This is a genomic window from Solirubrobacter phytolaccae (assembly GCF_027587195.1).
In the GTDB taxonomy this organism is placed as follows: domain Bacteria; phylum Actinomycetota; class Thermoleophilia; order Solirubrobacterales; family Solirubrobacteraceae; genus Solirubrobacter; species Solirubrobacter phytolaccae.
In genome coordinates this window covers 53,729-164,133 of the sequence record NZ_JAPDDP010000002.1, presented here as the reverse complement: position 1 = coordinate 164,133, position 110,405 = coordinate 53,729, and the positions used below count along the sequence as shown (strand labels likewise).

Below are 110,405 nucleotides of genomic sequence, written 5' to 3'. Positions count from 1 at the left end.
TCGAGTACGTCGGCACCGGCACGGTCGCCACGGCGGTGCTGTTCTCCAGCGCGTTCCCGGCCATGTTCGGGACGTTCATCAAGTACAAGTTCCAGCGCACCTACGACGCGATCCTCGCCGCGCCCGTGGACACTGAGGAGCTCGTCACCGCCGAGGTGCTGTGGCTGAGCGTACGGGCGGGGACGTACGGCTGCGCGCCGATGCTCGTCGCGATCGCGTTCGGGCTGGACCCGAGCTGGGGAATGCTGCTCGTCCCGTTCATCGCGATGATCGCCGGCTTCGGCTGGGCGAGCTTCGGCACGGTCATCGCCGGCGTCATGAAGTCGATCGACAACTTCAACTACGTCACCAGCGCCGTGCTCACGCCGCTGTTCCTGGTCGCGGGCACGTTCTTCCCGATCGACGGACTGCCGCAGTGGGCGCAGGTACTCGCGCAGATCAACCCGCTCTACCACCTCGTCGAGCTCGTCCGGCACGCCGTGTTCGGCTTCGAGCCCGGCGCGGACCTGATTCACCTGGGCGTGCTGGTGGCCTTCGCGCTGCTGATGTGGCGGCTCGCGATCCACTTCATGGAGAAGAAGCTGATCGACTAGGTGACGCTAGGCGGGCGGGCCGAGCACGAACGGCCCGTCCAGGGCGCCGCGGACGGCGCGCTGGACCTGCAGCTCGGCCTCGAGGTCGGCGATGTGCTCGAGGTGGTCGCTGTGGCGGCCGCGCAGCACCTGCGTGGCGAACAGCCAGACGAGCCGGCCGTCGAGCTGGGAGCCGGCGACGTTGCGCAGCTCGTCCTCGGCCTCGTGCGCGGGCATCTGGAGCCGGTAGGAGTCCGGCGAGGTGAGCACGTCGTAGACCTCGGCGACCGCGAGGATGCGGGCGGTCATCGGGATGCTGTCGCCGGCGAGCCCGTCCGGGTAGCCCTTGCCGTCGATCCGCTCGTGGTGGGCGAGCACCGCCGCGGCGACCTCGCCCATGCCCTCGACGCGCAGCAGCAGGCGCGCGCCGTCGGCCGGGTGGCGCTTGATCAGGCGGATCTCGGCGGGGTGGAGCTCGCTGCGCCCGATCAGGATGTGGTCCGGCAGCGCCTCCTTGCCCAAGTCGTGGAGGAGGCCCGCGGTGTGGACGATCGCCTGTTCGCGCTCGGACAGGCCCGCCGCGCGGGCGAGCTGGTGCGCGTAGTGGGCGACGGCGGCCGCGTGGCGTGCCGCGCTCGGATCGCGCAGCGCGAGCGTCTCCAGCAGCAGGCCGAGCATCCCCTCGTGGCGGACGTCGAGCTGGTTCGTCCGGCGTTCGATCTCCTCCGAGTGCGCCTGGCCCTCGAGCAGCGCGCGCAGCAGCAGCTGGTAGACGCCGAGCGCGAGCGCGAACAGGCCGATGATCCCGGCGCCCCAGACCTCGAAGCCGTACACGGCCATCGCGGTCATCACGGCGCTCGCGATCTCCCACGGCAGGACCGGGACGAAGACGCCCTTGAACATCTCCAGCAGCGAGCCGCCGCGCAGGATGCGCGTGTGCCCCGCGATCATCAGGAAGTTCACGAGGTTGGTCGCGAGGAAGATCACGAAGACCGCGACCGCGTAGCCGCCCTCCTCGGTGTTCCCGCGGTGCAGCGCGTCGAGCACGAGCCCGCCGAGCAGCGGGAACGTCGTGTACGTGAGCAGGTTGTTGAGCAGGTACGTGCCGCGCACCTTGCGGCGCAGCGCGTCAACGAGGGCGGACGCGAGGCCGAGGAGCGCCGCGGGCGCCGGGCCGAGCAGGGCCATCGCGAGCACGAGGCCGGTGAACGAGCCGCCGATGCGGAAGCGCTTGGCGTCCAGCACGAGGATGTCGGAGCCGAGCACGAGCAGCGCGATGAGGCCGACGAGCGGAAGCGGCTGCCACTGGCTCTCGGTCGAGAGGTAGGCCGCGGCGCCCAGCACACCGGCGAGCAGGACCCCCTGGGTGATCGCCGTCGCGCGGCGGCGACCGGCGAACGGGACGCGTCCGAAAGCGAGCCGGTCGGGCGCGGGCGGGGGCGCGTCGGCCACCGCAGCCGCCCTCACGACGGAGAGCGCCCAGATGACCAGGCCGAGCCAGACGATCAGTGCGAGCCAGACGACCACGGAGAGCAAGTTAGTGCGTACCCCTGTTCACGCGCAATCAGGCCCAGGCCTGAGGTTTCTGGCACTCATCGACCGGTTGATCGATCCACAACCAAAAAGTCTTCCGATGAGCAATTTTCTGGTTCGAGAATAAGCGTCTGACTTATGGGTATATTTCGCCACGGCGGGGGTCAGCCCGCCTGTTCCGAATCCAGCGACCGTCAGGGGGGTCATCATGGGTTGGCGGAACTAGTTCCGGTGCGCGCGCCGGCGCGGCGAGGTTGTAGGGGTCGCCGCGCCGGCAGCGCCGAGAACCGGTGCGTCCTCGCTCGGTACCGTGTACGGGTCATGCCGCAGGTGCTCGACATCGAACAGTCCGTGTTGCTGCTTGAGATCGAGCCGCCCTTCGACAAGCGCGACATCCAGAAGGCGCGCCGCAAGCTCGCGAAGGTCTGGCACCCGGACATCGCACCTCCTGGTCGGCAGCTCGAGCACGAGCGCCACCTGAAGGCGATCAACCAGGCCGCCGACCAGCTCGAGTCGCTCGCCGAGCAGTCCCGCGGCGGGAAGGTCTCCAAGAACGCCGTCAAGGTGTCCGCCGCCGCGGCTCGCAAGCGTCGCGCCGAGGAAGGCGCCAGGGCGTACGCGGAAGAGCAGCGCCAGCGCGCCGAGGACGGCGAGCGCCAGAAGCACGACCCGTTCGGCTCACGCGTGCCCGACCACTCGGTCGTGCATCGGTACGCGCGCTGCCTCTCGTATCCCGAGTGGGGCGTCGGCAGCGTCAACGGCATCTACTTCACGGGCCACGGCGACGACGTTCAGCAGTGGGCGCGAGTCTCCTTCCAACCGGGGATCAGAACCGTTCCGGCGGGTTCGCTCCAATTCGTCGACTTCTCGAAGCCGGATCCCGGCGCGGAGCGCGTCATGCGCTTCATGACGGCGGCCAAGCACGCGCTCGCGGAGGGTGACTTCAAGCTCGCCGCGCGCCGGCTCGTGTTCGCGCGCGACGCCGAGCCGGACAACACGCAGGTCCTGCGGCTGATGACGCTCGCCTTCTGGCAGGCAGGAGACTTCAGCGCCGCGGCGCGCTCCGTGCGCGACTGGATCCGTGCGGAGAAGGACCGCCCCGCGCCCTACCGGTACGCCGCGCGGATCTACGAGAGCATGGGCGCGTTGTCGCAAGCGGTTGACGCCGGGCAGCGTGAAGTGGCCGCCGATCCGACCGACGCCTCCGCCTGGGAGCGCCTCGGCCGGCTGCGAATGCGGACGTTCGACCGCGAGGGCGCGCGTGAGGCCCTCGACCACGCCCGGGCCGTCGGACCGTCCGAGGAGGGCCTGATGGACCTCGCGTTGGTCGCGAACCTGATGGGCGACGTCGGCACCGAGGTCAGCGCCTGCGAGCAGGCCACCCAGCTGTTCCCGGAGAGCGAGACCGCCTGGGCGCGCTACGCCCACGCCCTCGCGCGCACGGACCGGGTCAGCGACTGCCTGGAGGCGTGCGAGCGCGCGCTCAAGCTGGCCGATGATCCCGAGGTGCGCGACCTGCGTGACCAGGTCGCACGGCTCGCGCCGCGCGAGCTCAAGGCCGCGTAGCCTCAGCAGCGGCGCTGCGGCTTCAGCTGCCCGACGGGCACGCAGAGGCTCGTGCCGCTCGGCGTCACCCCGCGCCGGATGGTGAAGCGGGTCACCTTGGTGATCATGTTGGGCGCGGCCACGTGGACCTCGACCCGCGTGCCGGAGCGCAGGCGGCGGCCCTTGAACAGCTTGGTGAGCGACACCTCGCCGTGCTGGTCGGTCGTCTTGCGGCGCAGCTTGAACGGGCAGCCGCGGCCCTCGCAGGTGACCGTCACCTGCGCGCCCGCGACCGCGTCGCGCACCCGCATGAACCGCACCTTCGGATTCGTCCGCGCGGTGACCGTCCAGTCGTACTTGACGCCGCCCGGCATCTTCGCGGCCTGGTCACCGCCCGCGCAGTCGTCGTCGAGCCCGTTACCGGGGTACTCCCGCGCGCCGGGGAACACCGACGAGTTCGTGTCGTTGCAGTCCGTCGTGTCCGGGAAGCCGTCGCCGTCACGGTCGGCAGGGGGTGCGGGCTGCACGGTCGGGGTCGGCGTCGCGCCCGGAGCGGGGCCGGGCGAGGCGGGCGGGGCCGGGCGCGCGAAGGTCTGGGTGACGCACTGCGCGTTCGGCACCGTGCACAGGTCGAAGCGCACCGACTGCACCGGTGCCGACAGGTTCAGGCGCCGGTCCAGGTCGCGGTAGACGGCGCTGCCGTCGGAGACCGTGTACTGGTCCAACTGCTGACCCGCGGTGCCGAGCGCGGTCACCGTCATCTTCACGGAGTACGAGTCGGGCGTGCCGCGGTCCTTGATCTGCCCGCGCGGATGGGCGCTGTTGGCGCCGAGCGGCGCGCCGGTGCTCGGATCCACGAACGGCTGGTTGTCGACCCAGGCCCAGGCCCACGGGGTCATCATGTCGACGCGCTCGGCCTGCGCGGTTGCCGCCATCAACAACATCGCCGCCACCGTCACCCCGCCCACCAACGCCCGCATCGGCGCCACCATCTCAAATCCGCGGCGCGGTTGCACGCATCGTCAGCGCTTGGTGCGTAACGGGTGTTCCGGTAGGAGGAAGGCGAGTACGAGCACGACCGCCGCGAGCGGGACGGCCGCGACGAAGACGGCGTGGGTGCCCGCGTTGAGCGCTTCGCGGGCGGCCTCGGGGACCTGCGCGCCGCCCACGGTGAGCCGGTTCGGGTCGATGCCGGCGGGCAGGCGCGCGATCAGCAGCGCGCCGAGCACCGCGACCGCCAGGCTGCCGCCCATCGAGCGGAAGAACTGGATCGCCGCGGTGGCGACGCCGAGGTCGGCGGTGTCGACGCGGTTCTGGGTCGCGATCACGAACGTCTGGAACATCAGGCCCATGCCGACGCCGATCACGACGAGGTACGCGCTCGCGAGCGTCTTCGAGGTCTCCGTGTCGAGCGTGGTCAGCAGGATCGTGCCCGCGAGCACGGTCGTCGAGCCGATCAGCGGGTAGATCCGGTAGCGGCCGGTGCGGGAGATGAGCTGGCCGCTGGTGAAGCTCGCGACGACCCAGCCGAGCGTGAGCGGGATCAGCACGATGCCCGAGCTCGTCGCCGAGGCACCGAGCACGCCCTGCATGTACACGGGGACGTAGATCGTGATCCCGAACAGGACGGCGCCGATCATCAGGGCCGCCAGCGTGGAGACCGTGAACGTCCGGCCGCGGAACAGCGTGAGCGGCAGCAGCGGCTCCCCGGCGCGGCGCTCGACGGCGCCGAACGCCATGATCGCCACGGCGCCGATCCCGAACGCGGTGAGCACCTGGGCGGACGTCCACGCGTAGTCCGTGCCCGCCCACGCGCAGGCGACGAGGATCGCGGACACGCCGACGCTGAGCAGCGCGGCGCCCGCCCAGTCGATCCGATGCTCACGCGTGCGCCCGCCGGGCTGCATCGTCCGCATCACGACGACCAGGGCGAACGCGGCGAGCGGCAGGTTGATGAAGAAGATCCAGCGCCAGCTGACCGTGTCGGTGAGCGTGCCGCCGAGCAGCGGGCCGGCCACGGCGGCGGTCGCCCACACCGAGCCGATGTAGCCCTGGTAGCGCCCGCGCTCCCGCGGCGAGAACAGGTCGGCGATCGCGGCCTGGCTGAGCGGCAGCAGCCCGCCCGCGCCCAGTCCCTGGAGCGCGCGGAACGCGATCAGCTGGGTCATGTCCTGCGCCACGCCGCACAGCAGCGAGCCGGCCAGGAAGACGCTGATCGAGACCACGAACAGCCGCCGGCGGCCGTACAGGTCGCTCAGCTTCCCGTACAGCGGCACGGTCACCGTGCTCGCGAGCAGGTACGCGGTGACCACCCAGCTCAGATGCTCGAAGCCCTGCAGGTCGGCGGCGATCTGCGGCAGCGCGGTCGCGACGATCGTCTGGTCGAGCGCCGCGAGCAGCGTCGCGAGCATGATCGCGGCGAAGGCGACCAGCACTTGCCGCTGCGAGCGTGTTTCGGTCGCCATCGGACGCTTACGGTAGGCGCGCGGTGTCCGATCATTCATCTAGGCTCGATGAGCCATGCGTTTGATCGTCGCCCGCTGCTCCGTCGCCTACACCGGTCGTCTCACCGCCCACCTGCCCGAGGCGCTCCGGTTGATCATGCTCAAGGCCGACGGCAGCGTGCTCGTCCACGCCGACGCGGGCGGCTATAAGCCGCTGAACTGGATGACGCCGCCGACGGCCGTCATCGAGGAGGGTCAGACGATCGTCGTGCGCAAGGTCAAGGGCGACGATCAGCTCGAGATCACGCTGCACGAGGTCCTCAGCGACGTCACGCACACGATGGACTTCGACGCCGACCGGCTGAGCAAGGACGGCGTGGAGGCCGATCTGCAGGTCGCGCTCGCCGATGCGCCGCACTGGTGCGGCGAGGGCTTCCGCCTGGTCCGGCGCGAGTGGCCGACGGACATCGGCCCGGTGGACCTGATGTGCCGCGACGAGGCGGATGGCTGGATCGCGGTGGAGATCAAGCGCGTCGGCACGATCGACGCGGTCGAGCAGCTCTCGCGCTACCTCGAGCGGATCCGGCAGGACCCGGGCAAGGCCGACTGCCGGGGCGTGCTCGCGGCGACGACTGTGAAGCCGCAGGCCCGCGTCCTCGCGGAGTCCCGCGGCCTCACCTGGGTCGAGGTCGACCTGGCCGTGCTGCGCGGTGAGCGCGAGCCCGCGCTCACGTTGTTCGCCTAGAAGCCGGTCTTGAGCGAGTAGTTCAGGTTCGCGACGGCCCAGTCGCCGCCCTCCTGGGCGTTGGTCACGTGGTACTGCTTCGTGAACTTGAACGGCGCGTGGATCGTGCCGAAGTCGAACACGACCGAGCCGTCCAGGTCGGGGGTGGAGCAGCTGTCGCCCTCGTACAGGTCGGCGCGCGTTCGCAGGGCCGGGACGCCGTTGATCAGCTGACGCGTGATGCGGATCTCGACGCGGACCTCGTCGCCCGCGCAGCGGGAGACGAGGAGCGTCTGCGGCGTCGTCACCGAGTTCTTGAACTTGCCGACGGAGCCGCTGAGGTCCCACGTCTTCTCCACGTCGGACCCGAACGTCTCGTCATCGTGGATCTTGATCGTCGAGCCCGGCTCGAAATGGACCTCGGTGAAGCTCGCGGCCTGCGCGGAGGCGCTGCCGGCGAGCAGGACGGCGGTGGTGGCGATCAGCGTGGGGAGGATCTTCTTCATGGGCCGCATGCTGCCGCCCACGGGCCCGGCCAGCATCGGGGTCACCCCCGGCCCTTTTCCCTGATCTTCTTGCGTGTACGGAGAACCGCACCCCTCTGGGTGCGGGCTCTACTCCCCGTTGAGGGTGAGGACCAGCGACCGCGGACCACCGTGGTCGCGGTGCTCGCACAGGTAGATGCCCTGCCAGGTGCCGACCGCGAGCCGGCCGCCGCTCACCGGCAACGAGAGCGATGGGCCGAGCAGTGAGGCCTTGATGTGCGCGGGCATGTCGTCCGGACCCTCGATCGTGTGGGTCCAGTAGCGCGCGTCCTCCGGGACGGCCTCGTTGAACCAGGCCTCGAAGTCGTCGCGTACATCCGGCGAGGCGTTCTCGTTCAGGGTGAGCGACGCGCTCGTGTGGCGGATGAACACGTGCAGCAGCCCGACCTGGAAGCGCTGGAGCTCGGGCAGGGCCTCGAGCACGTCGCGCGTGATCAGGTGAAAGCCGCGCGGGCGCGGCCGCAGGGTGACCTCTCGCTGGACCCACATGCCGCTCACGGTATCCGTGCGGCGTGCATGTCCACGCGCTCGCCCCGGAACGGCACGCCCTCTTGCTCCAGCAGTGCCCGCTGACGCGCGCCCTTGGCGAGGGAGCCGTCGGCGCGGACGATCCGCCACCAGGGCACGTCCGCGGACGTGGAGGCCAGGACCGTGCCCGCGAACCGCGGCGCGCCCGGCGAGACGTCGCCGTAGGACCGCACGAACCCCTCCGGCACCTCGCGGATGCGGGCGAGCACCCGCGAGGCGTTGTCATCCCGGTGGGGCATGAAGCGGTGGTTAGCAGATCACCTGCAGGTGGAACGAGCCGCGGCGCGCCGCGGGCGGAGTGGCTTCGGAGCCGCCGAAGTTGACGGCGACCTGGTTGACCTGGTTCGGCACCGCGGCGACGCCCGGAGCGACGGGGCTCGGGGAGCCGATCGGGGCGGCCGTGTAGGAGCACTTGCTGACGTCGCGCTTGAGGTCGACGGTGTAGACGGCGTTGTCGCCGGTCGTGGCCAGCGTGACGGTCGGCGTCGTCGGGCCAGTGGCGGTCGGGGTGGCGGTGCCGTCGTCGCTGATGGCGGCGAACGTGAGGCTCGTGGCGGGCGCGAAGTCCGCCGCTTCCTTGCCGTCGACCTTGTCGGCGTTGAAGCCGGTGGCCACGCCGGTGGCGTTCGTCGTCAGCGGAGCACCGGTCTTGTCGCCGCCGACCTCGATGCGGCCGCCTTCCTTGCCGATCGTCACGAACTCGAAGGCGCGTCCGCCCTTGAGGTTGTTCGCGCGCAGGCAGGGCTCATTGCCCGGGTTCGAGCGGCAGCCGTAGATCGCGGAGCCACCGTCGCCGTCCTTCTTGTTGGACTGACGGGTGCCGTACGTCGTGGTGTCGGCGATGATCTCCGTCTCGGTGTTCAGCGCGAGGTTCGCGTTGTTGGACGGGTTGCGCTTGCCGAGGAGCAGGTTGCGCCCCTCGCCGAAGCCGACGGCAACGGACGGGATCCCGAGGGCGAGGATCAGGGAGCACACGATGGCCGCGCGGCCGGAGAAGGGGATTCGCTTCATGCCCGTTCCGACACCACGGGGGCAAGCAAGTTGCGGCCTGCAACGCCACGCCCAGCGCTTCGGTCCGCTCAGTTACGCAACGAAAACGGCCCGCGTAACAAACGCGGGCCGCTCTCGTTCAGCTGATTTCTCCTAGCGTTCCCCGGGCAACTTGTCCGGGTTCACCGAGACCGGCACGGTCGTGTCCAGCGCGGTGCGGATGATCCGCGTCTGCTCGACGGTGTGCGCGGCCGGGTAGCCCTCGCCCGGCGAAGCGCGCTCCGGCCGGCCGACGTACCCGAAGTCGATGTCCGGCGGCAGGATGTGCAGCAGGCGCGGGGACATGTGCGCGCGGGCGCCCATGTTGCGCGGCTCCTCCTGCACCCACAGGACCTCGCGCAGGTTCGGGTAGCGCTTGACCTCTTCCAGGATCTGCCCCTGCGGGAACGGGTACAGCAGCTCGACGCGGGTGATCGCGACGGACTCGTTGTTCTCGCGCGTGGCGTGACCCTTGAGGTCGTAGTAGAGCTTGCCGGTGCACAGCACCAGGCGGGTGACCTTCGCCTCGTCGATCCGCGGCTCGGCGAGCACCGGGAAGAACCGGCCCTCGGCGAGATGCTCGATCCGCGACGTCGCCTGCGGCAGGCGCAGGAGCGACTTCGGGGTCATGATCACCAGCGGACGCTGCTTCGCCACCCGCGCCTGGCGGCGCAGGAGGTGGAAGTACTGCGACGGCGTCGTGAGGTTCGCGACGCGGATGTTGCCCTCCGCCGCAAGCGACAGGAAGCGCTCCAGGCGGCCGGAGGAGTGTTCCGGACCCGAGCCCTCGTAGCCGTGCGGGAGCAGCAGCGTCAGGCGCGTCGTCTGGCCCCACTTGGACAGCGCGGAGACGATGAACTGGTCGATGATGACCTGCGCCGAGTTCACGAAGTCGCCGAACTGCGCCTCCCACAGCACCAGCGACTCCGGCGCCTCCATCGAGTAGCCGTACTCGAAGCCGAGGCACGCGATCTCGCTGAGCGGCGAGTTGTGCAGCTCCATCGGCGCGAGCGCGCCGGGCAGGTTCTGGATCGGGGAGATCCGCTGGCCGGTCTTCGGGTCGTGGAAGACGAGGTGGCGCTGCGAGAACGTGCCGCGCTCCGCGTCCTGGCCGGTCAGACGCACCGGCGTGCCCTCGGTCAGCAGCGACGCGTACGCCAGCGACTCGGCCTGGGCCCAGTCGATGCCGCCGTCGGGCCCGATCGCCGTACGCCGGCGCTCGAGCTGCTTGACCAGCTTCGGGTGGACGGTGAAGCCCTCGGGGAACCGCAGGAGCTCCTCGTTGAGCGTCTCCAGGCGATCCTTGGAGACCTGGGTCTTGACCTCCGGCGAGGCGGAGCGATCCAGCTCGTAGCCGCCCGTGGGCTGCTCGTCGCCCGTGCTCGCCAGGGCCTCCTTGAGCTCGCGGTGGCGCTTGGCGAGGTCGTCCCAGATCTCGGTGGCGACCGCGTCGGCCTCCTCCTGGGTGATCGTGCCGTCGCTGACGAGCGACGCCGCGAACAGCTCGCGCACCGGCTTCTTGGCCTTGATCTTGGCCGTCATCTCCGGCTGCGTGTAGGCGGGCTCGTCGGCCTCGTTGTGGCCGTAGCGGCGGTAGCCGATCAGGTCGATCAGCACGTCGTGGCCGAACTCCTGGCGGAATGCGAACGCGAGCCGCACCGCGGACACGCACGCGGCCACGTCGTCGGCGTTGACGTGGAAGATCGGCACGTCGAAGCCCTTCGCGAGGTCCGACGCCCAGCGCGTGGAGCGCGAGTCGTCGGGGTCCGTCGTGAAGCCGACCTGGTTGTTCTGGATCAGGTGCAGCGTGCCGCCGACCGTGTAGCCGTCCAGCGCCTGCAGGTTGAACGTCTCCGCGACGACGCCCTGGCCCGGGAAGGCCGCGTCGCCGTGCAGGACGATCGGCACGGCGGCGCTGGTGTCCAGCTGCGCGTGCGTGCCCTGCCGGGAGGTCTGGATGGCGCGCGTGGCGCCGGTGACGACGGGCGCGACGTACTCGAGGTGCGACGGGTTGGACTCCAGCCGCACGAGGACGCTCTCGGTCTCGCCGCACTGGTAGGTGCCCTGGGCGCCGTGGTGGTACTTGACGTCGCCGGTGCCGCCCTGCGGGATCGTCGTGACCGCCTCGATCGACGACGCGCCCTCGAACTCGCGGAAGATCGTCTCGTACGGCCGGCCGAGGTTGTGCGCCAGCACGTTCAGGCGGCCGCGGTGCGCCATGCCGATCACGACCTCACGCGCGCCCTCGCCCGCGGAGAGCTGGATCATCTCGTCCAGCATCGGCACGGTCATGTCCAGGCCCTCGACCGAGAACTGCTTCTGGCCCAGGTACGCCTTGTGCATGAAGCGCTCGAGCGAGTCCACCTGCGTCAGGCGGCGCAGCAGCGCGTACTTCTCCTCGCCCGACAGCGGCTTGCGGAACGCGCCGGTCTCGATCTTCTCGCGCAGCCAGACGCGCTGGCGGTGCGAGGCGATGTGCTCGATCTCGTACGCGATCTGGCCGCAGTAGGTCTCGCGCAGGCGCGGGATGACGTCCGCGAGCGTCTCGCCCGGGACGCCGACGCGCAGGATCGAGGCCGGGATCTTGGCCATCAGCTCCGGCGTGAGGCCGAGCGGCTCGGGATCGAGCGCGGGGTCGCCCTCGGGCTCGGAGCCGAGCGGGTCCAGGCGCGCGGCCAGGTGGCCGTGCGTGCGGTGCGCCTTGATCAGCGACATCGCGGCCTGGACGGCCTGGAGCAGCTCGAGGTTCGGCTCGGCCGAGGTGGCCGGCGCCGGCTCGGTCTTGGTCTCCGGCATCGCCTGGGCGATCGCCTGCGGCGTCGGGGCCGTCGGGGCGGGACCGATGTCCGCGCCCAGGTCGGAGAAGACCTGCTCGTAGAAGCCGTGCTCGCCCTGCAGGTACTGCTCGACCACCTGCAGGAACTGGCCGGACTCGGCGCCCTGGATGATGCGATGGTCGTAGGTCGACGTCATCGTCATCACCTTCTCGGCGCCGATCGTGGCGCCGATGGCCCCGAGGCCGGGCGGGTAGCCGATCGCGCCGGTGGCGACGATCGTGCCCTGCCCGTTCATCAGGCGCGGCACGGACGCGATGGTCCCGATGCCGCCGGGGTTGGTGAGCGAGACGTTGGCGCCCTGGAGGTCGTCAGCCGTCAGCTTGTTGTCGCGCGCCTTGGTGATGAGCTCGCCGAAGGCGTCGAGGAACTGCGGGAACGTGAGGCGGCCCGCGTCCTTGATGACCGGGACCATCAGCGTGCGGCCGCCGCCCTTCTTCTCGACGTCCACGGCGATGCCGAGGTTGACCGCGCCGTCGTCGATCACGTGCGGCTTGCCGTCGAGCTCGGCGAAGTGCGTCGCCATGACCGGCATCTGCTCCGTCGCCGCGCGCGCGATCGCGTACGCGATCAGGTGCGTGAAGGAGACCTTCTGGCCCGCGCCCTTGAGCTGCTTGCGGTAGCCGTCGAGGGTGGTGACGGTGAGCGTGCGGAAGGACGTCGCGGTCGGGATCGCGCGCGACTCGTCCATGTAGCGCGCGAGCATCGCGCTCGCGCCCTTGAGCAGGGTCTGCTTGCCGCCGGTGGGCGCCGGAGCGGCGCTCTTGGCGGGCGCGGACGCGCCGTTCTGCTCGAACGCGAGCACGTCGGCCTTACCGATGCGGCCGTTCGGGCCCGTGCCCGTGACCTTGGCGAGGTCCACGCCCTGCGCGGCGGCGACGCGCTGCGCGACCGGCGTGACCTTCAGGCCGTCCTGCGTCTCGATGGTCTCGGTCTCGACGTCGCCCGCCGGGCGGATCTCCGTCGGCTCGGCCTTGGGCGCGGCCTTCGCGGGCGCGGCACCGTTGCCGGAGCTCATACGCGCGATGACCTGGCCGACGGTCACGGTGTCGCCGGCCTCGGCGAGCAGCTCCGTGATCGTGCCCGAAGCTGGCGCGGGAACCTCCGCGTCGACCTTGTCCGTGGAGATCTCGACGAGCGTCTCGTCCTCGGCGATGCTGTCGCCGACGGCCTTGGCCCACTCGAGGATGGTGCCCTCGGAGACCGACTCGCCCATCTGCGGCATCTCGATCTCGATCACGGTGCCTTCGCCGCCGCCACCGTTCTCACCGCCGGGCGGTGCGTCGCCCTCGTCCTCATCGGCATCGCCCGAGAGCGCCGGCCCGGAGCCGTTCTCACTCGGAGCGATCTCGGCGAGCACGCTGCCGACACCGACGGTGTCGCCCTCGGCGGCGTGGATCTTGACCACGGTGCCGGAGACTGGAGCGGGGACTTCAGCGTCCACCTTGTCGGTGGAGATCTCGACGAGTGTCTCGTCCTCGGAGACCTCCTCGCCTTCCTGCTTATGCCACTCCAGGATGGAGCCCTCGGAAACCGAGTCGCCCATTGGGGGCATGACCACTTCGACCGTGGTGTTTACCGCCATATCAAGGTCCTAGACCATATCGCGTTGAGGGATTCGCGACGCCGCTCTTGGGCGCCGCTCTGCATACACAAAACCGATGGTGCCCGCAAACGGCCCGACGCCACCGACGACCGCGACCATCACCCCGAGCCAGAGCGGGATCACGCGCCGTCTAACTGCGTCCACGCATAGCAGCGACATGACGATCCAGCCGATGCCGTGACACCAGCCCAACACGTACTTCACATCGTCTAACACTCCTGCAATCGCGATCACGATCAGGGCCGTGTAGATGGCGGAGTGGACGAACGAGAGGTACTTGAGCGTGCGGAAGCTCATACGGGGTCTTCGGTAGAAAGCAACGTGGCCATGCGCTGAAGTTGCGGATGTGCGTCATCCGGCCAGTCGTTCGGGTCAGAAGGCCACCACGCGTGCGCGTCGTGCTCGTGGTCGCGGGTGACCTCCGCACCGGGTGCGAGCCACGCTTGGCCGATCAGCATCGTCATATCACCGGGGGTGGCGAGGAGCGCCTCGACCTGGATCGACACGGGCTCGACGGACCACTCCTCCTGCAACTCTCTGCCCAGAGCGAGCGCGGCGTCCTCACCCGCGTCCACGGCGCCACCGGCGCCGAGCGCCCAGAGGCCCGCCCAGCTGGCGACCCACGCCGCGCGCCGGCCGGCGAGCCAGCGGCCTTCGTGATCGCGCACGACGCACAGCACGCTCAGCGCTCCGAGCGCGTCCTCGGCCAGCCGCAGCGCCCAGCGCATCTCCTCGAGCTCGAGCGCCAGCGCGCCGTCCTCGACGCGAAAGCTCGCCAGGCGAGCCGCGATCCCGTCGTAGGCGGGGGAGCCACGGTCCTTGAGGCCCGCGATGACGCGGTCGGCCTCGGCCGTCTGCGCGGGCGACGGCTCGTACGTCTTTCCGCTCCAACGCGAGGACACCCGGTCCAGCGGCCACGGACCGCGCGCGAGGATGCCGGGCGAGTAGGGCAAGTCCCTTTGCAGGGTAGTCTTTTCGTCGTGAGCGTTGAGGCTTCCGGCAAGAACATGAAGGTTGTGTGCGATGCGAAGGAGCATCACGACAAGACCTGCCGCTGGAAGGGCAAGGCCACGGAGGTCCACATGGCCTTCTTCGACATCGAGCGCCTCGGCTGGGAAGAGGGCGACGTGATCTGCGGCCTCATCGTGGTCGCGGACGGCACCGTCACCTCCGGACGTCTGCGGGTCACCTGCGACGCCGAGCCGGACGGCGGCGGACGCAAGGAAGAGGAAGAGGTCGAGGAGGTCGTCGACGCCGTCGCGACCCGCGAGCTCCAGCCGGTCGGTCCGGGCTACGGATCGTCCAACACCTGGCACTGCTGCTAGTCGGACCTTCGTCCAGCACAGGCCGTTTGCGTCACGCGCGAGTTACCGTGCGCGGCGATGCACCGGCTCACCCTGCTCGCGGCGCTCCTGCTGACGCTGCTGATCGCTCCGGCCGCGGCGCACGCCGCCGGCCCCAACCTGCTCCGCAACGCGTCGTTCGAGCAGCCGTCGCTGAGAGCCTGGAGCCTGTTCGGGCCCGGGCAGGGCGGCACGCAGACCACGCCCGGCGTCGCCCGGGAAGGGCGCGGCTACGGGATCGTGCAGACCTCCGCCGCGTCGGACACGATCGCTCAGGACGTCAGCGTCAGCGTCGCCCAGTACCGCAGCTACAGCTTCTCGATGTGGGTGCGGTCGGCCAGCGGGCGGCCCTTCAAGGGCTCGATCGTCCTGTTCGGGCTCAGCGGCCCGGTCGAGGGCACGGGCACGGACTTCACGGCGGACGCCGACTGGCAGCTCGTCACCGCGACCTTCATGGCGACCCACGCCCACACGGCGCTGCGGGCGCAGGTGGACCTGCACACGGCGGGGGAGCAGCTGCTGCTCGACGGCGCCCAGCTGCTGCCGGTGCGGCTGCGCAACGCGTCGTTCGAGGACACCTCCGGGGCGGGCTGGTACACGGACGGCGCCGCGCTGCAGATCTCGGGTGCCGCGGCGCGCGACGGCGTGCGGTCGGGCGTGCTGACCGCGGCCGAGCGTGGCGGCTCGCTGCTGCAGGACCAGCCGATCGTGCCGGCCGCCGGCGAGCACTACACGTACTCGGCCTGGGTGCGGTCGGTCAGCGGCGCGCCGGTGAGCGGCCGGATCGGGCTGTGGGCGACGGCGAGCGAGAGCGAGACCGGGTTCACCCCGTTCACCGCCGGCCCGGAGTGGCAGCTCGTCACCGTCACGCTGCGCACGACGAGCGGCGCCGACATCCTGCGCACGCAGGTGCAGCTGCTCTCGCCCGGTCTCGGCGTCTACGTCGACGGCGCGCAGCTCACGCAGCCCGGCCTCGGCAACGCGTCGTTCGAGCAGGCGTTCTTCCGGTCCTGGGACCTCTTCCCGCGCGGGCCGCTGACCGCCGCGAGCGCGCAGCCCGGTGACGCGCGGGACGGCAGCGCGTTCGGCGTCGCGCGTGCGGACGCCGCCGGTCGCTCGTTCGCGCAGGACGTCGCCGTCGGCACCGACGCGGGCGGCAGCCAGACCTTCTCGGCGTGGCTGCGCTCACCCGACTCGGCCGGCGCCGCCGGCTCGCTGGTGCTGACCGGCACCGGCGGTGGCGACGAGACGGCGAGCACGCCGTTCAGCGTCGGCTCGGCCTGGACGCTCGTGTCCGTCCCGCTCGACGCCGAGCGCGCGCACAGCGGGCTCCGCGCCGAGGTCGTCCTCGATACGCCCGGGCGCGAGCTGCAGGTCGACGGCGCGTCGCTGGCTGCGGGCAACGCCCGCGACGACCGGCTCCTGAGTCCGCCGGTCGCAGACACGCCGCCGCCGGCCGGGCCCGTGACGCAGCCGCAACCCCAGCCCACGCCCGCCCCGACGCCGGCCGCGCCCAGGTTCGTGCGCTCGGCGGTCGCGTACAAGTGGAAGGCCAATCGCCGCTACACGACCGTGACGACGCTGGTCGTCCGCGACGTACCCGAGAACGGCTGGGTCGAGCTGCGCTGCACCGGCAAGGGCAAGGGCTGCCCGACGACGCGCACGGTCACCCGCAAGCGGATCGCCACCACGAGCTTCAAGACCCTGTTCGGCAAGCGCAAGCTCAAGCCGGGCGCGCAGGTCGAGATCCGCGTCCTCGCACCCGGCCTGGTCGGGAAGGTCGCGCGCTTCCAGATCCGCAAGGGCAAGCTGCCGAAGGTGACGTTCCTGTGCCTGGCCCCGGGCGCGAAGCGGCCCGCGAAGTGCGCGTGAGCTAGGCCTTAAGGTCCACTTTAGGTAGCGGAAAACTGGACCGACGAGCACTGCCGCGGTCCGCCGCGGCGCGATGTGCTGCCGGGCATGTCAGTCGCCACCTCAGCGGCCGCGCCCGTCGCGGCCCCTCGAACGCATGAGCTGGCCCGCGACGCACTGGGCCTGCCCGCTGTCCTCTTCTGCATCGTCACCGGAGCGGCTCCGCTCGCGGCGATGATGTTCAACGTGCCGGTCGCCGTATCGGGCGGCGGGTACGCCGTGCCGGCCGCGTTCCTGGTCGCGACGATCGCGCTCACGATCTTCTCCACCGGCTACATCGAGATGGCCCGGCGGGTGACGTCGACGGGCGGGTTCTACACGTTCATCTCGCGCGGGCTCGGGAACGTGCTCGGCCTGGGCTCCGGGATCCTGATCGCCCTTTGCTACGTGATCTTCGCCGCGGCGGTGACCGGCGTATTGGGCTACTTCGCGTCGACGACGTTCGACGCCTGGTTCGGCATCAACCTGCCGGCCTACGTCTACATGTTCGGCGCGCTCGCGCTGATGACGAGCTTCGCCTGGTTCCACATCGAGCTGACCGCGAAGGTGCTCGGCGTGGCGCTCGTGGCGGAGGTGCTCGCGCTGCTGGCGATGTGCATCGGGATCATCGTCACCGGCCCGCCCGAGGGCTACAGCGCGGCGCCGCTGAACCCGGCGAACATCTTCGACAACGACGCGGCGCTGTCCGTCTTCGGCGCGGCGGCGGCCGGCGTGGCCATCTTCGGCGCGTTCTGGTCCTGGGTCGGCTTCGAGATGGCGCCCAACTACGCCGAGGAGTCACGCGAGCCGAACAAGATCGCCAAGGCCGCGACCTACGGCAGCGTGATCGGGCTCGGGATCTTCTACATCTTCGTCTCGTACATGTTCGTGTCCGGCTGGGGCCTGACCGGCTCCGCGCAGGCCGTCGCGAGCCAGTTCGAGGGCACGTACGCGTCGGCGTTCTATCCGCTGACCGACAAGTACGTCGGCGGTGGGCTGACGACGATCGTCGAGCTGCTGATCGTCACCAGCTCGTTCGCGTGCGCCATGGCCTTCTACAACACGGGCGCCCGGTACCTGTTCGCGCTCGCGCGGGAGGGCGTGCTGCCGAAGGCGCTCGGCACGACGCACGAGCAGCGCAAGGGGCCGATCGTGGCGAGCATGGTCGTGACGGCGATCGTCGGCCTGTACATGCTCGGCTTCGTGATCATGGACTCGAGCACGGAGGCCGCGCTGCTCAAGCTCGGCACCTGGACGCCGCTGCTCGGCGTGCTCGGCATCCTCGCCGTGCAGGGCCTGTGCTCGGTGGCGATCATCCGCTTCTTCCTGACCGAGGCGCGGGACGGCTTCCACCCCGTCAAGACGCTGATCGCACCCATCCTGGGCGCGCTGGCGATGGCCGGCGCGTGCTACCTGCTGATCTCCAACCGTGGCGTCCTCTCCGGCGCGGGCGACTCGATGTTCATCAAGCTGATCCCGTTCGTGGTGCTGGCGGTGTTCGTCGCCGGCATGCTCCTCGGGCTCTACCTGCGCTCGCGTGACCGCGAGACCTACGCGAAAGTGGGACGCTTCAGCAGAGAGGAGATCCCGGCATGAGCACCCTTGACGCACCGCCCGTCCTGCACCCGTTGGAGCCGCTCAGCGCGGACGAGGTGCGCGCGGCGAGCGCGATCCTGAAGGCCGAGCAGTCGCTCGCGGCGACGGCCCGCTTCGTCTTCATCAGCCTGCACGAGCCGGCCAAGGCGGCCGTCCAGACGGGCGAGGGCGTCCCGCGCGAGGCGTTCGTCGTGCTCTACGAGAAGGCCGAGCGCAAGACCTACGAGGCGGTGGTCTCGCTCACGGACCAGGCCGTGGTCTCCTTCACGCACATCGAGGGCGTGCAGCCGCCGATCACGGCCGAGGAGTTCATGGCCTGCGAGGAGGTCGTGCAGAACGATCCGCAGTGGCAGGCGGCGATGCGCCTACGCGGGATCGAGGACTTCACGCTGGCGATGATCGACCCGTGGGCCGCGGGCTACACCGGGCCTGAGGACGATCCGTCGCTGCGGCGGATCGCGCGGCCGCTCACGTGGGTGCGCTCCGAGCCGGGCGAGCACGGCTACGCGCGGCCGATCGAGGGCCTCGTCGTGACCGTGGACCTCGACGCGATGGAGGTCGTGCAGGTCGACGACTACGGCGTCGTGGCGCTCCCGCCCGCGCCCGGCAACTACGACGTCGAGCGGATGGCGGCGCCGGACAACGTGCCGTCGTTCGCCTCGCCGCGCGAGGACCTCAAGCCGATCTCGATCACCCAGCCCGAAGGCGCCTCGTTCACCGTCACCGGTCATCACGTCGCGTGGCAGAAGTGGTCGGTGCGCGTCGGCTTCACGCCGCGTGAGGGGCTCGTCCTGCACGAGCTGGCCTACGAAGACCGGCCGATCATCTACCGCGCGTCGCTGGCGGAGATGTTCGTCCCGTACGGCGACCCCGCGCCCACGCACCGCTTCAAGAACGTGTTCGACCAGGGCGAGTACGGCGTCGGCTGGCTCGCGAACTCGCTCACGCTCGGCTGCGACTGCGTCGGGGAGATCTTCTACTTCGACGGCGTCGTCAACGACCAGGACGGCGAGCCGGCGACGATCGAGAACGCCATCTGCATGCACGAGGAGGACTACGGCATCGGCTGGAAGCACACGGACTTCCGGACCGAGGACGTCGAGGTCCGCCGGCTGCGGCGCCTGGTGATCTCGTCGATCGCGACCGTCGGCAACTACGAGTACGGGTACTTCTGGTACCTCTACACCGACGGCACGATCGAGTACGAGGTCAAGCTCTCCGGCGTGATCTCGACCGGCGCGCTGGAGCCGGGCGCGCGGCCCGCCCACGGGACACTGGTGGCGCCGGGGCTGTACGGGCCGCACCACCAGCACTTCTTCTGCGTGCGGCTGGACATGGCCGTCGACGGCAACACGAACACGGTCGTGCAGGTGGACTCCGAGCCGCTGCCGTACGGGCCCGCGAACCCCACCGGCACCGCGTGGGTGACCAAGCGCACCGTGTACGCCGACGAGTCCGCGCGCGGGCAGATCGACCCGCTGCGGGGACGCTTCTGGCGGATCGAGAACCCGGAGAAGGTGAGCGCTCTGGGTGACCCGGTCGCCTACAAGCTCGTCCCCGGCGAGAACGTGGCGCCGATGTTCGCGCCCGAGTCGCGCTTCGCGCAGCGGGCCGGGTTCACGGGCGAGCACGTGTGGGTGACCGCGTACGACCCGAGCGAGCGCTACGCGGCCGGCGACTACCCCAACCAGCACCCGGGCGGCGACGGCGTGCCGCGCTACGCGGCCGCGGGGCGGGACACCGAGAACACGGACGTCGTGCTCTGGTACACGTTCGGCGCCCACCACATCGTCCGGCCGGAGGACTGGCCGGTGATGCCGGTCACGCACGTCGGGTTCAAGCTCAAGCCGGCGGGCTTCTTCGCCGGCAACCCGGCGCTGGACATGCCGCCCTCAAAGGCGGCCGGGCACTGCTGTCACCACGACTAGGCCGCGGTGGTCCGTCGGCGGCCCGCGATGAGGTCCATGTGCTCCTCGCCCCACTCGCCGAGTGGGGCGAGCGCGGCGTTGAGTGAGAGCCCGAGCGGGGTGAGCGAGTACTCGACGCGCGGCGGGATCTCGGGATAGGCGGTGCGGGTGACGAGCCCGTCGCCCTCCATCTGCCGAAGCTGCTGGATGAGCATCTTCTCGCTGATCCCCTTCACGCCCCGGCGCAGCTCGCCCGGCCGGCGCGGCCGCTCGGCGAGCGCCCAGAGGATCGAGACCTTCCACTTGCCGCCGATCACGTCGACCGCCGCGTCCAGGCCGCACTCGTAGGGAGGGACGATGTCGTCAGCGTTCATCACATTTCTCACTCTGAGGTGGGTACCCAACTTTCACGTAGGTACTTGACGATCGTACCGTGCCGACGGACCATCGTCGGCATGAGTCGTTACGCGGGCCGCAGCGCGGTCATCCTCGGTGGGACGCACGGCATGGGTGAGGCGACCGCGGCGCTGCTGCGCGCCGAGGGCGCCGAGGTCCTGGTCACCGGCCGGCGCGGCGGCGACGTGCACGTCGACCTGACACGGCTCGCCGACCTCGGCGCGCTCGCCGAAGCGGTCCGCGAGCGGTTCGGGCAGGTCGACCTGCTCCACGTCAACGCCGGGTTCGCGAAGCTCGAGCCGTTCGACGCCGTCACCGAGGCGTCCTACGACCGCACGTTCGACGTGAACACGAAGGGCGCGTTCTTCGCCGTGCAGGCGCTCGCGCCGCTCGTGCGCGACGGCGGCGCGATCGTGTTCACCAGCTCGGTCGCCGACCAGGGCGGCTCGCCCGCGATGATCGTCTACGGCGCGGCGAAGGCGGCGGCGCGGTCGCTCGTCGCGGGGTTCGCGGCGGCGCTGCTGCCGCGTGGCATCCGCGTGAACGCCGTGAGCCCGGGGTTCATCGACACGCCGAGCTACGGGATCGAGGGGATCAGCGACGATGACCGCGCGGCGTTCCACGCGGTCGGCGACGCGATCACGCCGATGGGTCGGCACGGCACCGCCGAGGAGGTCGCCCGCGCGGTCGTCTTCCTCGCGTTCGAGGCGACGTTCACGACCGGCGCCCGGCTCGCCGTGGACGGCGGGCTCGGCGAGGGGATCGAGGCCCCGACGGCGGCCTAGCCGTAGAACTCGGCTTCTTGGCGGCCCAGCTCGGTCACGGGCGGGTCGCCGTACATCCACTCGCGGGCGATCCGGTGCCAGTTCGCAGTCGCGGAGAGCTGGCCGAGCACGGCGAGCGTGAGCGTCTCCACGCGGCGGCCGAAGATGTGGTCGGCGGGGAGCGTCTCGTGGCGCATCTGGCCGAAGTGCGTCGAGCGCGGGTCGGCCATGTCGATCATGACCTGGGTCGCGATCTCCGGGACGAGCTCGATCTCCTCGTCGGTCAGGTACCACCAGGTCGCGTCGAGGAACTGCGAGAGGAGCTTGTCGGGGCGGAACTTGTCCGGCTGCTTGAGCAGCCCGCCCTCGGCCCAGATCTCCCACAGGCGCTGGGCGTCGCCCTCGTGGCCGGCGCGCTGGGTCTCCAGCTCGAGGTCGATCAGGTGCTTGGGCATGACCTTGAACAGTCCGAAGTCCAGGAAGGCCACGCGGCCGTCGGGCATCTGCAGGAAGTTGCCGGGGTGCGGGTCGCCCGAGAACTGGCGGTGGCGGTACATGCAGCCGAAGTAGAAGCGGAAGATGATCTCGCCCAGCCGGTCGCGCGTGGCCTGGTCGGACTCCTTGACGGAGTCGAAGCCCTCGCCCTCGACGAACTCGGTCACGAGGACCTTCTCGGCCGACAGGTCGCTGACGACGGCGGGCACGACGATGAACGGGTGGCCCTTGAAGATCCGCGCGAGCGAGCGCTGGTTCTGGGCCTCCAGCTCGTAGTCGAGCTCGTCGTAGATCCGTGAGCGGATCTCGTCGGCCGTGGTCTTGACGTCCAGGCCGGGCGCGATCCGCTTCATCAGCCGCAGGATGATCCCGAGGTTCTGCATGTCCGCCCGGACCGCGGCGGCGACGCCCGGGTACTGCACCTTGACCGCGACGACGCGCCCGTCGTGCAGCCGGGCGCGGTAGACCTGCCCGATCGAGGCCGCGGCGATCGCCTCGGAGTCGAACTCGGCGAAGTGGTCCTTCAGCGTGCCGCCGAGCTCGTCCTCGATCACCTTGCGCATGCCGGCGAAGCTCACGTTCGGCGCGGCGTCACGCAGCTTGGCGAGCTTGCGCTGGAACTCCTCGCGGTGCTCCTCGGGCACGAGCCCGACGTCGAGGAAGCTCATCACCTGCCCGAGCTTCATCGCCGCGCCCTTCATCGTTCCGAGCGCGGTGACGATCTGCTCGGCCGCCTCGACGTGGCGCTTCTCGAGCGCGGCGCTGCGTCCCTCCTCGGAGCGCGCGATGTTGGTCGCGCGCGTCCCGAGGTGCCGCGCGGCCTGGCCGGCCGCGAGGCTGGACACCTTCGCGGTGCGGGCGATCCGCGAGGTGGGGATCTTGTCCTTGGCCACTAGGGCGTGGGGACCGGCGTCGCGGTTTCGGTCGGGGCGACCTGCGGGTCCGGCGTGGCGCCGACCGGCGGCGTGGCGGTGGCGGTCGGGGTGACGGTCGGCGTCTCCGTGGCTTCGGGCGTCTCGGTCGCGGTCGGCGTGGCGGTCTCCGTCGGTTCCTCGGTGGGCGTCTCGGTCGCGGTCGGCGTCGGCGTGGCCTTCTCCTGCTTGGAGGAGGAGCCGCCGCCGAACACGCTGGTCGAGCGGCCGGAGTCGCCGACCGAGCGGCCGAAGATCGCCAGCTCGGACGCGGTCACGACGCCGGCGCCGATCACCGCGGCCACCAGGCCGGTGATGATGCCGAGCTTCCACGGGAAGCCGCGGCGCTTCTTGGGTTCCGGGCTCCGCAGACCGAAGGGGTCGTCCTCATCGCCCCACCGGCCTACCCGTTCCGGCTCTTCGACGCCCTTGACCTGATGGGCGTCGTGGGCCGCGGTCCGGCGGGTGACGCGGGGTGCCGCCTTGGCGACGACCTTGGCAGGACGGTTCAGGCCCTCGGTGACGAGGGCCACGATGATCGGGGTGACGGCCACCGCGATCAACGAGCCTCGTTCCCAGAAGTACGGGACGATCACCGCCGCGGCAACCGCGGAGAGGCTCGAGATCAGCAGCGTTTGGAGCTGGAGGCCGCCCTTTTCTTGCTTGGGCTCTGAGCTCACCCCTTCGACACTAGCGAGGGCTACCGCTCGACTTTCGAGCCGGGCACGATGTCGTCGCGCCCGTCGGGCCAGCGCACCCAGGCCTTGTGGCCGCCGTCGTAGTCGTCGCCCAGGAGCACCAGCGTCGCGTCCTCGCCGAGCGCCTTGCACGGCTCTGAGCCTTCCTCGTCGAGGCCCCGCCAGATGCGCACGAACTTGTTGTGCTCGAGCTCGTCGGCGACGGTGGTCGGGTCGGTGTGGCCGGGCCGGATGACCGTCTCCGGCGGGAGCGTGAGGATGACCTCCATGATCGAGTGCTTGATGTCCTCGAAGGAGGTGCTGCCGGGCGCGCGGACGCCGCCGACGGAGCCCTTGAAGAGCGTGTCGCCGGTGAACAGCTCCTTGTCGTCGACGAGGAGGTTGAGCATCCCGGACGTGTGGCCGGGCGTGTGCAGGGCCTTGATCTTCAGCCCGCCGATCTCGAGCTCGTCGCCGGGGTTCAGATCGCCCGTGGTGCCGGGGACGCGCTCCTCGGGATGCGCCAGGACGATCGCGTCCGGGTAGCGCTCGAGCGTCTCGCCCAGGTCGACCACGTGGTCGCCGTGGTGGTGGGTGAGCAGGATGTGGGTGACGTTGAGGCCGAGCTCTTCGGCCTTCTCGAACAGCGGCGCCATCGGCCCACCCGCGTCGACCAGGAACGCGTCGGTGTTCGGCCCCGCCGCGACGAGGTAGGTGTTGGTCAGCCAGCCATCACTCATGGAGCGCTCGACGATCATGGCCATGACGGTACTCTCGCCAACGCTATGGAGCTCATCCACACCTGTTACCGGATCGGCGACATCGACCGGTCCGTCGCCTTCTACGAGGCGCTGGGTTTCGAGGAGCGGCGGCGGATGCCGATCCGCGAGGAAGCCATCAACGTCTTCATGGGTCTGCCGGGTGACGGCGACCGCCTGGAGCTGACCTACAACCACGGGGTCGACGCCTACGAGCTCGGCACCGGCTACAACCACATCGCGCTGACGGTGGACGACATCGCCGGCACGCTGGAGCGGCTCGGCGGGCAGGGCATCGAGCCCGAGAAGCCCCCGTACCGCGTGCGCGAGGGCGGCTCGCTGATCGCGTTCGTCCGCGATCCCGACGGTTACCGGATCGAGCTGATCGAGAAGAACAAGGGTTGATGGAGCGACGACTCGCTGTCATCGACTGCGGGTCGAACTCCTTCCGCCTCGTCGTCTTCACCTACACGGACACCTGGTGGAAGCGCACGGACGAGATCCACGAGGCCGTCCGTGTCGGCGAAGGGCTGGAGGGGACCGGCGCACTCCAGCCCGCGCCGATGGAGCGCGCGCTCGAGACGCTCGAGCTGTACGCGCACTTCTGCTCGGCGACAGGGATCGACGAGATCCGCCCGGTCGCCACCTCGGCGATCCGCGACGCGTCCAACCAGGCGGAGTTCCTCGCCGCGGCGCTTGATCGGTCGGGCTTGTCGGTCGAGGTGCTGCCCGGTGCGAGCGAGGCGCGCTACGGCTACCTCGCGGCGGTCAACACGACGACGCTGTCCGACGGGGTGGTGCTCGACCTGGGCGGCGGCTCGATGCAGCTCACCCGCGTGGCCTCGCGTCAGGCCGTCGACGCGCGGTCGTGGCCGCTCGGCGCCGTGCGCATGACCGAGCGCTTCGCGCCGGGCAAGAAGAAGCGCACCGAGGCGCTGCGCGAGCACATCGCGCAGGAGCTGGAGAGTGCGGAGTGGCTGGGCGAGGACTCGCGCCTGGTCGCGGTCGGCGGCACCGTGCGCAACCTCGCCGCCGCCGCGCAGCTCGCCGCCGGCATGCCGTCCTACGGCATCCAGGGCTATCTGGTCACGCGCACCGCGCTGGGCGAGCTGATCGAGCGGTTCTCGTCCGGCCCGCCCGCCGATGTCCCGGGCATCAAGGCTTCCCGCGGGGACCTGATCCTCGCGGGCGCGCTCGTGATCGACGGCGTGATGGAGGCCGGCGGCTTCGAGGCTTTCGAAGCCACCGAAGCCGGCCTGCGTGAGGGCGTCTTCTTCGAGCGGCTCCACCCGGAGGGCCTGGCGAGCGACGTGCGCAGGGACGCCGTCCGCAACCTCGCCTCCCAGTACGACACCGACTTCGCGCACTCCGAGCACGTCGCGCGGCTCTCGCTGGAGATCTGGGACGCGCTGGGCGCGCAGGGGCTGCACCGCGCCGACCCGGAAGAGCGCGAGCTGGTCTGGGCCGCCGCGATGCTCCATGACATCGGCGTCGCCGTCGACTACGACGACCACCACAAGCACTCGCGCTACCTGATCCTGAATGCCGGACTGCCGGGGTTCTCGCCGCGCGAGACGGCCTTGATCGGGCAGGCCGCCCGGTACCACCGCAAGGGGAACCCGGGCCTGGGCGAGTTCGCGGCGGTGGCGCGCGACGGTGATCGCGCGGTGCTCGATCGTGTCGCGGCGTGCGTCCGGCTTGCCGAGCAGCTCGAGCGGTCGCGGGACCAGTCGGTGCATGCGTGCTCGGTGGTCGTGGCGAACGGCGTCGCGGAGCTGCGGCTGCGGGCTTCGGGGGACACGCGGATCGCGCGGTGGGCGGCCGAGCGGCAGGGTGATCTGTTCCAGCGAGCGTTCGGGCGGGATTTGAGCGTGGTGTAGGGACGAACAACGGCCATCGAGGGGGAAGGGAGCGGCACGGACACGGAGATCGTCCCTCGGCCGTCCCGCTTGGGCTCGGCGTGATCGCTTTCCGGTCGACGAACGGGCGTGGGGAGGGGGGTGTGTCCCGAAACTCCCGCTATGCGGGAGTTTGTGACCACACCCCCTTTGTTCGGAGCGCGGTCGTGCGCGACCCTGATCGACCGGCTACTTCGTCTGTGCGAAGTTGCGCAAGACCGCTTCGCCCCGCGGTGAGAGGCGGTAGCCGACATCGAGCGAGATCGTCAGGCCGAGCTCCTTGAGCTTGCGGATGTCCCGCTTGAACGCGGCCGTCTCGCGACCGAACGACTCGGCCAGATCAGGCGCCCGCACCGCGGGCCGTTCGGCGATCGCGCGCAGGTAGTCGTAGGCCCACGGCCACTTCTCGAGCTGAGCGAAGACCGCCTCATCCGGCGGCGCCTCCCGCAAGGCCACGCGCGGGTCCGGCCCGACGAGCCGCAGCCCGACCCGATGTACGCGTCCCGTCTTGCGCATCCGTGCCTCGACGTCCTCAGGCGACGCGAACCCCGCCGCCCGCGCGTCCTCGTCGGTGATGACATCCACCTGCTCGCACGAGCTGAACTCCACGACCCCCACGCGGGTCTTCTGCTGCGAGCCCACCTTGACGCGCGGCTTGTCCCACCGTCGGAAGGCAAGGGTGATGGTTCCGGCCGCGATCCCGTCGAGATCCTGCGGCCGGAACAGCACCGAGCTAGACCTCTTGGATCTGGAGCAGCGACGTGGTGCCGGGCTTGCCGGAGGGCAGGCCGGCGGTGATGCCGACGCGGTCGCCGGGCTGGCACCAGCCGAGCTCGACGACGCGCTTGGCGGCGGCGGCGATCAGCTCCTCGGTGACTTCGAGGCGGCGCATGGAGGCGGCCTGCACGCCCCACATCAGCCCGCAGCGGCGGACGGTCTCGCGGCCGGGTGAGAGCGCGTAGATCGGCACCGTCGGGCGGTGCGCGGAGATGAGCCGCGCCGAGCGGCCGGACAGCGTCGGGCAGACGAGCGCCTTGAGGCCCAGCTCCGTCGCGGCGCGCGTCGCCGTGTAGGCGAGCGTGTAGGCGGGATCGCGGCGGTCGCGCCGCACGCGCCGCTCGTTCCACTCCTTGTACGGCGCGGTCGACTCGGTGCGCAGCGCGACGGAGGCCAGCATCGCGACCGACTCCACCGGGTACTGGCCGACGGCGCTCTCCTGGGAGAGCATCACGGCGTCGGTGCCGTCGAGGATCGCGTTGGCGACGTCGGTGACCTCGGCGCGCGTCGGGCGCGAGGAGGCGACCATCGAGTCCAGCATCTGCGTGGCGGTGATCACCGGGCGGGCGAGCGCGCCGGACAGCGCGATGATCTGCTTCTGGACGATCGGCACGTCCTGGATGTCCATCTCGATGCCGAGGTCGCCGCGCGCGACCATCACGCAGTCGGTGGCACGGACGATCTCCTCCAGGCGCGTGACCGCCTGGGGCTTCTCGATCTTGGCGACGAGCGGCAGGCGGGTGTGCTTGCGCAGCTCGGTGACGTCTTCGGCGCGGCGGACGAACGACAGCGCGACGATGTCCACGCCGATCCGCTCGCCGGTGCGCACGTGCTCGAGGTCCTCGTCGGGCACGGACGGCAGCGCCGCGGTCTCGCCCGGGATGTTCAGGCCCTGGCGCGAGGCGACGGAGCCGCCGATCTCGACGACGGCGTCGATCTCGCCCGAGTCGGCGCGGACGTCGGTCACGCGCAGGCGGACGGAGCCGTCGGCGAGGTACATGATCTCGTCGCGGTCGACCGTCGAGGCGAGGCCGGCGTAGGTGATGAACAGCTTCGACGCATCGCCTTCGCCCACGTCGGGCCCGCAGACGAACGTCGTCTGGTCGCCCGGCTTGAACTCGACCACGCCGTCGCGCAGCTTGCCGATGCGGAGCTTGGGACCGGGGAGGTCCTGCAGGATCGCGACCTGGCGGCCGGCGCGACCAGCGGCCTCGCGGACGAGGCGCGCGGTCTCCGCGTGCTCGTCGGCGCTGCCGTGAGAGAAGTTCAGGCGGGCCACATCCATCCCGGCCTCGACCATCCTGGCGAGGACCTCGGGATCACGGGATGCGGGACCGATCGTGGCGACGATCTTCGTACGGCGCTCCATGGGTGTCCGGAACTTAGCGGGCAGCGAGTGGGCAGGTGTGTCCGGTGGGTAGCGCGGTTCACATGGCCCGAGCAGCAAGCGAGTCCCCGTCCCAGTCCTCGTCCGGTCGGTTCGGCCGTGACGATGACACCGAAAATCCGACTGATCTCCCCAAGGAGTCCTGGCCGGCGATCCTCAAGCGCACGGTCAAGCAGTTCAGCGAGGACCAGCTCACCACCTGGGCCGCCGCGCTGACCTACTTCGGCGTGCTCTCGCTGTTCCCGATGATCCTCGCGCTCGTCTCCGTCCTGGGCGTCATCGGTCCCTCGGCCACGCAGCCGCTGCTCGACCAGCTCGGGTCGGTCGCTCCCGGCCCGGCCAAGGACATCCTGACCAACGTCCTGACGAGCCTCGAGCAGAACCAGGGCGGCTCGACGGTCGCGCTGATCATCGGCCTCGCCGCCGCGATCTGGTCGGCCTCGGGCTACATCAGCGCGTTCATGGACGCGTCCAACAACGTCTGGGACGTGCCCGAGGGGCGGCCGATCTGGAAGAAGCTCCCGATCCGCCTCGGCGTCACCGTGATCCTGCTCGTCCTGCTGACGGTCACGGCGCTCGCCGTCGTCTTCACCGGCCCGCTCGCGCAGGAGATGGGCGACCTGATCGGCCTCGGCGGCACGTTCGTCGACGTCTGGAGCATCGCCAAGTGGCCCGTGCTGCTCGTGGTCGTGAGCTTCATGATCTCGCTGCTCTACTGGGCCTGCCCGAACGTCAAGCAGCCCGGCTTCCCGTGGGTCACGGCCGGCGGCCTCCTCGCGGTCGTGCTGTGGATCGCGGCCAGCGCCCTGTTCGCGCTCTACGTCGCGAACTTCAGCTCCTACAACAAGACCTACGGCTCGCTCGGCGGCGTGATCGTGTTCCTCACCTGGCTGTGGATCTCGAACATCATCATCCTGCTCGGCGCCGAGTTCAACAGCGAGATGGAGCGCAGCAAGGCGATCCAGGAGGGGCACCCGCCGGAGAAGGAGCCCTACCTGCCGCTGCGCGACGACACGAAGCTGAAGGACTGAGGACTCGAACCGCGCGCCGTTTCTACGGCGCGCGATGATGGCGGCGTGGCCGCCGACCAGCTGATCTACCGCGTCACCTATCACCTGCTCGCCGGGCAGCACGAGGCGGCGGGCCTGGTGGTGGAGCTGGGCGAGCAGTCGCCCCGCGAGCTCGTGCGCTTCGACCAGCGCTCACGCCGCGAGCTGCCCTGGGGCAGCGTCGTGCGGATGTCGCCCGGACCACTCAAGGACGTGCTCGAGCTGTTCTCACCGAGCGGCCACGTCCGCCAGGCCGCGCTCGAGACCGTCCCGCTCACGCCGCTCACCGCGCGGGTGCTCGTCCTGCGGTGCGCCGACTGGGTCGCGGAGGTCCGCTCGGCGGCGTTCACGCGCCTGCGCGCGTGCGACCGCGACCTGCTGGTCGCGGCCCTGCCGCTCGTCGCGTGGGTCATGGACGAGTGGACGCGCGGCGACCTGCTGGGCGCTCTGCTCGACGAGCGCCTCACCGACGACGACCTGCGCGCGCTCGCCGACGTCCCGGACCTCGCGCTGCGGCGCGCGGCGTGGCGGCGGCTGACGGCGCGCGGCGCGATCACGCCCGCCGACGTGCAGCGCGCGGCCGCGGACGAGGACGTCGCGGTCCGCGGCATCGCGGCCCGTTCGCTGCCGGACCTGGCCGAGGCCGACCGACGAGCGGCGGCGGAGCGACTGCTGGACGATCGCGTCGGCTGGGTCGCGGTCCGCGCGCTCACGGAGCTCGTCCGGCTCGACGGCGCCGACCGGATCGTCCCGGCGCTCACGGCGCGCTCGGCGACGGTCCGCCGCGCGGCGAGGGACTGGGCCCGCGTGCGCGACGTGGACGCCCGCGCCGTCTACCTCGCCCGCGACCCACGCGACGAGCTCGCGCTGGTCGGGCTCGCCGCGCTCCGCGACCCACGCGACGCCGAGCTGGTCCGCGCGATGGTCGACGACCCCCGGGCGCGGGTCCGCCGCGCCGGGCTGCGCGCCCTCGCCACGCTGGACGAGCCCGAGGCGCGCCGCATCGCGCTCATCTGGCTCGAGGCGGGCGCCGGCCGCGTGGCGGCGGACGTGCTGCGCGCCGGGTCGCCGAGCGCGGCGGAGATCACCGTCCTGACCGCGATCGCCTGCGACCGGGAACGGCGACCGGGTGCGCGGGAACGCGCCCTGTCACTGTTGCGCGTCGGCACGTGGACGCACTTCACGGTCGCGATGGAGGCGAGCCTGCTCACGGGCGTCCTGCCGGTGCCTCAAGGTCGGCCCAGGGCGCACCTGCGCGCGCGGATCGCGCGGCTCCTCCCCGCCTACGACGGGGCGCGCCGCGCGGCGATCGAGCTTGCGCTCAGGTGAACTGGCCGTCGGCGAGGATGACCTCGCCGTCGGCGCTCAAGGACCCGCCCTGGCGCAGGTCGCAGATCATGTCCCAGTGCACGACCGACTCGTTGGTGCCGCCGGTCTCGGGATAGGAGCGGCCGACCGCGAGGTGGACGGTGCCGCCGATCTTCTCGTCGAAGAGGATCGCGCCGATCGGGCGGTCGATGCCGAAGTTCGTGCCGATGCCGAGCTCGCCGAGGAAGCGGGCACCCTCGTCGGTGTCGAGCGTGGCCTGCAGGTAGTCGTCGCCGCGCTCGGCCCTCGCGCTCACCACGCGACCCTCGCGGAACTCCAGCGTCACGTCCTCGACGACGACGCCGCGCGGGGCGGTGGGGATCGTGAAGCGGATCACGCCCTCGGCGGAGGTCTCGTGCGGGCCGGTGAAGACCTCGCCGCTCGGCATGTTGCGCTTGCCGTCGGAGTTCACCCAGACGCGGCCGTCGACGGTGAGCTTCAGGTCGGTCCCGGGAGCCTGGATGTGGATCTCGCGCTTGGGCGTGAGACGCTCGATGAGGCCCGCCTGGAACGCGCGCAGCTCGCCCCACGCGGCGGCGGGATCGTCGCGGTCGAGGAACAGCGCGCGGGTGACGAAGTCCGTGAACTCGCCCGTGCCCATGCCGGCCTGCTGGGCCGCGGCGGCGGTGGGGTACAAGCTGATCGCCCAGCGCCTCGCCAACACGACCTCGCGCAACGGCGAACGAGCGCGCTGCGCACGGGAGAGCCGCGCCGGGTCCACGCCCGCCAGCGCGTTCGCGTTCTCGGTGGCCTGGATGCGCAGCGAGGCGTCGAGCTGCTCGGCCTCGGCCAGCTCCGCCGAGGGAAAGCCGTCCAGGTGGCGGTCGCGCGCGGCGCGCCAGTAGCCCTCGCCGGCACCGGGCAGCGAGGCCCGGATGAGCGGCCACGCGTCACGCTCGAGGATCTCGCGCTGCAGCTCGAGCAGCAGCGGGCCGGCCAGCGTCGAGGACTCGACCAGGATCTGCTGGCCGGGCTGCACCTCGAGGCAGTAGTCGGTCAGCAGGCGGGCGAAGCGGACGTCGTCGATCACGGGGCTTGCATCTCCGGGAAGTGCTCGGCGAGGTGCTCGCGCAGCACCCCTCGGATCCAGACGCGTTCGTCCTGGGAGGCGAAGCGGTAGCGCGCCAGCAGCTCCTTCTGCTTGCTGATCGGCGGCGTGCCGGCGATCTCCCAGCGCACGACGAGGCGCTCGAACAGGAACTCGACGGAGCGGTGCCAGGCGTCCTCGCGGCTCAGGATGTTCCCCTGCACCACCTCGGCGTACTGCAGCCGGGTGGAGGGCGTCATCGAGCCGCGCAGGACGAGCGTCGTGCCGTCCTCGGCGCTGTAGGAGAACTCCGGGGCCTTGAGGCGCTGGTTCTTCGCCATCGCCACGACGGTAGCGTGCACGGCGTGCGCAAGCCGACCCGACCGCGAGAGGTGGGCCGGGGCGAGCGCGTGCTGCCCGGAGTGTGGCGGCTGCGCCTCCCCCTCGACCTGCCTGGCGTCCCCCATGTGAACGCCTGGGCCCTGAAGGCCGGCGACGGCATCGTGCTCGTCGACACGGGCATGCACGACCGCGGCACGATGGCCCACCTCGAGCAGGCGCTGGACCGCACGGGCCACCGCGTCCGGGACATCGAGCTGATCGTGGTCACGCACGCCCACATCGACCACTGCGGGCAGGCCCCGCCGCTCGCCAAGCGCGCCGGGTGCGAGGTGTGGATGCACCCGAACTGGAAGCTCCACGCGCACGAGGACCTCGACAAGTCGATCGACATCGCGCTGCTGAGCGGCGTGCCGGAGGGGCCGCTGCGCCAGTGGGCGGAGGCGCGGCGCGGGATGGGGACCGGCCAGGCGGGCGAGCTCTACAGCGACAAGGACCTCGTCCCGGGCGTGACCTTCGAGACCGACGCGGGCGTCTGGCAGGTGATCGAGACGCCCGGCCACGCGCCCTCGCACGTGTGCCTGCACCAGCCCGACCAGCGCGTGCTGCTCACCGGCGACCACCTGCTCGGCCGCGTCTCGCAGTACTTCGACGTCGGCTACACGCCCGACCCGATCGGCGAGTTCCTGGAGTCGCTGACCGTCGTCGAGCGGCTGGAGGCGCGGCTCGCGCTCGCCGGCCACGCCCGCCCGTTCACCGACATCCAGGCGCACATCGACGCCAACCGGGTCGAGGTGCAGGCCAAGCTGGACGCCACGCGCGCGGCGCTCGCCGACGGCCCGAAGAGCGCCTACGAGCTCGCCCGCACCGTCTACGCGCAGACGTTCAACGCCGACATGGCGAGCTGGCTGATCACGATGACGCGCGCGTGGCTCGTGCACCTCCAGCGGTTGGGGGAGATCCGCAACGATGGTGGAGATCCCGTGGAGCGCTGGGCCCGCTCCTCGTAGACTCGGCGCGATGCGCATCGACGAACGGATCGCGAGCGGGACCGAGCCGGCCTTCTCGTTCGAGTTCTTCCCGCCCAAGACCGACGACGGCGAGGCCAACCTCGAGGTCGCCCTCGGGGAGCTCGCGCGGCTCGATCCGACGTTCGTCTCCGTGACCTACGGCGCGGGCGGCACACCCGCCGAGCGCGGCAAGACGATCGACATCGTCAGCCGCATCAAGGCCAACCACGGCCTGGAGGCGATGGCGCACTTCACCTGCGTCGGCGCGTCCGTGGACGAGCTGCGCGGCGTGCTCGACCGGATGCGCGACGCCGGCATCGAGAACGTGCTCGCTCTGCGTGGCGACCCGCCCGCGGGCGTGGACGCCAAGGAGTGGCAGGCGGCCGACGGCGGGCTGCGCTACTCCCGCGAGCTGATCGAGCTGATCCGCGCCGACTACGACTTCGCGATCGGCGCGGCCTGCTTCCCGGAGGTCCACCTCGCGGCCGAGTCCGCCGAGTCCGACCTCCAGTACACCCGCGAGAAGGTCGAAGCCGGCGCGCGCTTCCTCGTCACGCAGCTGTTCTTCGACAACGAGCTCTACTACGACTTCGTCGCCCGCGCGCGGGAAGCCGGCATCGACGTCCCGATCATCCCCGGCATCATGCCGATCACGAACGTCAACCAGGTCAAGCGCTTCACCGAGATGTGCGGCGCGTCGATCCCGCCCGGCCTGCTGCGCGAGCTCGAGCTGCGCTCCGACCAGCCGGACGCGGTCGCCGACTTCGGCGTCGCCTACGCGACGATGCAGTGCGCCGACCTGCTCGCCAACGGCGCGCCCGGCATCCACTTCTACACGCTCAACCGCTCGCCCTCGACGCGCGCGATCCTCTCCGCCCTGCGCTGCCTCGCGCCGTGGCGGAAGGCCGTCAGCGCTTGAGCCGCACCCGCAGGGCGCCGCGCTTCGCGGTGCCCTGCACGTCGCGCAGCGTGTAAGGCAACCGCGCCGACCCGCCGCGTGGGCGCGGGAGCGATACCCGGACCACCTCGAACGGCTCGAGTGCGCGTCGAAGTGGCGCGGTGCTCGCCGAGAAGCCGCCGTCCTCGTATATGCGGGCGCCGTCGACCGACAGGCGGCAGGTCGCGGTGCAGAGCACGTACACCAGGAGCCGGGAGCCCTCGACGTGTGACCGGAGCACCCGCACGCGTGGTTTGCTCCGCGGTGCCTCCCCGTACGGGACGAGGGCGACCCCCGGATGGGCCTGGCGGGCGAACGCGACCACACCCGGCCGCGCCGTCCAGACCGGCTCGGTGGCCGCGAGACGGGTCGCCACGCGATCGCCGTCGAAGACGCCATCGGCGCCCGGTAGGGCCACGCGCCAGTCGTCGTGGTCCTCCCTGCCCGTCCGGTACAGCAGCCGGGCGGTGCCGTCCGGCCACGTGAAGAGCCGCACATAGACGCAGCCTTCCTTGCACGCCTTCCGGACGGCGGGGCCGATGGGCACGCGCCGTGAGTCGTCGGCCGCGATCACCGTGTCGTCGGGCGCCTCGAGCGGAGCGCGGATGAACGCCGCGCCCGGGCCGGGGCGGACCAGACGGTGCCCTTCCCAGCTGAGGTCCGGGGCACCGTCCTTGATGTCGGCGAAGAAGGTGAACAGACCTTCGTCGCTGATCGGACCGAGGTCCTGTGCCGCGCCGAAGGCGCCGCCGGGATCGCGGACGGCCACGACGACGCGCGGATGGACGGCGACGATCACGACCGTCCCGGCCTCGTCGTAGGTGAGCGTGACCGTGAAGCTGTCGCTTGTAGGCATCACCGCCTGCGCCGGTGCGAGCACGCCGTCGTGCGTCCACGTGCGCACGAACTGCGTGCGCCCGTCACCCCAGGTGACGAGGCCGCCGCCGTTCTCCAGCCGCGCCAGGCCCACGTCCCGTGCGTCGGGGATGCCGAAGGCGTGCCAACGCCCGGCGGCGTCCGCGTAGTGGACGCGTTCGCCGACGATCAGCGCCGTGCCGTGCGCCGGCCCGGAGCTCGCGCTGCGGACCGGCGCGTCGTCGGGCGACTTGAACGGCAGGACGATCGGGTCCCCGAGCTGCCACGGCGAGGGGGGCGCGTACGCCGACGCGGGCGCGACGAGCAGCGCGGCGACAATCAGCAACCACAATCCGGTGCGCAAGCGCGCAACGTTACCGGCTGCGGCGGCCGCCGGGGCGGGATGCGTAGAGCTCGCGGTCCGCGACCTCGAGCAGCTCCATCACCTCGGCGCCGCCCTCGGGCGTCTGCGCCAGGCCGACGGTGATGCCGAGCGGGCTCTCGCCCGTGACGAGCTCGACCGGGAGGCTGTTCGCGACCTCCTGCATGATCGTCTCGGCCGTCTCGCGCCCGGCGGTCTCGCCCTCGCGTACCCAGAGGCCGAACTCGTCGCCGCCGAGCCGGCCCGCGACGCCGTAGCGGGCGAGCACGCGGGCGACCTCGGTCAGGATGAGATCTCCGGCGCGGTGACCGTGCGCCTCGTTGACGTGCTTGAAGCCGTCGACATCGCACACCAGCAGCGCGCCCTCGGTGCCGGCCTGGAGCTCGCGGCGGACCGTCTCGATCCAGCTGCGGCGGTTGTGCAGCCCGGTCAGGTCGTCGGTGTGCGCGGCCGCCTCGAGACGGCCGACGGCCTCGGCGAGGTCGCCGGTGGCGCCCGCGGGGGCGATCACGCCGGCCTTCTCGGCCACCTCGTCGAGCAGCTCGGGGGACGCGCCGAGGCGGTCGAGCGCGATCGCCAGCAGCTCCCGGTCCGGGTCGCCGCCCGTGACCATGTGCGCGAGCACGTCCGCGACGACGACGCACGCGGTCTCGTCGGACGGGACGGCGAGCCCGGTCGGGCCGCCGTGGTGATAGGCGATCGCGCGGGTGACGTCGTCGGCGGGCTCGCTCAGGCCCACGAGCAGGGAGCCGGCCTGCGCGTGGTCGAGCCCGAGCTCCTTGCGCTCGAGCGTGGCGCGGGCCGCGCCGAACGGTGCCCGCGCGGCGATCTCCTCCAACGGCACGACACCGAACGCGGCCGGCATCAGCAGCTTGCCGACGTCGTGCAGCAGGCCCGCGAGATGCGCGGTGTCGGCGTGCGCGCCACGCAGGTCGGCGGTGGTCGCGGCGTAGGCGGCGACGGTCACGGCGTGCACGTGCAGCTGCCCGCGGCTGAGGTGCGCCCCACCCGGGAAGCGCTCCAGGAAGCGGTAGGTCTCGGCCTCGAGTGCGATCCGCACCAGCGCGCGCCGGCCGAGCAGCGTCACCGCCTGGCGGATCGTCCGCGCGCGGATCGGCCGCGCGTTGGCCGCGGAGTTCGCGTAGCGCAGGAGGTTCGCGCTGAACGCCTCGTCGGACTCGATGACGGCGACGAGGTCGGTCGTCGTGCCGTGCGGGTCATTGGCCAGCGTGCGGATGCGCGACACCGTGCCGCTGAGCACGGGCAGCGGCCCGATGCGTCTCAGCGCGTCGTGTACGCGGGTGTCGGGCTTGTCGAAGCGGGCCATCCGGGAACGTCATCGGCGGCTCCTGCGGGCAGCATGAGAGATACCTCTAGGGGCCGGTTTTCGGAGCGCTGGGCTCGATGTCGAGGGCGTGCGCGACACGCGGTTGACCGTCCACGTCCCACGCGACATCCACCTGGTCGTTGCGCTTGTAGGTCCCAATACCCCATGCACCGAGGAACCACCGCCAAAAACCCAGCTTGGTCTCCTTGACGATCTCCTTGTTGAAGACCAATGTGTGCTCGGAGACGGAGTAATCCGGCCCCAGCTCCTGACGCACCCCATTCAGGTAGACGGTGAACGGCTCGCGCACGCCGGCGGGCAGACGGACTCGGGTCTCGGCCATGAGGTCCGGAAGAGTACGCCGCCAGCGGCGGCTCTCGCCGGTACGCACGATTCTGGCGGCCGCCGATCACCGCCTGGCGCCACCCGGCAACCGGTCATGGGCAACCAGCCCACTTCCGGTCACCGGTCGGCGCCAGCCGGCGCCGGCGACCACCAGCGATCGCGCGTACCGTCGTTCGCCGCCGGCGGCTCTACGCTCTTTCCGCCGTGTCCGCGCAGCCGTATCGCATCCGTCGTAGCGACCGCGCGCGTCGCATCCGGGTCAGCGTGGACGGCAACGGCGAGATCGAGGTCGTGCTGCCGAGCCGCTCGCCGGAGCGGCACGCCGAGCAGGCGGTGAAGGAGCTCGCGCCGTGGATCGAGCGTCGCCGCCGTGCCGTCGCCGCCGCGGCGCTGGAAGTGGGTCGCGCGCCCGGCACCGTGCCGTACCTCGGCGAGACGTTGACGCTGCTCCCCGAGCGCGGGCGCACGCGCGTGCACCGCAGCGGGGATCGGCTGCTCGTCCCGGAGGTCGAGACGAGCGAGGCGATCGAGCGCTGGTACCGGCGCCAGGCCCGGCTCGAGGTCGCGCCGCGGCTGGACGCGGCCTGTGCGCGCGCCGGCTCCACGTACACGGGCCTGACGATCCGCGGGCAGAAGACGCGCTGGGCGTCGTGCTCGTCCACGGGCGCGATGTCCTTCAACTGGCGGCTGCTGCTCGCGCCGCCGGAGATCCTCGACTACGTCGTCGAGCACGAGGTCGCCCACCTCGAGGTGATGGACCACTCGCCGCGCTTCTGGCGCCTGCTGGCGTCTCGCTCGCCGCGTTGGCGCGAGCACTCGGCGTGGCTGAAGCGCTACGGCTCGACGCTGACGCTCTGACGCAGCGCCCGGAGCGCCTCGCCTTCGAGCGGCGTGCGGCGGATCCGGCCCGTCCACGCGACGAGGGACCCGTCGCCGCGGACGTCGACGCCCGCGCGCTTGGACGCGCCCTTGAGCTCGATCCGCGCGGCGACCAGCTCCTCGGGTTCATACGTGCGCCCGAGGGCCTCCACGGCGCGCCGATCACCCCGCGCCTCGCGCTCGACCGCCGCGAGCGCCTGGTTGAGCGTCTCGTAGTCCTCGTGCGAGACCTGCGACCCGCGCCGCACCGTCACGCGGTAACTCACTTGACGTGGGCGAGGAGCGGCTTGACCCGGTCCCAGCGCGCGACCTCGCACCCGTCCGAGCGTGAGAAGCTCGCGTCGACGGGCTCGCCCCGGAGCGTGCCCTTGATCGTCGCGGTCTCCGGACCGCCGAAGATCTGCGTGCAGGCCACGTCGTCCTTCTTGGGCGCGAGGTCGGCGGCGGCGGTGCCCGCGACGGCGCCGCAGACGTCGCTGTCGGTCGGCGCCTTGCAGCTGACCTGGAGCTCCTTGGCGGCCTCCCCGGAGTCCCCGTCGGCGTCGACGGTGATGACCAGGTTCGCGAGCTCGTCGCTCCCACCGCCGGTGGCGGGAGTGGTGGGCTCGTCGGAGCCGCAGGCCGCGAACAAGAGTGCGGCGGCAGCGAGAAGAACCGGCGCGGAGCGGTGCATGAGGCCTAGCGTAGTGACGCGGCGACCAAGCGGACCGGCTCGCCCCAGCCGACGGCACCGATGAACGCGCCGTCGTCATCGTGGCTGAGCGACCAGCGCCAGGCGACGTAGGGCGTGTCCGGCAGCGGGCGGCCCAGCAGCTCGTGCTCCGGCCGGCCGAGCGCCGCGCACGCGGTGCCGTTGGCGATCTCGACGCGGCCCTCGGCGTCGAGCGCGACGATCAGCGCGGTCGCGCCGTCGAACGCCCGCCGCGCGCGGGCCCGCTTGCGACGGCGCGCGAGGTAGGAGCCGAGCTGGGCGCCGATCGTCGCGAACAGCGCCGACACCTCGCCGTTGGGCTCGCGGGCGTCGGTGGCGTAGAGCTCGATCACGCCGACGCACTCCTCGTCGGAGGTGATCGGGAAGGCCGCGGCGGTCACCAGGCCGGCGCGCAGCGCCTCGTCGGGCGCGCTGCTCCAGATCGGGCGCCGGAAGCCCCACACACGGCCGGCGAGGCCCTGCCCGGCGGCGAGCGAGCGCTCGCGGGTCGCGTTCATCAGCAGCGCGATGCTGGCGCGCGAGCTCGCGGCGTGCCACGTGGTCGCGCACTCCAGTCGCGTGCCGTCGGCGCGCCAGACGGCGCCGGCCGACCAGCCGAGCGACTCGCCGAGCGTGGCGAGCACGCGCTCGCACAGCACCGCGGGCTCCAACCCGGCGGCGAGATGGTCGCCGATCGCCTGCTGGGCGCCGAGCAGCCGGTGCGCGCCGCCGACGCGACGGCGCATGCGCGCCTGCTCGAGCTCACGGGTGAGCACCGCGCCGAGCTGGTTGAGCGTGGACACGCGCGGCACGCCGTGCGGGAGCGTGCCCTCGCTGAGCGGCGAGATGGCGATGAAGGGCAGGTGCGGGTCCGCGAGGCGCACGAGCGCGAGCGCCTTCTGGCTCGGGACCGCGTTCGTGCCGTCGCCGCCGTAGAGGACGGCGTCCCAGCCGCGGCGGGCGAGCGCCGCGTTGAAGGCCTCCTCGCCGTGCACCGGCACCGCGCGCTGGATCACTCCCGTCCGGGAGATCTGCGCGGCATGGCTCGCGGGGACGTCGACCAGCAGCGCGGTTACGGATCTCACGCGTCAGTGCATCGGCGCGACCAGTTGGGCGCTTGAGGCGAACTGGACGACGATCTCACGCACGCCCGACTCGATCAAGTCGCGGTCGATGTGCGTCCCGAAGCCGCGCATCAGCCGCACCGCGCCGCGGTTCGTCGCCATCATCGTGCCGCTGAAGCGCGTGATCCCCTGCGCGGACGCACGCACGGCCAGCTCGTCCACCAGCGCCCGCCCGAGGCCCTGCCGCTGCCACGGATCGCCGATCACGATCGCGAGCTCCGCCGTGTCCGGGGCCACGCGCACGCAGCGGGCCACGCCGATCAGGAACCCGTGGTCGGCGTCGACGGCGACGAGCGCGATGTGGTCGACCTGGTCGACCTCGGTCAGGTACCGCAGCTCAGCCGCGCTGAACGACGTCTTGAGCGTGAGGAAGCGCCGCATGGCGGTCTCCGGGCTCAGCGTCTTTAGGCCGAGGGAGAGCAGCGGCTTGTCCTCGGGCTCGATCGGCCGGACCAGGACCGTCGTGCCGATGGGGAGGGTGAGGAGCATGAGTTGCATGAAACAACCCAGCCCCTCGTCCCGTCAAGGGGGGTTAGCCGCCTATCAGTGCTTAACGCTGCGAGACCGGGATGTAATCCCGGTTGCGCTCACCCGTGTAGATCTGGCGCGGGCGGGCGATCTTCTGCTCCTTGTCGTCGATCATCTCGAGCCACTGGGAGATCCAGCCGCTCGTGCGGGGGATCGCGAAGAGCACCGTGAACATGCCGACCGGCATATGCAGCGCCTCGTAGATCAGGCCCGAGTAGAAGTCGACGTTGGGGTACAGCTTGCGCTTGACGAAGTACTCGTCCTCGAGCGCGATCTTCTCGAGCTCGATGGCGATCTCGAGCAGCGGGTTCACGCCCGTGACCTCGAAGACGTCGTCGCAGGCCTTCTTGATGATCGTCGCGCGCGGGTCGTGGTTCTTGTAGACCCGGTGCCCGAAGCCCATCAGGCGCTCCTTGCCCTCCTTCACGCCGGCGATGAAGTCCGGGATGTTCTCCTTGCGCTCGATCCGGCGCAGCATGCGCAGGACCTGCTCGTTGGCGCCGCCGTGCAGCGGGCCGTAGAGCGCCGCGACGCCCGCGGCGACCGCGGAGTACGGATCGACCTGCGAGGAGCCGACGGCGCGGACGGCGCTCGTCGAGCAGTTCTGCTCGTGGTCGGCGTGGAGGATGAAGAGGATGTCCAGCGCCCGCGAGAGCCGAGGATCGGGCTCGTACTTGAGCTCGCTCATCTTGAACAGCATCGACAGGAAGTTGCCGGGGTAGTCGAGCTCGTTGTCCGGATAGACGTACGGCTGGCCCATGTTGTGGCGGTAGGCGAACGCCGCCAGCGTCGGCATCTTGGCGATCAGGCGGATGATCTGCAGGTAGCGGATCTCCGGGTCCTTGATCTGGTTCGCGTCCGGATAGAACGTCGAGAGCGCGCCGACCGACGCGAGCAGCATCCCCATCGGGTGCGCGTCGTAGCGGAAGCCCTGGATGAAGCTCTTGACGTTCTCGTGCACGAACGTGTGCGTCGTGATCTTGTTCGTCCACTCCTCGAGCTGCTTCGCGTTCGGCAGCTCCCCGTGTACGAGGAGATAAGCGACCTCGAGGTAGGTGGAGTGCTCGGCGAGCTGCTCGATCGGATAACCGCGGTATTCCAGGACGCCGGCCTCGCCGTCCAGGTACGTGACGGCCGAGCGACACGACGCGGTGTTCATGAAGGCGGGGTCGTAGGACATGACCCCGAAGTCGCTCTCTTTGACCTTGATGTCGCGCAACGCGGTCGCGCGGATCGTGCCGTCCTCGAGCGGGACCTCGTAGGTCTTGCCCGTGCGATTGTCCGTGATCGTCAGCGTCTCAGACGCCGTCGCCACGCCACCAGTTTCAGTCTGCTCCTCGGTTCCCATGCTGCTCCTCTTGGAGGGGAGGGTTAAGTCTCTGGCCCCCCATTGTGGCGGGGACCGAGGCCCGGGCGTCGTCTACCCGGTGATGACGGCGGTGTAAGCCGCCGCGGCCACCAGGATGAGCGTCACGAGGATGAGGCCGTTGGCCACGCCGCGGGAGGGCGGGAACGTCGCGTGGCGGGCGATGCCGACCGCCGAGAGCAGCGCGGCGAACGCCACGAGCGCGCCCGCGGCGACGTAGAACGGCGTCTTGGAGACTTCCTCTTCGACGAGGTGCTCCTGGGCGAACAGCAGCAGCGAGGCGAACACGCGCGGGAAGCTACCGCATGTAGCGGCTCTCGGTGGCCGCCACCTGGCCCTGGTAGTGCGAGCCCAGCTCGGCGGAGCCGTACGGCTTCTCCGCGGGGCGGTCCAGGGTCATGAACGAGAGCTGCGCGATCAGCAGCCCCGGATAGAGCTTGATCGGGACGCGCGTGAGGTTGTTGAGCTCGAGCGTGAGCGTGCCCTTCCAGCCCGGGTCGATGAACCCGGCGGTGGCGTGGACGATCAGCCCGAGCCGCCCGAGCGACGACTTGCCCTCGATCCGGGCGACGATGTCGTCGGGCAGCTCCACCCATTCCTCGGTCCGGCCGAGGCAGAACTCGCCGGGGTGGATGACGAAGCCCTCCTCCGCGGTGACCACGACCTCTTCGGTCAGGTTCGCGGCCGGCCCGTCACGCAGGTCGATGGTCGCGACCTTGTGGTTGCTGAAGACGCGGAAGGAGTCGCCCAGGCGCAGGTCGACGGACGCCGGCTGCACGAGCGACGGGTCCCAGGGCTTGACGACGATCTGGCCGTCGTCGACGAGACGGCGGATCGTGCCGTCGGAGAGCACGGAGGCGGTCACGAGGCGGACAGGCTACCGGTGCAACGTACGAGCACGGCCCGCGGCGGTGACGGAGCGGACGCGTGGGGGTGGCGAGACGTGCGCTCCGCAGCCCGGGCCGCCCCGGCGCGGCGGGCGCGGGCGGCGCGGCCGACGGGGATGCGGACGGCGCGGGATCGGCGTCCCGCCGTCGCTGATGACGTCGTCCGTGTCGGTCGTCTGCCGGACCGCCCACCAGATGATCCAGCAGGCCGCGACGATCGGCAGCTTCAGGAACACGAACAGGTAGAGCATCGTCCAACCCATCCCACGGTCATCGTACGCCGCCGGATGTAGCTCGTGCGCCAACGTGGTGATCCAGGTTCCGGTGCACCTGCGCTTCATTGCCATGAACGCCTTGAACCTCGAAGTTCTGGATCGCGAAGGCGCGATCCGCGAGATGGCGAAAGACGCTGGTGCCACGCGCGGGGACATCCTCAAGCGCGCCGGCATCGCCACGGCGGGTTTCGTGGCTGCGGGAGCGATGTTCGAGAGCCTGCTCTCGCCCGCCGCCGCCGCGATCTCCACCTCCAAGAAGTCGGCCAAGAACGACGTCAAGATCCTGAACTACGCGCTCACGCTCGAGTTCCTGGAAGCCGAGTTCTACGCCGCCGCGAAGGCGGCCAACATCGTCAAGACGCCGGACGTCCTGAAGTTCCTGGACACGGTCGCCGACCACGAGGCCAAGCACGTCACGCTGCTCAAGAGCGTGCTCGGCAAGGCCGCGGTCAAGAAGCCGACGTTCGACTTCAGCGCCGCCCTCGGCGACGAGAAGACCTTCATGCAGACCGCGCAGCTGCTCGAGGACACGGGTGTGGCGGCGTACGCCGGCCAGGGCCCGAACATCTCGCAGAAGGCGGTCGTCGTCGCCGCGCTCGGCATCCACTCGGTGGAGGCCCGCCACGCGGGCTGGATCCGCTTCCTGAACATGACCTCGCCGGCACCCGGCATCACCGACCCGCCCAAGCGCGAGTCGACCGTGCTGTCCGCGGTGGCCGATACCGGCTTCATCCAGTCCTAGGAGCCTGTTGATGACTTCGCTTTTGAACCTCGCCGCCTTCGACAAGGACGGCGCGATCGAGGAGACCGCGCACGCCGCCGGTGCGACGCGTGCTGACTTCTTCAAGCGCACGGGCGCGGCCACGGCCGGGCTCGTCGTCGCCGGCAGCGTGTTCGACGGGCTGCTCTCGCCCGCGCACGCCGCGATCTCGTCCAAGCCCTCCAAGGCCAACGACGTCAAGATCCTCAACTACGCGCTCACGCTCGAGTTCCTCGAGGCCGCGTTCTACATCCAGGCCGTGCAGGCGAAGGCCCTGCCGGGCTGGCTGATCTCGAACTTCGCGGAGGTCGTCGCGGCGCACGAGGACGCGCACGTGCGGCTCCTGCAGTCCGTGCTCGGCAGCGCCGCGGTCAAGAAGCCGACGTTCGACTTCAAGGACACGATCACCGACCAGGCCAAGTTCATGGCCACGGCGCAGGTGCTCGAGGACACGGGCGTGGCGGCCTACGCCGGCCAGGGTCCGAACATCTTCCAGCGCCCGGTCGTCAAGGCCGCGCTGAGCATCCACTCGGTGGAGGCGCGCCACGCGTCCTGGGTCCGCCTGATCAGCGGTCAGAACCCGGCACCGGCCGTGGTCGACGAGCCCAAGACCGAGAAGCAGGTCCTGGCCGCCGTCACCGGCACCGGGTTCATCACGGGCTAAGTAATCCACCGGGGGGGCTGCCGCCCCCCGCGGGCCCCCCGCTTTAGCCGCGGAGCGGCACGGGTGACGCGTCGAAGACCGTCACCCGCTGCAGCTCGGCGACGCGCTCGTTGACCTCGTCGGCCGTGAGGGTCTGCATGCGCTCGGTCCCGAACGCCTCGACGTTGAAGGAGGCCAGCGCCGTGCCGTACGCCATCGCGCGGCGCAGCAGCTCGTCCGTGATCTCCTCGTCCGCGTGCGCGGCGATGTAGCCGACGAAGCCGCCGGCGAACGTGTCACCCGCACCCGTGGGGTCGACGACGTCGGCCGTCGGGTACGCGGGGATGCCGAAGACGCCGTCCTTCGTGTACATGTTCGCGCCGTACTCGCCGAACTTGATGACGACGACGCGCGGGCCCATCTCCATGATCTTCTGCGCGGCGCGGACCAGGTTCGGCTCGTCCGTGAGCTGCTTGGCCTCGCCGTCATTGACGATCAGGCAGTCCACGCCGGCGATCGTCTTCACGAGCGACTCGCGCGCGATGTCGATCCACAGGTTCATCGTGTCCAGGGCGACGAAGCGCGCGCCGGTGCACTGCTCGCGCACGGCGCGCTGCAGGTCGGGCTGGATGTTCGCGAGGAACAGCACGTCCGCGTCCTGTGAAGCCTGCGAGAGCTTGGGCTCGAACGTCTCGAAGACGTTCAGGTCCGTCTGCAGCGTGTGGCGGATGTTGACGTCGCGCTCGTAGCGCCCCGCCCAGAAGAACGTCTTGCCGCCGGGCACGTGCTCGACGTCGTCGGTGACGACGCCGCGGTTGTGCAGGACGGCGTACTCCTCATCGCCGAAGTCGTCGCCGACTGGACCCACCACACGGGTCTCGGCGAGGAACGAAGAAGCGAGGGAGAAGTGCACGGCCGCGCCGCCCAGCAGGCGGTCGCGCTTGCCCGACTCGGTCTCGACGGCGTCAAAGGCGATGGATCCGACTACGGTGAGCGACATAAGGCGCACGAGCCTAGCGGCCACTCCGCGCGTGATTGCGGCGAGTGTTCTAGCCTCCTGGATCGAAAATGACGACTTTTGCCGAGCTCGGACTGTCCGAGCCGATCCTTCAGGCCCTCCAAGACGTCGGGTACGAGAACCCGAGCCCGATCCAGGAGCAGGCCATCCCCCCGTTGCTCGAAGGGCGGGACGTGATCGGCCAGGCGCAGACCGGCACGGGCAAGACCGCCGCCTTCGGCCTTCCGCTGATGGAGTCGGTGGACCCGGACGACAACGAGGTCCAGGCCATCGTGCTCACGCCGACGCGTGAGCTCTGCATCCAGGTCACGCAGGCGCTGCGGGCCTACGGCGCGCGCAAGGGCATCGACCCCGTCGCCGTCTTCGGCGGCGCGCCGATCCGCACTCAGCAGGCGCAGCTGCGCGCCGGCGGGCAGGTCGTGGTCGGCACCGTCGGCCGCGTGCTGGACCTCATCAGCCGCCACTCGCTCGTGCTGCACTCGGCGCGCTACATCGTGCTCGACGAGGCCGACGAGATGCTGGACCTCGGCTTCCTCGAGGACGTCGAGAAGATCCTCAGCCTCGCGCCCGGCAGCCGCCAGACCGCGCTGTTCAGCGCGACGATGCCGAACGAGATCAAGCGCCTCGCCGAGCGTCACCTGTACGACCCGGTGCTGATCAAGGTCAAGGCCGCGACGCTCACGATCGACACGGTCGAGCAGTTCTACCTCGAGACCAAGCCGCAGGAGAAGACGGACGCGCTCGCCCGCGTGCTCGAGTCCGAGAAGCCCGACCAGGCGATCGTCTTCGCGCGCACGAAGATCCGCACCGAGCAGCTGTTCCAGACGCTCAAGAACCGCGGCATGAACGTGCGCGCGCTGCACGGCGACATGAGCCAGGGCTCGCGCGACGGCGTCATGATCTCGTTCAAGAGCGGCCGGGTGCCGATCCTCGTCGCGACGGACGTCGCCGCCCGCGGCCTGGACATCTCGACGGTCACGCACGTCGTGAACTTCGACGTGCCGACCTCGCCCGACGTCTACGTGCACCGCATCGGCCGCACGGGCCGCGTCGGCCGCTCCGGGCGCGCGATCACGTTCGTGGAGCCGCGCCAGAAGCGCGAGCTCGAGGCGATCGAGAACCACGCGTCGACGAAGATCGCACCGTGGACCGAGGGCGCCCGCGTCGCTCCGGCGCCCGCGTCCGAGCCGCGCCCGCGCCGCCACACGAAGCCGCGCGACGCCGAGACGCCGGCCGAGAACACCGCGGTGTTCGTCAAGCTGATCGCGACCGCCGGGCGCCACGACGGCGTCGAGGCCGCCGACCTGATCGCCGCGTTGACCGCGAGCGGCCTGGACGGCGAGGCGATCCGCAACGTCCGCATCCTCGAGCGCTTCGCCCTCCTCGAGGTGCCCGCCGGCTCTGCGCCGGCGGTCGTCTCGGTGCGCGGGCACGAGATCGCGCTCGAGCCAGTCAGTAACTAAGAGGAGGCCTAAGCCAATGTCCGTGGCAACGATGACCACCAACCTCGGTGACATCACCATCGAGCTGTACGACGAGGATTCGCCGAAGACGGTCCAGAACTTCAAGGACCTCGCCGCCAAGGGCTTCTACGACGGTCTTTCCTTCCACCGGATCATCAAGGACTTCATGATCCAGGGCGGCTGCCCGCAGGGCACCGGCACCGGTGGCCCGGGCTACACGTTCGAGGACGAGATCAACGACCACAAGCTGGTCCGCGGCTCGCTCGCGATGGCCAACGCCGGCCCGAACACGAACGGCTCGCAGTTCTTCATCGTCACGCTGGACGCCACGCCGTGGCTGGACGGCAAGCACACGAACTTCGGCCAGGTCACGTCCGGCATGGACGTCGTCGAGAAGCTCGAGGGCCTGCCGACCGACGGCCGTGACAAGCCGCGTGAAGACGCGAAGATCGAGAAGCTGACGATCACCGAGTAGGTAGGCTCGGCCGCATGGCCGAGACGATCGCTGTCGAGAACCCCGCGACGGGCGAGACCATCCGCGAGGTGCCGGTCACGTCCCCCGAGGACGTGGCCGGGCTCGTCGAGCGCGCCCGGGCCGCCCAGCCGGCGTGGGAAGCGCTGGGCTATGCGGGCCGCGGGCGAATCCTAAAGCGGGCGCAGCAGTGGCTCGTCGAGCACGCCGAGGAAGTCGCGGACACGATCGTGGCCGAGACGGGCAAGGCGCGCGAGGACGCGATGCTCGTGGAGGTCGCCTACGGCGCCAACGCGCTCGGCTTTTGGCCGCGCAAAGCGCCGAAATGGCTTGCGGATGAACGAGTCCGGACGACGAACCCGTTCGTCCTCGGGCGTTCCATGGTCGTCCGCTACCGCCCCCTCGGCGTCGTCGGCGTGATCGGGCCCTGGAACTACCCGCTCGTCAACTCGGTCGGGGACGCCATCCCAGCGCTCGCCGCGGGGAACGCCGTCGTCGTCAAGCCATCCGAGGTGACGCCGCTGACGTCCCTCTTGTTCCAACGTGGGCTGCATGAGGCCGGCCTCCCTGAAGGGATCTTCCAAGTTGCGGTCGGCACCGGGGAGACCGGGGCCGTCCTGATCGACCATGTCGACATGGTGATGTTCACGGGCTCCACGCGCACTGGACGAAAGGTCATGGAGCGCGCCGCCCAGACCCTCACGCCCGTCTCGCTGGAGCTCGGCGGCAAGGACCCCATGATCGTCCTCGCCGACGCGGACCTCGAGCGGGCCGCCAACGCGGCGGTCTACTACTCGATGCAGAACGGTGGCCAGACGTGCATCTCGATCGAGCGCGTCTACGTGGAGGCTCCGGTCTACGACGAGTTCGTGGCCAAGGTCGCGGACAAGACCAAGGCCCTGCGTCAGGGCCCACCCGAGGGTGCGGGCTCGATCGACGTGGGCGCGATGACGTTCCCACCGCAGATGGACATCGTCGAGCAGCACGTCCAGCAGGCCCGGGACGCGGGCGCGCGCGTGCTCGTCGGCGGGCATCGCCGTGAAGGCGCCGGCCGGTTCTTCGAGCCGACCATCATCGCCGACGCCGACCACTCGATGACGGCGATGACCGAGGAGACCTTCGGCCCCACGCTGCCGATCATGCGCGTCAAAGACGCCGACGAGGCGATCCGCCAGGCCAACGACTCCCCGTACGGGCTGGGCGCGGCGGTCTTCACGCGCGACGTCGCCAAGGGGCAGCGGGTCGCCCGCCGCGTCGAGGCCGGCGCCGTCTGCATCAACGACGCGGCCGTCAACTACCTCGCGCTCGAACTGCCCATGGGCGGCTGGAAAGCGTCGGGCCTGGGCGTGCGTCACGGCCCGGCGGGCCTGAAGAAGTACACGCGTCAGCAGGCGATCATGACCTACCGGCTGCCGCTCAAACGAGAAGTGCACTTCTTCCCCTACAACGCAAAGGTCACCGGGCTCATCACGAAGGGCCTCAAGCTCTTCTACGGGCGCGGAAAGGCCTAGGCCGCCGCTGACGTCGGCGCCCAGCCGGACTCGGTCAGCTCCTCGCGCAGGCGCCGGCGGGCGCGGTGCTGGAGCGCGTGGACGGCGTCGACCGAGCGGCCGAGCTGCTCGGCCACCTCGGCCGGCGAGTGGCCGGCGACGAGCCGCAGCAGCATCACGTGCCGCTGGTCCTCCGGCAGCGCCGCGAGCGCGTCCTTGAGCGCCTCGAGGCGCTCACCGGCCTGCGACTCGGCGACCGCGCCGGTCGCGTGGACCTCCGCGAGGGGCACCGAACGCTGCGCTCGAAGGTGATCGAGCGCAGCGTTTCGGGCGACCCGCAACAGCCATGCCGCAAAGGGGGTGGCACCCGCCCGGTAATGGGTGAGTGCCCGCGGCAGGCGGGTGAAGATCTCGCTGGTCACGTCCTCCGCGTCGTGCTCGTCACGCACGATCGCCAGGACGTAGCCGAACACGTTGTCGGCGTACAGCAGGTACAGCAGGCGCAGCGCGTCGTCCTCGCCGTCCCGGGCCCGCTCGGCCGCGGCGGCGACCAGCGCCTCCGCGTCCTGCGGTAGGTCGAGGTGACGACGGCGCCGGTAACCCGTACGCGCCGCCGTCGCCTCCAAGCGATCCGCCGCACGGCGCATCGCGACATCTCCCGGTCCCTGGAAAATGAGCAGCCTTGCCCTTGTCCGAAGTTTCCACCGCCATCCTTGACGGTGGACGGCCAATGTCCCACCGCGGGCAGGCGGCGTGAAGACCAACATGCGTCCACTGGACGCTTGGACAGCTCAACCGAAGGCGGTCTTGCGGGCGCGTTCGGCGATCTCCGGCACGCCCTCCTTCAGGCGGTCGAAGAACGCGTCCTCGGTGGTGCCGGCGAGGCGTCGCTTATAGCTGCCTTCCAGGAAGATCGCCGACTTCCAGAGGGCGAGCGTCGTGTACCAGTCGAGCGCCCGCATCGACCGTCCTGAGCGCTCCTCGTAGCGGGCCACGAGGGCGTCGCGGGTGGGGAAACCGGGCTGCCGTGTGACGGTGGTCAAAGAGGCGATCGTGCTCTCCGGATCCCCCTCTTGCGCCCAGGTCGCGAGCAGATAGCCCACGTCGGCGAGCGGATCCCCGATCGTCGCGAGCTCCCAGTCGAAGATCGCGCTGAGGCGCTCGCCGGTGAACATCACGTTCCCGAGCCGGTAGTCGCCGTGGACGATCGTCGCCGGGCCGGACTCCGGGATGTGCTCGCCGAGCCACGCCGTGACCTCGTCCAGCGCCTCGATCTCGCGCGTGGCGTTGTGCTCCCACAGGCCCGTGAAGCGCCGGACCTGGCGGGCGAGGTAACCCGTGGGCTTGCCGAAGCCCTCCAGCCCGCACGCCTGCCAGTCCGTGGCGTGCACCTCGACGAGCGCGTCGATCAGCTCGTCGCCGACCTGTGCGGGGGTGACGGCGCCCGGGAGCGTGTCATTGATGACCTCCCCCTCCACGCGCTGCATCACGTAGAACGGCGCGCCGATCACGCCCTCGTCCTCGCACGTGGCGAGCACCTCGGGCACGCGCACGGACGTGCGCTCGAGCGCGCGCAGGAGGAAGGCCTCGCGCAGGACGTCGTGCGCGGACGGCGGCAGCGGCGGGCGCGGAGGGCGCCGCAGGACCCAAACTCCGCCACGCCGGCGCACGAGGTACGTCACATTGGAGTGGCCATCACCGACCGGTTCCGCCGTGATCGTCCCGGTCCCCAGACCGTGCGAATCGAAGAAGCGCTCGAGCGGCCGCAGGATCAGCAGCGGCGGTTGGCTGAGTGCTTCACCCTCTTCTGGGGTATCAACGATGGCGGTCACGCTTATGCAGCGTAAACCGCAACCTCGTTATCTAACGCGGGTTGCAAACACAGCCGACTCTCCCCCTTTCGGTCGGCGCTCCCCCTTCTTGATGAGACGAACCCTTCTGATTCTTCCGCTCCTCGCGCTGTGCGCGTGGGCCCCCGCCGCCGGTGCGTCCGCGCGCCAGACCGTCACCTTCGAAGCGCCGCGTGAGCTGCTGTCGGCCTCGACGCGCACCGCGACGCTCGACCAGATCCAGGCGTTCGGCGTCAAGCGCGTGCGCCAGCTCGTGTACTGGCGCGACTTCGCTCCCGAGCCCGAGAGCAAGACGCGGCCCGCCGGCTTCGACGCCTCCAACCCGGACGCCTATCCCGCCGACAAGTGGGACAACCTGGACGGGCTCGTCGCGGCCGCCAAGGAGCGCGGGATCGACGTGACGCTGACGCTGACCGGCCCCGTGCCGCGGTGGGCGACGAAGACCAAGAAGGACACCTACACCGAGCCGCTGCCCGCGGAGTTCGGCGCCTTCGCCACCGCGATCGGCCGCCGCTACGGCGACAGCGTGAACACGTGGTCGGTCTGGAACGAGCCCAACCAGCCGCAGTTCCTGCGCCCGCAGTTCAAGAACGGCAAGGCGTACTCGCCCAAGCTGTACCGCAAGCTCTACCAGGCGGCCTACAAGGGCATCCGCTCGACGCCGGCCAACGCGCAGGACACGCTCCTGGTCGCCGAGACGTCCCCGCGCGGGAACTCGAACATCGTCGCGCCGCTGGCCTTCCTGCGCGGGATGCTGTGCCTGAACTCGAAGTACGAGAAGGCGAAGTCGTGCGCCAAGCTCGACGCCGGCGGCTATGCCCATCACGCGTACACCACCTCGGCCGGCCCGCGCTGGGAGCCGCCGAAGGCCGACGACGTGACGATCGGCGTGCTGCCGCGGCTCATCACCGCGATCGACAAGGCCGCCAAGGCGGGCGCGCTGCCCAAGAACCTGCCCGTGCACCTGACCGAGTTCGGCATCCAGACCGAGCCGGACAAGATCAGCGGCGTGTCGCTCGAGCGCCAGGCCGCGTACCTCGCGATCTCCGAGCACATCGCCTACGTCAACCCGCGCGTCGCCGCGTTCTCGCAGTACCTGATGAGCGACGACCCGCCGCGGTCGAGCGGCTACAAGTACGGCGGCTTCGAGAGCGGCCTGCGCGACGCCGACGGCAAGGAGAAGCCGGCCTACAACGGCTTCCGCCTGCCGCTCGCGGTCGAGACCTACGGCACGCAGGACGTGCTCTGGGGCCTCGTGCGCCCGCAGCGCGCCGTGAGCAAGGTGACGATCGAGCGCCGGATCACGGGCTTCAAGACGTGGCGCGTGCTGAAGACGATCGACACCACGTCCTCCGGCGTGTACGCGCTGAAGACGCCGCGCAAGGCGGGCGTGCACTACCGCGTGAAGTGGACCTCGCCCGAGGGCCAGACCTACACGGGGCCGTCCGTGAAGGGCTACTGATTGGGGTCTTGACCCGGTACGGCTAGCTCCATCGAGGCCCGATACCTGTCCCATGCGGAAGCGTTGGAGCCGATGGAGCGTTCTGGGTCAGCAGGTCAGCGACGGGGCCGGTGTCCCGATCGGGGAGGTCGTCGATACCTACCCCTTCGACGGCGGTGACGTCGAGATGGTTGTAGTGAGGCTCGATCGGGCGTTCGGCGGCAAGCGGATGCTCGCGGTCGAGGACCTCTGGATCGACGGGTTCAGCCTGCGCACGCCGTTCGCGCGCTGGCAGGTCGAGGACTCGCCGGCGTTGACGGACGGCCGCCACGCGGACGAGGACCCGTACCGGGCACGGAGCCATTGGCGCTTCGAGGAGCCCGCGACGGACCTGTACGCCGCCGCCTGAGTAGTCTTCGCCGCGATGGCGGCGCAGCTGTGGATGCTGCGGCACGGGGAGGCCGTGCCGCACGACTCCAAACCCGACGCGGAGCGTGAGCTCACGCCGCGCGGGCGAACCCAGGCCGAGGCGGCCGGGCGGGCGCTGGCGGCGCTCAACGTGGAGCTCGCCGCGTGCTACGCCAGCCCGAAGGTGCGCGCGTGGGAGACGGCGCAGCTCGCGTGCGCGGCGCTCAACGTGAAGCTGATCCGCGAGGACGCGCTGGCGAACGGCTTCAGCCGCGTCGACGCGCTGACGCTGCTGGAGGCCCACGACGCGCACATCCTCGTCGTCGGTCACGAGCCGTCGTTCTCGCAGGTCGTCTACGACCTCACGAGCGCCCGCGTGGACTTCAAGAAGGGTGGCGTCGCGGCGATCAGCGCGACGCGCACCGCCGGCCAGCTGCTCGCCCTGCTGCGCCCGCGCGACCTCGAAGCTATTTCAGCGCCGCGAGGATGAGCGCGAGCGCCACTTCGGCGCGACTGTGCAGCGAGGCCTCGAGGACGAACTCCTCGGGGTTGTGCGCCTTGCCGCCGCGCGGGCCGAGACCGTCGACCGTGAGCGGGATGGTGGCCGCGAAGTGGCTCGCGTCCGAGGCGCCGCCACGCGCGGCCGCGACGATCGTGCGCCCGAGCAGCGTCGACGCGCTCGCCAGCAGCGGCGCGGTGGCCTCCTCGCTCTGCATGCCCGGCCAGCGCCGGACGAGCTCCGCCTCCAGACGCACGCCCTCGTGCTCGGCGGGGATGTGGGTGAGGATGTCCTCGATCGCGTCCAGGCTGTCGGCGCGCACGTCGCAGTAGAGCTCGCCGGCGCCCGGCACGACGTTGAACGCGTCGCCCGAGCGCAGGATCGTCGGCACGGCGGTGAGGTGCGACGGGCCGTCCGGCGCGTGGCGGGACGCGACGGCCTGCGCGGCCATCGCGAGCGCGAGCAGCGCGTTGCGGCCGCGGTCGGGCGCGGAGCCCGAGTGCGCGGTGCGCCCGTACGCGCGGATGTGGATCGTGCCCGCGGCCTTGCGGCGCACGACGACGCCCTCGCCGGCCTCCGCCAGCTCGCCGGCCTCGAAGCACAGGCAGGCGTCGAAGCCCGCGAAGCGCGGCACGTGGCTGAAGTCGTCGGTGCGCCACTCCTCGTCGCAGACGAGCAGCAGCGCGAGCTCGTCGTAGAGCTCCGGCCGCTTGGCGAACGCGCGCAGCGCGCCGAGGGCCAGCACGTTGCCGCCCTTCATGTCCACCGCGCCCGAGCCGACGAGCTGCTCGCCGACGCGCTTGAGCGGCTTGTGCTCGGCGTGCGAGATGACGGTGTCGTTGTGGCCGACGAGCAGCACCTTGCGGGTGCCCGTGCCCTTCAGGCGGATGACCTGGTCCTCGGCGTGCTCGGGGCTCGAGCACGGCACGCGCTCGATCGTCGCCTCGTCCGGCGCGAGCGCCGCGGTCAGCGCCGCGCACTCGTCCGCCGCGTGCGCGTCGCCCGACGGCGACGAGACGGCGACGAGCGCCTCGAGCTCACGCGGCGCCCGGCGGGCGATCTCCGCCGCCGCCTGCTCGATCCACTCGTCCATTCCGATCAGGCTAGTGTGCAGCGCGTGCCCGAGCTGCCGGAGATGGAGATCACCGCCCGCCGCCTGGCCGAGGCACTCCCCGGTCTGGAGATCGAGTCGGTGATGACGCCCGGGCTGAACGTGCTCAAGACGTTCGACCCGCCGCTGGCCGCGCTGGACGGCGCGCGGTTCACCGGCGTCCGCCGCCGTGGCAAGCTGCTGCTGCTGGAGGCGGACACAGAGGCCCACGGGCCGCTCACGCTGCTCGTGCACCTGATGAGCGCCGGACGCCTGATGGTCTACGACAAGCGCGGCTCGATGCGCGACAAGACCTCCCGCGTGCTCGTCCGGCTACCCGGCGACCGCGAGCTGCGCCTGCGCGAGTTCGGCACCAAGCAGGCGGCGTGGATCAAGCTGCTCACGCCGGACGGGCTGGAGGCCGAGCCGGCGCTCGGGTCGCTCGGGCCCGAGGCGTGGCCGGATCCGCCGAAGGACCTGCGGGAGATCCTGAAGGCCCCGCGCCCGCTGCACTCGCTGCTGCGCGACCAGCAGGTGATCGCGGGGATCGGGCGCACGTGGGTCGACGAGATCCTGCACGCGGCGAAGCTCTCGCCGTTCAAGCGCGGCGACGACCTGTCCGAGCCCGAGGCCAAGGCCCTGCGCAAGGCGATGGTCTCCGAGCTCGGCCGGGTCCTGGACGTATACGAGGAGAAGGTCGCGCTCCCGCTGCCGGAGAAGTTCCCGAAGCCGACCCGGGTGCACGCGCACCAGGGCGAGCCGTGCCCGCGCTGCGAGACCGTGCTCGAGGCCGTCTTCTACGAGGACTACGTGATGTCGTACTGCCCGCACTGCCAGACCGAGGGCCGGATCCTTAAGGACCGTAGGCTTTCGCGTCTACTGAAGTAGCGCGCGGGTAGCCTCCATGAGCGAATGATGAACGTGATGGCGGCGCCTGGGGACTGGGCGCGTAACGCGGTCTCCAGCGGCGGCTATCCCGCGCTGGCAGGCCTCATCCTGGCGGAGAACCTGTTTCCGCCGATCCCTTCGGAGCTCATCCTCCCGGTCGCCGGCTTCTACGTCGGCGAGGGCACGATGCACTTCGTCCTCGCCGTGCTCGCGGCGACACTCGGCTCGGTCGTGGGTGCGCTGATCCTGTACGCGATCGCGCGGTTCGGCGGGCGCTCGGTGGTGCTGCGGCTCGGCAAGTTCGCGCGCGTCCGCGAGGACGACCTGGACCGCGCGGACGACTGGTTCGACAAGCGCGGCGCCTGGATCGTGCTCTTCGGCCGGCTCATCCCCGGCGTGCGCAGCCTCGTCTCGGTGCCGGCGGGCCTGTCCGAGATGCCGGTCATGCGCTTCACCGCGCTCACGGCGCTCGGCTCCACCGTCTGGAACAGCGCGCTGATCGGCGCGGGCTGGGCCCTGGGCAGCAACTACGAGAAGGTCGGCAACATCATCGGCCCGATCGGCACCGTGATCGTCGGCGTGTGCGCGGTCGGCGTCGCGGTGCTGGTCTTCTGGGCGGTCAAGCGCCGCCGTACCGCCGCCTAGCGAGCACCGCCGGCACCGTCGCGAGCAGGATCTCGAGGTCGCGCGCGAGCGACCAGCCGGCGACGTACTGGTCGTCGAGCTCGATCATCGCGCCGAACGGGAGCTGCGAGCGGCCCGAGACCTGCCACGGGCCGGTCATCCCGGGGCGCAGGTCGACGCGGCGCCGCCGCCACTCCTCGGTGAGCGCCGCGTGCTCGGCCAGCAGGAGCGGGCGCGGGCCGACGAGGCTCATGTCGCCCTTCAGGACGTTGACCAGCTGCGGGATCTCGTCGAGCGAGAAGCGCCGGAGGACCCGACCGACGCGGGTGACGCGGTCCCCGTCGGAGCGCTTGACGATCACGCCGTCCTCGCGGACGAGCACGGTCGAGTCCACCCGCATCGCACGCAGCCGGTACATCCGGAAGAACCGCCCGCCGCGCCCCGACCGCTGCTGCGTGAAGAGCGCGGGACCGGACGAGTCGAGCCGGATCGCGACGACCAGGACCGCCAGCACGGGGGTGAGGACGACGAGCCCGAGCCCAGCGCCGACCACGTCGAGCGTCCGCTTGGCGATGCGCTCGAGGGTGGAGAACGCCGGTGGCCGCGTCGGCTCCGCCCGTGGCCGCTCCACCCGTGTGCGGGCGCGGCCCACGCTGCTCACCAGGCCGGTGAACGCCACGGCGGCGAACGCGCCGAGGACCGGTGCGCGGGCGTCGAGCGCGAGCAGGAGCCCGTAGGCGGGCCACGAGAGGACGAGCGCCGTGACGGCGAGGCGCGTGAAGTCGCCCGCGCCGGCGCGCGTCCCGTCGAGCGCGTACAGCCCGCAGATCCAGGCCAGCAGCGGCCACGCCAGGCACATCGCCAGCACGACGACGGGCAGCTCCTGCACCGTCAGGCCGCTGGCGAACGCGACGGCCGCGCCGACGAGCGATCCGGCGATGATGTCGGCGGACAGCAGCTGACGCCGCACCGCCCGCCGGCGGTCCGGAGCCGGCTCGGCCGGGATCGAGGCGTCGGTGAGAGCGTCCGTGCTCGCGCTGGGATGGACCATCCGCGACGAATGGTCCCGGCTGGCGGCGCGCTTGTCCATCGTCCTCGGTGCGGTTTCTGGAACCCTTCCAGAAAAGCCGCTAGGCTCCGCCACCAGTGCCGTCGATCTCGGACCTCGAACACCTGCTGCGCGATGCCGGCCTCCGGGTCACGCGCCCGCGCGTGGCGGTGCTCTCGACGGTCTACGAGCGTCCGCACGTCGACACGCACTCGATCATCGACCGCGTCCGCGCGCAGCTCGGTGACGTCTCCACGCAGGCCGTCTACGACGTGCTCAACGCGCTCACGGAGGCGAGCCTCGTGCGGCGCATCCAGCCGCAGGGCTCGGTGGCGCGGTACGAGTCACGGGTCGGTGACAACCATCACCACGTCGTGTGCCGATCCTGTGGGGTCATCGCCGACGTCGACTGCGTGGTCGGCGACGCGCCGTGCCTGGCCGCTTCCGACGACCACGGCTTCGCGATCGACGAGGCCGAGGTCGTCTACTGGGGCATCTGCCCCGACTGCAAGTCCGCTCGAAACTCGTAAGTACCGGAGGAAAGGGTCGTATGGCCGATCAGGAGCACCCCAACGCCGTCGTAGGCGACATGAACGAGCCGATCGAGGCTGAAGGCTGCCCAGTCCACGGCGCGCGCGCCCCGCACCCGACGCAGGGTGATGCGAACCGCGAGTGGTGGCCCGAGCGTCTGAACCTGAAGATCCTGGCCAAGAACCCGGCCGTCTCGAACCCGCTCGGCGAGGACTTCGACTACGGCTCGGCGTTCAAGGCGCTTGATCTCGCCGCGGTCAAGGCCGACATCGCCGAGACGCTCAAGACCTCGCAGGACTGGTGGCCCGCGGACTTCGGCCACTACGGCCCGTTCATGATCCGCATGGCCTGGCACAGCGCCGGCACGTATCGCATCAGCGACGGTCGTGGCGGTGGCGGCGCGGGTCAGCAGCGCTTCGCCCCGCTGAACTCGTGGCCGGACAACGGCAACCTCGACAAGGCCCGTCGCCTGCTGTGGCCGGTCAAGAAGAAGTACGGCCAGGCGCTCTCGTGGGCCGACCTGATGATCCTCACGGGCAACGTCGCGCTCGAGGAGATGGGCCTGGAGACCTTCGGCTACGCCGGCGGCCGCGCCGACGTGTGGGAGCCCGACGAGGACGTCTACTGGGGCCCGGAGACCGAGTGGCTCGGCGGCGACCTGCGCTACACGGGCGACCGTGAGCTCGAGAAGCCGCTCGGCGCCGTCCAGATGGGTCTGATCTACGTCAACCCGGAGGGCCCGGACGGCAACCCGGACCCGGTCGCCTCCGCGCGCGACATCCGCGAGACGTTCGGCCGCATGGCCATGAACGACGAGGAGACCGTCGCGCTGATCGCCGGCGGCCACACGTTCGGCAAGACGCACGGCGCCGCCGACCCGGACCAGTTCGTCGGGCGCGAGCCCGAGGGTGCCTCGATCGAGGAGCAGGGCCTCGGCTGGAAGCAGTCCTACGGCACCGGCAAGCTCCAGGACGCGATCACGTCCGGCCTCGAGGTCACCTGGACCGCCACCCCGACGCAGTGGGGCAACGGCTTCTTCGACAACCTCTTCGGCCACGAGTGGGAGCTGACCAAGAGCCCCGCCGGCGCGCACCAGTGGCAGCCGGTCGGCGGCACCTCCGCCGTCTCGGTCCCGGCCCCGAACGAGGGCGGCGCCCCGCGTCTGCCCACGATGCTGACGACGGACCTCGCGCTGCGCATGGACCCGGCCTACGAGAAGATCTCGCGCCGCTTCCACGAGAACCCGGACGCGTTCGCGGACGCCTTCGCCCGCGCCTGGTTCAAGCTCACGCACCGCGACATGGGCCCGATCCAGCGCTACCTCGGCCCCGAGGTCCCGTCGGAGACGCTCATCTGGCAGGACCCGGTTCCGGCCGGCCCCGCGCTGGACGACGCCGACGTCGCGACCCTGAAGAGCCAGATCCTCGCCTCCGGTCTGTCGGTCTCCGAGCTCGTCTCGGTCGCCTGGGCGTCCGCCTCGACCTTCCGTGGGTCCGACAAGCGCGGCGGCGCGAACGGCGCCCGCATCCGCCTCGAGCCGCAGAAGAGCTGGGAGGTCAACAACCCGGCGCAGCTCGCCAAGGTCCTTGGCGTGCTCGAGGGCATCCAGGCGGGCTTCGGCAAGCCGGTCTCGATCGCCGACCTGATCGTCCTCGGCGGCACCGCCGCGGTCGAGAAGGCCGCCGCCGACGCCGGCGTGGCGGTCGACGTCCCGTTCGTCGGAGGCCGCGGCGACGCGACCGAGGAGTGGACGGACGCCGAGTCCTTCGCCCCGCTCGAGCCGACCGCGGACGGCTTCCGCAACTACTACCGCAGCGAGGCGCACCGCCTCCCGGCCGAGTACCTGCTGCTCGACCGCGCGAACCTGCTCACGCTGAGCGCGCCGGAGCTGACCGTCCTGGTCGGCGGCCTGCGCGTCCTCGGCGCGAACTGGGACGGCTCCTCGCTGGGCGCCCTCACCGACACGCCGGGCACGCTGACGAACGACTTCTTCGTCAACCTGCTGGACCTCGGCACCCAGTGGCAGGCCTCCGGCGACGAGTTCGAGGCCCGCGCCGACAACGGCGACCTGCGCTGGACCGGCTCGCGCGCCGACCTCGTGTTCGGCTCGAACTCCGAGCTGCGCGCGCTGGCCGAGGTGTACGCCTCCGACGACGCCCGTGAGAAGTTCGTCCTGGACTTCGTGGCCGCCTGGACCAAGGTCATGAACCTGGACCGCTACGACCTGAGCTAGCCACGGAGGTTCGCCATGATCGAATGATAGAAATTATCTATCATTCGATCATGGTCTTCCGGACGCCATCTCCAGGAGAGCTCGAGAACGAAGTTCTACGGATGATCGACGAGCTCCGGGAGGAGCTTCGACACCGTGTCTCCGAGCCTCGGCGGTGGGCCGGAAGTCTGCGTCGACTGACGTTCGCGCGGGCCGTTCAAGCCTCAAACAGCATCGAGGGCTACAACGCCACGCTCGACGATGTCGTTGCCGCAGTCGACGGTGATGACGTTCTCGACGCGTCGGCGGAGACCGCGTCGGCGGTCTCGGGTTATCGCGACGCCATGACGTACGTGCTGCAACACGCGCACGACGAGACGGCGAAGGTCGACGAAGGCCTGCTCAAGGCCCTTCATTTCATGATGATCAAGCACGACCTGGCGAAGAATCCAGGGCGTTGGCGGCCGGGAGCCATCTGGGTCCGGCGAGAGCCCGAGGGCGCGATCGTGTATGAAGGCCCGCCGAGTGACGAGATCCCGGCACTCATCGTCGAGATGATCCGCGAACTGGAGCGAAGCGACGCGCCAGTGCTGTTCCGGGCCGCGGTCGCGCACCTCAATCTGGTGATGATCCACCCGTTCAGTGACGGCAACGGCCGAATGGCCCGCGCACTGCAGACCCTCGTCCTGGCTCGCGAGCAGATCGTCGCTCCGGTGTTCTCGAGCATCGAGGAGTACCTCGGCCGCAATACGCAGGCCTACTACGACGTGCTGGCGCAGGTGGGTGAGGGCGCTTGGCATCCTGAGAATGACGCGCGGCCGTGGGTGCGGTTCTGCCTGACCGCCCACTACCGACAGGGACGCACGCACCTCCGACGCGTCCAAGAGGTCGAAGAGCTGTGGCTCGCATCCGTCGCGCTCGCCGAACGGCACCGGCTACCGGAACGCGCGGCAGCCGGTTTGATGGACGCGGCCTACGGTCTTCGCGTACGCAACGCGCGGTACCGCGCCTCCGTCGACTTCTCATCAGGCGAGGAGATCTCAGAGCTCACGGCGACACGAGACCTCAAGGCGATGGTCGAAGCGGGGCTGCTGACGGCTGTCGGTGAGCGCCGAGGGCGTTTCTATGTCGCGAGTGACCCGTTGCTGCAGGCGCGGCAGCGCATCCGTGCGGAACGCCCGACGAAGGAGCTCGCGGATCCCTTCACGCGAGCGTCGGAGCAGCTTTCGCTCGAGATCTGAGCATCGTCGCGGCCAGTCGCATCGATATGTTCTCGCCCATGACGCCGCTGCGGATCGTCATGGGCGAGGACGACGTGCTGATGCGCGAGGGGATCGCGCGGCTGCTCGAGGACGCGGGCTTCGAGATCGTCGCCCGCGCCGGTGACGCCGACGACTTCGCGCGCAAGGTGCGCGCCCACAAGCCCGACGTCGCGATCGTCGACGTGCAGATGCCGCCCGACCGCACGGACGACGGCCTGCGTGCCGCGCGCACGCTGCGCGCCGAGCTCCCCGGGCTGGGTGTGCTCGTGCTCTCGTCGCACCTGGAGGAGTCCTACGCCAACGACCTGCTCGGGGACGACCCGCAGGGCGTCGGCTACCTGCTCAAGGAGCGGGTCGGCGACGTGGACGCGTTCGTCGACGCGATCCGCCGCGTCGCCGCGGGCGGTACCGCGCTGGATCCCGAGGTCGTGCGGCTGATGCTTGGCCGCAGCCGGCGTCAGGGGCCGATCCATGACCTCACGCCGCGTGAGCTCGACGTGCTGGCGGCGATGGCCGAGGGGCGTTCGAACCTGGGGATCGCGGAGGAGCTGGTCGTGACCGAGAACGCGGTCGAGAAGCACGTCAGCCGGATCTTCCGCAAGCTCGAGCTGTCGAGCTCGCTGCCGACGGATCACCGCCGCGTGCTCGCGGTGCTCGAGTACCTGCGCACCGCGCGCTGACCGCACCACCCGTTGTCCGGGCAGCCGGACACCGCTGTCAGGGCCGCCCGGCTGGGCGGGGCGGGCGTGTTGGAGGAGAGTCAGAGGCATGAGCACCTACGCCCCCTCAGCCCCTCTGGCACGCACCTCCAGCAGCGTCTTCGGGCGCGTCATGTCCCTCGTCGGCGTCGCGATCGCGTTCACGGTCGCCGGCGCGTACTTCGGGCGCGACCTCGCGCTCGGGACGGCCCAGGTTCTTGGCTTCGTCGCGATCGGGATGCTGTTCGCGCAGTCGTTCTCGGCGTCGCTGCGCCGGGGGAGCACCGGCCTCACGTGGCTGTTCGCGCTGGCGCTGATCCTGGGCCTCAGCCTCGGCCCGGTGCTGCAGGTCTACGCCAACGCCGAGCCGGACGTCGTGATCCAGGCCGCGGGCGCGACCGCGCTGACCACGCTGGCGATGGGCGCCTGGGGGATGGCGACGAGCGCCGACCTCAGCCGCTGGATGCGGCCGCTGAGCTACGCGATGCTCGGGCTGTTCGTGATCGGCCTGCTGCTCCTGCTCTTCGGCGGCGCCGGCAACCCGCTCTTCAGCCTGGCCGTGATCGCCGTCTCCGCGGCGCTGCTCGTGATCGACTTCAACTTCGTCCGCAACCGCGCCAACGACGACGACGTCATCTGGCTCGCGACCGGGATCTTCGTCTCGATCCTGAACCTCTTCATCTCGTTCTTGAACCTCTTCGGCCGCCGCTGAGCGGTGCGAGCGCCAGAATGGCGCTCGTGCTCCTCGCGCTCGCCGTCGTCGCCGCCGTCACGCTCATCCTGTATCCGATCTCCGAGATCGACCCGGGCGTGTCGAGCGGCGTCCTGTACGTCCTGGGCGTGCTCATCGTCACCACCACACGCGGGCTCCGATGGGGGCTCGCGTCGGCCGCGTTGAGCCTGTTCGCGCTCGACTACTTCCACACCGACCCGACGGGCGGCCTGATCGAAGGCAAGAGCGCGGGCGACCTCGTGGCGATCTTCACCGTGACGCTGACCGCGGTCGTGGGCGCGGTGATCGCCGACACCGCCCGCCGGCGCGCGGTCGAGTCCGAGGAGCGCCGCGTGCGCCTGGACGAGGTGCGCGACTCGCGCGCCCGCGTGCTCGCGGCCGCCGACCGCGAGCGTCAGCGCGTCGTGCGCGACATCCACGACGGCGCGCAGCAGCGGCTCGTGCACACGGTCGTGAACCTCAAGCTCGCCGTCCGCCAGCTCGACAAGGACCCGGACGCCGCCAAGGCGATGGTCCAGGAGGCGCTCGAGAACGCTCAGCGCGGCACGGACGAGCTGCGCGAGCTCGCGCACGGGATCATGCCGTCGGCCCTCACGCGCGGCGGCCTGCGCGCGGCGGTCGGCACGCTCACCGCGCGGATGCCGATGCCGGTCGTCGAGGAGATCACCGACGAGCGCTTCCCGGCCGAGGTCGAGGCCGCGGCCTACTTCGCGGTCGCCGAGGCCCTGACCAACGTGGCCAAGCACGCCCAGGCCGAGGAGGCGCACGTGACGATCACGCCGGTCGACGGGCACCTGCAGATCGAGATCCGCGACGACGGCGTCGGTGGCGCCTTCGCGGGCGGCTCGGGCCTGCTCGGCCTCGAGGACCGGCTCGCGGCCGCGGGCGGGACGCTGCGCATCGACAGCCCGCCCGGCGACGGCACGACGATCGCGATCGACCTCCCGGTGGACGCGGCGGGTTGACGCCGGAACAGCGCGCGGCGGCGTGCAACGATGCGAGGCATGCTCGAGACCGGAACCGCAGCGCCCGACTTCACCCTGCCCGACCAGGACGGCGAGGACGTCTCCCTCTCCGCGCTCAAGGGCCAGACCGTGGTCCTGTACTTCTACCCCAAGGCGGACACGCCCGGGTGCACGACCCAGGCGTGCGGCATCCGCGACCACCTGCCCGACTACACCGCGGCGGGCGTCCGCGTGCTCGGCGTCTCGCCGGACCCGGTCAAGGCCGTGAAGAAGTTCCACGACAAGCAGGCCCTGAACTTCACGCTGCTCGCCGACGAGGACCACGCCGTGTGCGAGGCGTTCGGTGTCTGGGGCGAGAAGTCGATGTACGGCAAGACCTACATGGGCGCCAACCGCGCCACGTTCATCATCGACGGCGACGGCACGATCGCCCACGTGATCCCGAAGGTCTCGCCGAAGACCCACGACGACGAGGTGCTCAAGGCGATCGGCGAGCTCTCCGCAGCCTAGTGCCCGTAGAACCCGCGGGCGAGCTTGTCCGGGAGCTGCGCGAAGGGGACGTCCGCCTTCGTGAACGCCTCCCGGACCTGGTCGTCGCGGACTGACCCGGACGTGGCGAAGACGGCGCTCACGCCCGCTTCGAGCAGGGTCTCCGGCGCGTCCGGGAACGGGAAGAAGGAATCGCTGTAGGCGACGGCGCCGGGGATCGCGTGGCCGGCGTCGCGGGCGCGGGTGAGCGCGAGCGCGCAGCAGGAGACGCGGTCCTGCTGGCCGACGCCGTTGCCGATCAGGGCGCCGTCGCGCACGAGCGTGATCGTGTTCGAGTTGCTGGTGGCGCCGACGGCCCAGGCGAGCAGGAGGTCGTCCTTCTGCGCGTCGGTGAGCTCACCGGTGATCTCGGCCTCGTCGAGGTCGAGCACGAAGGTGTAGTTCGGCTGCTCGAGGAACCCGCCACGGACGTAGCGCTGCCGTGGGGCGGTGTCGAGGGAGTCCTTGTTGAGCGTGCCGAGGGCCGGGTTGGCGAGCAGCCGGCACTTGCCGTGCTTGCGGGCCAGGAGCTCGATCGCCTCCTCGGTGAAGGACGCGGCGGAGATCAGGTCGAGCAGGCGGCGCGTCGGGCTCTCGTGGCTGAGCAGCAGCTCGGCCTCCGCGGCGCCGACCTCGAAGCCGAGCATCACGCAGCCGCCGAAGATCGCGCGCAGGTCGCCCTCGAGCATGCGCTTGATCGCGTCGGCGGGTGTGGCCGCCGCGGCCGCACCGCAGGCGTTGCCGTGCTTGCTGCCGACCGCGAACGCGAGTCCGCGCCCGTCGAGCGCGGCGGCCATGTGGGTGATCGTCTGCAGCTGGCGGTCGACGTCGACGAGGTTGTTGAAGCTGGGCGCCGCGCCTTCCACCTGCACGAAGTTCGCGAGCGCCAGCGGATCAGCCGACTCGGAGGCGTTGAGGCTGGCGGGGGCCTGTGCGGCGTTCTCTCCGTAGGCGCAGGCGAAAGGCTGGTTCGGGGCGGCGAGCATGGGCGGCGAGGCTAGCCAATGCGAAGATGCGGCCGTGGCCCTCGAGTGCGCGGAGCTGGTGGTCGGCGACGTCCTGCGGGGCGCAGCGTTGCGCGTGCAGCGGGGTGAGGTGGTCGCGCTGACCGCTCCGAGCGGGGCGGGGAAGTCCACGCTCCTGCGCGCGGTCGTGCGGCTCGTGCCGCTCGATGGCGGGGTGGTACGGCTCGACGGGACGGACGTCGCGACGCTGGACCCGCGGGTGCTGCGGCGTCGTGTCGGATTCGTCGCGCAACGTCCCGTGATGCTGCCCGGCACCGTCGCCGACAACTTGACCTACGCGCTCGACGAGCCCGCCGACTTGGCCGCGGCGCTCGACGCCGCCGGGCTGGACGCGTCCTTCGCCGACCGCGACGCGACCCGCCTCTCGGGCGGCGAGCAGGCGCGCGTGGCGATCGCGCGGGCGCTGACCCGCAAGCCGGAGGTGCTGCTGCTCGACGAGCCGACCTCGGGGCTGGACGCGCCGCTCGCCGAGGCGATCGGCCGCCACGTGCGCGAGCTCGCCGCCGCAGGCCTCGCGATCTGCCTCACCTCGCACGACCGTGCCGTCGTCACGGGCTGGGCCGACCGCGAGCAACGGCTGTGAGCGACGTCCTCGTCCAGGGGCTCGCCGGGATCGCCCTCGCGGTCGTCGCCGTCGCGCTCGCCTGGCGGCTGGGCCTCGGCCTCTCGAAGGAGCTCGCGCTCGCCGCCACCCGCGCCGTCGTCCAGCTCACGGCCGTCGGCGCCGTGATCGTCGCGATCTTCGAGATCCCCGCGCTGGCGTTCGCGTTCGTCGCGGTGATGCTCACGACCGCCGCGTTCACGGCCGGCCGGCGGATCGGCGGGATCCCGAACGGCCGTGTGTGGGCGTTCGTGGCGATCGCGACGCCCGCGCTCACCGCCACGGGGTTCCTGCTCGCGGTCGGCGCGTTCGACTTCACGCCGCGCGCCGCGGTCCCGACCGCGGGCATCCTGATCGGCGGCGGGATGGCGGCGGTCAGCCTCACCGGGCGCCGGATGACCGAGGAGCTGGAGTCCGCGCACGCGGAGATCGAAGCGCGCCTGTGCCTCGGCGATAGCGCCCGCGACGCCCTGCGCCCGAGCATCCGCCGCGCGATCCACACCGCCCTTACGCCCGCGATCGACCAGACCCGCAGCGTCGGCTTGGTCACCCTCCCCGGCGCGTTCGTCGGCCTGCTGCTCGGCGGCGCGAAGCCGGCGGAAGCGGCGAGCACGCAGCTCGTCGTCCTGCTCTCGCTCCTGGCCGTGGAGCTCGCCGCGGCCGCGTTGCTGGCCACGTTCGTCCAACGCGCCGCCGTCGCACCGGGCGAGCGCGTCCGTCGGCTCTCCTAGCTCACCACGGCACGAGGCCGTGGCGGTCACGGAACTCGCCGGTCGGGCCGTCCGGGCCGATCTGGGCGAGCTCGACGATCGCGTCCGTGCCTTCCTCGACGGTCTGCGGGCCGCTGTGGTTGTTGATGTCCGTCGCCGTGTAGCCGGGGTCGACGGCGTTGATGCGCATGCCCGGGTAGGCCTTGGCCCACTGGGTCGTGAGCATGTTCAGCGCGGTCTTCGACGGCGAGTAGCTGAGGTTGTGCATGCCGGACTCGACGCGGTCGGGGTCGCTGGTCACGCCGATCGAGCCCATGCCGGAGGACACGTTGACCACGACCGGGTTCGAGGACTGCTCGAGCAGCGGTCGGAAGGCCTGGAGCACGCGCACCGGGCCGAACGCGTTGACCTCGAACACGGGCCGCAGGTGCTCGACGGTGACCTCGGACAGCGCGACGAACTCGCCGGGGATGCCCGCGTTGTTGATGAGCACGTCCAGGGACCCGACGGTCTGCACGGCGGCGGCGACCGAGTCGTCGGAGGTGACGTCGAGCTGCACGAAGCGCGCGCCGAGGGCTTCGGCGGCGGCGCGGCCGCGCGCCTCGTCCCGGGCTCCCACCCAGACGTCGTGGCCGGCTTCGATGAGACGGCGGGCGGTTTCATAGCCGAGGCTGCGATTGGCCCCGGTGATCAGAATGGTCGACATGCCTGCAGTCTGGGCGCGCCGAACCTGGAAGACCATGCCCCTGAAAGGGATACCTTGGGTGCGGTGACGACCGATCTCGCCGGCAACCTGCGCACCTGGCGTGACCGTCTCACGCCCGCCGAGCCCGGCCGCCGCCGCGCGCCCGGCCTGCGCCGGGACGAGATCGCCGCTCGCGCGGACGTGTCGGTCGGCTACCTCACGCGGCTCGAGCAGGGGCACGCCGCGCACCCGTCATCGCTCGTGTGCGGCGCGCTCGCTCGCGCGCTGGAGCTGAACCTCGAGGAGACCGAGCTCCTGTACCGGCTCGCCGGCCACGCGCCGCCGTCCGCGGAGCGCTTCAGCCGCGAGCTCACGCCCGCCGCGCAACGCCTGCTCGACCGCTTCGACGACCTGCCCGTGATGGTCTACGACCCCGCCTGGGAGGTCGTGGCGACGAACGCGCGCGGCGAGTGGCTCATCGGCCCGACCTACGGGAACATCGCCCGCCGCCACTTCCTCGGCCCGGGCACCTACATCCAGCACACGCCCGATCAGCAGCACGCGATGAGCGCGTCGATCGTCTCCGACCTCCATCACTCGCTCACGCGCTTCCCGGCCGACGAGCGCCTGCACGCCATCGTCGACGAGCTGCGCCGCGAGAGCCCGCGGTTCGCGGAGCTGTGGGAAGAGCGCCCGGCGGCCGTGCACAGCTCGGCCACGAAGTTGGTCGAGCACCCGGTGGCCGGCTCGTTCACCCTGGAGTGCGACGTCCTGCGCGTGGAGGGCTCAGACCTGCGGATCGTGGTCTACAGCGCCGCGCCGGGCACGCCGGACGCCGAGGCGATCTCCCGCTTCGGCGCCGCGGAGGCCGTGCTCAGCCGTTGAACGTGTCGGGGTCCGGGCCGGTGCGGTGGCCCTTGTCCAGGCCCTCGATGCGCTCGACCTCCTCGGAGGTGAGCTCGAAGTCGAAGATGTCGATGTTCTCCTCGATCCGCGAGGGCGTCATCGACTTCGGGAACACGACGTTGCCGAGCTCGACGTGCCAGCGCAGGACGATCTGGCCCGGCGTGCGGCTGTGCGCCTCCGCGATCTCGGTGATGACCGGGTCCTCGAGCACCGCGCCCTGGGCGAGCGGGCTCCAGGCCTCGGTGACGATGCCGCGGTCGGCGTGCTCGCGCCGCAGGCCGTGCTGCGTGAGGTACGGGTGCAGCTCGATCTGGTTCACGGACGGCGTCACGCCGGTCTCGTCGATGATCGTGCGCAGGTGCGGGGCCTGGAAGTTGGAGACGCCGATCGCGCGCGCCAGGCCTTCCTTCTGCGCCTCGACGAGCGCCTTCCACGCCTGCACGTAGTTGCCGTGGCCCGGGGCCGGCCAGTGGATCAGGTACAGGTCCACGTACTCGGTCTCGAGCAGGCCGAGGCTGCCCTTGAGCGCGCCGATCGCGTCGGACTGGTCCGTGTTCCAGAGCTTGGTGGTGATGAACACGTCCTCACGACCGAGGCCGGACGCCTTCACGGCCTGGCCGACCTGCGCCTCGTTCTGGTAGGCGCGGGCGGTGTCGATGTGGCGGTAGCCGACGTTCAGCGCGTGCGTGACGTTCTCGAACGTCTTCTCCGGCGGCACCTGGAAGACGCCGAGGCCGAACTGGGGGATGCGGACATCGCTGCCCGCGAGATCAAGAGTGGGGATGTTCAAGCTAGGAGCCATACCACTGGCCCTACCCGGGATGGGTGATCAGGCCACGGGAAGGAAGTTCGCGGGGTCATCGGGCGCGAACTTGACGTCGACCGGCTCGCCGGCCTTCCAGTCGATGTGAGAGGGAACGAGCAACGTACGCGTGTGCCGGCCGCCCGCGAGGTCCACGGTCAACTTGACGGGGTGGCGGTTGCCGATGTTCGTTCCCCAGCTGTGCGCGGCTTCGACGACTCGCGCCGTGGTGTGTGAGATCCGTGCCACCGCCTCTCGCGCGCCGGTTGCGCGGGCGCGGCTGAAGACCACGAGCGCGACGATCGCGTCGAGTACACCGAACGCCAGCAACGCGATGCCGAGCGTCCCGAACGTGAACGAGAAGACGATGCCCAGCCCGATGAAGGTCACGGCCATGATGCCGCTGACCAGCCCAAGGATGAAGTTGGGTGTGTAGACGCTAATCATTCGCCGATGTTCTTCAACGCCTCCCGCCGGCTCAAGGGGGCTAGCTCGTGCGTGTCGCAATACGCGCGCACCGCGTCCGGCTCGACCCACGCGTAGGAGCGCAGCGCCCAGCCGATCGCCTTGCGGATGAAGAACTCGCGGTCGCCGCGGTTGGGCTCGATGCACGCGGTCATCAGCGCGAAGTCGGTCTCCGCCTTGCGCCGGACCTGGGCGATGATCGACGAGCGGCGCTTCCACAGGTCCTCGTCGGTGGACCATTCCCGCAGCACCGGTGCGACCTCCGGCAACAGCGCGCCGAGCGGCCCGCACGCGATCTCGTCGACGAAGTCCCACCACGCGCCGTCGACGATCAGCTCCTCGTAGAGCGGCAGCGCGTCCAGGTCCCGGTAGTCGCGGTAGCGGCGGTCCGCGAGCACGGCGAGCGCCATGTAGCGCTCCTCGCGGTAGGTCGCCTCGTGCCACAGCGCGCGCACGGTGGCGAACCACGCGTCGCGCTCCAGCGGCTCCAGCACCTCGCGCGCGAGCTGCACGCGCGCCGGCTTCTGCACGCCGTAGAAGGGCATGTCGGACTTCATGTAGCGCTGCATCTCCGGCGCCTTGGCCGGGTTGGCGCGCTCAGCGAGACCTGCACGGATCGCCTCGATCATGATGGGCATCGTGACGACGTTCACCTCACCCTTGGCCGAGACGCTCGCGCCCGACCTGCTCGACCGCTTCCTGCGCTACGTCCGCATCGACACGCAGTCCACCCGCGACCGCACGCAGTCGCCGAGCACGCCGGGCCAGCTCGACCTCTCCCGCCTGCTCGTGGAGGAGCTGCTCGCGATCGGCCTCGGCGACGCCGCCCTCGACGACAACGGCTACGTCACGGCGACGCTGCCCGGCACCGGGCCGACGGTCGGGCTGATCGCCCACGTGGACACGAGCCAGGACGCGCCCGGCGCCGGCGTCGAGCCGATCGTCCACCGAGCCCACCCCGGCGGGAAGCTCGAGCTCCCGCGTGGCGGCACGGTCGTCGACGCCTCCGCGGGCGACATCGTGACCTCCTCGGGCGACACATTGCTCGGCGCCGACGACAAGGCGGGCGTGGCCGAGATCATGGCCGCCGTCGCGCACCTCGCCGCGCACCCCGAGCTGCCGCGCCCGAACCTGCGGATCGGCTTCACGCCCGACGAGGAGATCGGCGAGGGCGCGACGCTGTTCGACGTCGGGGCCTTCGGCGCCGTCTGCGCGTACACGCTCGACGGCTCCGATCTCGGCGAGCTGCAGGACGAGACGTTCAGCGCCGAGGAGGTCATCCTCACGATCACCGGCGTCGACGCGCATCCCGGCTGGGCGAAGGGCGTGCTCGTCAACGCCACGCGGATCGCGGCCGAGATCGTCGCGGCACTGCCACCCGAGCTCACGCCCGAGCAGACCGACGGCCGCGACGGCTTCATCCACGTCTACGAGATCACCGGCGGCTCCGGCCGGATCGAGGTCCGCGCAATCACGCGCGACTTCGACGACGCGAAGCTCCACGCGCACTCGGCGCTGATCGAGCACACCGCCGAGGAGGTCGTGGCGCGCTATCCCGGCGCGACGCTCGACGTCCAGATCACGCCGCAGTACCCGAACATGCGCACCTACATCGATCAGTTCCCGCGAGCGGTGACAGCGGCCGAGGAGGCGATCCGCGCCGAGGGCATCGAGCTGGTGCGCACGCCGATCCGCGGCGGCACCGACGGCTCACGCCTGAGCGCGATGGGCCTGCCGACGCCGAACCTGTTCACGGGTGGCCACGACTACCACTCGACGCGGGAATGGGCCTCGCTGCAGGAGATGGCCGCGGCCTCGGCGGTGGTGGTTCGCCTTGCGGAGGTGTGGGCTCGCGATGGAGCGCCACCCCCGCGATGACGAGCGCGATGCCCGCGGCGTCGCGGACGGACGGCACCTGGGCGAGCACGATCAGCCCGATCACGGTCGCCGTCGCGGGTAGCAGCGACACCATCAGCGCGTAGCCCGCGCGCGTCAGCCGCTTCATCGCGACCTGGTCGGCGACGTAGGGGATCACGGAGGAGCTGATCCCGACGCCGATGCCGGCCAGGAGCGCGACCGGGTCGGCGAACGCGGGCAGCGCCGCCCAGCCCGCGACGGGCGTGACGAACACCAGCGCGACGAGCATCGACGCGGCCAGCCCGTCCACACCCACGCCGCGTGAGGCGACCCGGTGCGCGAGCACGATGTAGGCCGCGAACAGCGCCGCGTTGGCGAGCGCGAGCGCAACGCCCAGCAGCTCGCCCTCGAGGTGCACGCCGGTGAGCAGGTAGACGCCGGGCACGGCGCACAGCAGGGCCACGGCGTTGCGCTTCGTACGCATCCCCAGCGCGGCCAGCGCGATCACCGGTAGGAACTCGATCGCGGCGACGGTCGCGAGCGGCAGCCGGTCGATCGCGAGGTAGAAGCAGCAGTTCATGCCCGCGAGCACGGCGCCCCAGGCGATCACGTCGCGGTCGCGCAGCAGCGCCCAGGGCCGCTTCCACAGCGCGAACACGACCGCCGCGGCGGCGATCCGCATCCACGCCACGCCGAGCACGTCCACGCGCACGAACAGCAGCACCGCGAACGCGGGCCCGAGGTAGTGGAAGATCGCGCTGACGACGAACGGGAGGCGGGCAGCCATGACCTGACACAGGATCGTCGGGAGACGCGCGCATCGGAAGGGTCGATCGAAGCTATTCTGCGCCGTATGCCTTCGGAGAACGGTGCGCTCGACGCGACGAACCTTCGATTGCTCGCAGAGCTCCAGCAGGACGCACGGATCAGCCAGGCCGAGCTCGGCCGCCGGGTCGGTCTCTCACCGCCCGCCGTCGCCGAGCGCCTGTCCCGCCTGGAGCGCGACGGCACGATCACGGGCTACCGCACGGACGTGGACCCGCGCTCGCTGGGCTTCGCGCTCGCCGCGATCATCCGCATGCGTCCCGCGCCGCGTCAGATCCCGAAGGTGGCCGAGGTCGCGCAGGGCACGCCCGAGGTCGTCGAGTGCCACCGCGTGACCGGCGAGGACTGCTTCTACATGAAGGTCCACGTGCGCACGGTCGAGCACCTGGAGGAGGTCATCGACCGCTTCACGCCCTACGGCCAGACGACGACGTCGATCATCCAGTCGTCACCGGTGCGCCCGCGCGGGCTCGAGCCCTGACGCGAGCGCGCCCGCGACGTCCTCGATCTCGCGTTTGCTGGCGCGCCAGCCGACGACCTGGCGCTCGATCCGGGCGTTGCCGGACTTCGCGAACACCGTCCACGGCTTGCGCAGCACGACGCGGCTGAACACGCCCGCGCCGCACAGCGTCAGGACGATCGTCAACTCGATCGCGATCACGACGACGTTGAACAGCACGAGCACGAGGAACAGCAGCCCGACGATCAGGGCGATCACGGCGAGGATGATCCCGATGACGCCGAGATCGTCGGCCAGGCCCGGGAAGAACCCGCCCGGGTCGAACCCGTCGAACGGGTCGGCACGCCTGAACTTGCGCCGGCGCGGGAACCACGCGCGCCCGACGTTCCAGGTGCGCCCGTCGGGCCCGGTCACTGTCTTCCGGAACATCCGCGTGCGAGGGTAATGGCTCACCGGTGCGAACGGTCCCGTTTTACATCGGCGGTTTCCTAGGCCCGTTCGGGGGCGGGGTCGTCGCCGTCCTGGTGCCGCAGCTGCGCGACGCGTTCGACGCCACGACGGCCGAGATCGCCGCGACCATCCCCGCCTACCTCGTCCCGTTCGCGGTGCTGCAGCTCGTCTCCGGGACGGTCGGCGAGCGGCTGGGCCGCAGGCGCGTCGTCCGCACGGCGTACATCGCCTACGCGCTGCTGTCGCTCGCCGCGGCGTTCGCGCCGAGCCTGGAGAGCTTCCTGGTCATCCGCGCGCTCCAGGGCAGCGCGAACGCGTTCCTGACGCCGCTGCTGCTCGCGGGCCTCGCGGACCTCGTCCCGCCGGGCCAGATCGGCCGCGCGGTCGGGACGTTCGCGGCCGTGCAGACCGCGGCGATCGCGCTCGCCCCGCTCGGCGGCGGCGCGCTCGGCGCGCTCGACTGGCGGTTCGCGTTCCTCAGCCAGGTGGTCGTCGCCCTCGCCCTGGCGGCCTTCCCGCCGCCCGACGCCCAGCAGCGCGACACCCCGGTGCGGCTGCGTGAGGCCTTCACCCGCCGCGTCGGGCTGCTCAGCGGCGCCGCCTTCACCGGCTACGCGGGCGTGACCGGCATCGGCTTCCTGGTCGCGGTCGAGGCGGCGGACGAGTTCGGGCTCGGCTCGATCGCGCGTGGCGTCCTGCTGGCCGGTTTCGGCGTCGCGGGGATGCTGCTGGGCCGCGCGGCGGGTGACGCGGTCGACCGCTTCGGCCGCACGCCGGTGATCTACGCCGGCCTTGCGATCTGCGCGGTGCTCGTCGCGACGCTCGGGTTCGCGCCCTCCGCCGTCGCGCTCGGCGCGCTGTGGTTCGTGATCGGCCTCGGCTCGGCGCTGATGTGGGCGGGGATCAACGTGCTGACCGTGGAGGCCGTCCCGGGCAACCGCGCGGGCGGCACGTCGGTCGTCAGCGCCTTCAAGTTCGCGGGCAACGCGGCCGCTCCGCTGATGTGGCTCCCGCTCTACCACGCCGACCCACGACTGGGATTCCTGGGCGCGGGCATCCTTGCCGCCGTGGCCGGACTCTTCATCGCTCCCCTGCGCATGGCACGCTAGAGGGCAGTGCTCCCCACACTCGCAAGCATCGGCGACTCGTTCTCCTCGTTCTTCGACGCGGTCGGCTCGTTCTTCTCGAACCTCGCCGGGGTCTCGTGGATCCCGCTCCTTCTGGCGCTGATCTTCTTCACCACCTACCTCACGTTGCGGGCGCGCGCGTCGTTCCACATCCTGCGTGCCGCGTACCCCGAGTCCAGGATCCAGTTCCGGCGCATCTGGGGCGCGTACTTCGCCGGGTATGGCTTCAACTCGGTCATCCCGGCCCGCGGCGGCGACGTGATCCGCCTGTTCTTGACCAAGACGTCCGTGCCGAACTCGAGCTACCCGGCCATCGGCGCCGCGTTCAGCATCGAGTTCATCTTCGACCTGACGATCGCGGTGCCCGTGCTGGCGTACGCGTTCAGCCAGGGCGTGTTCCCGAAGCCGCCGGACTTCTCGTCGCTGCCGGCGTTCGACCTCGCGTTCTTCGCGTCCAACCCGCGCTTCACGCTGTTCCTGCTGACCGTGCTGGGGATCGGCGTGATGGTCGGGTTCGCGCTGCTGTCGGCGCGCGTCCGGCGCTTCTGGGAGCGCGTGCGCCAGGGCCTGACGATCGTCTTCGACCGCAAGCGCTACTTCCGCGAGGTGTGGCTCGTGCAGTTCGCAGGCTGGCTGTTCCGGTTCGCCGCGTTCTGGTGCCTGCTCGAGGCGTTCCACGTCGGCGGCTCGGTGAGCAACGTGCTGCTCGTGCTCGGCGTCAACGCGGTCGCGGCCCTGGTGCCGTTCACGCCCGGCGGCGCGGGCGTCCAGCAGGCGCTGCTCGTGAAGGTCTTCGGCTCGGGCGCGACCGTCGCCGCCTACTCCGTCGGCCAGCAGATCGCGATCGCCGCGCTCACGTTCCTGATCGGCCTCGGCGCGCTCACGAAGATCTTCCGCTTCCGCTCCTTCAAGGAGGTCATCGCCGCGGGGCGTGAGCAGCGGGAAGCGGAGAAGGCCGCCGCGGCGGAAACCCCGGCGTGATCCTGCGCGCGGTCGAGCAGCCCTACGACGGCGCCGGGCTGATCGACTTCCTCGCCCGGCGGATGGTGCCGGGCGTGGAGGAGCACGTGGACGGCGTCTACCGCCGGTCGCTGCCGAGTGGCGAGATCCTCGAGCTGCGGCCGCATCCGGAAGGGATGGAGGCGACGCACGACGTGTCCGGGATGCTCGACCTGGACGCGCCGGTGGCGCGGATCGCCGAGCGCCTCGGCGCGCTCTACCGCCCTGGAACGCGCGTGCCGGGCTGCGTCGACGGTGACGAGCTCGCCGTCCGTGCCGTCCTCGGCCAGCAGATCACCGTGCAGGCCGCGCGGACGCATGCGGGCCGGCTCGTGCAGACGGTCGGCGAGCCGCTGACGCGGCCCAGCGGAACGATCACGCATCGCTTCCCGTCGCTCGAGGCGATCGCGGCCGCGCCGGACGCGGTGTTCGCGATGCCCGCGACGCGCCGGGCGACGCTGCGCTCACTGGCCGGGCAGCCGCTCGACCGGCTGATCGACCTCCGCGGCGTAGGCCCGTGGACGCAGACCTACGTGAACATGCGTGCCCTGGGCGACCGCGACGCGTGGCTGCCGACGGACATCGGCGTGCGGCACGGCCTCGCCCGGCACGGTGCGGCGGACCCGGAGCGGTGGCGACCGTTCCGGGCCTACGCCGTGATCTCGCTCTGGGCCAGCTTGGCTAGCTAGCCGTGGGCGCGGGAACGATCCGGATGTACGGCTTGGGCTCCTTCCAACCGTCCGGGTACTTCTCCTTGGCGGCGTCGTTGGAGACCGAGCCGGCGATGATGACGTCCTCGCCCGGCTGCCACTGGGCCGGCGTGGCGACCGCGTGGTTGGCGGTCAGCTGCAGCGAATCCAGCACGCGCAGGACCTCGTCGAAGTTGCGGCCGGTCGTCATCGGATAGATGAGCACCAGCTTGATCTTCTTGTCCGGGCCGATCACGTAGACGTTGCGAACGGTCGCGTTCTGCGCGGGCGTGCGCTCGGTGGCCTCACCCGCGACGTCGGCCGGCAGCATCCCGTAGGCCTTGGCGACCTTGAAGTCGCTGTCGCCGATGATCGGGTAGTTCGGGGCGGTGCCCTGCGTCTCCTCGATGTCCTTCGACCAGCCGACGTTGTTCTCGGCCGGGTCCACGGAGATGCCGATGATCTTCACGCCGCGCTTGTCGAACTCCGGCTTGATCGAGGCCAGGTAGCCGAGCTCGGTCGTGCACACCGGGGTGAAGGCGCGCGGGTGCGAGAACAGCACACCCCACGAGTCACCGAGCCAGTCGTGGAAGTTGATCGTGCCCTCGGTGGTCTCCGCTTCGAAATCTGGAGCCGTATCGCCAATGGTGACGCCCATCGTCTGTCTCCTCTAAAAGGGGGTCTGGTTTTAGGGAGTTTACTCTGCTGGGGTGGATTCGCTGACGTCCCGGGTCCGAACCGCGCACGGCGACGCCTGGCAGGTCCACGGCGCGCTGCGGGCGGGCGCGGAGGAGCGGCCCGGGATCCGCCTGATGGCGTCCGGGCTCGGGCATCCGCAGTGGAACAACGCGGACATCACGGCGCCCGACGCCGACATGGACGCGGCGGCCGCCTGGTACGCCACACGGGGTGTGCCGTGGGGGATGCGGGTGCCGCGCGAGCTCGAGTGGTCACGCGGGAGCATGTTGTTCTACAAGCGCCTCATGGGGCTCGAGCCTGCCGCGTTCGTGCCGCCGCCGGCCGCGGACGTCCGGGTCGCCGACGACCTGGACACGGTCGTCACCATCGACGCCGCCGCGTTCGGCACCGACCCCGCGGGGGCGTGGCTGACCGCGCAGTTCGACGCGCCTCGGTTCGAGACGGCGCTCGGCTACCTCGACGGCGAGCCGGTCGCGACCGGGTACTCCGTGCGCAGCGACGGCCGCGCCGGGCCGTGTCTGTACGTGGCGGGCGTTGGCGTGCTCCCGCACGCGCGGCGGCGCGGGCTCGGCGCGGCGCTCACCGCCTGGCTGATCGCACGCGGCTTCGAACAGGGCGCGACGCTCGCCCATCTGCACCCGGACGACGACGGCGCGGCGCGGCTCTACGAGCGGCTCGGGTTCGTCGAGGTGCCCGGCTTCAACGTCTTCGTGAACCAGTAGTGCGCGTACGGCTCGGCGTTGAACGGCTCCACCTCGACGTAGCCCGCTGAGCGGTAGAGCTGCTGCGCCTCGGCGAGCACGCGGTTGGTCTCCAACCGGATCGTCGCGGTCCCGGCCTCGACCGCGTGGCGCTCGAGCTCGGCCAGGATGCGGCGGCCGACGCCGAGCCCGCGCGCCTCGGGGGCGACCCACATGCGCTTGATCTCGGGCGGCGTGACGTCCTTGAGCGCGCCGCACCCGATCGGCTCGCCCCGGAGCCGCGCGACCACGAACACGCCGGAGTCGAACGGCAGCGCGACGGCCTCGCGGAAGCCGCCGTCGAAGCGCTCGTCGATCTCCGCGAAGTAGCGGGAGAGGCAGTGCCGCGCGGCGTCGCCCGCCGGGTCCTCCGCAGTGAGCTCGACGATGCCCGCGGTCAGGAGCCGCTCGACGGTCGCCATCGCGTCGACGAGCTGCCTGGTCTGGCGCTCGCTGAGCGGGGCCAGGAAGGAGCGCGCGAGGTCGTCGCTGCGCGCGTCCAGCCGGGCGCGCTCGGCCCGGCCCGCGGCGGTGAGCGCGACCGTGCGGCGGCGCCGGTCGCCCGTGCCCGCCTCCACGGTCACGAGGCCCTCGCCCTCGAGCGTCCGCAGCAGCCGGCTGAGGTAGCCGGAGTCCAGGCTCAGCCGCGCGCGCAGGTCGCGCACGTCGGTCGCCGCGCCCACTTCCCACAGCACGCGGGACGCGCCGAGCGGGCGCCCGAAGTCCAGGTAGGAGTCCATCAACGCGCCCACGCGCTCGGTGACCGTGCGGTTGAAAGAGCGGACCCGTTCGACCTCTTCCATATCTCTGACTCTAGTCAGATATCGCGACGCTGCCAACCTAAAGGGCGGCTATGGCAAGGGCGCACGATGCGGGCATCGACTTTCGGGGTGTGGCGAAGCGCGTCGGCTTCTTCGCGATCGTGCTCATCCTGGCCGTGGTCGCGTTCGCCGCGCTGCCCGGCGTGGGCGAGGTGCGGACCGAGTTCGCGCAGGCCGAGCCGGGCTGGATCGTGGCCGCCGCCGCGTTCCGGATCCTCTCGATGCTCGGCTTCGTGCGCGCGCTGTGGTCGGCGTTCGACCGCGTGATGCCGTGGCGCCGCGCGCTCGTGCTGGGCACGGCGGAGCAGGGCGCGAACGTGCTGCTCCCCGCGGGCGGCGCGGGCGGGCCGGCCTACGGCGCCTACGTGCTGACGCGCCTCGGCGTGCCCGCCGAGCTCGCCGCGCAACGCCACGCCGCGCTCTTCCTCGTCACCAGCGCCGTGAGCTTCGCCGCGATCACCGTCGCGGGCGGGCTCACCGCGGTCGGCCTGCTGCCGGGCGACGCGTCGTTGTTGATGACGCTGCTCCCGGCCGGGGCGATCGCGTTCGTGTTCGTGCTCGTCGTGCTGTTCGGGCGCACCAACCCGCCCCAGGAGCCGGACGGAGGCAAGGTGCGCCACATCGTCTGGCGCGTCTGGAGCTTCGTGCACGGTGGCGTGCGCACGTCGATCGAGCTGCTCAAGCACGGCGACCCGCTGCTGCTGTTCGGGTCAATCACCTACTTCGCGTTCGACGTCGCCAGCCTCGCGTGCATGTTCCAGGCGTTCGGCGGCGGTGCGCCGGAGCTCGGGCTGTTCGTGCTCGCCTACGCGCTCGGCCACGCGGGCGCGCTGCTGCCCACGCCCGGTGGCGTCGGCGGCACCGAGGGCGGGCTGATCGGCATGTTCGTCGCCTACGGCACCTCGCTCCCGCTCGCCGCGGCGGCCGTGGTCGGCTACCGCGTGTTCCAGCTCGGCCTCCCCGCGCTGTTCGGCGCGATCGCGCTCGTGCGGATCCAGCGCGTGCTCGCGCACCCGCCGCCGCGTGAGCAGGTCGCGGCGCGCTTCGAAGCGCACCACTGGGACTGAGCTACTCGGAGGGGGCGAGCCGGCCGGCGCGGGTCTCGCGCTCGGTCCAGCTCTTCAGCGCCGTGAACGAGTCGTCCGGCGTGCCGTTCGGTCGCAGCAGGCCCGTGTTCCACTGCACGTCCGGGTTCTGCATCAGCCCGAAGTACAGGAGCTGCGAGATCTTCGGGTTCTTGCGGGCGAGCTCGAAGGCCTGCGTGATGTAGCGGGCGCGGGTGGCGCGCGGGAAGGCCAGCGGGCCGCTCGCGAAGTAGGCGAACTCGGTCAGGTGCACGGCCGGCTCGCGGTTGCCGGCGGTGGCGAGCGCCTTGGCCTTGCGCAGGCGGGTGAGCGCGTTCGTGAGCCGGCTGACGGTGCCGATGGTCACGTCGTCGGTCGGGACGCGCTTGTACGTCGGCGGGTTCTTGTAGTCGTACGGGTGCAGGGAGACCGCGTCGGCGCGGACGGTCCCGCAGCCGCCACGCTTCTTCCAGCGGGTGTCCACGCAGAGGACGTCGCGCAGGAAGCGCAGTGGGGCGAACGAGGCGCCGGGGCGGGCCTGCGGCGCGAGCTCGCCGAGCACGACCTCCGCCTTGCGGTCGGCGCGCTTGATCGCCGAGTACGAGGCCGTGTAGAGCTTGCGGTACTGCGCCGCGGCCGTCCGGGCGGGGCTCAGCCACGAGTGCCAGTTCGGCTCGTTCCAGATGCTGTAGCGGGCGACGCGGCCCTTGAAGTGCTTCGCGATCTCGGACGTGAAGCGCGCGAACTCCTTCGCCGACGGGTTGCGCGTCGACGCCTTCGCCTTGTCGGCGGTCGCCCAGCGCGGGGCGGGGCCCGTGAGCGTGAGCTCCACGCGCAGGCCGGCGGCGCGGGCCTCGGTCACGAGCTGCTCGAAGCGGATGAGGTCGTAGCGCGGCTTGGCCGGGCGGGCGCGCTGCTCGGACTGCTTGCCGACCAGCACGCGCGCCCAGATCATGTTCGCGCGGACGGTCGTGACGCCGAGCTCCTTGGCGCGGGTGAGCCCCGCGATCCGGCCGTAGCCGACCTGGTCGACGAAGACGGCGTCGTCCTGGATGCCGATCTCCATCGTGCGTGAGGCGTGGGCCGGTGCGGCGAGCACGAGCAGGGCGAGCAGGGCTGTGGCGAGCAGGCGTTTGATGGCGAACGAGGGTAGCCGCGTCAGCTAAGCCGCCGGATCTCCGCGGCCAGGTACGGCCCGAGCGTGACCGCGAAGGCCGCCGACACGTGCGTGAAGTCCTGGTAGGCGACGACGCCACCGACGACCGGGAAGCAGCGCGTCTCGTCGCAGAAGTACCGGCTGAGGTCGATCGTCCGCGCTCCGGTCTGCTCGGCCGCGGCGACGGCGGGGTCGGGCGGGAGCGCCGTGGCGCGCGGGACGGCGCACGTCGAGCCCGGTCGGGCCTCCGCGCGCTGCACGCACGCGAGCGTGTCCTCGGCCAGCTCGGGCGTGTCGCGGATCACCACGCGCCGCTCGACGCTGCTCGGGAGCGTCTCCCACGCGGCGGTCCAGTTCGCGGGGTCCTGCGTGGCGGCGTTGCGGGCGAGGCCGACGAGGAACACCGTCTTGACCTCCGGGTGGCGGGCGAGCCACTGCGGCACCTCGCGCTTGAACCGCGCGCACTGGCTGAAGGTCGGCTCGGGCAGGGGGCGACCGTCGCGCACGAACGGGCAACCGTTGCGCGTGAGCGCGTACCCGCGCCGGCCCAGCTCGTCGGCGGCCACCGCGAACGCCGAGCGCAGCTGGCCGGCGTGGCTGTCACCGATCACGGCGAACGTCGTCTCCGCGCCGGCGGGACCGAACGCGCACGGCTCGACGAGCCCGAGCGGCTCGGTGCGCTCGCACGGCGTACCGCGCGTGTTGGTGTCGTCGCGCACGCCCGACGGCTCCTCGCACCCGTGCTCGCGTGCGGCCGCGCCGACGCAGTCCGCGGCCGGCGTCTGCGTGGCCTTCGCCGTCGGTGCCGGTGTCGGTGCTGGCGTCTGCTCGCCGCAGCCCGCGAGGAGGCTAAGCGCGACCAGCCACGGCGCGCTCCAGGAACGGGGCGAGCGTCTCGGCGAAGCGCCTCGTGATGTGGTTGACGTCCTTGTGGACCAGCACGCCACCCACGACCGGATAGCAGCTCTTGGCGTCACAGAAGAACGGCGACAGGTCGATGAGCCCGAACCGCCCCGGGTCGGTCTGCGCCACCGCGGCGGCGGCCGGGTCGGGCGGGAGCGCGGTCGCGCGTGGCACCGCGCACGCCGGTCCCGGCGCTCGCTTGCGCTTGAGCGCGCGGCTCACGCACGCCATCGTGCTCGTCCGCATCGACGGGTTGTCGTGGATCACGTGGACGTGCTGGACCGACGCCGGCAGCCACTTCCACGCCTCCACGTAGCCGCTGACCTGCGCCGAGAACACGGGCACCGGGTCCGGCAGGAAGTCGTCCGGGTCCGGCGTCTTCTGCGCCAGGAAGACGGTCGTGACCTCCGGGTGGCGAGTGAGCCAGCTCATGGCCTGCGCCTTCCAGTTCTCGCAGTCGGCGCGCACGGCCTCCGGCGCCGCCAGCGGGACCGTCGTCAGGCTGCAGCCGTTGCGCGTGAGCTGCACGCCGCGCAGGTGCTCCTTGCGCGCCAGCGTCTGCAGCGCCGGCCGCCAGTGCGCGGCGTGGCTGTCCCCGAGCAGCGCGAAGTACCCCTGCGCGCTCGCGTCCGCGACGCCGAACCCGCACGGCGACAGCAACCCTTCGACCGGCAGTCGCGCGCACGGCGTACCGCGGACGAGCGGCGCCTGCCGCACGGTCGGCTCGACCTTCAGCCGCAGCTTCGGGTTCGTGCACGGCCGTTCGGGATCACGCGCCGCGGCGCCGAAGCAGCGCGGCGTGGCCGCGCTCGCGCTCGACACGAGGCTCAGGGCGACCGCGCAGGCGACGAGAAGAACGCACCGAGTGATCAACGCCCCCGCACTTTACGGGGGCGGCCAGCGACGCGGCCTACTGCAGCCCTTGGCGGGCTTCGCGCACGAGCGTGACCGCTTCGGGGAAGACGGTCGCCATCACCGAGCGGATCTGCTGAGCCTGCTGCTCGGTGGTGCCCTGGATGTTCACGCGGTTGATCGCCGCGACGGTCATGTCGACCGCGAGCTTGATCGCGTTGTCGGCCCACTGCAGCGTCTGGGCCGATTGCATCTGCTCGGCCATCTCTTGCATTCGACGCTGGAAATCAGGGTCGTTGAAGAACCCGCCAAAACCTTCCATGGCTCAACTGTACTGGTGGCAGAGCCCGGTTGAGCGCGTCGCCTGCTTGCGCTTGGCGCGGGAGGGGCGCGGGGTCTCGCCGGCGTCCTCGGCCTCCCAGCCGGAGACCGTGCGGCGGAGCGTGGCGAAGGCGGCCGCGCCGGGGGCGATCGGCAGCCAGAAGGCGAAGAAGCGGTAGGCGAGCACGGCGACGATCGCGCTGGCCGGGTCCACGCCGAAGGCGACGAACGCGCCGATCATGCCGCCGTCCACGCCGCCGACGCCGCCGGGGAGCGGGAGCGTGTTGGCGAGCATGCCGATGAAGTAGCCGAGCACGAGCACGCCGACGGCGGGGGAGTCGCCGAAGGCCATGAAGCACGCCCACAGGCAGGCGATGTCGAACGCCCACCACATCAGCGCGCCGACCAGGCCGGCGTTGCCGCGGCGGATCAGGCGGCGCGCGTCGCGCACGCCCGCGCCGACCGGGGCGAGCCACCGGCGCAGCCGCGAGTCGCCCGGCTGGACGAGCTGCGCGCTCGCCACCAGCGCGATCACCACGGCGCCGAAGATGGCCGGCACGATCGTCATCGCGAACGAGCCGCCGCCCGGGATGACGCCGGTGTAGAGGCCGAGCCCGCCGAACAGCAGCGCGCCCATGTAGACCGAGTACAGCAGCACCATGAACGTGGTCATGCGCGCGGCGACGTCGCGGGCTTCCATGCCCGACTTCTTCAGCGCCCAGGCCGTGAGCGCGATGCCGCCGGCGCCCGCGGACGCGAACAGGCGCGTCGCGGCGTGGCCGGCGAGGGTGATCTCGGTGCTCGCGCGGAGCCCGATCCGCGAGGAGTCGCCGTCAGCGTCGATCGAGACGGCGCGGAACAGGATCGCGTGCCCGACGAACGAGAGCGCCTCGAGCACGAGCGCGAACGCCAGCCAGCCGAGATGGCCGGTCGTCAGCTTCGACCAGACATCGGGGAGATCGGCCAGGGCCGGAGCGATCACGACCAGCCCCGCCACCATCACCGCGCTCGCGACGACGAGCACGACGATCTGCCGAGGGGAGATCCGTCCGAGGGGACGGTCGGCGGGATCGAGGGTGGCGGCCATGACATGAATGGTCGCGTGAGGAGCGCGATCCGCACACGGGGCAGGCTCGACTCTTTAAGTTCGGGTTACCCGTAGTTGTCGGTCAGCCATTCGGTGCGATGCACCAGCGCTGGGGCGATCACGGGAAGTGCGGCGACGCCGGTCAACGCCCGCTCCGGGAGCAGCGCGAGGCCATGCCCGGCGGCCACGAGCGCGAGCAGCCCGGCGACGTCCGCGCCGTCGTAGGTCAGTGCCGCGCGGAACCCCTCGGCGCGCGCGAGCGAGGCGAGATCGGCGAGCGGCGCGCAGATCGTCGGCGCGTCGATCCAGCGCGCGTCGACCAGCCCGTCCAGCGTGATCGAGCGACCCGCCAGCGGATGGTCGTCCGCCACCGCCACGGCGAGCGGCTCCTCGAGGGAACGGGCCACGCGCGCGCCGGTCTCGGGCAGGCGGAGCGGGTCGTTCGGCGCGGCCACGCCGTCGACGACGCCCGCGTCGAGCTCACCCACCGCGACGGCACGGGCGATCTCGTCCCGCGCGCTCACGCGAACGGTCACGGCCAGGGCGGGTGCGACGAGCTCGGCGGCGAACCCGCACGCCAGTGGCGTCGCGCCGATCCGCAGCTGCGACGGCGGGCCCGCGGCCACGCGCGCGACGTCCGCGCGCGCCGCGTCGAGCCGCAGCAGGATCGGCTCGGCGTGTTCGAGCAGGCGCGCGCCCGCCTCGGTCACGCCGACCGGGCGGCGCGTGAGGAGCGGCACGCCGACGTCGCCCTCCAGCACGGCGATGTGCTGGGACACGCCGGACTGCGTGTAGCCCAGCTCGCGCGCGGCGGCCGAGAACGAGCCGAGCCGCACCACTCGCACGAACGTCCGCAGGAAGCGAGGGTCCATAAGCGCCACTGATCGTAACCACACGAACGATCGTTGGACATGAACTCGGACGACCAGCACGATGGAGGCCCATGACCGCTTCCTCAGCCACGATCGCGCTCGTGGGCGACCGCTCGCCCACGGTCCGCGCCCACGGGCGCATCCCGCTCCTCATCGACGCACTGCGCCGCCGCGACGGCCTCGTGCTCGACCCGTACTGGATCCCGTCGACCGAGGCCGACGACCTTGAAGGCTTCGACGGCATCTGGATCGTCCCCGGCAGCCCGTACGCGGACCGCGAGAAGGTCATCGCCGCGGCGGGCGTCGCGCGCGAGCGCGGCATCCCGTTCCTGGGCACGTGCGGCGGCTTCCAGCACGCGATCCTGCACCTCGCGCGCGAGCTCGCGAACATCGCCGACGCCGACCACTCGGAGTACGGCGACCACGACACCGACGTGATCGTTCCGCTCGAGTGCAGCCTCGTCGGCCACGAGGGCGTCATCCGCTACACGCCCGGCACGCTGATCGCCAAGATCGCCGGCGTCGACCAGCGGCTCGAGCGCTACCACTGCTCCTACGGCATCGCGCCCGAGTTCGTCGACACGCTCGCGGCCGCCGGCGTGGTCTTCGGCGCCCACGACGAGGACGGCGCCCCGCGCGCGCTCGAGCTGCCCGACCACCCGTTCTTCCTCGGCACGCTCTTCCAGCCCGAGCTGGCGGGCGACGGCAGCCGCGCGCACCCGGTCATCCGGGCGTACGCGGAAGCGGTGGTCAGCCGAGCGACGGCAGCGCAGCCCGCGTAACGCGCGCCGAGAGCTCCGGCTCCAGCCCGCGCGAGGACAGGTCGTCCAGCGTCACGACGCCGAGCGCCGCGCCGCCCTCGACCACGACGAGGCGCCGCACGCCGTGGCGCACCATCCGCTGCGTCGCCTCCTCGACCTCCATGTCGGGCTCGGCCCGGATCACGGGCGAGGAGGCGTGCACGGCCGCGCGGTCGTCCAAGGAACGTCCCTGCGCGACGACCGACAGCACGATGTCGCGGTCGGTGATGAAGCCGACCGGACGGCCGTCCACGGCGACGAGGACCACGGAGCCCACGTTGTGGGTGCGCATCAGCTGCGCGATCTCGCGCACGGAGGTGTCGGGGGCGGCGGTGATCGCCCCTTCCGTCATGACGTCGCCGACCAACATGGCGGCGAGTGTACCCTTGCGCGATCGTGGCCTACAGGAGCGCTGCACAGGTCCGCAACATCCATCGCGTCGAGGCGCTGATCCGGCTCGCGGCGCCCGCGCTGGACGTCGTCCTGTACGCCGGCGACAAGGCCTCGCGCGTGATCGGGCGCAACCAGATCGGCCCGGAGCCGGTGCGCCGCGTCGGGCTTCCGCCGGCCAAGCGCCACTAGAGTGTCCCCCGACGTGGCCGCCGTGACGCAGGATCCAGAAAAGACGCTCCTCTGGGAGAAGCAGAACCGCACCCGCGCCGCGATCGCGGCGATCATCGGGGCCGCTGGCCTGCTCGTCTACTACATCGCCTTCGAGCGCCTCCGCGGCGACTACCCGACGATCAGCGGGCTGGACTCGCTGGAGCGCGTCGGCGAGGGCCGCGTGGCCGATCTGCCGTCGCTGCGGATCGAGGAGTTCCAGTACCTGCAGGACCACCAGGTCACGATCCTGGCGATCGGCATCGGCGCGTTCATCGGCTTCTGCGGCATGGCCTGGGCGGCCGGCTTCCTGAGCGTCGCGACCCGCGCCCGCGCGCCCGAGTTCCGGCGCTTCCTGATCTACCTGCCGATCATCGGCGGCGTCTCGCTCGCCATCGGCAGCCTGGTCTACCGGACCTCGATCGTCGTGCTGACGAACGACTTCATGGACGGCCCGCGCACCGTCGCGGAGGCGACCCAGCTGCAGACCGGCACCCAGCAGTTCGCCCAGATCCTCTCGGGCCTGGGCGGCGTCGTGCTCGCGATCGGCCTGATCTTCGTGTCGCTCAACGCGATGCGCGTCGGCCTGCTCACCAAGCTCTTCGGCTACATCGGGATCGTCGCCGGCGCGATGCTCGTGATCTTCCCGCTGCCGGTCGTGCAGGTCTTCTGGCTCGCCGGCGTCGGCGTCATGCTCCTGGGCAAGTTCCCGGGAGGCGATCCTCCGGCGTGGCGAACGGGTAAGGCCGAGCCGTGGCCCGGAGCGGTCGCCACCGCGCAGGCTCGCGCCGAGCGCGGCGGTCGCACGCCGGCCACGCAGCCTGCCGCGCCCGAGGCGTCGTCGAAGACGCCGACTGCCGGGCGCAGCAAGCGGAAGAAGCGTCACTAACACCGACGGAGGAGATCGCATGGCGACGCTCGAGGACCAACTCGAGGAGCTGCTGGACCAGGAGTCGTTCTCGCCACCGGACGGCTTCAAGGAGCAGGCCGTCGTCGCCGACGCTGCGATCTACGACCAGGCCGAGGACTACGAGGCGTTCTGGGCCGAGCGGGCCTCCTCGCTGCACTGGGACACGAAGTGGGACCAGACGCTGGACTGGTCGAACCCGCCGTTCGCGAAGTGGTTCGTGGGCGGCAAGCTCAACGTCGCCTACAACTGCGTCGACCGCCACGTCGAGGCGGGCAACGGCGAGCGCGTCGCCTACCACTGGCTCGGTGAAGAGGGCGAGCAGGTCGACATCACGTACGCCGACCTGCACCGCGACATCCAGAAGTTCGCCAACGCGCTGACCGAGCTGGGCGTCAGCAAGGGCGATGTCGTCGCGATCTACCTGCCGATGATCCCCGAGGTCGTCGTCTCGATGCTCGCCTGCGCGCGGATCGGCGCGATCCACAACGTCGTCTTCGGCGGCTTCAGCGCCGAGTCGGTCCGGGAGCGGATCGAGTTCTCCGAGGCCAAGACGCTGATCACGGTCGACGGCGCGCGCCGCAAGGGCAAGACCGCGCCGATCAAGGAGACCGTGGACGAGGTCATCGGCGACCTCGTGGACACGATCGTCGTCGTCGAGAAGACCGGCAACGGCGCGCCGATGAAGGAAGGGCGCGACTACGCGTACGAGACGCTGCTGAGCAAGGCCGCCGCCGAACACACGCCCGAGCCGATGGACGCCGAGGACCCGCTCTACATCCTCTACACGTCCGGCTCGACCGCGAAGCCGAAGGGCATCCTGCACACCACGGGCGGCTACCTCACCGGCGTCGCCTACACGCACAAGGCCGTCTTCGACCTCAAGCCGGAAGAGGACGTCTACTGGTGCGCGGCCGACGTCGGCTGGGTCACCGGCCACAGCTACATCATCTACGGGCCGCTCGCGAACGGCACGACTTCGGTGATGTGGGAGGGCGCGCCCGACTACCCCGCCAAGGACATCTGGTGGGAGATCGTCGAGCGCTTCAAGGTGACGATCATGTACTGCGCGCCGACGGCGATCCGCGCGTGCATGAAGTGGGGCGTCGAGCACCCGGAGAAGCACGACCTGTCATCGCTGCGGCTGCTCGGCACGGTCGGCGAGCCGATCAACCCGAAGGCGTGGCTCTGGTACTGGAAGGTGATCGGCGGCGGCAAGGCGCCGATCGTCGACACCTGGTGGCAGACCGAGACCGGCGCGATCATGATCACGACGCTCCCCGCCCTGCTGGACACGAAGCCGGGCTCGGCGGGCAAGCCGCTGCCGGGGATCGAGGCCGCTGTCGTCGACGAGGACGGCAAGGACGTCGACGAGGGCCAGGGCTACCTGATCCTCAAGCGCCCGTGGCCGGCGATGCTGCGCACCCTCTACAAGGAGGACGACCGCTTCGTCGAGACCTACTGGGCGAAGTTCGGGAAGGACACCTACCTGGTCGGCGACGCCGCCCGCAAGGACGCCGACGGCTACTTCTGGATCATCGGGCGCATCGACGACGTCGTGAACGTCTCCGGCCACCGGCTCTCCACCGCCGAGGTGGAGTCCGCGATCGTCTCGCACCCGAAGGTCGCCGAGGCGGCCGTGATCGGCCAGGCCGACGAGGACACCGGCCAGGCGATCACCGCGTTCGTGACGCTCGAAGGTGCGGTCGACGACGGTGACGACGCGCTGATCGACGAGATCCGCGAGCGCGTCGCCTCCCGCATCGGCAAGTTCGCCCGCCCGAAGCGGATCATCTGGGCCGGCGACCTGCCCAAGACCCGCTCCGGGAAGATCATGCGCCGCCTGCTGCGCGACATCGCCGAGGGCCGCGAGCTCGGCGATGTCACCACGCTCCGGGACCCGGACGTGATGGCGCAGCTGGAGGGCAAGATCAAGGAACGCGACGCGGCCGGAGAGGGTTAGCGGCCCTTCTTCACCGTGATCGTCGTGGTGGCGGGCGTCGGGTCGCCGATGGTCGCCACCCGGAACGTGTACTTGCCGGGCTTGAGCTGCTTGAACGTCACCGGCGACTTGCAGGCCTTGTAGACGACCTTCTTGCCGCGCGCGGTGAGCGCGCAGCGGAAGCCGGTGCTCTTGCCGACCGCGGTGAAGCGGAACGTCGCCGTGCGCTGCTTGACCGACTTCTTGCCCAGGCGCGTGTCCGGGGCCGCCGCGATCGGCGTCGGCGCGGGCGTCGGGCCGGGCTGGACCGACGGGGGCGGCGTCGGCTCGAGAGTCGGAGTCGGCGTCGCGGTGGCGCTCGGGGTGGGGGTCGCGGTGGCGGTCGGTGTGGGCGTCGGCGTGGGGGTCGCGGTGGGCACCGGATCGACGGTGAACGTCGCGGTCACGGTGTCGCTGTCGTCGACCCTGGTCGTGCAGGGCCTGGTGCCCGAGCAGCCGCCACCGGACCAGCCGGCGAACGTGGAGCCGGCCGCCGGGGTCGCGGTGAGCGTCACGGAGGTCCCTTCGTCATACACCGCCGAGCACGTGGTGCCGCAGGTGATGCCCGGCGCGGCGGAGACGACGGTGCCGACGCCCGTGCCGGCCTTGGCCACCGTCAGCGTGTGCGTGAGGTTGAACGCCGCCACGACGGTGGTGTCCGCGGTGAGCGTGACCGTGCAGGTGCCCGTGCCGGTGCAACCGCCGCCGGACCAGCCCGCGAAGCGCGAGCCCGGGTCCGCCGTGGCGGTCAGCGTGAGCGTCGTGCCGTCGGCCTTGGCGTAGTCGCAGACCGAGTCGCAGTCCACGCCCGCCGGGCTCGTCACCCTCCCGTATCCCCAGCCGCCGTTCCACGTGTCGACCCGCAGCGTCCGGTGGCGGGCGAAGGTCGCGGTCACGGTCTTCGCCGCGGTCAGGGTGACCTCGCACGGGCCGGTGCCGGTGCAGCCGCCCGACCAGCCGGTGAACCCGGACCCGGCCGCGGCGGTCGCGGTCAGCGTGACCTTCGTGCCCTCGTCATACGTGAAGCTGCAGGTCGTGCCGCAATCGATGCCCGCCGGCGCGCTCGTGATGGTGCCGGAGCCGGCGCCGGCCTTCGCCACGGTCAGTGCAGCGGTGGGGACGAACGTCGCCGTGACGCTGCGCGCCTCGAGCAGCTCGACCTCGCAGCTGCCGGTGCCCGTGCAAGCACCGCTCCAGCCCGAGAAGCGCGACCCCGCCGCGGCGGTGGCCGTCAGTGTGACGACTGCGCCGTCGGTGAAGCTCGCGCTGCACGTCGCGCCGCAGCTGATCCCACCGGGCGCGCTCGTCACCGTCCCGGAGCCGCTCTTGGCCACCGTCAGCGTCCTGTTCGGCGCCGGCGAGCCCGTCGTCATCATGCCGATCGAGTTGATGGCGACGCACAGTGCCGTGGAGACGCAGCTGACATCGACCAGGTCGTGGCCGGGGGAGTCGGCGGGACGGACCGCCCACGCGCTCGGGTCGCCCGGCTGGGTCGAGGAATAGGCGAGCGCGGCGGCGTCGACCCCGACGCAGAACGTGCTGGACAGGCAGGTCAGGTTGGTGGGGATGCTGAGCCCGCTGACGGGGATGGTGATCGTGTCCCACGCGAGCGGCTTCGTCCCGGGGTCGGTCGCGGTGTGGATCCGGCCGTCCGTGTCCAGCGCCGCGCAGAACGTGGCGGACGTGCAGGAGAGCCCGACGACGCCACGCCGGAAGCCATCGACCAGGGGCGTCTGGAAGAGCGTCCAGGCGCCGCCCGCCGGGTTCGCCGACGTCCACAGGCGGCCGTAGTACCGGTCGCTGACGATGCACAGCGACGCCGACGCGCACGACACCGACCCCATCTCGGTCCCGAGCGGCGCCAGGCCGAAGCGCGACCAGGCCGCCGTGCCTCCCGTCGGGTTCGTGGACGTGACCACGTAGCCCTGATTGTCGATCGCGGCGCAGAAGGAGGCCGTCGGACAGGAGATCGCCGTCAGCGAGCGCGTGAGGTCGATGTTGGTCACCGTCCACGCCGCCGCGCCCGTCGGCGTCGTCGACCAGACGAGGTTGCCGGTGGTGTCGACGGCGAAGCACAACGAGGCGGTCGGACAGTCGATGTCGGTCAGGTTGCGCCCCGCCGCGACTGTCTGGGCTGTCCACGTCCCGGTCGGGTTCGTGGCCGTCAACACGCGGCCGGCTTCGTCGGTCGCGGCGCAGAAGCCGGACGGGAGGCAGTCGACGGCGTTCAGGGAGTTGGTGCCGGAGATCTGCGACTTCGCCCACGCGCCGCCGGTCGAGATGTAGGCGTTGCCGCTGTCGTCGCCGGCCACGCACAGCGCCGCGGACGCGCAACCGACGACCCCGGCGAAGGTGCCGACGTCCGTCCCGCTCCACGCCGCCGCCCCGCCGGCCGGGTTCGTGGTCGTTATGACCTTGTTCGCCCATCCGACGGTGGCGGCGCAGAACGTCGTGGTCGGGCAGTCGATCTCGCCGATCGACTGGGTCTCGAACGTCGACGTGGTCCAGGCGCCGGCACCGCCGGTCGGGTTCGTCGAGGTGAAGAGCTTGCCGGCGTAGCCGACGGCGACGCACAGGGTCGTCGAGGGGCACGACACGTCCGACAGCGTGGTGCCCGCGATCGTGGTCCGCTGCCAGGCGCTCGCGCCGCCGGTCGGGTTGGTCGAGGTCAGGAGGTTGTTGCCCGCGTCGATCGCGACGCACAGCGACGCCGTCGGGCACGAGATCTTCCACAGCAGGTCGACGCCCGGCACGTTGGTCTTCGTCCACGCGCCGGCGCTGCCGGTCGGGTTCGTCGACGTGACGATCAGGCCGCCGCTCCCGACGGCCGCGCAGAACGTGGTCGTCGGGCACGAGACGCCACCGAGGAACGTGCCGTCGGCCACTTTCGCCGTCGCCCAGGCGCCGGCGCCGCCGGTCGGGTTCGACGTCGTGATCACCTCGCCCCAGCGGGTGATGGCGACGCAGCGGGTCGCCGAGGCGCAGTCGATCCCCAGCAGGCCCTCCGAGTCGCTGATCGGCGTCGGCGTCCATGTGCCGGCCGCGGGGCTGGTCGCGGTGAGCGCGCGACCCTCGGCGTCGACCCCGACGCACAGCGAGGTGGTCGGGCAGGACATCCCGTCGATCCGGTGGCCGCCCGAGAACGGGGCGGCGCCGTTGATCTGCTTCGGCGCCGACCACTGCAGGCCGGGCGGACCGGCCACCGCGAACGTAGGGGCTACAAGGGTCAGGAGGAGGGCGAGGAGCGGGGTCCAGCGCAGCGGCGACTTGATCACGCATGACACGCTCGCGGTTCTCGTCGACCTGGACATCGGGGCAACCCCGAGACTCCGACCCTAGGGTTTGGCCAGCGTGACCTCCACGATGAGCCCGCCGCCCTGACGCGGGGTGAGCGTGAGCTGTCCACCGTGCACGGTCGTGATCCGCTCGACGAGCGCGAGACCCAGCCCGTGGCCGCCGCCCGCCGTCCGGCCGGCTCCGCGCAGGAACGGCTCGACGAGCCGCTCCGACGCCTCGAGCACCGGGCCGGCGTTCTCGATCCGCAGCGTCGTGCCCGCGGTGCGGATGCGCAGCTCGCCGGTGCCGTGCTGGTGGGCGTTGCGGACGAGGTTCTCCACGAGCTGCGTGAGGAGCTCGGGATCGCCGGAGACCCACGCGGGTTGCAGGTCGCCGTCCTCGCCCACGGCCCGCACGAGCTCCGCCAGGTCGACGGGCTCGAGCGTCGCGGTGACGGCGTTGGCGTCGGCGAGCCGGAGCAGCGCCTCGGTCAGCGCGATCGCCCGCGCGTTCGTCTGCTGCAGGCGGCGCAGCAGCTCGGAGTCCTGCTCGGCGCGCGCGACGTCGAGCATCGTGGCGGTGACGGTCAGCGGCGTGCGCAGCTCGTGTGACGCGTTCGCGGCGAAGCGCTCCTGGCTCGTGAACGCGTCGTCGAGGCGTTCGAGCATGTGGTCGAAGTCGTCGGCGAGCGCCTTGAACTCGTCGCTGCGGCCGGACAGGCGGATGCGATGGTCGAGCCGGCCGGAGGCGGCGAGCCGCGCGGCGGTGGAGATGTCGTCGAGCGGGCGCAGGATCCAGCCGGCGAGGAACCAGCCGCCGGCGAGCCCGATCACCGCCAGTGCCGCCAGCGTGATCGCCGAGCCCTTGACGATCAGGTCGAGGATCTCCTCGCGCGTCGGCACGGCCGACTGGTCGCGCGGGTTGGCGGCCGTGAGCGGGTAGTTCGGGACCACGCGGAAGACGATCCAGATGCCGACCGCGACCATCAGCCCGGCGGTGACGAGGAACGCGGCGTAGCTGAGCGTGAGCCGGAGGCGGGCGCTCATGACGGCGCGAGCAGCCGGTAGCCCGCGCCCGGGACCGTGACGATGAGGTCGGGCTCGCCGAGCGCCTTGCGCAGCGTGGACATCGTCACGCGCGGCGCGCTCGTGAGCGGGTCGGCGTGCTCGTCCCACGCCTTCTCGAGCATCGTCTCCGCGCTCACCACGCCGCCGCCGGCGCGCAGCAGCAGCTCGAGCACCGCGAACTGCTTGCGGGTGAGCTTCACGTAGCGCCCGTCGCGGTAGACCTCGCGCCGGAACGGATCCAGCTTCAGGTCGGCGAACTCGAGCACGGGCGGCGCGGTCGCGGCCGGTCGGCGGGCGAGCGCGCGCAGGCGCACGAGCAGCTCGTCGAACGCGAACGGCTTCGGCAGGTAATCGTCGGCGCCGAGCGAGAAGCCGTCGAGCTTGTCCTTCAGCCGCCCGGCGGCGGTGAGCATGAGGATGCGGACGTCGGGATGCTCGCGCGCGACGGTGGCGGCGACCACGTCGCCGTGCGTGCCGGGCAGGTCGCGGTCGAGCACGAGCACGTCGTAGTCCGCGACCGCGAGCCGGTCGAGGGCGGCGTCGCCGTCGAGCGCGATGTCGGCCGCGATCGCCTCCCGCCGTAGGCCGGTCTGCAGCGCCTCCGCCAGGTATTGCTCGTCCTCGGCGATCAGCACGCGCATCCGACGCAGAGTAGGGACGCCCATGTTGCGAAAACGTCTGCGTTTGCGCCGACGAGGGCGCAACACGGCCCGCGCTTGGCTGGCGGCATGAAGTACCTCTGCCTGCTCCTCCTCGCCGCCTGCCTGATCCCGGTGCTCGGCGGTGACTCCCGCAAGCCCGAGCCCGTCACGCTCGACCCGAAGCTCGCGCGCGCCGTAGCGGACGCGACCCGCGACGCGGCGCGCGAAGGGATCACGATCCGGATCACGAGCGGCGTGCGCACGGCCGCCCGCCAGCAGCAGCTGCTCGACGAGGCGATCGAGACCTACGGCTCCGAAGCGGTCGCCCGCCAGTACGTGAACACACCGGAGCGCTCCACGCACGTCACCGGCAAGGCCGTCGACATCGGGCCTACCGACGCCGCGTACTGGATGGCGCAGCACGGCGCCGACTACGGCCTGTGCCAGATCTACGCGAACGAGATCTGGCACTACGAGCGCGTGACCGAGCCCGGCGGCACGTGCCCGCCGCAACGGCCCGACGCCGCTGGGTAGCAGCCCGCACCCCCAGGGGTGAAGCGGCCCGCACCCCGTAAAGATCGGGGAAAACGGCCGGGGGTGACCCCGATGCTGCGGGGGCGCGCGACGCCCAAGATGCGCCCCATGACCGCGTTCCACACGATCATCGAGCCCTTCCGCATCCACTCCGTCGAGCCGATCCGGATGACCACGCGCGAGGAGCGGATCGCCGCTCTGGAGGCCGCGGGGCACAACCTGTTCCGGCTGAAGTCCCAGGACGTCGCGATCGACCTCCTGACCGACTCGGGCACGGGCGCGATGTCCCGCGACCAGTGGGCCGGCATCCAGCGCGGTGACGAGAGCTACGCGGGCTCGCCCTCGTGGTTCCGCTTCGAGGCGGCGGTCAAGCACCTGTTCCCGTTCCAGCACGTCATCCCGACCCACCAAGGGCGCGCGGCCGAGCGGATCCTCTTCAGCCAGCTGGGCGGCGAGGGCAAGACCGTCCCGAACAACACGCACTTCGACACGACGCGGGCGAACGTCGAGTTCACCGGCGCCCGCGCCGTCGACCTCGTGATCGCCGAAGGCCACGACCCGACGTCCGAGCATCCCTTCAAGGGCAACATGGACCTCGCGGCGCTCGAGCTCGTGCTCAGCACGGAGCACGTCCCCGTGGTCTTCATGACCGTCACCACAACGCGGGCGGCGGCCAGCCCGTCTCGCTGGAGAACCTGCGCGGCGTGCGCGCGCTGTGCGACCGCTTCGGCGTGCCGCTCTTCCTCGACGCCTGCCGCTTCGCCGAGAACGCGTACTTCATCAAGCAGCGCGAGCCCGGCCAGTCCGAGCGTTCGATCACCGAGATCGTCCGCGAGATGGCCTCCTACGCCGACGGCATGACGATGTCGGCCAAGAAGGACCCGATGGCGAACATCGGCGGCTGGCTCGCGCTCAACGACGAGCGCCTGGCGGAGCGCTGCAAGACGATGCTGATCCTCACGGGCGGCTTCACCACCTACGGCGGGCTCGCCGGCCGCGACCTGGAGGCGATCGCCCAGGGCCTGGAGGAGGTCGTGCAGGAGGAGTACCTGCGCTACCGGATCTGCTCGACGGCGTACCTCGGCGACGCGCTCGCCGACGTCGGCGTGCCGGTCGTGCGCCCGATCGGCGGCCACGCGGTGTTCATCGACGCGCGCGCCCTGCTCTCGCACATCGAGCCGCTGCAGTACCCGGGCCAGGCGCTCGCCGTCGCGCTCTACCGCGAGGGCGGCATTCGCTCCTGCGAGATCGGCACGATCATGTTCGGCCGCCGGCCCGATGGCACCGAGGTCCCCGCCGCGATGGACCTCGTCCGGCTCGCGATCCCGCGCCGCACCTACACGCAGTCCCAGCTGGACTACGTGGTCGAGGTCGTCGGCCACGTCGCGGAGCACGCGAGCGAGCTGCGCGGGTACACCATCACCGAGGAGCCGGCCCAGCTGCGGCACTTCACGGCCACGTTCGCGGAGCTGTAACCGCACGCCGTCCGTCGCGGTGGCGCGACCGCTCGTCGCGCCACAACCACCGTCCGTCGATTGCGCGTTTCGATACTTGCGTAGTCGCGCAAGGCTCCCCCAAATCGCTGCAAGGAGGAGAGAGACGCGATGACCGACTGGGAACGCATCGAGCGCTCGGACGAGTTCCGGGAGCTGGTGAAGCGCCGGAGGAGCTTCGTCGTACCCGCGACGATCTTCTTCCTCGTCTACTACATGGCCTTCATCATCGTGGCCGGCTACGCGCCCGACTTCATGGGCGAGTCCGTGTACCAGGGGCTGACCGTCGGCTACTGCTACGCGCTGACGCAGTTCGTCATGGTCTTCGTGCTGGGCCTCTGGTACCTGCGCAAGTCCGACAAGGAGTTCGACCCGCTCGCCGACAAGGTCGTCGAGGCCGCGGCCGAGTTCGAAGCGGGCGACGTGCGCTTCGTGCGTAAGGACGACACCGAGGTCAAGGCCTGATGCTGCTCTTCGCGGAAGTCAACGTCGAAGCGCTGGTGATGGCGGCGATCATCCTCGCCATCACGCTCGGCATCACGTTCTGGGCGTCCAAGAAGGCCTCCAGCGCGGTCGGCTTCTACGCCGCGGGCCGCCAGATCACCGGCCGCCAGAACGGCCTCGCGATCTCCGGCGACTACCTGTCCGCCGCGTCGTTCCTCGGCATCGCCGGCCTGATCTTCCTCTACGGCTTCGACGGGTTCCTGTACTCGATCGGCTTCCTCGTCGCCTTCCTCACGGTCATGTTCCTGCTGGCCGAGCGGATGCGCAACGCGGGCAAGTACACGATCGCCGACGTGCTGTCGTTCCGCCTGAACGAAACGCCGGCGCGGGCCGCGGCGGCGCTCGGCACGTTCGCCGTCGTGACCTTCTACCTGATCGCGCAGATGGTCGGCGCGGGCGTGCTGATCGAGAAGCTCGTGGGCATCAACTTCTCGCTCGCGGTGCTGCTGACCGGCGCGTTCATGCTCTGCTACGTGATCTTCGGCGGCATGGTCGCCACCACGTGGGTCCAGATCGTCAAGGCCGTGCTGCTGATGGCGGGCATCCTGACGATGTCGATCTTCGTGCTCGGCAAGGTCGGCTTCAACCCGGTCGAGCTCTTCAACCGCGCGAACGAGAACAAGGGCCCGGAGTCGACGTTCTCGCTGGCGCCCGGCACCTACCTGCCGAAGCCACTCGACACCGTGTCGCTGGGCCTGGCGCTCGTGCTCGGCACCGCCGGCCTGCCGCACATCCTGATGCGGTTCTTCACGGTGCCCAACGCGAAGGCCGCGCGCTCCTCCGTGGTGTGGGCGATGTTCATCATCGGCTTCTTCTACCTGCTGACGACGTTCATCGGCTTCGGCGCGCGCGCCTTCCTGGGTGAGGGCGGCGTCGAGGGCGCGGGCACGGGCGGCAACCTCGCCGCGCCGAACCTGGCGGCGTTCCTCGGCGGCGGTGAGGGGACGTTCGGCGGCGACCTGTTCCTGGCGTTCATCGCCGGCGTCGCGTTCGCGACGATCCTCGCCGTGGTCGCGGGCCTCGTGCTCAGCGCCTCGGCGGCCTTCAGCCACGACATCTGGTCCTCGATCGTCCGCAAGGGCAAGGACTCCGAGCACGAAGAGGTGCTCGTCGCGCGGATCGCGGCGTTCGGCATCGGCGTGATCGCGATCATCATCGCCATCATCGGCGGCTCGGGCCTGAACGTCTCGTTCATGGTCGGCCTGGCGTTCGCGGTCGCGGCCAGCGCGAACTTCCCGGCGCTCGTGCTCGCGCTGAGCTGGCGGCGCTTCAACACGACGGGCGCGATCACCGGCGTGGTCACCGGCGTGGTGAGCTCGATCTTCCTCGTGATCGTCTCGCCCAAGGTGTGGCCGGGCGCGGACACCGTGACCGGCTCGCCGATCGGGTGGACGCTCAACAACCCGGGCATCATCTCGATCCCGCTCGGGTTCCTGGGGTGCTTCCTCGGGACGATCCTCAGCAAGGAGCGCACCGAGGAGCGCTCGTTCAACGAGCTGTTCGTGCGGTCCGAGACCGGCCTGGGCTCCGAGCGAGCCCTGGAGAAGGTCGGCTAGCCAAGCTCCGGTCAGGGGGACACCGGCTCCGGGACGTGCAGCGCCGCCATCACGGCGCTGACGTTCCGGGGAGCCTGGCGCAACGAGATCGCGATCATCGTCGCGAACGCGATCGGCACGGAGACGGCCGCGGGCTGGGTGAGGATCGCGCCCGCGGCCGTGTCCTCCGACACGTCGCCGATCAGGCCCGCCGCGATCATCCCGGTGGCGACGGTCGCGCCGGCGAGCATCCCGGCCGCCGCCCCGGTCGCCGACAGCCGCGGCCACCACACGCCGAGCAACAGCAGCGGGCAGAACGTGGAGGCGGCGAGCGCGAACGCCCAGCCGACGAGGACGCTGATGTCCACGTCGGGCGTGGCGAGCGCGAGCAGCGCGGGCGGGATCATCCCGAGCACGCTCACGAGCCGGAAGCGGGCTCTTCTCCGACTCCTCCGTCCGGGCAGGACGTCGTGCGAGACCGTGCCAGCGATGCTCACCAGCAGGCCGGACGCCGTGCTCATGAACGCGGCGAACGCGCCCGCGGCGACGATCGCGGCGAGGATGTCGCCCATCGGCCCGGGCCAGGCGGCGGCCGGGACGCGCAACACGACGCTGTCCGTGTCGCCGGTGACGTAGAGCTCGGGCGTGAACGCGCGGCCGAGCAGGCCGTACACGGCGGGGAACAGGTAGAAGACGCCGAGCAGGCCCAGGACGCGCACGGTGGTTCTTCGCGCCGCCGACCCGTCCGGGTTGGTGTAGAACCGGACGAGGATGTGCGGCAGGCCCATCGTCCCGAGGAACGTGGCGAGCAGCAGGCTGTAGATCAGCAGCGGCGAGCCACGGCCGGACTCCGCGACGGGGCGCGACCACTCGTCGCCGGTCTGGGCGTCGATGCCGTCGGCGACGGGGATCGACGTGTCTGGCGGGATCCGCAGCTCGCCCGCGGGGACGGTGCGCGTCTCGCCCGTGTCGGGGAACGTGAGCGTGGTCGGCTTGTCCAGCTCGACGGTCATGCCGCTCGGCCCGGTGGTGGGCAGCTCTGCCCCGAACAGCGCGGCTCTTGCCGACAGGCCGCCGAGGTGGATCAGCAGCAGGAGCGCGGGGAGCGCGATCGCGAACATCTTGACCCAGTACTGGAAGGCCTGGACGTAGGTGACGCCGCGCATGCCGCCGAGGCCGACGTTGAGCGCGACGATGAGGCTGACGATCGCGACGCCGACCCAGTACGGCGCGTCGGTGATCGCGCGCAGCGTCACGCCCGCGCCCTTGAGCTGCGGCACGAGGTAGCACCCGCTGATCAGCAGCACGATGCCCGCTGCGAGCAGGCGCATGTACGGCGCGGGGAGCCGGGCCTCGGCGAAGTCGGGGATCGTGTAGCTGCCGAAGCGCCGCAGCGGCGCGGCCACGAACAGGAGCAGCGTGAGGTACCCGGCCGTGAAGCCGACGGGTAGCCAGAGGGCGCTCGCGCCGAACTTCAGCATCAGGCCGGAGACGCCGAGGAAGCTCGCGGCGCTCAGGTACTCGCCGCTGATCGCCGCCGCGTTCCACCACGGGGAGACGGCCCGGCTGGCGACGAAGAGGTCGGAGGTGGTGCGGGCGAGCTTGACGCCGTAGGTGCCGATGCCGAGCGCCGCGCCCGTGACGGCGACGACGGCGAGGATGCTGAGCGTCAAGGCTCTTCCACGAGGTCGCGGAAGGCTTCGTCGAGGCCGTCGGCGCGGCGCTGCTCGAGCAGGCCGATGAAGAAGAACAGCGGGAAGGGCGGGACCACGACCAGCCAGATCGGCAGCGGCACGCCGAGGAGCTGCGCGTCGTGGAGGCCGGGGAGCAGGTAGAGGATCAGCGGCAGCGCGCCGATCAGCCCGCCGAAGGCGACGAGGCTGAGGAGGGCGAGGCGCAGCTGCTCTCTGCGGAGTCGTCGGAGGTAGACCGCCGCGTGGGCGGTGGCCTCGGAGAGATCCTCGGACGGGAGGCGGCTCACGAGCGCAGCCGCCGTCGCAGCTCGGCCACCTCGCGGCGGGCGATCGGGAGCTCGGAGCCGTCGGCCAGGATCAGCGTCGCCGTGCCGTTGAGCTGCGGCCGCACCTCGGTCGCGTGCTTCAGATTGACCAGGAACCGCCGGTGCACGCGGTGGAAGCCGTGCGGCGCCCAGCGGCGCTCGATCTCGTTGAGTGTGCCGCGGACGAGGTGACGGGCGTCGGTGAGGTGCACGCGCACGTAGTCGCCGTGCGCCTGCAGGTACAGGACGTCGGCGCGCTGGATCAGGCGGGTGCCGCCGCCGGGCGCGTCGACCGCGAGCGTCTGCGTGGTGTCGTCCTCCGGCTTGGCTTCGATGCGCGCGAGCGCCTCGGCCACGCGCGCGGTCGAGACCGGCTTCATCAGGTAGTCGAGCGCGCGGAGCTCGAACGCCTCGACCGCCGCGGACTCGTACGCGGAGACGAAGATCAGCGCGGGCGGCGCGGCGAAGCGCCGCAGCACGCGGGCGAGCTCCACGCCGTCCAGGCCCGGCATGCGCACGTCGAGGAAGACCGCGTCGTAGCGCTCGCCGCCGGCCAGCACGTGCAACGCCTCCTCGCCGGACTCGGCCGTCTCGACCTCGGCCACCGCGGGCTGCGCGCGCAGGACCCGGGCGAGGTCGTCCAGCGCCGGCCGCTCGTCGTCGACCGCGAGCACGCGCAGCGTCACGCGCGCACCCCCGCGCGGAACTTCGGCACGAGCATCTTCACGACCGTTCCCTCTCCGGGCGTGGACTGCACTTCCAGACCGTACTCCGGGCCGAACGTCGACTGCAGCCGGGCGTGCACGTTCGCGAGGCCGATGCCCTCGCCGCGGCCCTCGAGCGCGGCGGTCGCGGCCTCGGCGGTCATGCCGGCCCCGCCGTCGCGGACGGTGAGCTCGACGTCGGTGTCCAGGTCCGCCCCGAGGATCTCCACCCGGCACGGCCCGACGGCCTTCTCGACGCCGTGGCGGACGGCGTTCTCGACGAGCGGCTGCATGCTCAGCACCGGAACGACCGCCGTGAGCACCTCGGGCGCGACCGACACCCGCACCTGCAGCCGGTCGCCGAAGCGCGCCTGCTCGAGCCGCAGGTACTTCTCGACGTAGTGCAGCTCGTCGGCGAGGGTCACGTAGGAGCGGTTGCCCCGGAACGCGTAGCGGGTGAACTCGGCGAACTCCGTCAGCAGCTCGCGCGCCTCCTCCGGCTTCGTGTGGATGCTGTTCGCGACGGCCGCGAGCGCGTTGTAGATGAAGTGCGGCGAGATCTGCGCGCGGAGCGCCCGCAGCTCGGCCTGCGCGAGCCGCTCCTCCTGCTCGGCGAGCGCCGACAGCTCGACTTGGGCGGAGACGAGCGCGGCGACCTCGCTCACCACGCGCGTGTCCTCCGGCCGCAGCCGTCGCTCAGGCCCGTAGAACGCGGCGAGCCGGCCGATCCGCTCACCGCCCACGATCAGCGGCGCCACCACCGTGTTCCCGAACGGCTCGGGCCCACGCACGACCTCCACCCGCTCCGAGTCGGGCAGCCAGCCGAGGTCCTTGGTCGGCATCCCGTCCGACGCGAGCACCGACTCGCCGTCGTCGATCAGCACGCCCGCGGCCTGGGTGAGCGCGTGCAGGTGGCCGATCGCCTTCCCCGCCGACTCGCGGGTGAGGCCCTTGCGCAGGTGCGGGAGCGTCGCGGCCGCCGCGTGCAGGGCCGCGCGCACGCCCTCCTCGCCCGGCGCGAGCACGCGTCGCGGCGCCGCCAGCCGGCTCACCGCGAACACCGAGGCGCTCAGCACCACGCCCAGCAGGACTCCCAGCAGCACGTCCACGGCCCGAAAGCTATCCACACCCCGACGGGTGTGGGAACCCACACCGCCGGAAAGATCAGGGACGGCTCCCGATGCCAGCGAATCGGCGGGTCGGGAGGATGCGCCGCATGAACCTCGCTCGTGTGACCTACCTCTGCCTCGCCATCGTCGCCCTGCTCGGGCTCTCCACCTCCACCGATCGCTGACGGGTCGGCCTATGCTCTCCGCACCGGTCGAGAGACGAGGGGAGAGCCGTGTCGATCACGTCCTACGAAGAGGCCGTCGCCGCCCATGAGTGGCACGTTCCGGAGCGGTACAACATCGCTCACGACGTGTGCGACAAGCATCCCCCGGACAAGCTCGCGATGGTTCACGAGCACTTCGACGGGACCGTCCGCGAGGTGCAGTGGGGCGAGCTGCAGGAGCTGTCGAACCGGTTCGCGAACGTGCTCCGCGCGCACGGCGTGGAGAAGGGCGACCGCGTCGCGATGCTCCTGCCGCCGACCCCCGAGACCGCCGCGGCGTTCTTCGGCACATGGAAGTGCGGGGCGATCCTGCTGTCGATGTCGGTCCTGTACGGCGACGACGGCATCCGCCACCGCGTGAGCGACTCGCAGGCCAAGGTGCTCGTCACCAACGCGGCCAACAAGGACCGCGTGGACCCGGCGCTGGTCGAGCACGTGCTGCTGCTCGACGACGAACTGCTGCAGAGCGGGGACGCGAGCTTCGACCCGGAAGACACGCTGGCCGACGACCCGGCGCAGCTCTACTACACGAGCGGCACGACCGGGCTCGCGAAGGGCATCGTCCACGCGCACCGGTACCTGCTCGCGCACGAGGAGTTCATCTACTGCCACGACGTGCGCGAGGGTGAGCGCTTCCACGGCATGGGCGAGTGGGCGTGGGCGGCGGGCATCGCGCCGCTGCTCGGGCCGTGGCGCTTCGGCGCGGTCCAGCTCGTGCTCCAGCGCCAGGGCGGGTTCGACCCGAATCAGCAGCTCGACTTCCTCTCCCGGCACGGCGCGACGAACGTCTTCACGACGCCGACCGCGATGCGCTCGATGATGTCGATCGCCGACGCGGGCACGCGCTACCCGCAGCAGTTCCGGATCGTCTGCAGCGCCGGCGAGCCGCTCAACCCCGAGGCGATCCGCTGGTTCCGCGAGCAGTACGGCCTGACCGTGCTCGACTACTACGGCCTCACCGAGTCCTATCCGCTGTGCGCCAACTTCCCGTTCATGGAGGTGCGCGAGGGCTCGATGGGCCGCCCGATGCCGGGCTGGGACGTGCAGATCCTCGACCCGGACGAGCAGCCGGTGCCGCAGGGTGAGCGCGGAGAGATCTGCCTGCGGGCGCGGTCGAACCCGCACTATCCGCTCGGCTACTGGCGCAACGAGGAGGCCGCGCAGGAGACGTTCGGCGGCGACTGGTTCCACACCAAGGACGCGGCGCGCTTCGACGAGGACGGCTACGTCTGGTACGAGGGCCGCGCGGACGACGTGATCATCGCCGCGGGCTACCGGATCGGGCCGTTCGAGGTCGAGAGCGCCTGCCTGGAGCACCCGGCGGTCAAGGAGGCGGCGGCAGTCGCTTCGCCCGACGAGCGGCGTGGCAGCGTGGTCAAGGCGTTCATCGTCCTGGCGTCCGGGCACTCCCCGTCCGACGAGCTCGTGGCCGAAATCCAGGCCCATGTGCGTTCCAGGCTGTCCGCCTACGCGTACCCTCGGAGAATCGAGTTCGTCGAGGACCTCCCGAAGACCCTGACCGGCAAGATCCGGCGCATCGAGCTGCGCCAGCGCGAGCTGGAGGGGAACCCCTAGCCCGTGGCCACGGCGGTCGTTGCCGGGAGGCGCTCGGCGCGCCAGGTCACGCGTGCGCTGCTCCCGCAGTGGATCGCGCGCCTGGTCGGGCTCGCGGCGCTGTGCACGGTGGGCGCGCTCGAGTGGCAGCGGCTCATCGCCGGCCTGTCGACGCGCACGGTGCTGCTGTGGGTGGTCGCGGCGGTCGCCGCGGCGTCCATGGTGCTGCTCGCCGACCGGGCGCCGGGCCGCTGGCGGCCGTTCGCGCTCGGGGCGGTGGCCTTCGGCGCGCTGCTGGCCGGCTACCTGCTCGCCGGGTTCGAGCTGCGGCTGCTGCGTCCCCGTCACTGGGACGAGCTGTTCTCGGGGTTCGGCAGCGGGCTGCAGGCGCTCGGGACGGTGAAGCTGCCGTACGACAGCGCGGACGCGTGGCCGCGGCTCGTGCTCGAGCTGCTCGGCGCCGAGCTGCTCATCCTCGCCGGGCTGCTGACCTTCTGGCCGCGCGCGGTCGTGCGCTCCGCCGCGCGCGTGCCGTTGCGGGTGCCCGAGCGCGGCTACCCGTTCCTCGCGCTGGCCGTGATGATCGTGGTCGTCGCCTCGCCGATCGTGTCGATCGGCGGCACGCGCCCGGTCCTGCTCGGGATGACGATCGCCGCGCTCGCCGTGTGCTTCCTGTGGCTCGAGCGGCTGCCGCTGCGGCCGGGCCTGGGCGTCGCCGCGCTGCTGGGGATCGCGCTGGCGGGCGCGCTGCCGCTGGCGGCGACGGCTGACCGTGGCGAGCCGTGGTTCGACTACCGCTCGTTCGCGGAGAGCCTCGGCCCTGACGACCCGGTGCGGTTCTCGTGGACGCAGAGCTACGGGCCGATCACCTGGCCGCGTGACGGCAACGAGGTGCTGCGCGTGGTGTCGGGCGAGCCGCTGTACTGGAAGGCCCGCAACCTGGACACGTTCAACGGCACCGCGTGGCAGGTGCGCGAGGAGCCGCAGGCGACATCCTCCGTCGACGAGCCGTTCGAGGCCGACCTGCCGGAGGACTACGAGGAGCGCGCGGCGTGGACGAGCGAGGTCGAGGTCTCGATCAAGCGCGTCCAGACCACCGACGTGATCGCCGCGGGCACGATCCTCGACGTGCGCAACACCTCGCGCGTCGTCCGGCCCGGCTTCTCGCCCGGCACGATGGACGCGCCCGCCGGGTTCCGCCGCAACGACTCCTACCGGGCGCAGGTCCACTTCCCCAAGCCGCAGGGCACCGCCCTGGAAGAGGCCACGACGGGCGAGCTCGAGCGCCAGGAGGGCGAGCGGACGCTGACCGTCCCGTTCCGGCCGGGCGAAGGGCCGCTGCGCCCGCGCGGCGCGTTCGGCGACTCGCGGCCGATCACCGAGGTGCGCGTCGAGTTCGCGCCCTGGGGGTCGACCGAGTCGTCCTTCGCCATGTACTCGCGCCGCGGTGGACGTCTCGAACGCTCGGTCGACGAGGTCATGCCGCTCACCAAGTACGCGCGGACGTGGGAGCTCGTGCAGCGCCTGAAGGCGGACGCGGAGACGCCGGTCGAGTACATCCGCGCCGTCGACGAGTACCTGCACCAGCCCGAGTTCCGCTACATCGAGCGCCCACCCGCGGTCCCCGTCGACGACACCCCGCTGGACTTCTTCATCAACGTCTCCCACCAGGGCTACTGCCAGCACTACGCGGGCGCGATGGCGGTCATGCTCCGGATGGCCGGCATCCCGGCGCGCGTCGCGACCGGCTTCTCGCCCGGCGGCTACTCCGAGTCCAAGAAGGCCTGGGTCGTCCGCGACACCGACGCCCACGCCTGGGTCGAGGTCTGGTTCGACCAGTACGGCTGGGTGACCCTGGACCCGACGCCGGCCGCCACGCCCGCCCGCTCCCGAGTCGCCGCGACCCTGACGACCCCGCAGTCCTCGCCGTCGGTCTCCCCCGACAGCGGCAGCAGCGCCACCACCGGCGACCCGGGCGAGGCCAACCCGCGCGCCGTCCGCCCGGAGCTCCAGGTCGGCAGCAGCGACGGCTCGACCACCGACGACTCCGCCGGCGTCCCGCGCTGGCTGGTCTGGTTCGGCCTGATCGTCCTGGGGCTCGCCGCCGTCCTGGCGGTGGTGTTGTTCGTCCGCCGCCCGCGGGGCGAGACCCCGATGGACCGAGCGATCGCCGAAGTCGAGGACGCGTTGCGGCGCGTCGGCCGGCCGGTGACGACGGGCACGACCTTGACCCAGCTTGAAGGGCGGTTGGGGTCGCACTCGCCCGAGGTGGCCGCGTATCTACGCGCGTTGGCCTCGGGCCGGTATGCGCCGGTCCCTGAACGGCCGTCGCGCAGTGGACGGCGCGCGTTGCGGCGGGCGTTGGCGCAGGGCCTCGGGTTCGGCGGGACTGTGCGCGCGCTGTGGGCGATGCCGCCGCGCGTGGAGCGAGGGTGGCCGCGGGAGCGGAGCCGCACGTTGGACTTTGAAGTGTCCGCGCGCTCGTAGCCGCGCTGAACGGCTACGGCTGATCACACCCGCGGGCGCCGCGTCAAGCAATTCATGCCCGCTGCGCCGAGGTTGACGACGCGGTCGTCAGGAATTGCTTGACCCGTCGCGGCGGGCGTGATGTGGGCAGGTGAGGAGGGTTCCCCTCACTGAGTGAACGCTCAGGCGTTCACCTCGATTCGATCACGAGCGACCAGCCGCGCCCGTGCCGTCAGGGTGATCCGTCAGTTGACCCCCGTGAGGGGCGTCAAGTGACGGATGACCCCGCGGGTCGGTGTGCGGTGTGCTCGCCGTTCACGCGGCGCGGTGAAAGTCCCCGCCGCACGAGCCGTGGACACCCGCGCGCCGCGCCGCGGCCTCGCGCAGCGCCGCGCGGTACGCGCCCACGCGCGTGAACTCCACCCCGCCGTACACGTACGGCTTCGCCCAGCCGCTCGCGACCATCGCCTCGCCGGCGTCCTTGCCGTCGGCCTCCACGTAGGCGAGCGCGCGGCCGTACTTGTCGACGGCGTCCTGGGTCGCGTCCCGCCGCAGTAGGACGTCTCGGCCTTCCACGAGCCGGCGCAAGGTCGAGGCGGCCTTCTTCGAGCCGCACTCGACGGGGGTCTGGGGGCGCTTGCTCTCCGGGGTGTCGATCCCGACGAGCCGGACGGTATCCAGGCGGCCGCCGTCCAGCTCCACCTTGATCGTGTCGCCGTCGACGACGCGGATCACGCGCGCGCGGCGTGCGGCGGAGCCGGCCGCTCGGGCCGGGCCGGCGAGTGATTCGCACGCGTAGCCGTTGCCGTCCGCGTCGAGGCCGGCTTGTGGATGGTCCTCGTGCCAGGTCTGCGCCTCGCGCTGGCTCGTGAAGTCCGAGCAGTTGCGGTCCGCGGTGGCGTCGAGGTCGGCGCAGCCGGCGAGCGCGAGCGCGAGCGCCGCTAGCGCGGCGGGCCGGCGTGCGCGGCGAGCACGCGCCACGCGCCCTCCTCGCGCACCCAGGTGAGGGTGAGCGGCATGTCCAGCGCGCCGGGCTCGCCGTCGCGCTCGAACTCGTCGTGGACGACGGCGACCAGCACGGCGGTGTCGCCGACGACGAGGACCTCCGCCTCGAGCAGGTGCTGGGCGCGCCAGACGAGGTCGCCTTCGGTGTTGCCGGCGATGTACGCGGCACGGTCGCGGACGTCGCCGCGGTGGGTCGTCCAGCGCAGGTCCGGATGATGGAGCTCGCGCAGCCGGTCCGGGTCACGCGCGACCAGCGCGGCGGAGCGCCGCTCCGCCGCTTCGAGGATCTCGTCGCCCGCGCTCACGCGGTGAGCGGCTCGCGGCGGGACTCGCCGCGGATCTCGGCCAGGATGCGCTCCAGGCGCGGCTCGGTCGAGTGGTCCACGTGCTTCATCGTCGCGGCCACGGCGGGGTGGACCTCGGCGATCGCGCTGTGCATCGCCTGGGCGACCGCGCGGTAGCTGGAGTGACCTTCACGGGCGGAGCGCAGCTCGGTGAGGTGCATCGCCTCCCGCGCGTTGAGGTCCAGCAGGTAGCGGATCCGGTAGCCGAGGCACAGCGCGTACGGCGCGGCTTCGGACAGCCCGGCTTCGCGCAGGCGCTCGTACTCGGCGCGCGAGCGGTCCAGCGCCTCCGCGTACAGGTCGCCACAGCCGGCCGCGACGACCTCCTCCGGCACCTCGGCGCCGAGGTCCGGCGTGAGCGACTGCCACTGGACGGTGAGCATCCGGTGGCGCTGCAGGTCGCGGAAGGCGCCGTAGTCGGAGACGATCTCGAACCGGTAGCGCAGCGCCTCGAAGCCACGGCCCGGCCGGTGGCGGCGGTTCGTGCGCTCACCGACGAGCTCGCCGAGCATCGCCGCCCGCGCCTCGTCCGTCATGTCCGCGACCGCGGCGAGCGTGCGCTCCTCGGGCACGCCGGCGCCCTCGAACAGCAGCGCGGCGAGCAGCTGGTTCTCGTCGCCATCCACGTGGATGAGCCGCACGGATGAGCGCTCCTCGGCGGCCTCGTCACGGTCCAGCCCGAGTCGCTCGACCCAGCGCTGCTCCGCGGCGCGGCGCTCGCCCAGGTAGCCGATCCAGACGTCGCCGCGGCCCTCGCGCTCCACGCGCGAGACGAAGCTCGGGATGACGGCCTTGACCGCCTCCAGCATCCGCTGCCCGCACAGGCGCGCCTCCGGCAGCGGGTGCGCGAGCAGGTGCATGATCAGCTGCTCGTACGCCTGGCCGGACGCGTAGATGCCCATGTGCGAGAGCGAGGCGGCGGGGAGCAGCCCGCGCAGCAGATCCAGCGCCTTGGCCTTCACGGCCCGCTTGCGCGCGGCCTCCGGCTCACCGGCCGAGACGGGGTACGACGCGTCCACCCAAGCGCTCACCTGCGGCAGCGCCCGCGAGTAGGCGTCGAAGAGGAAGTCCATCGACGCGACGTACTCGGGCCCGAGCGCCTCGTCGCGGTAGTAGCGGTACCCGCCACCGGGCATCGGCGCGTCGTACGCGATGTAGCGCGTCGACTGCTCGAGGTACCCGGCCAGCCGCGGCCGCTGCAGCACCTTCGTCAGCACGTTCGAGCACCACTCGACCGCGACGTGCATGCCGCCCAGCTGCGCCACCGAGTCGTCGCCGTAGCCGACGAAGATCCGCTCGAACAGCTCCGCCGCCCGTGCGCCCTCGACATCCGCGCCCACGCCCGCGCCGCCCGGCAGCGTCTCCGCGAACTCGTCCAGGAACAGCCGCCGCAACGTGCCGGGGTAGCGTGAATAGCGGGCGAACATCGCCGCCTTCACGGTCTCCGGCAGGTCGACGAGCGCGAACACCGGCCCGTCCACGTTCGAGAAGTGGGGGGCAAGCAGGGCGCGCTCAGACGGCGTGAAGGTCTCCACGCCCTCCAACTTATCGGGGGCGGTGGACCGACTCGGCATCATTCCCGCACGATGGGAATTCCTGTGACGGGCGTGAGTGAGCTTGTGCTCGAAGTCGTCGACCTTGCCGCGGCCGAGGCGTTCTACGCCGGAATCCTCGGCCTGCCGGTCGTGGACCGCTGGCCCGACCGCGAAGCGATCTGGGTGATGGCCGGCGATCGCACCCGAATCGGCCTCTGGCGCCCGCAGGTCGGCCTCGAAAGAGGGCGCGGCGGCGTTCACGTCCACTTCGCGATGCACATCCTCCCGGGCGACTACGCCGACGCCGTCAGCCACCTGCGCGCCGCCGGCCTCGACGTCCGCGAGCACGAGTTCGGCACCCTCCCGAACTCCCGCGCCGCCTACATCGACGACCCCGACGGCAACGTCGTCGAGCTCTGGACGTGGGACGTCGCCCATCACTTGGACGGCACCTGACAGTCGAGCCGCCGCCGGTCGTACCCACCGGTCCGCGCCGACGCTTCAACGAGCGAGCGATGCACGTCGATCTTCTTCGCGCTCCCGCCGAACTTGGCGCCACCTCGCACCGAGCCGGAGATCCCGCGTGAGTCGTCGGAGACGGACGAGACGGTTCGCTCGATCGTCCCGTGCGAGGCGATCCGCGCCCCCGCGACCGCGAAGGCGGCGCGTTCCTCCGGACCCCAGGGGAGCCGGGCGTCGAGCAGGGGTCGCGCGGCCGCGGCGTTCGTGGGATCGCGCAGGTCCAGTCGCGCCACCGTCTCCGTCTGCCGGCTGTCGCGGTCGCTGGGCTCGACACGGCGGAACGCGAGCTCACGGGGACCGTTGCCGTCGAACGTGTACTCGACGACCCAGTCCTCGCGGCCACGGCCGATCGTCGGCATGAGCGCCCGTGCCAGCTCAGGCCCGTCCAGCGTCGCGCGGCCGTAGACCGTGACGACGTTGCCGGCGTGAACCAGGCGCGCGCCGATGGCTCCGTGCCCGGAGCCACTGAACCCGACGAGGTCCAGCCGCTCACGGACGTCGCCGCCGAGCGCGAGGCCGACCATCGCCGAGACCTCTCCGGAGCCCTCGACCGATACCCAGTGCTGGGGCCAGCGGTCCGCCCGCAGCTCCTTGAGGTTCGACTCGATGAACTCGTCGGCCGCGGCCTGGTTCGGGAACGTCCACCCGTATGCGCCCTGGACTCGTGCTTTCGCCCCGGCTTCACCACCGACTTCGAACTTGACCGGACCGAGCGAGAGCTCGGGGCTGAACCCGTCCACGACCCCCGCGTGGCCGCTCGCCGTGCGCATGATCGAGACCGTCCCGTCCGAGTTGGGCGTGACGGTGAGGGTCCAGCGGTGACCCACTTCGATGCTGAACGCTGTCGCGCTGACCTCGCGGCCGGTCAGGTCCGAGCCCATCGGGCACGGGGCGAGTCCCGCCTCGCGGGCCATCTGCGCGTCGCAGATGTCCATCCCCGCGATGCAGAGGGCGCGCTGCATCTGCTCGATGACGAGGCGCCCGATCGAGGGGGCGCCCACCGCCGGCGCGGCCAGGACGAACACCGCCGCGAGGAGGGCGATGACGGCGATGTACTCCGTGGTGGCCTGGCCGGCGGTGGGTCGCTTGTGCACGACCCTGATAGGGCGGTCCAGAAAAAGTTCGCCCCCCGGGGATCAGCCGGGGGGCGAGAAACTCCAACCGCTATGTCAGCGGGTGACTACAGCAGCGACGAGAACGCCGCGCCCGCGTCGCGGGCGACGTCCATCAGCGGCTCGGGGTAGACGCCGAACGCGATCGTCACGATCGAGCAGACGATGGCCACGAAGACGACCTCGGGCTGCGAGAGCCGCGGGCCGCTGACGGCGATCGACGGCTCGGCGAAGTCGTCGGCGATGACGCGGCCGGTGTCGGCGCCGGGCTCGATGCCCGCCGCGCGGGCCTCGTCGTCGGCCTCCTGGGAGCCGCCGGCCATGATCGGGCGGGCCGAGAGGGTGAGCGAGGTCGCGGGCGCCTCGCGCATCCAGACCGCCGCGACCACGCGCAGGTAGTAGGCGAGGGAGATCGCGGAGCCGATCACGATCGCGACGCCGAGCCAGGCGTAGCCGTTGTCGACGGCGGCGTTGATCAGGTAGATCTTGCCGAAGAAGCCCGCCGTGACCGGGAAGCCCGCCAGGGCGAGCATCGAGATCGTCATCGGCCAGGCCAGCAGCGGCCGGTCACGGCCGAGGCCGTAGAGCGAGGAGATGTCGTCGCCGAGGCCGGTCTCCCGCTCGCGCGCCGTGATGACGGCGAAGGCGCCCAGGTTCATGACGACGTAGATCGCGAGGTAGAAGACCACCGCGGAGATGCCGAGCTGGGTCGTGACGACCACGCCGGCGATCATGTAGCCCGCCTGCGCGACCGACGAGTAGGCCAGCATGCGCTTCAGGGACGACTGGCCGATCGCGCCGACGTTGCCGACGATGATCGTGATCACGGCCAGGGTCGCGAAGGCCGGGGCCCAGGTGACCGTGGCGTCGATCAGCGCGACGTCGAACAGGCGGATGATCACGCCGAAGGCCGCGGCCTTGGTGGCGACCGCCATGAAGCCGGTGACCGGGGTCGGCGCGCCCTCGTAGACGTCCGGGGTCCACTGGTGGAACGGCGCGACCGAGGCCTTGAACGCCAGGCCGGCCATCACGAGCGCGATGCCCGTGAGGAAGAGCACGTCGTCGGCCATCGCCGAACCGACCGCGGCGATGTCGGCGTAGTTCGTGCCACCGGCGGCGCCGTAGAGCAGCGCCAGGCCGTAGAGCAGCGTGGCCGAGCCGACCGAGCCGATGATCAGGTACTTCAGGCCCGACTCGAGCGACTGC

General features: G+C 71.2%; 113 protein-coding genes and 2 pseudogenes (2 of these 115 running past the window's edge). 53 read left to right on the top strand and 62 right to left on the bottom strand.

What is annotated here, in order from left to right:
- Positions 1-593: the 3' portion of an ABC transporter permease gene (locus OJ997_RS01790; protein ID WP_270023277.1), read on the top strand. It extends 196 nt beyond the left edge of the window; the window shows 593 of its 789 coding nt (coding positions 197-789); its start codon lies beyond the left edge, outside the window; it ends in the stop codon at positions 591-593.
- 6 nt (positions 594-599) lie between these two features.
- Here the strand turns inward: OJ997_RS01790 and OJ997_RS37295 are convergent, their stop codons facing one another.
- The gene (locus OJ997_RS37295; RefSeq protein ID WP_270023276.1) at positions 600-2,099 is read right to left on the bottom strand and encodes an HD-GYP domain-containing protein; all 1,500 of its coding nucleotides are present in this window, start codon (positions 2,097-2,099) and stop codon (positions 600-602) included.
- Between the two features lie 327 nt (positions 2,100-2,426).
- On the opposite strand from OJ997_RS37295, the gene OJ997_RS01780 reads away from it, so the two are divergent.
- Positions 2,427-3,671 carry a J domain-containing protein gene (locus OJ997_RS01780; protein ID WP_270023275.1) on the top strand — a complete coding sequence of 415 codons (1,245 nt, stop codon included), beginning with the start codon at positions 2,427-2,429 and terminating at the stop codon, positions 3,669-3,671.
- Positions 3,672-3,673: 2 nt separating this feature from the next.
- Here the strand turns inward: OJ997_RS01780 and OJ997_RS01775 are convergent, their stop codons facing one another.
- Both OJ997_RS01775 and OJ997_RS01770 read right to left on the bottom strand, forming a co-directional pair.
- Positions 3,674-4,630, bottom strand: coding sequence for a putative metal-binding motif-containing protein (locus tag OJ997_RS01775; protein WP_270023274.1), 957 nt, complete (start codon positions 4,628-4,630; stop codon positions 3,674-3,676).
- A gap of 42 nt (positions 4,631-4,672) precedes the next feature.
- Entirely contained in the window at positions 4,673-6,115 is a 1,443-nt protein-coding gene (locus OJ997_RS01770; RefSeq protein ID WP_270023273.1) for an MDR family MFS transporter, read from the bottom strand.
- Positions 6,116-6,170: 55 nt separating this feature from the next.
- Here OJ997_RS01770 and nucS point away from each other — a divergent pair, with 55 nt between their 5' ends.
- Positions 6,171-6,839, top strand: a complete 669-nt coding sequence (gene nucS / locus OJ997_RS01765) for an endonuclease NucS (RefSeq protein WP_270023272.1) — start codon at positions 6,171-6,173, stop codon at positions 6,837-6,839.
- On the opposite strand, the gene OJ997_RS01760 is transcribed toward nucS, so the two are convergent.
- From OJ997_RS01760 to OJ997_RS01730, 7 genes are all read right to left on the bottom strand, one after another.
- On the bottom strand, positions 6,836-7,324 hold the full coding sequence (locus OJ997_RS01760; protein ID WP_270023271.1) for a hypothetical protein: 489 nt from the start codon (positions 7,322-7,324) through the stop codon (positions 6,836-6,838). The genes nucS and OJ997_RS01760 overlap by 4 nt on opposite strands.
- 108 nt (positions 7,325-7,432) lie before the next feature.
- On the bottom strand, positions 7,433-7,852 hold the full coding sequence (locus OJ997_RS01755) for a secondary thiamine-phosphate synthase enzyme YjbQ (RefSeq protein WP_270023270.1): 420 nt from the start codon (positions 7,850-7,852) through the stop codon (positions 7,433-7,435).
- Between the two features lie 5 nt (positions 7,853-7,857).
- Entirely contained in the window at positions 7,858-8,130 is a 273-nt protein-coding gene (locus OJ997_RS01750) for an MGMT family protein (RefSeq protein ID WP_270023269.1), read from the bottom strand.
- A gap of 10 nt (positions 8,131-8,140) precedes the next feature.
- Positions 8,141-8,902 carry a hypothetical protein gene (locus OJ997_RS01745; protein WP_270023268.1) on the bottom strand — a complete coding sequence of 254 codons (762 nt, stop codon included), beginning with the start codon at positions 8,900-8,902 and terminating at the stop codon, positions 8,141-8,143.
- Positions 8,903-9,034: 132 nt separating this feature from the next.
- Positions 9,035-13,339, bottom strand: coding sequence for a multifunctional oxoglutarate decarboxylase/oxoglutarate dehydrogenase thiamine pyrophosphate-binding subunit/dihydrolipoyllysine-residue succinyltransferase subunit (locus OJ997_RS01740; protein WP_270023267.1), 4,305 nt, complete (start codon positions 13,337-13,339; stop codon positions 9,035-9,037).
- A gap of 9 nt (positions 13,340-13,348) precedes the next feature.
- Positions 13,349-13,657 carry a hypothetical protein gene (locus tag OJ997_RS01735; RefSeq protein WP_270023266.1) on the bottom strand — a complete coding sequence of 103 codons (309 nt, stop codon included), beginning with the start codon at positions 13,655-13,657 and terminating at the stop codon, positions 13,349-13,351.
- On the bottom strand, positions 13,654-14,313 hold the full coding sequence (locus tag OJ997_RS01730; RefSeq protein ID WP_270023265.1) for an NUDIX hydrolase: 660 nt from the start codon (positions 14,311-14,313) through the stop codon (positions 13,654-13,656). The genes OJ997_RS01735 and OJ997_RS01730 overlap by 4 nt, the downstream gene beginning before the upstream one ends.
- 27 nt (positions 14,314-14,340) lie before the next feature.
- On the opposite strand from OJ997_RS01730, the gene OJ997_RS01725 reads away from it, so the two are divergent.
- The 4 genes from OJ997_RS01725 (at position 14,341) to OJ997_RS01710 (ending at position 20,117) form a co-directional block, all read left to right on the top strand.
- On the top strand, positions 14,341-14,685 hold the full coding sequence (locus tag OJ997_RS01725; protein WP_270023264.1) for a hypothetical protein: 345 nt from the start codon (positions 14,341-14,343) through the stop codon (positions 14,683-14,685).
- A 57-nt stretch (positions 14,686-14,742) separates the two neighbouring features.
- Positions 14,743-16,575 (top strand): phage head spike fiber domain-containing protein, encoded by a 1,833-nt coding sequence (locus OJ997_RS01720; RefSeq protein ID WP_270023263.1) that lies wholly within the window; start codon positions 14,743-14,745, stop codon positions 16,573-16,575.
- An 87-nt stretch (positions 16,576-16,662) separates the two neighbouring features.
- Positions 16,663-18,189, top strand: coding sequence for an APC family permease (locus OJ997_RS01715; protein WP_270023262.1), 1,527 nt, complete (start codon positions 16,663-16,665; stop codon positions 18,187-18,189).
- Positions 18,186-20,117, top strand: coding sequence for a primary-amine oxidase (locus OJ997_RS01710; protein ID WP_270023261.1), 1,932 nt, complete (start codon positions 18,186-18,188; stop codon positions 20,115-20,117). The genes OJ997_RS01715 and OJ997_RS01710 overlap by 4 nt, the downstream gene beginning before the upstream one ends.
- On the opposite strand, the gene OJ997_RS01705 is transcribed toward OJ997_RS01710, so the two are convergent.
- Positions 20,114-20,470 carry a winged helix-turn-helix transcriptional regulator gene (locus OJ997_RS01705; protein WP_270023260.1) on the bottom strand — a complete coding sequence of 119 codons (357 nt, stop codon included), beginning with the start codon at positions 20,468-20,470 and terminating at the stop codon, positions 20,114-20,116. The two genes, OJ997_RS01710 and OJ997_RS01705, sit on opposite strands and share 4 nt — an antisense overlap.
- Before the next feature lie 81 nt (positions 20,471-20,551).
- On the opposite strand from OJ997_RS01705, the gene OJ997_RS01700 reads away from it, so the two are divergent.
- Positions 20,552-21,277 (top strand): SDR family oxidoreductase, encoded by a 726-nt coding sequence (locus tag OJ997_RS01700; protein WP_270023259.1) that lies wholly within the window; start codon positions 20,552-20,554, stop codon positions 21,275-21,277.
- Here the strand turns inward: OJ997_RS01700 and OJ997_RS01695 are convergent.
- From OJ997_RS01695 to OJ997_RS01685, 3 genes are read right to left on the bottom strand one after another with little or no spacing between them, the layout of a single operon-like run.
- Positions 21,274-22,644, bottom strand: a complete 1,371-nt coding sequence (locus tag OJ997_RS01695; RefSeq protein ID WP_270023258.1) for an ABC1 kinase family protein — start codon at positions 22,642-22,644, stop codon at positions 21,274-21,276. The two genes, OJ997_RS01700 and OJ997_RS01695, sit on opposite strands and share 4 nt — an antisense overlap.
- Complete coding sequence (locus OJ997_RS01690; RefSeq protein ID WP_270023257.1) at positions 22,644-23,342, bottom strand: hypothetical protein; 699 nt, start codon at positions 23,340-23,342, stop codon at positions 22,644-22,646. Before OJ997_RS01690 ends, OJ997_RS01695 begins: the two co-directional genes overlap by 1 nt.
- A gap of 20 nt (positions 23,343-23,362) precedes the next feature.
- A complete protein-coding gene (locus tag OJ997_RS01685; RefSeq protein ID WP_270023256.1) occupies positions 23,363-24,103 on the bottom strand; it encodes an MBL fold metallo-hydrolase in 741 nt (246 codons plus the stop codon).
- Positions 24,104-24,124: 21 nt separating this feature from the next.
- Between OJ997_RS01685 and OJ997_RS01680 the strand changes: the two genes are divergently transcribed.
- Complete coding sequence (locus OJ997_RS01680) at positions 24,125-24,502, top strand: VOC family protein (protein WP_270023255.1); 378 nt, start codon at positions 24,125-24,127, stop codon at positions 24,500-24,502.
- Positions 24,502-25,977, top strand: a complete 1,476-nt coding sequence (locus OJ997_RS01675) for a Ppx/GppA phosphatase family protein (RefSeq protein ID WP_270023254.1) — start codon at positions 24,502-24,504, stop codon at positions 25,975-25,977. Before OJ997_RS01680 ends, OJ997_RS01675 begins: the two co-directional genes overlap by 1 nt.
- 207 nt (positions 25,978-26,184) lie before the next feature.
- On the opposite strand, the gene OJ997_RS01670 is transcribed toward OJ997_RS01675, so the two are convergent.
- Together OJ997_RS01670 and pyk are read right to left on the bottom strand one after the other, a co-directional pair.
- The gene (locus OJ997_RS01670; protein ID WP_270023253.1) at positions 26,185-26,724 is read right to left on the bottom strand and encodes an ASCH domain-containing protein; all 540 of its coding nucleotides are present in this window, start codon (positions 26,722-26,724) and stop codon (positions 26,185-26,187) included.
- 4 nt (positions 26,725-26,728) lie between these two features.
- Positions 26,729-28,141 (bottom strand): pyruvate kinase, encoded by a 1,413-nt coding sequence (gene pyk, locus OJ997_RS01665; protein ID WP_270023252.1) that lies wholly within the window; start codon positions 28,139-28,141, stop codon positions 26,729-26,731.
- Positions 28,142-28,203: 62 nt separating this feature from the next.
- Here pyk and OJ997_RS01660 point away from each other — a divergent pair, with 62 nt between their 5' ends.
- Together OJ997_RS01660 and OJ997_RS01655 are read left to right on the top strand one after the other, a co-directional pair.
- Positions 28,204-29,190, top strand: coding sequence for a YihY/virulence factor BrkB family protein (locus OJ997_RS01660; protein ID WP_270023251.1), 987 nt, complete (start codon positions 28,204-28,206; stop codon positions 29,188-29,190).
- Between the two features lie 45 nt (positions 29,191-29,235).
- Positions 29,236-30,537: a hypothetical protein gene (locus OJ997_RS01655; RefSeq protein ID WP_270023250.1), complete on the top strand. Its 1,302-nt coding sequence runs from the start codon at positions 29,236-29,238 to the stop codon at positions 30,535-30,537.
- Here the strand turns inward: OJ997_RS01655 and OJ997_RS01650 are convergent.
- On the bottom strand, positions 30,530-31,606 hold the full coding sequence (locus OJ997_RS01650; RefSeq protein ID WP_270023249.1) for an aminopeptidase: 1,077 nt from the start codon (positions 31,604-31,606) through the stop codon (positions 30,530-30,532). The genes OJ997_RS01655 and OJ997_RS01650 overlap by 8 nt on opposite strands.
- Complete coding sequence (locus OJ997_RS01645; protein ID WP_270023248.1) at positions 31,603-31,944, bottom strand: hypothetical protein; 342 nt, start codon at positions 31,942-31,944, stop codon at positions 31,603-31,605. Before OJ997_RS01645 ends, OJ997_RS01650 begins: the two co-directional genes overlap by 4 nt.
- 126 nt (positions 31,945-32,070) lie before the next feature.
- Here OJ997_RS01645 and OJ997_RS01640 point away from each other — a divergent pair, with 126 nt between their 5' ends.
- Positions 32,071-32,952 (top strand): MBL fold metallo-hydrolase, encoded by an 882-nt coding sequence (locus OJ997_RS01640; protein ID WP_270023247.1) that lies wholly within the window; start codon positions 32,071-32,073, stop codon positions 32,950-32,952.
- Positions 32,953-32,962: 10 nt separating this feature from the next.
- Positions 32,963-33,871: a methylenetetrahydrofolate reductase [NAD(P)H] gene (metF, locus tag OJ997_RS01635; RefSeq protein ID WP_270023246.1), complete on the top strand. Its 909-nt coding sequence runs from the start codon at positions 32,963-32,965 to the stop codon at positions 33,869-33,871.
- Here metF and OJ997_RS01630 read toward each other — a convergent pair.
- Genes OJ997_RS01630 through OJ997_RS01620 form a run of 3 tightly spaced genes read right to left on the bottom strand, consistent with a single transcriptional unit; the run spans position 33,861 to position 36,796 of the window.
- Positions 33,861-35,108: a hypothetical protein gene (locus tag OJ997_RS01630; protein WP_270023245.1), complete on the bottom strand. Its 1,248-nt coding sequence runs from the start codon at positions 35,106-35,108 to the stop codon at positions 33,861-33,863. The genes metF and OJ997_RS01630 overlap by 11 nt on opposite strands.
- A gap of 10 nt (positions 35,109-35,118) precedes the next feature.
- Complete coding sequence (locus tag OJ997_RS01625) at positions 35,119-36,453, bottom strand: GGDEF domain-containing protein (RefSeq protein ID WP_270023244.1); 1,335 nt, start codon at positions 36,451-36,453, stop codon at positions 35,119-35,121.
- A 46-nt stretch (positions 36,454-36,499) separates the two neighbouring features.
- A complete protein-coding gene (locus tag OJ997_RS01620; RefSeq protein ID WP_270023243.1) occupies positions 36,500-36,796 on the bottom strand; it encodes a hypothetical protein in 297 nt (98 codons plus the stop codon).
- Positions 36,797-37,002: 206 nt separating this feature from the next.
- Between OJ997_RS01620 and OJ997_RS01615 the strand changes: the two genes are divergently transcribed.
- The gene (locus tag OJ997_RS01615; protein ID WP_270023242.1) at positions 37,003-37,656 is read left to right on the top strand and encodes a M48 family metallopeptidase; all 654 of its coding nucleotides are present in this window, start codon (positions 37,003-37,005) and stop codon (positions 37,654-37,656) included.
- Here the strand turns inward: OJ997_RS01615 and OJ997_RS01610 are convergent.
- The 8 genes from OJ997_RS01610 to OJ997_RS01575 all read right to left on the bottom strand — a co-directional run bounded on the left by OJ997_RS01610 (position 37,632) and on the right by OJ997_RS01575 (position 42,536).
- A complete protein-coding gene (locus OJ997_RS01610) occupies positions 37,632-37,943 on the bottom strand; it encodes a hypothetical protein (protein WP_270023241.1) in 312 nt (103 codons plus the stop codon). The two genes, OJ997_RS01615 and OJ997_RS01610, sit on opposite strands and share 25 nt — an antisense overlap.
- The gene (locus tag OJ997_RS01605) at positions 37,940-38,350 is read right to left on the bottom strand and encodes a hypothetical protein (RefSeq protein ID WP_270023240.1); all 411 of its coding nucleotides are present in this window, start codon (positions 38,348-38,350) and stop codon (positions 37,940-37,942) included. Before OJ997_RS01605 ends, OJ997_RS01610 begins: the two co-directional genes overlap by 4 nt.
- A gap of 5 nt (positions 38,351-38,355) precedes the next feature.
- Positions 38,356-39,453, bottom strand: coding sequence for a GAF domain-containing protein (locus OJ997_RS01600; protein ID WP_270023239.1), 1,098 nt, complete (start codon positions 39,451-39,453; stop codon positions 38,356-38,358).
- Positions 39,454-39,456: 3 nt separating this feature from the next.
- Positions 39,457-39,981 carry a GNAT family N-acetyltransferase gene (locus OJ997_RS01595; RefSeq protein WP_270023238.1) on the bottom strand — a complete coding sequence of 175 codons (525 nt, stop codon included), beginning with the start codon at positions 39,979-39,981 and terminating at the stop codon, positions 39,457-39,459.
- Positions 39,982-40,042: 61 nt separating this feature from the next.
- The gene (locus tag OJ997_RS01590; RefSeq protein ID WP_272599214.1) at positions 40,043-41,368 is read right to left on the bottom strand and encodes a citrate synthase; all 1,326 of its coding nucleotides are present in this window, start codon (positions 41,366-41,368) and stop codon (positions 40,043-40,045) included.
- A 72-nt stretch (positions 41,369-41,440) separates the two neighbouring features.
- The gene (locus tag OJ997_RS01585) at positions 41,441-41,674 is read right to left on the bottom strand and encodes a hypothetical protein (RefSeq protein ID WP_270023236.1); all 234 of its coding nucleotides are present in this window, start codon (positions 41,672-41,674) and stop codon (positions 41,441-41,443) included.
- 10 nt (positions 41,675-41,684) lie between these two features.
- Entirely contained in the window at positions 41,685-42,251 is a 567-nt protein-coding gene (dcd, locus tag OJ997_RS01580; RefSeq protein WP_270023235.1) for a dCTP deaminase, read from the bottom strand.
- 12 nt (positions 42,252-42,263) lie between these two features.
- Entirely contained in the window at positions 42,264-42,536 is a 273-nt protein-coding gene (locus tag OJ997_RS01575) for a hypothetical protein (RefSeq protein WP_270023234.1), read from the bottom strand.
- Positions 42,537-42,627: 91 nt separating this feature from the next.
- Here OJ997_RS01575 and OJ997_RS01570 point away from each other — a divergent pair, with 91 nt between their 5' ends.
- Both OJ997_RS01570 and OJ997_RS01565 read left to right on the top strand, forming a co-directional pair.
- A complete protein-coding gene (locus tag OJ997_RS01570) occupies positions 42,628-43,290 on the top strand; it encodes a ferritin-like domain-containing protein (RefSeq protein ID WP_270023233.1) in 663 nt (220 codons plus the stop codon).
- Between the two features lie 10 nt (positions 43,291-43,300).
- A complete protein-coding gene (locus tag OJ997_RS01565; RefSeq protein ID WP_270023232.1) occupies positions 43,301-43,972 on the top strand; it encodes a ferritin-like domain-containing protein in 672 nt (223 codons plus the stop codon).
- 43 nt (positions 43,973-44,015) lie between these two features.
- Here OJ997_RS01565 and OJ997_RS01560 read toward each other — a convergent pair whose 3' ends face one another.
- Positions 44,016-44,951 carry a PfkB family carbohydrate kinase gene (locus OJ997_RS01560; protein ID WP_270023231.1) on the bottom strand — a complete coding sequence of 312 codons (936 nt, stop codon included), beginning with the start codon at positions 44,949-44,951 and terminating at the stop codon, positions 44,016-44,018.
- Between the two features lie 68 nt (positions 44,952-45,019).
- Between OJ997_RS01560 and OJ997_RS01555 the strand changes: the two genes are divergently transcribed.
- The 3 genes from OJ997_RS01555 to OJ997_RS01545 are packed head-to-tail and all read left to right on the top strand — an operon-like array spanning position 45,020 to position 48,415.
- Positions 45,020-46,432: a DEAD/DEAH box helicase gene (locus tag OJ997_RS01555; RefSeq protein WP_270023230.1), complete on the top strand. Its 1,413-nt coding sequence runs from the start codon at positions 45,020-45,022 to the stop codon at positions 46,430-46,432.
- 31 nt (positions 46,433-46,463) lie between these two features.
- The gene (locus tag OJ997_RS01550; protein WP_270023229.1) at positions 46,464-46,907 is read left to right on the top strand and encodes a peptidylprolyl isomerase; all 444 of its coding nucleotides are present in this window, start codon (positions 46,464-46,466) and stop codon (positions 46,905-46,907) included.
- A 14-nt stretch (positions 46,908-46,921) separates the two neighbouring features.
- Positions 46,922-48,415 carry a succinic semialdehyde dehydrogenase gene (locus OJ997_RS01545; RefSeq protein ID WP_270023228.1) on the top strand — a complete coding sequence of 498 codons (1,494 nt, stop codon included), beginning with the start codon at positions 46,922-46,924 and terminating at the stop codon, positions 48,413-48,415.
- On the opposite strand, the gene OJ997_RS01540 is transcribed toward OJ997_RS01545, so the two are convergent.
- Both OJ997_RS01540 and OJ997_RS01535 read right to left on the bottom strand, forming a co-directional pair.
- Complete coding sequence (locus OJ997_RS01540) at positions 48,412-49,041, bottom strand: sigma-70 family RNA polymerase sigma factor (RefSeq protein ID WP_270023226.1); 630 nt, start codon at positions 49,039-49,041, stop codon at positions 48,412-48,414. The two genes, OJ997_RS01545 and OJ997_RS01540, sit on opposite strands and share 4 nt — an antisense overlap.
- A gap of 144 nt (positions 49,042-49,185) precedes the next feature.
- On the bottom strand, positions 49,186-50,226 hold the full coding sequence (locus OJ997_RS01535) for a phosphotransferase family protein (RefSeq protein WP_270023225.1): 1,041 nt from the start codon (positions 50,224-50,226) through the stop codon (positions 49,186-49,188).
- A 91-nt stretch (positions 50,227-50,317) separates the two neighbouring features.
- Between OJ997_RS01535 and OJ997_RS01530 the strand changes: the two genes are divergently transcribed.
- The 3 genes from OJ997_RS01530 (at position 50,318) to OJ997_RS01520 (ending at position 52,583) form a co-directional block, all read left to right on the top strand.
- Positions 50,318-51,706 (top strand): cellulase family glycosylhydrolase, encoded by a 1,389-nt coding sequence (locus OJ997_RS01530; RefSeq protein ID WP_270023224.1) that lies wholly within the window; start codon positions 50,318-50,320, stop codon positions 51,704-51,706.
- Between the two features lie 175 nt (positions 51,707-51,881).
- Positions 51,882-52,094, top strand: coding sequence for a hypothetical protein (locus OJ997_RS01525; RefSeq protein ID WP_270023223.1), 213 nt, complete (start codon positions 51,882-51,884; stop codon positions 52,092-52,094).
- Between the two features lie 15 nt (positions 52,095-52,109).
- Complete coding sequence (locus OJ997_RS01520; protein ID WP_270023222.1) at positions 52,110-52,583, top strand: SixA phosphatase family protein; 474 nt, start codon at positions 52,110-52,112, stop codon at positions 52,581-52,583.
- On the opposite strand, the gene OJ997_RS01515 is transcribed toward OJ997_RS01520, so the two are convergent.
- Positions 52,561-53,685 (bottom strand): M20/M25/M40 family metallo-hydrolase, encoded by a 1,125-nt coding sequence (locus OJ997_RS01515; protein ID WP_270023221.1) that lies wholly within the window; start codon positions 53,683-53,685, stop codon positions 52,561-52,563. The genes OJ997_RS01520 and OJ997_RS01515 overlap by 23 nt on opposite strands.
- Positions 53,686-53,709: 24 nt before the next feature.
- On the opposite strand from OJ997_RS01515, the gene OJ997_RS01510 reads away from it, so the two are divergent.
- Together OJ997_RS01510 and OJ997_RS01505 are read left to right on the top strand one after the other, a co-directional pair.
- The gene (locus OJ997_RS01510) at positions 53,710-54,570 is read left to right on the top strand and encodes a DNA-formamidopyrimidine glycosylase family protein (RefSeq protein ID WP_270023220.1); all 861 of its coding nucleotides are present in this window, start codon (positions 53,710-53,712) and stop codon (positions 54,568-54,570) included.
- Positions 54,571-54,606: 36 nt separating this feature from the next.
- Positions 54,607-55,215, top strand: a complete 609-nt coding sequence (locus OJ997_RS01505) for a DedA family protein (RefSeq protein WP_270023219.1) — start codon at positions 54,607-54,609, stop codon at positions 55,213-55,215.
- On the opposite strand, the gene OJ997_RS01500 is transcribed toward OJ997_RS01505, so the two are convergent.
- Entirely contained in the window at positions 55,190-56,245 is a 1,056-nt protein-coding gene (locus tag OJ997_RS01500; protein WP_270023218.1) for a sugar transferase, read from the bottom strand. The two genes, OJ997_RS01505 and OJ997_RS01500, sit on opposite strands and share 26 nt — an antisense overlap.
- Positions 56,246-56,340: 95 nt before the next feature.
- On the opposite strand from OJ997_RS01500, the gene OJ997_RS01495 reads away from it, so the two are divergent.
- The 7 genes from OJ997_RS01495 (at position 56,341) to bcp (ending at position 63,153) form a co-directional block, all read left to right on the top strand.
- Positions 56,341-56,772, top strand: a complete 432-nt coding sequence (locus OJ997_RS01495) for a Fur family transcriptional regulator (RefSeq protein ID WP_270023217.1) — start codon at positions 56,341-56,343, stop codon at positions 56,770-56,772.
- A gap of 20 nt (positions 56,773-56,792) precedes the next feature.
- Positions 56,793-59,006, top strand: coding sequence for a catalase/peroxidase HPI (katG, locus tag OJ997_RS01490; protein WP_270023216.1), 2,214 nt, complete (start codon positions 56,793-56,795; stop codon positions 59,004-59,006).
- Positions 59,007-59,107: 101 nt separating this feature from the next.
- Positions 59,108-60,226 (top strand): Fic family protein, encoded by a 1,119-nt coding sequence (locus OJ997_RS01485; protein ID WP_270023215.1) that lies wholly within the window; start codon positions 59,108-59,110, stop codon positions 60,224-60,226.
- A gap of 47 nt (positions 60,227-60,273) precedes the next feature.
- Positions 60,274-60,927: a response regulator transcription factor gene (locus OJ997_RS01480; protein WP_372517859.1), complete on the top strand. Its 654-nt coding sequence runs from the start codon at positions 60,274-60,276 to the stop codon at positions 60,925-60,927.
- An 88-nt stretch (positions 60,928-61,015) separates the two neighbouring features.
- Positions 61,016-61,657 carry a Bax inhibitor-1/YccA family protein gene (locus OJ997_RS01475; protein ID WP_270023213.1) on the top strand — a complete coding sequence of 214 codons (642 nt, stop codon included), beginning with the start codon at positions 61,016-61,018 and terminating at the stop codon, positions 61,655-61,657.
- 17 nt (positions 61,658-61,674) lie between these two features.
- Entirely contained in the window at positions 61,675-62,643 is a 969-nt protein-coding gene (locus OJ997_RS01470; RefSeq protein WP_270023212.1) for an ATP-binding protein, read from the top strand.
- 39 nt (positions 62,644-62,682) lie between these two features.
- Positions 62,683-63,153 carry a thioredoxin-dependent thiol peroxidase gene (gene bcp / locus OJ997_RS01465; RefSeq protein WP_270023211.1) on the top strand — a complete coding sequence of 157 codons (471 nt, stop codon included), beginning with the start codon at positions 62,683-62,685 and terminating at the stop codon, positions 63,151-63,153.
- Here bcp and OJ997_RS01460 read toward each other — a convergent pair.
- Positions 63,150-64,157, bottom strand: a complete 1,008-nt coding sequence (locus tag OJ997_RS01460) for a hypothetical protein (protein WP_270023210.1) — start codon at positions 64,155-64,157, stop codon at positions 63,150-63,152. The genes bcp and OJ997_RS01460 overlap by 4 nt on opposite strands.
- A gap of 34 nt (positions 64,158-64,191) precedes the next feature.
- Here OJ997_RS01460 and OJ997_RS01455 point away from each other — a divergent pair, with 34 nt between their 5' ends.
- Together OJ997_RS01455 and OJ997_RS01450 are read left to right on the top strand one after the other, a co-directional pair.
- The gene (locus tag OJ997_RS01455) at positions 64,192-64,779 is read left to right on the top strand and encodes an ABC transporter ATP-binding protein (RefSeq protein WP_270023209.1); all 588 of its coding nucleotides are present in this window, start codon (positions 64,192-64,194) and stop codon (positions 64,777-64,779) included.
- A complete protein-coding gene (locus tag OJ997_RS01450) occupies positions 64,776-65,528 on the top strand; it encodes an ABC transporter permease (protein WP_270023208.1) in 753 nt (250 codons plus the stop codon). Before OJ997_RS01455 ends, OJ997_RS01450 begins: the two co-directional genes overlap by 4 nt.
- Before the next feature lies 1 nt (position 65,529).
- On the opposite strand, the gene OJ997_RS01445 is transcribed toward OJ997_RS01450, so the two are convergent.
- Positions 65,530-66,213: an SDR family NAD(P)-dependent oxidoreductase gene (locus tag OJ997_RS01445; protein ID WP_270023207.1), complete on the bottom strand. Its 684-nt coding sequence runs from the start codon at positions 66,211-66,213 to the stop codon at positions 65,530-65,532.
- A 63-nt stretch (positions 66,214-66,276) separates the two neighbouring features.
- Between OJ997_RS01445 and OJ997_RS01440 the strand changes: the two genes are divergently transcribed.
- Positions 66,277-67,077: a helix-turn-helix domain-containing protein gene (locus tag OJ997_RS01440; RefSeq protein ID WP_270023206.1), complete on the top strand. Its 801-nt coding sequence runs from the start codon at positions 66,277-66,279 to the stop codon at positions 67,075-67,077.
- On the opposite strand, the gene OJ997_RS01435 is transcribed toward OJ997_RS01440, so the two are convergent.
- Genes OJ997_RS01435 through OJ997_RS01425 form a run of 3 tightly spaced genes read right to left on the bottom strand, consistent with a single transcriptional unit; the run spans position 67,067 to position 69,003 of the window.
- Positions 67,067-67,900, bottom strand: coding sequence for an aldo/keto reductase (locus tag OJ997_RS01435; RefSeq protein WP_270023205.1), 834 nt, complete (start codon positions 67,898-67,900; stop codon positions 67,067-67,069). The genes OJ997_RS01440 and OJ997_RS01435 overlap by 11 nt on opposite strands.
- A 27-nt stretch (positions 67,901-67,927) precedes the next feature.
- Positions 67,928-68,347 carry a hypothetical protein gene (locus OJ997_RS01430; protein WP_270023204.1) on the bottom strand — a complete coding sequence of 140 codons (420 nt, stop codon included), beginning with the start codon at positions 68,345-68,347 and terminating at the stop codon, positions 67,928-67,930.
- Positions 68,344-69,003, bottom strand: coding sequence for a DNA alkylation repair protein (locus OJ997_RS01425; RefSeq protein ID WP_270023203.1), 660 nt, complete (start codon positions 69,001-69,003; stop codon positions 68,344-68,346). Before OJ997_RS01425 ends, OJ997_RS01430 begins: the two co-directional genes overlap by 4 nt.
- Here OJ997_RS01425 and pepT point away from each other — a divergent pair.
- Positions 68,993-70,159: pseudogene (gene pepT / locus OJ997_RS01420) on the top strand (peptidase T); the annotation flags it as partial. The gene OJ997_RS01425 and the pseudogene pepT sit on opposite strands and share 11 nt — an antisense overlap.
- On the opposite strand, the gene OJ997_RS38025 reads toward pepT, so the two are convergent.
- A complete protein-coding gene (locus OJ997_RS38025; RefSeq protein WP_372517857.1) occupies positions 70,116-71,009 on the bottom strand; it encodes an EamA family transporter in 894 nt (297 codons plus the stop codon). The pseudogene pepT and the gene OJ997_RS38025 overlap by 44 nt on opposite strands.
- Positions 71,010-71,075: 66 nt before the next feature.
- Between OJ997_RS38025 and OJ997_RS01410 the strand changes: the two genes are divergently transcribed.
- On the top strand, positions 71,076-71,528 hold the full coding sequence (locus tag OJ997_RS01410; protein ID WP_270023201.1) for an Lrp/AsnC family transcriptional regulator: 453 nt from the start codon (positions 71,076-71,078) through the stop codon (positions 71,526-71,528).
- On the opposite strand, the gene OJ997_RS01405 is transcribed toward OJ997_RS01410, so the two are convergent.
- Positions 71,496-71,936 (bottom strand): hypothetical protein, encoded by a 441-nt coding sequence (locus OJ997_RS01405; protein WP_270023200.1) that lies wholly within the window; start codon positions 71,934-71,936, stop codon positions 71,496-71,498. The two genes, OJ997_RS01410 and OJ997_RS01405, sit on opposite strands and share 33 nt — an antisense overlap.
- Before the next feature lie 26 nt (positions 71,937-71,962).
- On the opposite strand from OJ997_RS01405, the gene OJ997_RS01400 reads away from it, so the two are divergent.
- From OJ997_RS01400 to OJ997_RS01390, 3 genes are read left to right on the top strand one after another with little or no spacing between them, the layout of a single operon-like run.
- Positions 71,963-73,066 carry an MFS transporter gene (locus tag OJ997_RS01400; protein WP_270023199.1) on the top strand — a complete coding sequence of 368 codons (1,104 nt, stop codon included), beginning with the start codon at positions 71,963-71,965 and terminating at the stop codon, positions 73,064-73,066.
- 6 nt (positions 73,067-73,072) lie between these two features.
- Positions 73,073-74,065: a lysylphosphatidylglycerol synthase transmembrane domain-containing protein gene (locus tag OJ997_RS01395; RefSeq protein WP_270023198.1), complete on the top strand. Its 993-nt coding sequence runs from the start codon at positions 73,073-73,075 to the stop codon at positions 74,063-74,065.
- Complete coding sequence (locus OJ997_RS01390) at positions 74,062-74,772, top strand: DNA-3-methyladenine glycosylase family protein (protein WP_270023197.1); 711 nt, start codon at positions 74,062-74,064, stop codon at positions 74,770-74,772. Before OJ997_RS01395 ends, OJ997_RS01390 begins: the two co-directional genes overlap by 4 nt.
- On the opposite strand, the gene OJ997_RS01385 is transcribed toward OJ997_RS01390, so the two are convergent.
- Positions 74,765-75,430, bottom strand: coding sequence for a peroxiredoxin (locus OJ997_RS01385; RefSeq protein ID WP_270023196.1), 666 nt, complete (start codon positions 75,428-75,430; stop codon positions 74,765-74,767). The two genes, OJ997_RS01390 and OJ997_RS01385, sit on opposite strands and share 8 nt — an antisense overlap.
- A gap of 52 nt (positions 75,431-75,482) precedes the next feature.
- On the opposite strand from OJ997_RS01385, the gene OJ997_RS01380 reads away from it, so the two are divergent.
- Positions 75,483-76,193, top strand: a complete 711-nt coding sequence (locus OJ997_RS01380) for a GNAT family N-acetyltransferase (RefSeq protein WP_270023195.1) — start codon at positions 75,483-75,485, stop codon at positions 76,191-76,193.
- Here the strand turns inward: OJ997_RS01380 and OJ997_RS01375 are convergent.
- Positions 76,136-77,014 (bottom strand): bifunctional helix-turn-helix transcriptional regulator/GNAT family N-acetyltransferase, encoded by an 879-nt coding sequence (locus tag OJ997_RS01375; protein ID WP_270023194.1) that lies wholly within the window; start codon positions 77,012-77,014, stop codon positions 76,136-76,138. The genes OJ997_RS01380 and OJ997_RS01375 overlap by 58 nt on opposite strands.
- An 89-nt stretch (positions 77,015-77,103) precedes the next feature.
- Here OJ997_RS01375 and OJ997_RS01370 point away from each other — a divergent pair, with 89 nt between their 5' ends.
- Positions 77,104-78,099 carry a lysylphosphatidylglycerol synthase domain-containing protein gene (locus OJ997_RS01370; RefSeq protein ID WP_270023193.1) on the top strand — a complete coding sequence of 332 codons (996 nt, stop codon included), beginning with the start codon at positions 77,104-77,106 and terminating at the stop codon, positions 78,097-78,099.
- Between the two features lies 1 nt (position 78,100).
- Here the strand turns inward: OJ997_RS01370 and OJ997_RS01365 are convergent, their stop codons facing one another.
- The 6 genes from OJ997_RS01365 to OJ997_RS01340 form a co-directional block, all read right to left on the bottom strand.
- Positions 78,101-79,195 carry a glycoside hydrolase family protein gene (locus OJ997_RS01365; RefSeq protein ID WP_270023192.1) on the bottom strand — a complete coding sequence of 365 codons (1,095 nt, stop codon included), beginning with the start codon at positions 79,193-79,195 and terminating at the stop codon, positions 78,101-78,103.
- Between the two features lie 59 nt (positions 79,196-79,254).
- A complete protein-coding gene (locus OJ997_RS01360) occupies positions 79,255-79,971 on the bottom strand; it encodes an SGNH hydrolase domain-containing protein (RefSeq protein WP_270023191.1) in 717 nt (238 codons plus the stop codon).
- 130 nt (positions 79,972-80,101) lie between these two features.
- Positions 80,102-81,028 carry an SGNH hydrolase domain-containing protein gene (locus OJ997_RS01355; protein WP_270023190.1) on the bottom strand — a complete coding sequence of 309 codons (927 nt, stop codon included), beginning with the start codon at positions 81,026-81,028 and terminating at the stop codon, positions 80,102-80,104.
- Between the two features lie 37 nt (positions 81,029-81,065).
- Positions 81,066-81,272, bottom strand: a complete 207-nt coding sequence (locus OJ997_RS01350; protein WP_270023189.1) for a hypothetical protein — start codon at positions 81,270-81,272, stop codon at positions 81,066-81,068.
- 60 nt (positions 81,273-81,332) lie between these two features.
- Complete coding sequence (locus tag OJ997_RS01345) at positions 81,333-82,415, bottom strand: lysylphosphatidylglycerol synthase transmembrane domain-containing protein (protein ID WP_270023188.1); 1,083 nt, start codon at positions 82,413-82,415, stop codon at positions 81,333-81,335.
- 65 nt (positions 82,416-82,480) lie between these two features.
- Positions 82,481-83,287, bottom strand: coding sequence for a LysR family transcriptional regulator (locus OJ997_RS01340; protein WP_270023187.1), 807 nt, complete (start codon positions 83,285-83,287; stop codon positions 82,481-82,483).
- Positions 83,288-83,358: 71 nt separating this feature from the next.
- Here OJ997_RS01340 and OJ997_RS01335 point away from each other — a divergent pair, with 71 nt between their 5' ends.
- Positions 83,359-84,069: a CTP synthase C-terminal region-related (seleno)protein gene (locus OJ997_RS01335; RefSeq protein WP_270023186.1), complete on the top strand. Its 711-nt coding sequence runs from the start codon at positions 83,359-83,361 to the stop codon at positions 84,067-84,069.
- Here OJ997_RS01335 and OJ997_RS01330 read toward each other — a convergent pair.
- Entirely contained in the window at positions 84,038-84,457 is a 420-nt protein-coding gene (locus tag OJ997_RS01330; RefSeq protein ID WP_270023185.1) for a CBS domain-containing protein, read from the bottom strand. The two genes, OJ997_RS01335 and OJ997_RS01330, sit on opposite strands and share 32 nt — an antisense overlap.
- A gap of 26 nt (positions 84,458-84,483) precedes the next feature.
- Here OJ997_RS01330 and OJ997_RS01325 point away from each other — a divergent pair, with 26 nt between their 5' ends.
- The 3 genes from OJ997_RS01325 to acs are packed head-to-tail and all read left to right on the top strand — an operon-like array spanning position 84,484 to position 87,557.
- Positions 84,484-84,669, top strand: coding sequence for a hypothetical protein (locus OJ997_RS01325; RefSeq protein ID WP_270023184.1), 186 nt, complete (start codon positions 84,484-84,486; stop codon positions 84,667-84,669).
- Between the two features lie 13 nt (positions 84,670-84,682).
- Complete coding sequence (locus tag OJ997_RS01320) at positions 84,683-85,576, top strand: hypothetical protein (protein ID WP_270023183.1); 894 nt, start codon at positions 84,683-84,685, stop codon at positions 85,574-85,576.
- Positions 85,577-85,595: 19 nt separating this feature from the next.
- Positions 85,596-87,557 carry an acetate--CoA ligase gene (gene acs, locus OJ997_RS01315; RefSeq protein ID WP_270023182.1) on the top strand — a complete coding sequence of 654 codons (1,962 nt, stop codon included), beginning with the start codon at positions 85,596-85,598 and terminating at the stop codon, positions 87,555-87,557.
- On the opposite strand, the gene OJ997_RS37290 is transcribed toward acs, so the two are convergent.
- From OJ997_RS37290 to OJ997_RS01300, 3 genes are read right to left on the bottom strand one after another with little or no spacing between them, the layout of a single operon-like run.
- Positions 87,554-90,850 (bottom strand): InlB B-repeat-containing protein, encoded by a 3,297-nt coding sequence (locus OJ997_RS37290; protein WP_270023181.1) that lies wholly within the window; start codon positions 90,848-90,850, stop codon positions 87,554-87,556. The genes acs and OJ997_RS37290 overlap by 4 nt on opposite strands.
- A gap of 60 nt (positions 90,851-90,910) precedes the next feature.
- Complete coding sequence (locus OJ997_RS01305) at positions 90,911-91,897, bottom strand: sensor histidine kinase (RefSeq protein ID WP_270023180.1); 987 nt, start codon at positions 91,895-91,897, stop codon at positions 90,911-90,913.
- A complete protein-coding gene (locus tag OJ997_RS01300; protein ID WP_270023179.1) occupies positions 91,894-92,559 on the bottom strand; it encodes a response regulator transcription factor in 666 nt (221 codons plus the stop codon). The genes OJ997_RS01305 and OJ997_RS01300 overlap by 4 nt, the downstream gene beginning before the upstream one ends.
- An 87-nt stretch (positions 92,560-92,646) precedes the next feature.
- Between OJ997_RS01300 and OJ997_RS01295 the strand changes: the two genes are divergently transcribed.
- From OJ997_RS01295 to OJ997_RS01275, 4 genes and pseudogenes are all read left to right on the top strand, one after another.
- The gene (locus OJ997_RS01295; protein WP_270023178.1) at positions 92,647-93,093 is read left to right on the top strand and encodes a M15 family metallopeptidase; all 447 of its coding nucleotides are present in this window, start codon (positions 92,647-92,649) and stop codon (positions 93,091-93,093) included.
- A 72-nt stretch (positions 93,094-93,165) separates the two neighbouring features.
- Positions 93,166-94,568, top strand: a pseudogene (locus OJ997_RS38020) (tryptophanase).
- A 129-nt stretch (positions 94,569-94,697) separates the two neighbouring features.
- Positions 94,698-95,051 carry a DUF485 domain-containing protein gene (locus OJ997_RS01280; RefSeq protein WP_270023176.1) on the top strand — a complete coding sequence of 118 codons (354 nt, stop codon included), beginning with the start codon at positions 94,698-94,700 and terminating at the stop codon, positions 95,049-95,051.
- Positions 95,051-96,646 carry a solute symporter family protein gene (locus OJ997_RS01275; protein WP_270023175.1) on the top strand — a complete coding sequence of 532 codons (1,596 nt, stop codon included), beginning with the start codon at positions 95,051-95,053 and terminating at the stop codon, positions 96,644-96,646. Before OJ997_RS01280 ends, OJ997_RS01275 begins: the two co-directional genes overlap by 1 nt.
- Before the next feature lie 11 nt (positions 96,647-96,657).
- On the opposite strand, the gene OJ997_RS01270 is transcribed toward OJ997_RS01275, so the two are convergent.
- From OJ997_RS01270 to OJ997_RS01255, 4 genes are read right to left on the bottom strand one after another with little or no spacing between them, the layout of a single operon-like run.
- Positions 96,658-98,298: a sodium/solute symporter gene (locus OJ997_RS01270; protein WP_270023174.1), complete on the bottom strand. Its 1,641-nt coding sequence runs from the start codon at positions 98,296-98,298 to the stop codon at positions 96,658-96,660.
- Positions 98,295-98,606: a hypothetical protein gene (locus tag OJ997_RS01265; RefSeq protein ID WP_270023173.1), complete on the bottom strand. Its 312-nt coding sequence runs from the start codon at positions 98,604-98,606 to the stop codon at positions 98,295-98,297. Before OJ997_RS01265 ends, OJ997_RS01270 begins: the two co-directional genes overlap by 4 nt.
- Positions 98,603-99,310: a LytR/AlgR family response regulator transcription factor gene (locus tag OJ997_RS01260; RefSeq protein ID WP_270023172.1), complete on the bottom strand. Its 708-nt coding sequence runs from the start codon at positions 99,308-99,310 to the stop codon at positions 98,603-98,605. Before OJ997_RS01260 ends, OJ997_RS01265 begins: the two co-directional genes overlap by 4 nt.
- Complete coding sequence (locus OJ997_RS01255) at positions 99,307-100,437, bottom strand: histidine kinase (protein ID WP_270023171.1); 1,131 nt, start codon at positions 100,435-100,437, stop codon at positions 99,307-99,309. The genes OJ997_RS01260 and OJ997_RS01255 overlap by 4 nt, the downstream gene beginning before the upstream one ends.
- Positions 100,438-100,670: 233 nt before the next feature.
- On the opposite strand from OJ997_RS01255, the gene OJ997_RS01250 reads away from it, so the two are divergent.
- Complete coding sequence (locus OJ997_RS01250) at positions 100,671-102,236, top strand: acetate--CoA ligase (protein WP_270023170.1); 1,566 nt, start codon at positions 100,671-100,673, stop codon at positions 102,234-102,236.
- A 3-nt stretch (positions 102,237-102,239) separates the two neighbouring features.
- Positions 102,240-104,702 (top strand): transglutaminase-like domain-containing protein, encoded by a 2,463-nt coding sequence (locus OJ997_RS37285; RefSeq protein ID WP_270023169.1) that lies wholly within the window; start codon positions 102,240-102,242, stop codon positions 104,700-104,702.
- Positions 104,703-104,996: 294 nt separating this feature from the next.
- Here OJ997_RS37285 and OJ997_RS01240 read toward each other — a convergent pair whose 3' ends face one another.
- Genes OJ997_RS01240 through OJ997_RS01230 form a run of 3 tightly spaced genes read right to left on the bottom strand, consistent with a single transcriptional unit; the run spans position 104,997 to position 107,565 of the window.
- Positions 104,997-105,662 carry a thermonuclease family protein gene (locus OJ997_RS01240; protein WP_270023168.1) on the bottom strand — a complete coding sequence of 222 codons (666 nt, stop codon included), beginning with the start codon at positions 105,660-105,662 and terminating at the stop codon, positions 104,997-104,999.
- Complete coding sequence (locus tag OJ997_RS01235; protein WP_270023167.1) at positions 105,623-105,991, bottom strand: nuclear transport factor 2 family protein; 369 nt, start codon at positions 105,989-105,991, stop codon at positions 105,623-105,625. The genes OJ997_RS01240 and OJ997_RS01235 overlap by 40 nt, the downstream gene beginning before the upstream one ends.
- Entirely contained in the window at positions 105,988-107,565 is a 1,578-nt protein-coding gene (locus tag OJ997_RS01230) for an FAD-dependent thymidylate synthase (protein WP_270023166.1), read from the bottom strand. Before OJ997_RS01230 ends, OJ997_RS01235 begins: the two co-directional genes overlap by 4 nt.
- A 72-nt stretch (positions 107,566-107,637) precedes the next feature.
- On the opposite strand from OJ997_RS01230, the gene OJ997_RS01225 reads away from it, so the two are divergent.
- Positions 107,638-108,021: a VOC family protein gene (locus OJ997_RS01225; RefSeq protein ID WP_270023165.1), complete on the top strand. Its 384-nt coding sequence runs from the start codon at positions 107,638-107,640 to the stop codon at positions 108,019-108,021.
- Here OJ997_RS01225 and OJ997_RS01220 read toward each other — a convergent pair.
- Complete coding sequence (locus OJ997_RS01220) at positions 108,003-109,181, bottom strand: hypothetical protein (protein WP_270023164.1); 1,179 nt, start codon at positions 109,179-109,181, stop codon at positions 108,003-108,005. The genes OJ997_RS01225 and OJ997_RS01220 overlap by 19 nt on opposite strands.
- A gap of 86 nt (positions 109,182-109,267) precedes the next feature.
- Positions 109,268-110,405: the 3' portion of an NADH-quinone oxidoreductase subunit N gene (locus OJ997_RS01215; RefSeq protein WP_270023163.1), read on the bottom strand. Its footprint extends 485 nt past the window's final position; 1,138 of the gene's 1,623 nt are visible here — the last part of the coding sequence; its start codon lies off the right edge, out of view; its stop codon occupies positions 109,268-109,270.

What these genes read in the sequence shown, in the direction of transcription:
- OJ997_RS01780 (WP_270023275.1), top strand. Translation starts at nt 2,427, where the DNA reads ATGCCGCAGGTGCTCGACATCGAACAGTCCGTGTTGCTGCTTGAGATC.
- OJ997_RS01775 (WP_270023274.1), bottom strand. Translation starts at nt 4,630, where the DNA reads ATGCGGGCGTTGGTGGGCGGGGTGACGGTGGCGGCGATGTTGTTGATG.
- OJ997_RS01770 (WP_270023273.1), bottom strand. Translation starts at nt 6,115, where the DNA reads ATGGCGACCGAAACACGCTCGCAGCGGCAAGTGCTGGTCGCCTTCGCC.
- nucS (WP_270023272.1), top strand. Translation starts at nt 6,171, where the DNA reads ATGCGTTTGATCGTCGCCCGCTGCTCCGTCGCCTACACCGGTCGTCTC.
- OJ997_RS01760 (WP_270023271.1), bottom strand. Translation starts at nt 7,324, where the DNA reads ATGAAGAAGATCCTCCCCACGCTGATCGCCACCACCGCCGTCCTGCTC.
- OJ997_RS01755 (WP_270023270.1), bottom strand. Translation starts at nt 7,852, where the DNA reads ATGTGGGTCCAGCGAGAGGTCACCCTGCGGCCGCGCCCGCGCGGCTTT.
- OJ997_RS01750 (WP_270023269.1), bottom strand. Translation starts at nt 8,130, where the DNA reads ATGCCCCACCGGGATGACAACGCCTCGCGGGTGCTCGCCCGCATCCGC.
- OJ997_RS01745 (WP_270023268.1), bottom strand. Translation starts at nt 8,902, where the DNA reads ATGAAGCGAATCCCCTTCTCCGGCCGCGCGGCCATCGTGTGCTCCCTG.
- OJ997_RS01740 (WP_270023267.1), bottom strand. Translation starts at nt 13,339, where the DNA reads ATGGCGGTAAACACCACGGTCGAAGTGGTCATGCCCCCAATGGGCGAC.
- OJ997_RS01735 (WP_270023266.1), bottom strand. Translation starts at nt 13,657, where the DNA reads ATGAGCTTCCGCACGCTCAAGTACCTCTCGTTCGTCCACTCCGCCATC.
- OJ997_RS01720 (WP_270023263.1), top strand. Translation starts at nt 14,743, where the DNA reads ATGCACCGGCTCACCCTGCTCGCGGCGCTCCTGCTGACGCTGCTGATC.
- OJ997_RS01715 (WP_270023262.1), top strand. Translation starts at nt 16,663, where the DNA reads ATGTCAGTCGCCACCTCAGCGGCCGCGCCCGTCGCGGCCCCTCGAACG.
- OJ997_RS01710 (WP_270023261.1), top strand. Translation starts at nt 18,186, where the DNA reads ATGAGCACCCTTGACGCACCGCCCGTCCTGCACCCGTTGGAGCCGCTC.
- OJ997_RS01705 (WP_270023260.1), bottom strand. Translation starts at nt 20,470, where the DNA reads ATGAACGCTGACGACATCGTCCCTCCCTACGAGTGCGGCCTGGACGCG.
- OJ997_RS01700 (WP_270023259.1), top strand. Translation starts at nt 20,552, where the DNA reads ATGAGTCGTTACGCGGGCCGCAGCGCGGTCATCCTCGGTGGGACGCAC.
- OJ997_RS01685 (WP_270023256.1), bottom strand. Translation starts at nt 24,103, where the DNA reads ATGGCCATGATCGTCGAGCGCTCCATGAGTGATGGCTGGCTGACCAAC.
- OJ997_RS01680 (WP_270023255.1), top strand. Translation starts at nt 24,125, where the DNA reads ATGGAGCTCATCCACACCTGTTACCGGATCGGCGACATCGACCGGTCC.
- OJ997_RS01675 (WP_270023254.1), top strand. Translation starts at nt 24,502, where the DNA reads ATGGAGCGACGACTCGCTGTCATCGACTGCGGGTCGAACTCCTTCCGC.
- pyk (WP_270023252.1), bottom strand. Translation starts at nt 28,141, where the DNA reads ATGGAGCGCCGTACGAAGATCGTCGCCACGATCGGTCCCGCATCCCGT.
- OJ997_RS01660 (WP_270023251.1), top strand. Translation starts at nt 28,204, where the DNA reads ATGGCCCGAGCAGCAAGCGAGTCCCCGTCCCAGTCCTCGTCCGGTCGG.
- OJ997_RS01645 (WP_270023248.1), bottom strand. Translation starts at nt 31,944, where the DNA reads ATGGCGAAGAACCAGCGCCTCAAGGCCCCGGAGTTCTCCTACAGCGCC.
- metF (WP_270023246.1), top strand. Translation starts at nt 32,963, where the DNA reads ATGCGCATCGACGAACGGATCGCGAGCGGGACCGAGCCGGCCTTCTCG.
- OJ997_RS01625 (WP_270023244.1), bottom strand. Translation starts at nt 36,453, where the DNA reads ATGGCCCGCTTCGACAAGCCCGACACCCGCGTACACGACGCGCTGAGA.
- OJ997_RS01620 (WP_270023243.1), bottom strand. Translation starts at nt 36,796, where the DNA reads ATGGCCGAGACCCGAGTCCGTCTGCCCGCCGGCGTGCGCGAGCCGTTC.
- OJ997_RS01605 (WP_270023240.1), bottom strand. Translation starts at nt 38,350, where the DNA reads ATGCACCGCTCCGCGCCGGTTCTTCTCGCTGCCGCCGCACTCTTGTTC.
- OJ997_RS01595 (WP_270023238.1), bottom strand. Translation starts at nt 39,981, where the DNA reads ATGCTCCTCACCCTCCCCATCGGCACGACGGTCCTGGTCCGGCCGATC.
- OJ997_RS01590 (WP_272599214.1), bottom strand. Translation starts at nt 41,368, where the DNA reads ATGGGAACCGAGGAGCAGACTGAAACTGGTGGCGTGGCGACGGCGTCT.
- OJ997_RS01575 (WP_270023234.1), bottom strand. Translation starts at nt 42,536, where the DNA reads ATGGGTTGGACGATGCTCTACCTGTTCGTGTTCCTGAAGCTGCCGATC.
- OJ997_RS01565 (WP_270023232.1), top strand. Translation starts at nt 43,301, where the DNA reads ATGACTTCGCTTTTGAACCTCGCCGCCTTCGACAAGGACGGCGCGATC.
- OJ997_RS01560 (WP_270023231.1), bottom strand. Translation starts at nt 44,951, where the DNA reads ATGTCGCTCACCGTAGTCGGATCCATCGCCTTTGACGCCGTCGAGACC.
- OJ997_RS01555 (WP_270023230.1), top strand. Translation starts at nt 45,020, where the DNA reads ATGACGACTTTTGCCGAGCTCGGACTGTCCGAGCCGATCCTTCAGGCC.
- OJ997_RS01550 (WP_270023229.1), top strand. Translation starts at nt 46,464, where the DNA reads ATGACCACCAACCTCGGTGACATCACCATCGAGCTGTACGACGAGGAT.
- OJ997_RS01545 (WP_270023228.1), top strand. Translation starts at nt 46,922, where the DNA reads ATGGCCGAGACGATCGCTGTCGAGAACCCCGCGACGGGCGAGACCATC.
- OJ997_RS01540 (WP_270023226.1), bottom strand. Translation starts at nt 49,041, where the DNA reads ATGCGCCGTGCGGCGGATCGCTTGGAGGCGACGGCGGCGCGTACGGGT.
- OJ997_RS01530 (WP_270023224.1), top strand. Translation starts at nt 50,318, where the DNA reads ATGAGACGAACCCTTCTGATTCTTCCGCTCCTCGCGCTGTGCGCGTGG.
- OJ997_RS01520 (WP_270023222.1), top strand. Translation starts at nt 52,110, where the DNA reads ATGGCGGCGCAGCTGTGGATGCTGCGGCACGGGGAGGCCGTGCCGCAC.
- OJ997_RS01515 (WP_270023221.1), bottom strand. Translation starts at nt 53,685, where the DNA reads ATGGACGAGTGGATCGAGCAGGCGGCGGCGGAGATCGCCCGCCGGGCG.
- OJ997_RS01505 (WP_270023219.1), top strand. Translation starts at nt 54,607, where the DNA reads ATGGCGGCGCCTGGGGACTGGGCGCGTAACGCGGTCTCCAGCGGCGGC.
- OJ997_RS01500 (WP_270023218.1), bottom strand. Translation starts at nt 56,245, where the DNA reads ATGGTCCATCCCAGCGCGAGCACGGACGCTCTCACCGACGCCTCGATC.
- katG (WP_270023216.1), top strand. Translation starts at nt 56,793, where the DNA reads ATGGCCGATCAGGAGCACCCCAACGCCGTCGTAGGCGACATGAACGAG.
- OJ997_RS01485 (WP_270023215.1), top strand. Translation starts at nt 59,108, where the DNA reads ATGATCGACGAGCTCCGGGAGGAGCTTCGACACCGTGTCTCCGAGCCT.
- OJ997_RS01475 (WP_270023213.1), top strand. Translation starts at nt 61,016, where the DNA reads ATGAGCACCTACGCCCCCTCAGCCCCTCTGGCACGCACCTCCAGCAGC.
- OJ997_RS01470 (WP_270023212.1), top strand. Translation starts at nt 61,675, where the DNA reads ATGGCGCTCGTGCTCCTCGCGCTCGCCGTCGTCGCCGCCGTCACGCTC.
- bcp (WP_270023211.1), top strand. Translation starts at nt 62,683, where the DNA reads ATGCTCGAGACCGGAACCGCAGCGCCCGACTTCACCCTGCCCGACCAG.
- OJ997_RS01460 (WP_270023210.1), bottom strand. Translation starts at nt 64,157, where the DNA reads ATGCTCGCCGCCCCGAACCAGCCTTTCGCCTGCGCCTACGGAGAGAAC.
- OJ997_RS01445 (WP_270023207.1), bottom strand. Translation starts at nt 66,213, where the DNA reads ATGTCGACCATTCTGATCACCGGGGCCAATCGCAGCCTCGGCTATGAA.
- OJ997_RS01435 (WP_270023205.1), bottom strand. Translation starts at nt 67,900, where the DNA reads ATGGCTCCTAGCTTGAACATCCCCACTCTTGATCTCGCGGGCAGCGAT.
- OJ997_RS01430 (WP_270023204.1), bottom strand. Translation starts at nt 68,347, where the DNA reads ATGATTAGCGTCTACACACCCAACTTCATCCTTGGGCTGGTCAGCGGC.
- OJ997_RS01425 (WP_270023203.1), bottom strand. Translation starts at nt 69,003, where the DNA reads ATGCCCATCATGATCGAGGCGATCCGTGCAGGTCTCGCTGAGCGCGCC.
- OJ997_RS38025 (WP_372517857.1), bottom strand. Translation starts at nt 71,009, where the DNA reads ATGGCTGCCCGCCTCCCGTTCGTCGTCAGCGCGATCTTCCACTACCTC.
- OJ997_RS01410 (WP_270023201.1), top strand. Translation starts at nt 71,076, where the DNA reads ATGCCTTCGGAGAACGGTGCGCTCGACGCGACGAACCTTCGATTGCTC.
- OJ997_RS01405 (WP_270023200.1), bottom strand. Translation starts at nt 71,936, where the DNA reads ATGTTCCGGAAGACAGTGACCGGGCCCGACGGGCGCACCTGGAACGTC.
- OJ997_RS01385 (WP_270023196.1), bottom strand. Translation starts at nt 75,430, where the DNA reads ATGGGCGTCACCATTGGCGATACGGCTCCAGATTTCGAAGCGGAGACC.
- OJ997_RS01375 (WP_270023194.1), bottom strand. Translation starts at nt 77,014, where the DNA reads ATGGAAGAGGTCGAACGGGTCCGCTCTTTCAACCGCACGGTCACCGAG.
- OJ997_RS01350 (WP_270023189.1), bottom strand. Translation starts at nt 81,272, where the DNA reads ATGGCCGAGCAGATGCAATCGGCCCAGACGCTGCAGTGGGCCGACAAC.
- OJ997_RS01345 (WP_270023188.1), bottom strand. Translation starts at nt 82,415, where the DNA reads ATGGCCGCCACCCTCGATCCCGCCGACCGTCCCCTCGGACGGATCTCC.
- OJ997_RS01340 (WP_270023187.1), bottom strand. Translation starts at nt 83,287, where the DNA reads ATGGACCCTCGCTTCCTGCGGACGTTCGTGCGAGTGGTGCGGCTCGGC.
- OJ997_RS01335 (WP_270023186.1), top strand. Translation starts at nt 83,359, where the DNA reads ATGACCGCTTCCTCAGCCACGATCGCGCTCGTGGGCGACCGCTCGCCC.
- OJ997_RS01330 (WP_270023185.1), bottom strand. Translation starts at nt 84,457, where the DNA reads ATGTTGGTCGGCGACGTCATGACGGAAGGGGCGATCACCGCCGCCCCC.
- acs (WP_270023182.1), top strand. Translation starts at nt 85,596, where the DNA reads ATGGCGACGCTCGAGGACCAACTCGAGGAGCTGCTGGACCAGGAGTCG.
- OJ997_RS01305 (WP_270023180.1), bottom strand. Translation starts at nt 91,897, where the DNA reads ATGAGCGCCCGCCTCCGGCTCACGCTCAGCTACGCCGCGTTCCTCGTC.
- OJ997_RS01300 (WP_270023179.1), bottom strand. Translation starts at nt 92,559, where the DNA reads ATGCGCGTGCTGATCGCCGAGGACGAGCAATACCTGGCGGAGGCGCTG.
- OJ997_RS01295 (WP_270023178.1), top strand. Translation starts at nt 92,647, where the DNA reads ATGAAGTACCTCTGCCTGCTCCTCCTCGCCGCCTGCCTGATCCCGGTG.
- OJ997_RS01280 (WP_270023176.1), top strand. Translation starts at nt 94,698, where the DNA reads ATGACCGACTGGGAACGCATCGAGCGCTCGGACGAGTTCCGGGAGCTG.
- OJ997_RS01275 (WP_270023175.1), top strand. Translation starts at nt 95,051, where the DNA reads ATGCTGCTCTTCGCGGAAGTCAACGTCGAAGCGCTGGTGATGGCGGCG.